This window comes from Pseudomonas atacamensis, from assembly GCF_017167965.1.
Classification (GTDB): domain Bacteria; phylum Pseudomonadota; class Gammaproteobacteria; order Pseudomonadales; family Pseudomonadaceae; genus Aquipseudomonas; species Aquipseudomonas atacamensis.
The window spans coordinates 4,533,506-4,646,331 of record NZ_CP070503.1 but is presented as its reverse complement, the minus strand read 5'-3'; the positions used below and the strand labels follow the sequence as shown (position 1 = coordinate 4,646,331).

106 protein-coding genes, 2 tRNA genes, 1 pseudogene and 1 riboswitch (2 of these 110 running past the window's edge) are annotated in these 112,826 nt (G+C 60.6%); of the genes and pseudogenes, 66 read left to right on the top strand and 43 right to left on the bottom strand.

Annotated elements, in window-relative coordinates; genetic code table 11:
• The 6 genes from pcaH to pcaC all read left to right on the top strand — a co-directional run.
• Positions 1–676 carry the 3' portion of a protocatechuate 3,4-dioxygenase subunit beta gene (gene pcaH / locus JWU58_RS21200; RefSeq protein WP_016771339.1) on the top strand. Its footprint begins 29 nt before the window's first position, so 676 of the gene's 705 nt are visible here — the last part of the coding sequence; its start codon lies beyond the left edge, outside the window; its stop codon occupies positions 674–676.
• Between the two features lies 1 nt (position 677).
• Positions 678–1,244 (top strand): protocatechuate 3,4-dioxygenase subunit alpha, encoded by a 567-nt coding sequence (gene pcaG / locus JWU58_RS21195; RefSeq protein WP_076566302.1) that lies wholly within the window; start codon positions 678–680, stop codon positions 1,242–1,244.
• 261 nt (positions 1,245–1,505) lie between these two features.
• Positions 1,506–2,801, top strand: a complete 1,296-nt coding sequence (locus tag JWU58_RS21190; RefSeq protein WP_122612593.1) for an MFS family transporter — start codon at positions 1,506–1,508, stop codon at positions 2,799–2,801.
• A gap of 45 nt (positions 2,802–2,846) precedes the next feature.
• Positions 2,847–4,211: a 3-carboxy-cis,cis-muconate cycloisomerase gene (locus tag JWU58_RS21185; RefSeq protein ID WP_206420929.1), complete on the top strand. Its 1,365-nt coding sequence runs from the start codon at positions 2,847–2,849 to the stop codon at positions 4,209–4,211.
• 11 nt (positions 4,212–4,222) lie between these two features.
• Positions 4,223–5,014 carry a 3-oxoadipate enol-lactonase gene (gene pcaD / locus JWU58_RS21180; RefSeq protein ID WP_206420928.1) on the top strand — a complete coding sequence of 264 codons (792 nt, stop codon included), beginning with the start codon at positions 4,223–4,225 and terminating at the stop codon, positions 5,012–5,014.
• Between the two features lie 10 nt (positions 5,015–5,024).
• The gene (gene pcaC, locus JWU58_RS21175) at positions 5,025–5,417 is read left to right on the top strand and encodes a 4-carboxymuconolactone decarboxylase (RefSeq protein ID WP_024011942.1); all 393 of its coding nucleotides are present in this window, start codon (positions 5,025–5,027) and stop codon (positions 5,415–5,417) included.
• A 175-nt stretch (positions 5,418–5,592) separates the two neighbouring features.
• Here the strand turns inward: pcaC and JWU58_RS21170 are convergent, their stop codons facing one another.
• The 4 genes from JWU58_RS21170 to emhA all read right to left on the bottom strand — a co-directional run bounded on the left by JWU58_RS21170 (position 5,593) and on the right by emhA (position 13,013).
• Positions 5,593–6,852 carry an OprD family porin gene (locus JWU58_RS21170; RefSeq protein WP_123442966.1) on the bottom strand — a complete coding sequence of 420 codons (1,260 nt, stop codon included), beginning with the start codon at positions 6,850–6,852 and terminating at the stop codon, positions 5,593–5,595.
• A gap of 378 nt (positions 6,853–7,230) precedes the next feature.
• Complete coding sequence (gene emhC / locus JWU58_RS21165; RefSeq protein ID WP_016771333.1) at positions 7,231–8,691, bottom strand: efflux RND transporter outer membrane subunit EmhC; 1,461 nt, start codon at positions 8,689–8,691, stop codon at positions 7,231–7,233.
• On the bottom strand, positions 8,688–11,852 hold the full coding sequence (emhB, locus tag JWU58_RS21160; RefSeq protein WP_110600001.1) for an efflux RND transporter permease subunit EmhB: 3,165 nt from the start codon (positions 11,850–11,852) through the stop codon (positions 8,688–8,690). The genes emhC and emhB overlap by 4 nt, the downstream gene beginning before the upstream one ends.
• Before the next feature lie 3 nt (positions 11,853–11,855).
• Complete coding sequence (gene emhA, locus JWU58_RS21155) at positions 11,856–13,013, bottom strand: efflux RND transporter periplasmic adaptor subunit EmhA (RefSeq protein ID WP_016771331.1); 1,158 nt, start codon at positions 13,011–13,013, stop codon at positions 11,856–11,858.
• A gap of 266 nt (positions 13,014–13,279) precedes the next feature.
• On the opposite strand from emhA, the gene emhR reads away from it, so the two are divergent.
• Complete coding sequence (gene emhR, locus JWU58_RS21150) at positions 13,280–13,912, top strand: efflux system transcriptional repressor EmhR (RefSeq protein WP_024011948.1); 633 nt, start codon at positions 13,280–13,282, stop codon at positions 13,910–13,912.
• 211 nt (positions 13,913–14,123) lie between these two features.
• Here emhR and JWU58_RS21145 read toward each other — a convergent pair whose 3' ends face one another.
• Genes JWU58_RS21145 through JWU58_RS21135 form a run of 3 tightly spaced genes read right to left on the bottom strand, consistent with a single transcriptional unit; the run spans position 14,124 to position 16,708 of the window.
• Positions 14,124–15,173, bottom strand: a complete 1,050-nt coding sequence (locus JWU58_RS21145) for an alkene reductase (protein WP_016771329.1) — start codon at positions 15,171–15,173, stop codon at positions 14,124–14,126.
• Positions 15,174–15,204: 31 nt separating this feature from the next.
• Complete coding sequence (locus JWU58_RS21140) at positions 15,205–16,371, bottom strand: MFS transporter (RefSeq protein ID WP_016771328.1); 1,167 nt, start codon at positions 16,369–16,371, stop codon at positions 15,205–15,207.
• 34 nt (positions 16,372–16,405) lie between these two features.
• The gene (locus JWU58_RS21135) at positions 16,406–16,708 is read right to left on the bottom strand and encodes an ArsR/SmtB family transcription factor (protein WP_016771327.1); all 303 of its coding nucleotides are present in this window, start codon (positions 16,706–16,708) and stop codon (positions 16,406–16,408) included.
• Positions 16,709–16,876: 168 nt separating this feature from the next.
• Here JWU58_RS21135 and JWU58_RS21130 point away from each other — a divergent pair, with 168 nt between their 5' ends.
• Entirely contained in the window at positions 16,877–17,455 is a 579-nt protein-coding gene (locus JWU58_RS21130) for an acyl carrier protein phosphodiesterase (RefSeq protein ID WP_024011949.1), read from the top strand.
• Positions 17,456–17,580: 125 nt separating this feature from the next.
• Here JWU58_RS21130 and JWU58_RS21125 read toward each other — a convergent pair whose 3' ends face one another.
• Both JWU58_RS21125 and olsB read right to left on the bottom strand, forming a co-directional pair.
• Positions 17,581–18,372, bottom strand: coding sequence for a lysophospholipid acyltransferase family protein (locus tag JWU58_RS21125; RefSeq protein WP_073475829.1), 792 nt, complete (start codon positions 18,370–18,372; stop codon positions 17,581–17,583).
• Complete coding sequence (gene olsB / locus JWU58_RS21120) at positions 18,372–19,127, bottom strand: L-ornithine N(alpha)-acyltransferase (RefSeq protein WP_016771324.1); 756 nt, start codon at positions 19,125–19,127, stop codon at positions 18,372–18,374. The genes JWU58_RS21125 and olsB overlap by 1 nt, the downstream gene beginning before the upstream one ends.
• Before the next feature lie 153 nt (positions 19,128–19,280).
• Between olsB and JWU58_RS21115 the strand changes: the two genes are divergently transcribed.
• The 5 genes from JWU58_RS21115 (at position 19,281) to JWU58_RS21095 (ending at position 23,659) form a co-directional block, all read left to right on the top strand.
• Positions 19,281–20,159 carry an acyl-CoA dehydrogenase family protein gene (locus JWU58_RS21115; protein ID WP_206420927.1) on the top strand — a complete coding sequence of 293 codons (879 nt, stop codon included), beginning with the start codon at positions 19,281–19,283 and terminating at the stop codon, positions 20,157–20,159.
• A 157-nt stretch (positions 20,160–20,316) separates the two neighbouring features.
• Positions 20,317–21,396, top strand: a complete 1,080-nt coding sequence (locus JWU58_RS21110) for a serine hydrolase domain-containing protein (RefSeq protein WP_206420926.1) — start codon at positions 20,317–20,319, stop codon at positions 21,394–21,396.
• Positions 21,393–21,689 (top strand): amidase, encoded by a 297-nt coding sequence (locus JWU58_RS21105; protein WP_123442960.1) that lies wholly within the window; start codon positions 21,393–21,395, stop codon positions 21,687–21,689. The genes JWU58_RS21110 and JWU58_RS21105 overlap by 4 nt, the downstream gene beginning before the upstream one ends.
• A 220-nt stretch (positions 21,690–21,909) precedes the next feature.
• Positions 21,910–22,500, top strand: coding sequence for a YceI family protein (locus JWU58_RS21100; RefSeq protein ID WP_039762684.1), 591 nt, complete (start codon positions 21,910–21,912; stop codon positions 22,498–22,500).
• 1 nt (position 22,501) lies between these two features.
• On the top strand, positions 22,502–23,659 hold the full coding sequence (locus JWU58_RS21095) for a phospholipase D-like domain-containing protein (RefSeq protein ID WP_056783426.1): 1,158 nt from the start codon (positions 22,502–22,504) through the stop codon (positions 23,657–23,659).
• 198 nt (positions 23,660–23,857) lie between these two features.
• Here JWU58_RS21095 and bglX read toward each other — a convergent pair whose 3' ends face one another.
• The gene (gene bglX, locus JWU58_RS21090) at positions 23,858–26,149 is read right to left on the bottom strand and encodes a beta-glucosidase BglX (RefSeq protein ID WP_206420925.1); all 2,292 of its coding nucleotides are present in this window, start codon (positions 26,147–26,149) and stop codon (positions 23,858–23,860) included.
• Between the two features lie 258 nt (positions 26,150–26,407).
• Here bglX and JWU58_RS21085 point away from each other — a divergent pair, with 258 nt between their 5' ends.
• The 6 genes from JWU58_RS21085 to JWU58_RS21060 all read left to right on the top strand — a co-directional run bounded on the left by JWU58_RS21085 (position 26,408) and on the right by JWU58_RS21060 (position 31,142).
• Positions 26,408–27,016, top strand: coding sequence for a LemA family protein (locus JWU58_RS21085; RefSeq protein WP_024011957.1), 609 nt, complete (start codon positions 26,408–26,410; stop codon positions 27,014–27,016).
• 13 nt (positions 27,017–27,029) lie between these two features.
• Positions 27,030–27,782, top strand: a complete 753-nt coding sequence (locus tag JWU58_RS21080; RefSeq protein WP_206420924.1) for a TPM domain-containing protein — start codon at positions 27,030–27,032, stop codon at positions 27,780–27,782.
• Between the two features lie 33 nt (positions 27,783–27,815).
• Complete coding sequence (locus JWU58_RS21075; protein WP_016771315.1) at positions 27,816–28,433, top strand: TPM domain-containing protein; 618 nt, start codon at positions 27,816–27,818, stop codon at positions 28,431–28,433.
• Between the two features lie 256 nt (positions 28,434–28,689).
• A complete protein-coding gene (locus JWU58_RS21070) occupies positions 28,690–29,916 on the top strand; it encodes a class I SAM-dependent methyltransferase (RefSeq protein ID WP_206420923.1) in 1,227 nt (408 codons plus the stop codon).
• Positions 29,917–30,135: 219 nt separating this feature from the next.
• The gene (locus JWU58_RS21065) at positions 30,136–30,717 is read left to right on the top strand and encodes a DJ-1/PfpI family protein (RefSeq protein WP_206420922.1); all 582 of its coding nucleotides are present in this window, start codon (positions 30,136–30,138) and stop codon (positions 30,715–30,717) included.
• Positions 30,718–30,797: 80 nt separating this feature from the next.
• A complete protein-coding gene (locus JWU58_RS21060) occupies positions 30,798–31,142 on the top strand; it encodes a YegP family protein (protein WP_206420921.1) in 345 nt (114 codons plus the stop codon).
• Positions 31,143–31,200: 58 nt separating this feature from the next.
• On the opposite strand, the gene JWU58_RS21055 is transcribed toward JWU58_RS21060, so the two are convergent.
• Positions 31,201–32,220 (bottom strand): DUF4917 family protein, encoded by a 1,020-nt coding sequence (locus tag JWU58_RS21055; protein WP_206420920.1) that lies wholly within the window; start codon positions 32,218–32,220, stop codon positions 31,201–31,203.
• 154 nt (positions 32,221–32,374) lie between these two features.
• Between JWU58_RS21055 and yiaY the strand changes: the two genes are divergently transcribed.
• The 10 genes and pseudogenes from yiaY to JWU58_RS21005 all read left to right on the top strand — a co-directional run bounded on the left by yiaY (position 32,375) and on the right by JWU58_RS21005 (position 42,212).
• The gene (gene yiaY, locus JWU58_RS21050; protein WP_041478894.1) at positions 32,375–33,523 is read left to right on the top strand and encodes an L-threonine dehydrogenase; all 1,149 of its coding nucleotides are present in this window, start codon (positions 32,375–32,377) and stop codon (positions 33,521–33,523) included.
• Positions 33,524–33,591: 68 nt separating this feature from the next.
• Positions 33,592–34,497 (top strand): LysR family transcriptional regulator, encoded by a 906-nt coding sequence (locus JWU58_RS21045; protein ID WP_206420919.1) that lies wholly within the window; start codon positions 33,592–33,594, stop codon positions 34,495–34,497.
• A 246-nt stretch (positions 34,498–34,743) separates the two neighbouring features.
• Complete coding sequence (locus tag JWU58_RS21040) at positions 34,744–35,937, top strand: CaiB/BaiF CoA transferase family protein (protein WP_123442951.1); 1,194 nt, start codon at positions 34,744–34,746, stop codon at positions 35,935–35,937.
• Positions 35,934–36,860, top strand: a complete 927-nt coding sequence (locus JWU58_RS21035; protein WP_123442950.1) for a hydroxymethylglutaryl-CoA lyase — start codon at positions 35,934–35,936, stop codon at positions 36,858–36,860. The genes JWU58_RS21040 and JWU58_RS21035 overlap by 4 nt, the downstream gene beginning before the upstream one ends.
• A gap of 179 nt (positions 36,861–37,039) precedes the next feature.
• Positions 37,040–38,371 carry an MFS transporter gene (locus tag JWU58_RS21030; RefSeq protein ID WP_016771305.1) on the top strand — a complete coding sequence of 444 codons (1,332 nt, stop codon included), beginning with the start codon at positions 37,040–37,042 and terminating at the stop codon, positions 38,369–38,371.
• A 194-nt stretch (positions 38,372–38,565) separates the two neighbouring features.
• Complete coding sequence (locus tag JWU58_RS21025) at positions 38,566–39,300, top strand: PA3715 family protein (protein WP_206420918.1); 735 nt, start codon at positions 38,566–38,568, stop codon at positions 39,298–39,300.
• A pseudogene (locus JWU58_RS21020) lies at positions 39,299–39,430 on the top strand (glutathione transferase); the annotation flags it as partial. The gene JWU58_RS21025 and the pseudogene JWU58_RS21020, both read left to right, overlap by 2 nt.
• Before the next feature lie 61 nt (positions 39,431–39,491).
• On the top strand, positions 39,492–40,130 hold the full coding sequence (locus JWU58_RS21015; RefSeq protein WP_016771303.1) for a LysE family translocator: 639 nt from the start codon (positions 39,492–39,494) through the stop codon (positions 40,128–40,130).
• A 75-nt stretch (positions 40,131–40,205) separates the two neighbouring features.
• Positions 40,206–41,555, top strand: a complete 1,350-nt coding sequence (locus JWU58_RS21010) for a sensor domain-containing protein (protein ID WP_206420917.1) — start codon at positions 40,206–40,208, stop codon at positions 41,553–41,555.
• A 153-nt stretch (positions 41,556–41,708) separates the two neighbouring features.
• Complete coding sequence (locus JWU58_RS21005) at positions 41,709–42,212, top strand: DUF4142 domain-containing protein (RefSeq protein WP_110601762.1); 504 nt, start codon at positions 41,709–41,711, stop codon at positions 42,210–42,212.
• A 161-nt stretch (positions 42,213–42,373) separates the two neighbouring features.
• On the opposite strand, the gene JWU58_RS21000 is transcribed toward JWU58_RS21005, so the two are convergent.
• A complete protein-coding gene (locus tag JWU58_RS21000; RefSeq protein WP_206420916.1) occupies positions 42,374–42,784 on the bottom strand; it encodes a low affinity iron permease family protein in 411 nt (136 codons plus the stop codon).
• Between the two features lie 159 nt (positions 42,785–42,943).
• Here JWU58_RS21000 and tam point away from each other — a divergent pair, with 159 nt between their 5' ends.
• Both tam and JWU58_RS20990 read left to right on the top strand, forming a co-directional pair.
• Complete coding sequence (gene tam / locus JWU58_RS20995; RefSeq protein ID WP_206420915.1) at positions 42,944–43,714, top strand: trans-aconitate 2-methyltransferase; 771 nt, start codon at positions 42,944–42,946, stop codon at positions 43,712–43,714.
• A gap of 586 nt (positions 43,715–44,300) precedes the next feature.
• Positions 44,301–44,660 carry a DUF6124 family protein gene (locus JWU58_RS20990; RefSeq protein ID WP_122611736.1) on the top strand — a complete coding sequence of 120 codons (360 nt, stop codon included), beginning with the start codon at positions 44,301–44,303 and terminating at the stop codon, positions 44,658–44,660.
• 66 nt (positions 44,661–44,726) lie between these two features.
• Here JWU58_RS20990 and JWU58_RS20985 read toward each other — a convergent pair whose 3' ends face one another.
• On the bottom strand, positions 44,727–45,083 hold the full coding sequence (locus JWU58_RS20985) for a helix-turn-helix domain-containing protein (RefSeq protein WP_110601773.1): 357 nt from the start codon (positions 45,081–45,083) through the stop codon (positions 44,727–44,729).
• Positions 45,083–45,385, bottom strand: coding sequence for a type II toxin-antitoxin system HigB family toxin (locus JWU58_RS20980; protein ID WP_110601775.1), 303 nt, complete (start codon positions 45,383–45,385; stop codon positions 45,083–45,085). The genes JWU58_RS20985 and JWU58_RS20980 overlap by 1 nt, the downstream gene beginning before the upstream one ends.
• Positions 45,386–45,594: 209 nt before the next feature.
• Here JWU58_RS20980 and JWU58_RS20975 point away from each other — a divergent pair, with 209 nt between their 5' ends.
• Together JWU58_RS20975 and JWU58_RS20970 are read left to right on the top strand one after the other, a co-directional pair.
• Positions 45,595–45,891 (top strand): helix-turn-helix domain-containing protein, encoded by a 297-nt coding sequence (locus tag JWU58_RS20975; protein ID WP_206422217.1) that lies wholly within the window; start codon positions 45,595–45,597, stop codon positions 45,889–45,891.
• Complete coding sequence (locus JWU58_RS20970; RefSeq protein ID WP_206420914.1) at positions 45,891–47,174, top strand: type II toxin-antitoxin system HipA family toxin; 1,284 nt, start codon at positions 45,891–45,893, stop codon at positions 47,172–47,174. Before JWU58_RS20975 ends, JWU58_RS20970 begins: the two co-directional genes overlap by 1 nt.
• Before the next feature lie 143 nt (positions 47,175–47,317).
• Here JWU58_RS20970 and JWU58_RS20965 read toward each other — a convergent pair.
• The 12 genes from JWU58_RS20965 to JWU58_RS20910 form a co-directional block, all read right to left on the bottom strand.
• Positions 47,318–47,391 (bottom strand) — tRNA-Gly (locus tag JWU58_RS20965).
• A 157-nt stretch (positions 47,392–47,548) separates the two neighbouring features.
• Positions 47,549–48,433: an alpha/beta fold hydrolase gene (locus tag JWU58_RS20960; RefSeq protein WP_016771295.1), complete on the bottom strand. Its 885-nt coding sequence runs from the start codon at positions 48,431–48,433 to the stop codon at positions 47,549–47,551.
• A 316-nt stretch (positions 48,434–48,749) separates the two neighbouring features.
• A complete protein-coding gene (locus JWU58_RS20955; protein WP_206420913.1) occupies positions 48,750–49,442 on the bottom strand; it encodes a pseudouridine synthase in 693 nt (230 codons plus the stop codon).
• A 33-nt stretch (positions 49,443–49,475) separates the two neighbouring features.
• A complete protein-coding gene (locus JWU58_RS20950) occupies positions 49,476–49,706 on the bottom strand; it encodes a cysteine-rich CWC family protein (protein WP_016771293.1) in 231 nt (76 codons plus the stop codon).
• Positions 49,699–51,186 (bottom strand): sensor domain-containing diguanylate cyclase, encoded by a 1,488-nt coding sequence (locus JWU58_RS20945; RefSeq protein WP_206420912.1) that lies wholly within the window; start codon positions 51,184–51,186, stop codon positions 49,699–49,701. Before JWU58_RS20945 ends, JWU58_RS20950 begins: the two co-directional genes overlap by 8 nt.
• A gap of 213 nt (positions 51,187–51,399) precedes the next feature.
• Entirely contained in the window at positions 51,400–53,172 is a 1,773-nt protein-coding gene (atzF, locus tag JWU58_RS20940; protein WP_206420911.1) for an allophanate hydrolase, read from the bottom strand.
• A gap of 25 nt (positions 53,173–53,197) precedes the next feature.
• On the bottom strand, positions 53,198–56,845 hold the full coding sequence (gene uca, locus JWU58_RS20935) for an urea carboxylase (protein WP_206420910.1): 3,648 nt from the start codon (positions 56,843–56,845) through the stop codon (positions 53,198–53,200).
• Between the two features lie 283 nt (positions 56,846–57,128).
• Positions 57,129–57,770 (bottom strand): urea amidolyase associated protein UAAP2, encoded by a 642-nt coding sequence (locus JWU58_RS20930; RefSeq protein WP_130903204.1) that lies wholly within the window; start codon positions 57,768–57,770, stop codon positions 57,129–57,131.
• Between the two features lie 11 nt (positions 57,771–57,781).
• The gene (locus JWU58_RS20925) at positions 57,782–58,507 is read right to left on the bottom strand and encodes an urea amidolyase associated protein UAAP1 (protein ID WP_016771290.1); all 726 of its coding nucleotides are present in this window, start codon (positions 58,505–58,507) and stop codon (positions 57,782–57,784) included.
• Positions 58,508–58,520: 13 nt separating this feature from the next.
• Complete coding sequence (locus JWU58_RS20920; RefSeq protein ID WP_206420909.1) at positions 58,521–59,309, bottom strand: ABC transporter ATP-binding protein; 789 nt, start codon at positions 59,307–59,309, stop codon at positions 58,521–58,523.
• Positions 59,306–60,121, bottom strand: coding sequence for an ABC transporter permease (locus tag JWU58_RS20915; RefSeq protein WP_024011982.1), 816 nt, complete (start codon positions 60,119–60,121; stop codon positions 59,306–59,308). Before JWU58_RS20915 ends, JWU58_RS20920 begins: the two co-directional genes overlap by 4 nt.
• Positions 60,122–60,139: 18 nt before the next feature.
• The gene (locus tag JWU58_RS20910; RefSeq protein ID WP_206420908.1) at positions 60,140–61,207 is read right to left on the bottom strand and encodes a putative urea ABC transporter substrate-binding protein; all 1,068 of its coding nucleotides are present in this window, start codon (positions 61,205–61,207) and stop codon (positions 60,140–60,142) included.
• Positions 61,208–61,270: 63 nt separating this feature from the next.
• Positions 61,271–61,371: riboswitch (guanidine-I (ykkC/yxkD leader) on the bottom strand.
• Between the two features lie 349 nt (positions 61,372–61,720).
• On the opposite strand from JWU58_RS20910, the gene JWU58_RS20905 reads away from it, so the two are divergent.
• The 4 genes from JWU58_RS20905 to JWU58_RS20890 all read left to right on the top strand — a co-directional run bounded on the left by JWU58_RS20905 (position 61,721) and on the right by JWU58_RS20890 (position 69,956).
• Positions 61,721–62,125, top strand: a complete 405-nt coding sequence (locus JWU58_RS20905; RefSeq protein WP_039760873.1) for a hypothetical protein — start codon at positions 61,721–61,723, stop codon at positions 62,123–62,125.
• A 136-nt stretch (positions 62,126–62,261) separates the two neighbouring features.
• The gene (locus JWU58_RS20900; protein WP_241196137.1) at positions 62,262–63,566 is read left to right on the top strand and encodes a glycosyltransferase family 4 protein; all 1,305 of its coding nucleotides are present in this window, start codon (positions 62,262–62,264) and stop codon (positions 63,564–63,566) included.
• Between the two features lies 1 nt (position 63,567).
• Positions 63,568–64,422 carry a hypothetical protein gene (locus tag JWU58_RS20895; protein ID WP_206420907.1) on the top strand — a complete coding sequence of 285 codons (855 nt, stop codon included), beginning with the start codon at positions 63,568–63,570 and terminating at the stop codon, positions 64,420–64,422.
• Between the two features lie 2 nt (positions 64,423–64,424).
• Entirely contained in the window at positions 64,425–69,956 is a 5,532-nt protein-coding gene (locus tag JWU58_RS20890) for a calcium-binding protein (protein WP_206420906.1), read from the top strand.
• Between the two features lie 64 nt (positions 69,957–70,020).
• On the opposite strand, the gene JWU58_RS20885 is transcribed toward JWU58_RS20890, so the two are convergent.
• A complete protein-coding gene (locus tag JWU58_RS20885) occupies positions 70,021–71,133 on the bottom strand; it encodes an enoyl-CoA hydratase/isomerase family protein (RefSeq protein WP_206420905.1) in 1,113 nt (370 codons plus the stop codon).
• Between the two features lie 132 nt (positions 71,134–71,265).
• On the opposite strand from JWU58_RS20885, the gene ung reads away from it, so the two are divergent.
• Positions 71,266–71,961, top strand: a complete 696-nt coding sequence (gene ung, locus JWU58_RS20880) for a uracil-DNA glycosylase (protein ID WP_016771280.1) — start codon at positions 71,266–71,268, stop codon at positions 71,959–71,961.
• A 112-nt stretch (positions 71,962–72,073) separates the two neighbouring features.
• On the opposite strand, the gene JWU58_RS20875 is transcribed toward ung, so the two are convergent.
• From JWU58_RS20875 to JWU58_RS20860, 4 genes are read right to left on the bottom strand one after another with little or no spacing between them, the layout of a single operon-like run.
• Positions 72,074–73,111 carry an AbrB family transcriptional regulator gene (locus JWU58_RS20875; RefSeq protein WP_123442926.1) on the bottom strand — a complete coding sequence of 346 codons (1,038 nt, stop codon included), beginning with the start codon at positions 73,109–73,111 and terminating at the stop codon, positions 72,074–72,076.
• Positions 73,104–74,618, bottom strand: coding sequence for a tripartite tricarboxylate transporter permease (locus JWU58_RS20870; RefSeq protein WP_123442925.1), 1,515 nt, complete (start codon positions 74,616–74,618; stop codon positions 73,104–73,106). The genes JWU58_RS20875 and JWU58_RS20870 overlap by 8 nt, the downstream gene beginning before the upstream one ends.
• Position 74,619: 1 nt before the next feature.
• Positions 74,620–75,078 carry a tripartite tricarboxylate transporter TctB family protein gene (locus JWU58_RS20865; protein WP_016771276.1) on the bottom strand — a complete coding sequence of 153 codons (459 nt, stop codon included), beginning with the start codon at positions 75,076–75,078 and terminating at the stop codon, positions 74,620–74,622.
• 55 nt (positions 75,079–75,133) lie between these two features.
• Positions 75,134–76,111, bottom strand: a complete 978-nt coding sequence (locus JWU58_RS20860; protein ID WP_016771275.1) for a Bug family tripartite tricarboxylate transporter substrate binding protein — start codon at positions 76,109–76,111, stop codon at positions 75,134–75,136.
• A gap of 444 nt (positions 76,112–76,555) precedes the next feature.
• On the opposite strand from JWU58_RS20860, the gene JWU58_RS20855 reads away from it, so the two are divergent.
• Positions 76,556–77,227, top strand: coding sequence for a response regulator (locus JWU58_RS20855; protein WP_024011992.1), 672 nt, complete (start codon positions 76,556–76,558; stop codon positions 77,225–77,227).
• Positions 77,220–78,605: a sensor histidine kinase gene (locus tag JWU58_RS20850; RefSeq protein WP_024011993.1), complete on the top strand. Its 1,386-nt coding sequence runs from the start codon at positions 77,220–77,222 to the stop codon at positions 78,603–78,605. The genes JWU58_RS20855 and JWU58_RS20850 overlap by 8 nt, the downstream gene beginning before the upstream one ends.
• A gap of 129 nt (positions 78,606–78,734) precedes the next feature.
• Here the strand turns inward: JWU58_RS20850 and JWU58_RS20845 are convergent, their stop codons facing one another.
• Both JWU58_RS20845 and ygfZ read right to left on the bottom strand, forming a co-directional pair.
• Positions 78,735–79,556, bottom strand: coding sequence for an HDOD domain-containing protein (locus tag JWU58_RS20845; RefSeq protein ID WP_123442923.1), 822 nt, complete (start codon positions 79,554–79,556; stop codon positions 78,735–78,737).
• Positions 79,557–79,590: 34 nt separating this feature from the next.
• Entirely contained in the window at positions 79,591–80,532 is a 942-nt protein-coding gene (ygfZ, locus tag JWU58_RS20840) for a CAF17-like 4Fe-4S cluster assembly/insertion protein YgfZ (protein WP_206420904.1), read from the bottom strand.
• Between the two features lie 150 nt (positions 80,533–80,682).
• Between ygfZ and JWU58_RS20835 the strand changes: the two genes are divergently transcribed.
• The gene (locus JWU58_RS20835) at positions 80,683–80,937 is read left to right on the top strand and encodes an FAD assembly factor SdhE (RefSeq protein WP_007911418.1); all 255 of its coding nucleotides are present in this window, start codon (positions 80,683–80,685) and stop codon (positions 80,935–80,937) included.
• Positions 80,921–81,373, top strand: a complete 453-nt coding sequence (locus tag JWU58_RS20830) for a protein YgfX (RefSeq protein ID WP_123442921.1) — start codon at positions 80,921–80,923, stop codon at positions 81,371–81,373. Before JWU58_RS20835 ends, JWU58_RS20830 begins: the two co-directional genes overlap by 17 nt.
• On the opposite strand, the gene nadB is transcribed toward JWU58_RS20830, so the two are convergent.
• The gene (gene nadB / locus JWU58_RS20825) at positions 81,342–82,958 is read right to left on the bottom strand and encodes an L-aspartate oxidase (protein WP_206420903.1); all 1,617 of its coding nucleotides are present in this window, start codon (positions 82,956–82,958) and stop codon (positions 81,342–81,344) included. The two genes, JWU58_RS20830 and nadB, sit on opposite strands and share 32 nt — an antisense overlap.
• A 557-nt stretch (positions 82,959–83,515) precedes the next feature.
• Between nadB and rpoE the strand changes: the two genes are divergently transcribed.
• The 4 genes from rpoE (at position 83,516) to JWU58_RS20805 (ending at position 87,331) form a co-directional block, all read left to right on the top strand.
• On the top strand, positions 83,516–84,097 hold the full coding sequence (gene rpoE / locus JWU58_RS20820; RefSeq protein WP_003172477.1) for an RNA polymerase sigma factor RpoE/AlgU: 582 nt from the start codon (positions 83,516–83,518) through the stop codon (positions 84,095–84,097).
• 30 nt (positions 84,098–84,127) lie between these two features.
• Positions 84,128–84,715 carry a sigma-E factor negative regulatory protein gene (locus tag JWU58_RS20815; RefSeq protein ID WP_008077804.1) on the top strand — a complete coding sequence of 196 codons (588 nt, stop codon included), beginning with the start codon at positions 84,128–84,130 and terminating at the stop codon, positions 84,713–84,715.
• 8 nt (positions 84,716–84,723) lie between these two features.
• Positions 84,724–85,689: a MucB/RseB C-terminal domain-containing protein gene (locus tag JWU58_RS20810; protein ID WP_016771272.1), complete on the top strand. Its 966-nt coding sequence runs from the start codon at positions 84,724–84,726 to the stop codon at positions 85,687–85,689.
• Between the two features lie 208 nt (positions 85,690–85,897).
• A complete protein-coding gene (locus JWU58_RS20805; RefSeq protein ID WP_016771271.1) occupies positions 85,898–87,331 on the top strand; it encodes a DegQ family serine endoprotease in 1,434 nt (477 codons plus the stop codon).
• An 81-nt stretch (positions 87,332–87,412) separates the two neighbouring features.
• Here the strand turns inward: JWU58_RS20805 and JWU58_RS20800 are convergent, their stop codons facing one another.
• A complete protein-coding gene (locus JWU58_RS20800; RefSeq protein ID WP_123442919.1) occupies positions 87,413–88,846 on the bottom strand; it encodes a M48 family metalloprotease in 1,434 nt (477 codons plus the stop codon).
• A 98-nt stretch (positions 88,847–88,944) separates the two neighbouring features.
• Between JWU58_RS20800 and JWU58_RS20795 the strand changes: the two genes are divergently transcribed.
• Positions 88,945–89,184: a sulfurtransferase TusA family protein gene (locus JWU58_RS20795; protein ID WP_206420902.1), complete on the top strand. Its 240-nt coding sequence runs from the start codon at positions 88,945–88,947 to the stop codon at positions 89,182–89,184.
• A 31-nt stretch (positions 89,185–89,215) separates the two neighbouring features.
• Positions 89,216–90,286 (top strand): AI-2E family transporter, encoded by a 1,071-nt coding sequence (locus tag JWU58_RS20790; RefSeq protein ID WP_016771268.1) that lies wholly within the window; start codon positions 89,216–89,218, stop codon positions 90,284–90,286.
• A 120-nt stretch (positions 90,287–90,406) separates the two neighbouring features.
• Here JWU58_RS20790 and JWU58_RS20785 read toward each other — a convergent pair whose 3' ends face one another.
• On the bottom strand, positions 90,407–90,880 hold the full coding sequence (locus tag JWU58_RS20785) for a peroxiredoxin (protein ID WP_041478861.1): 474 nt from the start codon (positions 90,878–90,880) through the stop codon (positions 90,407–90,409).
• A 10-nt stretch (positions 90,881–90,890) separates the two neighbouring features.
• Positions 90,891–91,451 carry a glycine cleavage system transcriptional repressor gene (locus JWU58_RS20780; RefSeq protein WP_071174673.1) on the bottom strand — a complete coding sequence of 187 codons (561 nt, stop codon included), beginning with the start codon at positions 91,449–91,451 and terminating at the stop codon, positions 90,891–90,893.
• 328 nt (positions 91,452–91,779) lie between these two features.
• Here JWU58_RS20780 and dapA point away from each other — a divergent pair, with 328 nt between their 5' ends.
• The 8 genes from dapA to JWU58_RS20740 all read left to right on the top strand — a co-directional run bounded on the left by dapA (position 91,780) and on the right by JWU58_RS20740 (position 98,661).
• Entirely contained in the window at positions 91,780–92,658 is an 879-nt protein-coding gene (dapA, locus tag JWU58_RS20775; protein ID WP_016771265.1) for a 4-hydroxy-tetrahydrodipicolinate synthase, read from the top strand.
• A gap of 17 nt (positions 92,659–92,675) precedes the next feature.
• The gene (bamC, locus tag JWU58_RS20770) at positions 92,676–93,791 is read left to right on the top strand and encodes an outer membrane protein assembly factor BamC (protein ID WP_016771264.1); all 1,116 of its coding nucleotides are present in this window, start codon (positions 92,676–92,678) and stop codon (positions 93,789–93,791) included.
• A gap of 6 nt (positions 93,792–93,797) precedes the next feature.
• Positions 93,798–94,559 (top strand): MBL fold metallo-hydrolase, encoded by a 762-nt coding sequence (locus JWU58_RS20765; RefSeq protein ID WP_024012002.1) that lies wholly within the window; start codon positions 93,798–93,800, stop codon positions 94,557–94,559.
• A gap of 28 nt (positions 94,560–94,587) precedes the next feature.
• Positions 94,588–95,301, top strand: a complete 714-nt coding sequence (gene purC, locus JWU58_RS20760) for a phosphoribosylaminoimidazolesuccinocarboxamide synthase (protein ID WP_016771262.1) — start codon at positions 94,588–94,590, stop codon at positions 95,299–95,301.
• Positions 95,302–95,385: 84 nt separating this feature from the next.
• Positions 95,386–95,475 (top strand) — tRNA-Ser (locus JWU58_RS20755).
• A 120-nt stretch (positions 95,476–95,595) separates the two neighbouring features.
• Positions 95,596–96,951 (top strand): chromate efflux transporter, encoded by a 1,356-nt coding sequence (chrA, locus tag JWU58_RS20750; RefSeq protein ID WP_110644991.1) that lies wholly within the window; start codon positions 95,596–95,598, stop codon positions 96,949–96,951.
• Positions 96,952–97,189: 238 nt separating this feature from the next.
• A complete protein-coding gene (locus tag JWU58_RS20745; RefSeq protein WP_073472943.1) occupies positions 97,190–98,074 on the top strand; it encodes a manganese catalase family protein in 885 nt (294 codons plus the stop codon).
• A gap of 77 nt (positions 98,075–98,151) precedes the next feature.
• The gene (locus JWU58_RS20740; RefSeq protein WP_024012005.1) at positions 98,152–98,661 is read left to right on the top strand and encodes a ferritin-like domain-containing protein; all 510 of its coding nucleotides are present in this window, start codon (positions 98,152–98,154) and stop codon (positions 98,659–98,661) included.
• Between the two features lie 48 nt (positions 98,662–98,709).
• Here the strand turns inward: JWU58_RS20740 and JWU58_RS20735 are convergent, their stop codons facing one another.
• Positions 98,710–99,699 carry a ribonuclease Z gene (locus tag JWU58_RS20735; RefSeq protein ID WP_206420901.1) on the bottom strand — a complete coding sequence of 330 codons (990 nt, stop codon included), beginning with the start codon at positions 99,697–99,699 and terminating at the stop codon, positions 98,710–98,712.
• Positions 99,700–99,895: 196 nt separating this feature from the next.
• Between JWU58_RS20735 and JWU58_RS20730 the strand changes: the two genes are divergently transcribed.
• The 3 genes from JWU58_RS20730 to JWU58_RS20720 all read left to right on the top strand — a co-directional run bounded on the left by JWU58_RS20730 (position 99,896) and on the right by JWU58_RS20720 (position 102,791).
• The gene (locus tag JWU58_RS20730) at positions 99,896–101,473 is read left to right on the top strand and encodes a histidine kinase famiy protein (RefSeq protein ID WP_241196136.1); all 1,578 of its coding nucleotides are present in this window, start codon (positions 99,896–99,898) and stop codon (positions 101,471–101,473) included.
• Positions 101,474–101,563: 90 nt separating this feature from the next.
• Positions 101,564–101,794 carry a hypothetical protein gene (locus JWU58_RS20725; protein WP_071174678.1) on the top strand — a complete coding sequence of 77 codons (231 nt, stop codon included), beginning with the start codon at positions 101,564–101,566 and terminating at the stop codon, positions 101,792–101,794.
• Positions 101,795–101,813: 19 nt separating this feature from the next.
• Entirely contained in the window at positions 101,814–102,791 is a 978-nt protein-coding gene (locus tag JWU58_RS20720) for an SDR family oxidoreductase (protein ID WP_206420900.1), read from the top strand.
• A 14-nt stretch (positions 102,792–102,805) separates the two neighbouring features.
• Here the strand turns inward: JWU58_RS20720 and JWU58_RS20715 are convergent, their stop codons facing one another.
• The 3 genes from JWU58_RS20715 to JWU58_RS20705 all read right to left on the bottom strand — a co-directional run bounded on the left by JWU58_RS20715 (position 102,806) and on the right by JWU58_RS20705 (position 103,926).
• Positions 102,806–103,327 (bottom strand): DUF4142 domain-containing protein, encoded by a 522-nt coding sequence (locus JWU58_RS20715; RefSeq protein WP_185015389.1) that lies wholly within the window; start codon positions 103,325–103,327, stop codon positions 102,806–102,808.
• Positions 103,328–103,376: 49 nt separating this feature from the next.
• The gene (locus JWU58_RS20710; protein WP_206420899.1) at positions 103,377–103,601 is read right to left on the bottom strand and encodes a hypothetical protein; all 225 of its coding nucleotides are present in this window, start codon (positions 103,599–103,601) and stop codon (positions 103,377–103,379) included.
• Positions 103,602–103,734: 133 nt separating this feature from the next.
• A complete protein-coding gene (locus JWU58_RS20705) occupies positions 103,735–103,926 on the bottom strand; it encodes a YegP family protein (protein ID WP_016771242.1) in 192 nt (63 codons plus the stop codon).
• Between the two features lie 275 nt (positions 103,927–104,201).
• Here JWU58_RS20705 and JWU58_RS20700 point away from each other — a divergent pair, with 275 nt between their 5' ends.
• The 6 genes from JWU58_RS20700 to JWU58_RS20675 all read left to right on the top strand — a co-directional run bounded on the left by JWU58_RS20700 (position 104,202) and on the right by JWU58_RS20675 (position 109,907).
• Positions 104,202–105,167 (top strand): glycosyltransferase family 2 protein, encoded by a 966-nt coding sequence (locus JWU58_RS20700; protein ID WP_206420898.1) that lies wholly within the window; start codon positions 104,202–104,204, stop codon positions 105,165–105,167.
• Positions 105,168–105,170: 3 nt separating this feature from the next.
• Positions 105,171–105,881 carry a class I SAM-dependent methyltransferase gene (locus JWU58_RS20695; protein WP_206420897.1) on the top strand — a complete coding sequence of 237 codons (711 nt, stop codon included), beginning with the start codon at positions 105,171–105,173 and terminating at the stop codon, positions 105,879–105,881.
• On the top strand, positions 105,878–106,264 hold the full coding sequence (locus JWU58_RS20690) for a GtrA family protein (RefSeq protein ID WP_073472933.1): 387 nt from the start codon (positions 105,878–105,880) through the stop codon (positions 106,262–106,264). Before JWU58_RS20695 ends, JWU58_RS20690 begins: the two co-directional genes overlap by 4 nt.
• Positions 106,261–108,366, top strand: a complete 2,106-nt coding sequence (locus tag JWU58_RS20685) for a DUF6311 domain-containing protein (protein WP_206420896.1) — start codon at positions 106,261–106,263, stop codon at positions 108,364–108,366. Before JWU58_RS20690 ends, JWU58_RS20685 begins: the two co-directional genes overlap by 4 nt.
• Before the next feature lie 88 nt (positions 108,367–108,454).
• Positions 108,455–109,375, top strand: coding sequence for a LysR substrate-binding domain-containing protein (locus tag JWU58_RS20680; RefSeq protein ID WP_024012013.1), 921 nt, complete (start codon positions 108,455–108,457; stop codon positions 109,373–109,375).
• Between the two features lie 166 nt (positions 109,376–109,541).
• Entirely contained in the window at positions 109,542–109,907 is a 366-nt protein-coding gene (locus JWU58_RS20675) for a 5-carboxymethyl-2-hydroxymuconate Delta-isomerase (protein ID WP_016771238.1), read from the top strand.
• A 3-nt stretch (positions 109,908–109,910) separates the two neighbouring features.
• On the opposite strand, the gene JWU58_RS20670 is transcribed toward JWU58_RS20675, so the two are convergent.
• Both JWU58_RS20670 and JWU58_RS20665 read right to left on the bottom strand, forming a co-directional pair.
• A complete protein-coding gene (locus JWU58_RS20670; protein WP_206420895.1) occupies positions 109,911–110,846 on the bottom strand; it encodes a LysR family transcriptional regulator in 936 nt (311 codons plus the stop codon).
• A gap of 177 nt (positions 110,847–111,023) precedes the next feature.
• The gene (locus JWU58_RS20665; RefSeq protein WP_206420894.1) at positions 111,024–112,196 is read right to left on the bottom strand and encodes a cyanate transporter; all 1,173 of its coding nucleotides are present in this window, start codon (positions 112,194–112,196) and stop codon (positions 111,024–111,026) included.
• A 403-nt stretch (positions 112,197–112,599) separates the two neighbouring features.
• Here JWU58_RS20665 and JWU58_RS20660 point away from each other — a divergent pair, with 403 nt between their 5' ends.
• On the top strand, positions 112,600–112,826 hold the start of the coding sequence (locus JWU58_RS20660) for a phosphoethanolamine transferase (RefSeq protein WP_206420893.1). 1,423 nt of this gene lie beyond the right edge of the window; the window shows 227 of its 1,650 coding nt (coding positions 1–227); the start codon lies at positions 112,600–112,602; its stop codon lies beyond the right edge, outside the window.

The window sequence follows — 112,826 nt, the reverse complement described above, 5'->3', positions numbered from 1 at the left end:
ACAGGCAGGCACTCAGCCTGACTACCTGCACCCGACGTATCAATCCACCAACCTGCGCTCGCCGTCCAAGCCTTTGGTGTACCTGCCCCATTCACTCTCGGAAATCACCGGGCCGACCATCGGCGCCGAACACGTTGCCGAGAAGGACAATGACCTGACCGCACAGCACGACGGCGAACCGTTGGGCGAGCGCATCATCATTCACGGCCGCGTGCTCGACGAAGATGGCCTGCCGGTACCGGGGATTCTGGTGGAGATCTGGCAGGCCAATGCCGCCGGCCGCTACAACCATGCCCGCGACCTGCACGACGCGCCGCTGGACCCGAACTTCACCGGCACCGGCCGCACCGTCACCGATGCCGATGGTTGGTACCAGTTCCAGACCATCAAGCCCGGCGCCTATCCGTGGGGCAACCACCACAACGCCTGGCGCCCGGCGCACATCCACTTTTCCCTGTTCGGGCCGAGCATCCTCACCCGACTGGTCACGCAAATGTATTTCCCCGGCGACCCGTTGCTGGCGTATGACCCGATCTACAACTGCGTGCCGGACACTTCGGCCAAGGAACGCCTGATCGCTGCTTTCGATCTGGAAAAAACCATTCCGTCCTACGCCCTCGGTTACCGCTGGGACATCGTGCTGCGCGGCCGTGAAGCCACGCCGATGGAGAAATAAGATGACGCTCTATGCGACCACGTCCCACACCGTCGGGCCGTATTACCACATCGGCCTGACCTGGCTGAACCGCGAAACCCTGGCCAACGAGCTGACCCTCGGCGAGCGCGTGGCGATCACCGGCCAGGTGGTCGACGGCAACGGCGATGTCGTCAACGATGCCATGCTCGAAGTCTGGCAGGCCAACGCCGCTGGCAAGTACGACCACCCGGAAGATCAGCAGGACAAACCGCTCGACCCGAACTTTGAAGGCTTCGGCCGGGTGCCGGTGGACGCCGAAGGGCGCTTCCGTTTCACCACGATCAAACCGGGCACCGTGCCGGGGTTGAAAGGCTCGACCCAGGCGCCGCATCTGGTGGTGCTGGTGTTTGCCCGTGGTCTGGTCAAGCATTTGCTGACGCGGATTTATTTCGAGGGCGAACCGGCAAACGTTGCTGACCCGTTGCTCGAGTGCGTGCCGGCGGAGCGTCGCCAGACGTTGCTGGCCAAGGCGGATGCGTCGGGTGTTTACCAGTGGAATGTAGTTCTGCAGGGCACCGATGCCGAGACGGTGTTCTTCGATTATTGAGAGAACACCCCAAATCCCCTGCAGGACAGAGTCCCTGTGGTGAGGGGATTTATCCCCGCTGGGCTGCGAAGCAGCCCCAAAAACCAGTCGGCGCGGTATTCAGATGAACCGCGTGTATCTGATTTGCGAGTGCTTCGCACTCGAGCGGGGATAAATCCCCTCGCCACAAAGGCTGATCCAGACGTGGGTAACGATCCGATGTGGAACGGGACTGTTGCAAAGTATGTCTAGACTGTGACTGTCCCTATCGAGTGAAAAACAATGACAACCACCACCTCCCACTACACTGGCGAAGAGCGCAGCAAGCGCATCTTTGCCATCGTCGGCGCTTCGTCCGGCAACCTCGTCGAGTGGTTCGACTTCTACGTCTACGCCTTCTGCGCGATCTATTTCGCCCCGGCGTTTTTCCCCTCCGATAACCCGACTGTGCAACTGGTCAACACCGCTGGCGTGTTCGCTGCCGGGTTCCTGATGCGGCCGATTGGTGGCTGGATTTTCGGCCGGGTCGCTGACAAGCACGGGCGCAAGAACTCGATGCTCATCTCGATTCTGATGATGTGCTTCGGCTCGCTGCTGATTGCCTGCCTGCCGACCTACAAGGACATCGGCGTCTGGGCGCCGGTGCTGTTGCTGTTCGCGCGTTTGCTGCAAGGTCTGTCGGTGGGCGGCGAATACGGCACCACCGCGACCTATATGAGCGAAGTTGCCCTCAAGGGCCAGCGTGGATTTTTCGCCTCGTTCCAGTACGTGACCCTGATCGGCGGACAACTGCTGGCGGTGTCGCTGGTGGTGGTGCTGCAACAGTTCCTCACTGAAGAAGACCTGCGTGCCTACGGCTGGCGGATTCCGTTCGTGGTCGGTGCGGTGGCGGCGCTGATTTCGCTGTTCCTGCGTCGTTCGCTGAAGGAAACCACCAACGAGGAAACTCGCGCACACAAAGACGCCGGCAGCATCACTGCACTGTTTCGCGATCACAAAGCGGCGTTCATCACCGTGCTCGGCTACACCGCTGGCGGCTCGCTGATTTTCTACACCTTCACCACCTACATGCAGAAATACCTGGTGAACACCGCCGGGATGCACGCCAAGACCGCCAGCTACATCATGACCGGCGCGCTGTTCCTGTATATGTGCATGCAGCCGTTGTTCGGCATGCTCGCCGACAAGATCGGCCGGCGTAATTCGATGCTCTGGTTCGGCGCCCTCGGCACGCTGTTCACCGTGCCGATTCTGCTCAGCCTGAAAAGCATCAGCAGCCCGTTCCTCGCCTTCGTACTGATCACCCTGGCGCTGGCGATTGTCAGTTTCTACACCTCGATCAGCGGTCTGGTAAAAGCCGAGATGTTCCCGCCGGAAGTGCGCGCCCTCGGTGTCGGCCTGGCTTACGCGGTGGCCAATGCAATCTTCGGCGGCTCGGCAGAGTTTGTGGCCCTGAGCCTCAAGGCCGGCGGCATGGAAAACGCCTTCTACTGGTACGTCACGGCGATGATGGCGGTGGCTTTCCTGTTCAGCCTGCGTTTGCCCAAGCAGGCGAAGTATCTGCACCACGATCTGTAAACCCATGTGCGCGGGCTGCGAGGCCCGCGCCGGCAAGGACTGTTTATGACTCAGCGACCGGGCAATCAATTGTTCGATGCCTACTTCACCGCCCGCGATATGCGCGAAGTGTTCTGCGATCAGGGCCGGGTGCAGGCGATGCTCGATTTCGAAGCGGCGCTGGCCCGGGCCGAGGCGCGGGTCGGGCTGATTCCTTCATCGGCCGTGGCACCGATTGCCGCAGCGTGCGACGCCAGTCTGTATGACTTCGCAGCGCTGGGCGAGGCGATTGCCACAGCCGGCAATTCGGCGATTCCACTGGTCAAGGCTTTGGGCAAGCAGATCGCTTCGAGCGATGCCGAAGCCGAGCGCTATGTGCATCTGGGCGCGACCAGTCAGGACGTGATGGATTCCGGGCTGGTCCTGCAATTGCGCCAGGCGCTGGTGCTGATCGAAAACCAACTGGCGCAACTGGCCGACTCGCTGGCCGCTCAGGCACAACGCTTCGCCATCACGCCACTGGCCGGGCGCACCTGGCTGCAACATGCCACGCCGGTGACCCTCGGTATGAAAATCGCTGGATGGCTCGGCGCCGTCACGCGCAGCCGTCAGCGTCTACAGGAGCTGAAACCGCGTCTGCTGGTCCTGCAATTCGGTGGCGCCTCCGGCACCCTCGCGGCGCTGGGTGAACAGGCGTTGCCGATCGCCAAAGCATTGGCCGAAGAGCTGCAACTGACCCTGCCCGAGCAACCGTGGCACACCCAGCGTGACCGCATCGTTGAATACGGCGCCGTGCTTGGCCTGATCGCCGGGAGCCTCGGCAAATTCGGCCGCGACATCAGCCTGTTGATGCAGACCGAAGCAGCGGAAGTATTCGAGCCTGCGGCACCGGGCAAAGGCGGGTCGTCGACCATGCCGCACAAGCGCAACCCGGTTGGCGCGGCGGTGCTGATCGGCGCGGCCACGCGGGTGCCGGGGCTGGTGTCGACGCTGTTCAGCGCGATGCCGCAGGAACATGAACGCAGCCTTGGTTTGTGGCATGCCGAATGGGAAACCCTGCCGGAAATCTGCTGCCTGGTGTCCGGTTCGCTGCAACAGGCGCGCTTGCTGGCCGACGGTCTGGAGGTCGACGCGGCGCGCTTGGCCCGCAACCTCGAACTGACCCAAGGCCTGGTGCTGGCCGAAGCGGTGAGCATCGTGCTTGCCCAACGCGTCGGCCGCGACACCGCACATCATCTGCTCGAACAATGCTGCAAACGTGCAGTGGCCGAGCAACGCCATTTGCGTGCGGTGCTCGCTGACGAGCCGCAAGTCACCGCCGAACTCAGTGGCGCTGAACTCGATGATCTTCTGAACCCCGCGCATTACCTTGGCCAGGCGCAAGTCTGGGTCGAGCGTGCGGTGGCTGAACACAACGCTTTGACTGTCTGAAGGAGAGGGCTGTGGCTTTCGTTCAACTCGCCGATGGCGAACTGCACTATGAAATTGAGGGCCCGGCGGAGGCGCCGGTGCTGGTGCTGTCCAACTCGCTGGGCACCGACCTGCACATGTGGGACGCGCAAATGCCGGCGTTCACCGAGCATTTCCGCGTGCTGCGTTTCGACACGCGCGGCCATGGGCAATCGCTGGTCACCGAGGGGCCGTACAGCATCGAACAACTCGGTCGCGACGTGCTCGGTCTGCTCGATGCGCTGCATATCGAGCGCGCGCATTTCTGCGGGCTGTCGATGGGCGGGCTGATCGGTCAGTGGCTGGGGATCAACGCAGGCCATCGTCTGCACAAACTGATCGTCTGCAACACGGCGGCGAAAATCGGCGATCCGTCGGTATGGAATCCGCGCATCGAAACCGTACTGCGCGACGGCCCGGCGGCGATGGTCGCGCTGCGTGATGCCTCGATTGCGCGCTGGTTTACCCCGGACTTTTCCGCAGCGCATCCCGAGGCGGCAAAGAAGATTACCGACATGCTTGCCGCAACCAATCCACAAGGTTATGCGGCCAACTGCGCGGCCGTGCGCGATGCCGATTTCCGTGAACAACTGGCTTCGATCAACGTGCCGTTGCTGGTGATTGCCGGCAGCGAAGATGCGGTGACGCCGCCGTCCGGCGGGCACTTCATTCGCGACCACGTGCGCGGTGCCGAGTACGCCGAGTTCCGTGCGGCGCATTTGTCCAACGTGCAGGCCGGTGCCGCTTTCAGCGACCGTGTGCTGGCGTTTTTGCAGGCTCAGTGAGGAAGAATTTGTGGACGAGAAACAACGTTACGACGAAGGCATGCAAGTCCGCCGCGCGGTGCTGGGCGATGCCCACGTCGATCGCAGCCTGACCACGCTGACCGAGTTCAACTCGGAATTCCAGGAGATGATCACCCGCCACGCCTGGGGCGACATCTGGACCCGCCCGGGCCTGCCCCGCCATACCCGCAGCCTGATCACCATCGCCATGCTGATCGGCATGAACCGCGAGGGCGAACTGAAACTGCACTTGCGCGCGGCAGCCAACAACGGCGTCAGCCGTGGCGAGATCAAGGAAGTGATCATGCAGAGCGCGATCTACTGCGGAATTCCGGCGGCGAATGCGACGTTTCATCTGGCTGAATCGGTGTGGGATGAGCTAGGAGTCGAATCCCGGGATTGATGGCGCCCGAAATTACGCCTTCGCGAGCAAGCTCGCTCCCACATTGGAGTTGTGTCGATCACAAAACAAATGTGGGAGCGAGCTTGCTCGCGAAGACCATTTCATATTCGACAGAGATGTCGACTGAAGCTGCGCTTTCGCGAGCAGGCTCGCTCCCACAGTGGGGCATGTGTGGTTAGAGAAGGCTGATCGGGTAGCTGACGATCAGGCGATTTTCATCGAACTCGTTGTTGCTGAAGTCGCGGCGCATGGTCGAGTTGCGCCATCTGACGTTCAAATCCTTCAAAGTGCCGCTCTGCACCGTGTAACCGAGTTCCGATTCGCGACCCCATTCCTTGCCGTCGGTGATTGTCCCGGTGTGCACGTTGTCGCCGCTGATGTAGCGGTTCATCAGGGTCAGGCCGGGGATGCCCATGGCGGCGAAGTTGTAGTCGTGGCGCAGCTGCCAGGAGCGTTCCTGAGCGTTGTCATAACTGGCGTTGTAGCTGTCGTTGGCCAAGGTGCCGCCGCTGGTGCCGTTGACGCGCATCCACGCGCTGTCGCCGGTGAGTTTCTGCAGGCCGAGGTAGAACGTGTTGCCGCCGTACTTGGCCGAAAACATCCCGTACCAGGTCTTGTTGTCCAGATCGCCGGCACGCGCGCTGCCATCTTCCTTGCCGTAGAAAAAGCCGAGGTTGGCGCCCAGCGTCCAGTCGCCGAGCGGCTGACTGTGCAGCACATTGAGGTACTGCTGGCTGTAGATGTCCTTGAGTTGCGCGTTCCACAGGCCGATCTGTGTGCGCTTGTCGTTGAACAGAAATTCGCCGCCCTGGAAGTTGAAACGATCAGAGGTGAACGCGGCTTTGCCGGTCATCGACATGTCGCTCATGCTGCTGTCGTCGCGCGGGCTGTTGGCGCGGAACTGGCCGCCATAGAGTGTCAGGCCGGCGATTTCCTTCGAGGTGATCTGGCCGCCACGGAAGGTCTGCGGCAGCGAACGACCGTCGTCCGAACGCAGGATCGGAAGCACCGGCATCCACTCACCGACCTTGACTTCGGTCTGCGAAAGCTTGGCCTTGAATGCGACGTTGGTGCGGCCGAAGTTGTCCGCCGGGCGCCCGTCATGGTCCAGCGGCAACAACTGCGTGCCGCCCGTGCCTTTACCGCCATCGAGCTTGATCGAATACAGCCCGAGTACGTCCATCCCGAAACCGACCGTGCCTTGGGTGAAGCCGGATTTGGCGTCGAGGATGAAACTCTGCGTCCACTCTTCAGCCTTGCCCTGAGTCTTGGTCGGGTTGGTGAAGTTGCGGTTGATGTAGAAGTTGCGCAGGTTGAGGTTGACCTTGGCGCCTTCAACGAAGCCGCTTTCTTCAGCGCTGGCTGGCAGGGCCAGACCGGCGATGGCCAGGGCGATCACAGCGGGCAATGCGTAGGGCACAGGGAAAACTGTCATGGACTTGGGTCTCTCTTGTTTTTTTAGGGCGAACGGCTGCGCTGCGGCCGGTTTTCGGGGTGCAGACTTGGAAAGTATTCAAGGGTGAAACGATGGCAATCAGCCGGACGGGGCAGGGCGCGGGAGCATGGTGTCGAACCTGTTGTTATTGGTTTTGTGGAGCGAATGGTGCGGGGGGCGGATGTTGGGATTCAATTGGGAAAAGCGGGTTTTGGGCGATTATCGAACAGCATTGAAGATCAAAAGATCGCAGCCTTCGGCAGCTCCTACAGGGCAACGCATTTCAAATGTAGGAGCTGCCGAAGGCTGCGATCTTTTGATTCTCAGGCAACAAAAAGCCCACCAATCGGTGGGCTCCTTGTATTCAGCCGATGATGATCAGAACAGCTTCATCTTCGGCGCTTCTTCTTTCAGCGCTTCGTTCTGCGCGGTCTGCGCATTCCAGCCACCGCCCAGGGCCTTGTACAGGTTGACCGCACTGGTCAACTGCGCGAGGCGGTCGGTGATCAGCGCTTGTTGCGCGCTGAACAACTGACGCTGGGCATCGAGGAAGGTCAGGTTGCTGTCGACGCCGATGCGGTAGCGACGTTCGGCCAGGCGGTAGTAATCCTGGTTGGCCTGCACGAAGTCACGCTGCGCTTGCAGCTGCTCGGTGTAAGTCTGGCGGGCGGCGAGGCCGTCGGCGACTTCCTGGAAGGCCGTTTGAATCGACTTTTCGTAGTTCGCCACGCCAATGTCCTTCTGGATCTTGGCGTAGTCGAGGCTGGCGCGCAGGCTGCCGGCGTTGAAGATCGGCAGGTTGATCTGCGGCTGGAACAGCCACGTCCCAGAGCCACCCTTGAACAGACCGGACAGATCCGGGCTCAGGCTGCCCGCGTTGGCGGTCAGGCTGATGCTCGGGAAGAACGCTGCACGCGCCGCGCCGATGTTGGCGTTGGCCGCCTTCAGGTTGTACTCGGCCTGCAGAATGTCCGGACGACGTTGCAGCAGGTCCGAAGGCAGACCGGCCGGCACATCGCTGAGCAGGTCATCAGACAGCGGTTTGGCCGTTTGCAGGTTGGCCGGAATACCGGTGCCGAGCAGCAGGGTCAGGCTGTTTTCGTCCTGTGCGACCTGGCGGGTATAACGCGCCAGTTGCGCCCGGGCGTTTTCCACGGAAGTGCGCGACTGCGCCAGATCCAGCGCCGAAGCCACACCGACTTCGTTGCTGCGGCTGGTCAATTTGTAGCTTTCTTCGAAGGCACCGAGTGTGTCCTGCGTCAGCTTGAGCAGTTCTTTGTCCGCCTGCCAGGTCAGGTAGGCATTGGCGACGTTGGCGACCAGACTGATCTGCGTACTGCGGCGTGCTTCTTCAGTAGCGAAGTACTGTTGCAGCGCTTGCTCGCTCAGGCTGCGCACCCGACCGAACAGGTCGAGTTCGTAGGCGCTGACGCCGACGGTCGCGGAATACGAACTGCTGATCATCGACTCGCCGGTCTGCGAGGCACGGGCCGGCAGACGCTGGCGGCTGCCGGCGGCATTGGCCGACACTGCCGGGAACAGGTCGGCGCGCTGGATGCGGTACTGCGCCGCGTAAGCGTCGATGTTCAGCGCCGCGACACGCAGGTCGCGGTTGTTTTCTAGGGCGACCTGGATCAGCTGTTGCAGGGCCGGGTCATGGAAAAACTGCTTCCAGCCCTGTTCGGCAGCGGCTTGCGCCGGAGCCTGGGCCGGCGAGTACGCCGGCCCCTGCGGGTACTGGCCTGCGACCGGAGCCTCAGGCTGCTGATAGTCAGGTATCAGCGAGCAACCGCTCAGCACGAAGGCGGCGACTGCGATGGAGAGTAGCGACTTGCTCATTGGCCAGCCTCTTTAGGAGTTTCAGTAGTGTCATCCGCGTCGGTCTTTTTGCGCTGACCGATGGACGACACAGTAACGAAGAACAGTGGGACCCAGAAGATCGCCAGGATCGTGGCCGTGAGCATACCGCCAATCACGCCGGTACCGATCGCGTGCTGACTGCCTGAACCGGCGCCGGTGGAAATCGCCAGCGGCACAACACCGAGAACGAAGGCCAGCGAGGTCATGATGATCGGGCGCAGACGCATGCGGCAGGCTTCAATCGCCGCTTCACGCAGGCTGCGTCCCTGTTCATGCAGTTCCTTGGCGAATTCGACGATCAGAATGGCGTTTTTAGCCGCCAGACCGATGGTCGTCAACAAGCCCACCTGGAAGTACACGTCGTTGGACAGACCGCGCAGGCTGGTGGCCATCAGTGCACCGATGATCCCCAGCGGTACCACGAGCATGACCGCGATCGGAATCGACCAGCTTTCATACAGCGCCGCCAGACACAGGAACACCATCAGCAGCGACAGGGCGTACAGCGCTGGCGCTTGCGAGCCGGACAGACGTTCCTCGTAGGACAGACCGGTCCAGGAGATACCGACACCGGACGGCAGCTTCTTGGCAATCGCTTCGACTTCAGCCATCGCTTCACCGGTGGAGTAGCCCGGCGCCGGAGCCCCGAGGACCTCGACCGCTTCCACACCGTTGTAGCGCGCCAGCTTCGGCGAACCGTAGACCCACTCGCCCTTGGCGAACGCCGAGAACGGAACCATGGTGCCTTCGGCGTTGCGCACGTACCACTTCTTCAGGTCTTCGGGGCTCATGCGCGAGTCCGGTTGGCCCTGCACGTAGACTTTCTTCACCCGACCACGGTCGATGAAGTCGTTGACGTAGCTACTGCCCAGCGCGATCGACAGGGTGTTGTTGATGTCGCTGATGGTGATGCCGAGGGCACTGGCCTTCTCGTCGTCGATTTCCAGCTGGAACTGCGGCTCGTCGTTCAGGCCGTTCGGACGCACCTGGGTCAGCACCTTGCTTTGCGCCGCCATGCCGAGGAACTGGTTGCGCGCTTCCATCAGTTTTTCGTGACCGATACCGGCGCGGTCCTGCAGGAACACGTCGAAACCGGTGGCGTTACCCAATTCCAGAACCGCTGGCGGGGCGAAGGCAAACACCATCGCGTCGCGGAAACTGAAGAAGTGTTGCTGGGCACGCGCAGCGAGGTTGAACACGCTGTTGTCGGCGTTACGTTCGCCCCACGGCTTGAGCATGATGAACGCCATACCCGAGCTCTGGCCACGGCCGGCGAAGTTGAAGCCGGTCACGGTAAACACCGAAGCCACCGCGTCCGCCTCACCGCCGTCCTTGTTCGGACGCAGCAGGTACTCACGCATTTCATCCACCACCACCTGCGTGCGCTGGGCACTGGAACCGGCCGGGGTCTGCACCTGAGCGAACAGAACGCCCTGGTCTTCTTCCGGGAGGAACGCGGTCGGAATGCGGGTGAACAGCCAGATCATGCCCACGACGATCAACAGGTACGCCAGCAGATACGGCGCCTTGCGGGTCAGCATATTGCCGACGCCACGCTCGTAGCTGCGTACGCCACGGTCGAAGTTGCGGTTGAACCAGCCGAAGAAACCTTTCTTCGGAGTACCGTGCTCGCCTTTCGGAATCGGCTTGAGCATGGTTGCGCACAGCGCCGGGGTGAAGATCAGGGCAACCAGTACCGACAGGGCCATGGCCGACACGATGGTGATCGAGAACTGCTTGTAGATCACACCCGTGGAGCCGCTGAAGAACGCCATCGGCAGCAGTACCGCCGAGAGCACAAGGGCGATACCGACCAGTGCACCCTGGATCTGGCCCATGGATTTCTTTGTCGCTTCCTTCGGTGACAAGCCTTCTTCGCTCATCACCCGCTCGACGTTTTCCACCACGACGATGGCATCGTCCACCAGCAGACCGATGGCCAGCACCATGCCGAACATGGTCAGGGTGTTGATGCTGAAACCGGCGGCGGCGAGGATGCCGAATGTACCGAGCAGTACCACCGGCACAGTCATCGTGGTGATGACGGTGGCGCGGAAGTTCTGCAGGAACAGGAACATCACCAGGAACACCAGCGCGATCGCTTCGACCAGGGTGTGCACCACGCCTTTGATCGACTCGGTCACCACCGGGGTGGTGTCATACGGGAACACCACTTCCATGCCTTGCGGGAAGAACGGCTTGAGGCTGTCGATGGTGTTGCGCAGCGCTTTGGCGGTATCGAGGGCGTTGGCGCCGTTGGCCAGTTTCACCGCCAGACCGGAAGCCGGGCTGCCGTTGAACTGGGCACTGATCGCGTAGTTCTCACCGCCGAGGCCGACTTCAGCCACGTCTTTGAGGCGAACCTGCGAACCGTCCTTGTTGACCTTGAGCAGGATTTCCTTGAACTGCTCGGCGGTCTGCAGACGGGTCTTGCCGATGATCGTCGCGTTCAGTTGCTGGCCCTGCACGGCAGGCAAGCCACCGAGCTGACCGGACGACACCTGGACGTTCTGCGCAGCAATGGCGTTCTTCACGTCGACCGGGGTCAGGTTGAAGTTGTTCAACTTGGCCGGGTCGAGCCAGATACGCATCGCGTACTGCGCACCGAAGACCTGGAAGTCACCGACACCGGCGGTCCGCGAGATCGGGTCCTGCATGTTCGACACGATGTAGTTGGACAGGTCGTCCTTGGTCATGCTGCCGTCACGCGACACCACGCCGATCACCAGCAGGAAGTTCTTCACTGCCTTGGTCACGCGGATACCCTGTTGCTGCACTTCCTGCGGCAGCAGCGGGGTAGCCAGGTTCAGCTTGTTCTGGACCTGGACCTGCGCGGTGTCGGAGTTGGTGCCTTGCTCGAAGGTCGCGGTGATGGTCATGCTGCCGTCGGAGTTACTTTCCGAAGACACATAACGCAGGTTGTCGATACCGTTGAGCTGTTGCTCGATGACCTGCACCACGGTGTCCTGCACGGTTTGTGCGGACGCGCCTGGGTAGGTCACCTGGATCGCAATGGCCGGTGGCGCAATGCTCGGGTATTGGTTGATCGGCAATTTCAGGATCGAAAGTGCCCCGACCAGCATGATCACCAGGGCGATTACCCAGGCGAAAATCGGACGGTCGATGAAGAATTTTGACATGGGTTACTCCCCTTTGCCGCCGGCGGCTTTGTCAGCTGCCTGTGCGGGGGCCGGGTTCTTGGTGCCGACGTTAGTCGCTTCGGTCGCTTTGACCTCGACGCCCGGTTTGACGTACTGCAGTCCTTCGGTGATCAGACGATCGCCGGCTTTCAGGCCGTCTTCGATCAGCCACTGGCTGCCGACGGTGCGGCTGGCCTTGAGCTGACGCAGCTCGACCTTGTTGTCGGCGCCGACGACCAGTGCGGTCGGGGTGCCTTTGAGGTCGCGGGTCACGCCTTGTTGCGGCGCGAGGATCGCTGCGCTGTTGACGCCGGCTTGCAGCTGGGCGTGAACGAACATGCCTGGCAGCAGGGTGTGATCCGGGTTCGGGAACACCGCGCGCAGGGTCACCGAGCCGGTGGTCTGGTCAACCGAAACTTCGGAGAATTCCAGCTTGCCGTCGAGCTTGTACTGGCTGCCGTCTTCCAGGGTCAGCTTGACCGCAGCGGCGTTGTCGCCGGCCTTCTGCAGACGGCCGCTTTCCAGTTCGCGGCGCAGTTCCAGCAGTTCCACCGACGACTGGGTCACGTCGACGTAGATCGGGTCGAGCTGCTGAATCACTGCCATTGCATCGGCCTGACCATTGCTGACCAGTGCGCCTTCGGTGACCGAAGAACGGCCGATGCGGCCGGAAATCGGCGCGTAGACTTTGGTGTAGCGCACGTTGATCTGCGCGCTCTGCAACGATGCTTCCGATTGCAGGCGGTTGGCCAGTGCGGTGTCGTATTCCTGACGGCTCACGGCTTGTTCGTCGACCAGTTGCTTGTAGCGGTCGGAAATCGACTTGGTCGAACGCAGCTCGGCTTCGGCGCTTTTCAGCGTAGCTTCATAGACCGACGGATCGATCTGATACAGCTGCTGGCCGGCTTTGACGTCGGCGCCTTCCTTGAACAGACGCTTGAGGATAATGCCGTTGACCTGCGGGCGAACTTCCGCGATGCGGAACGCACTGGTGCGGCCCGGAAGTTCCGAGGTCAGGGTAAAGGCTTGTGGTTGCAGGGTGACGACGCCGACCTGAGGAGGCGGAGCGGCTGGGGCCGCTTCTTCCTTTTTACATCCGCTGAGCAGCGATGCCAGGGCGACGGCAGTGACCAGAGCGGTAACAGCTGGCTTGAATTGCATGAAGATCCTCGGGTCAGGCGCGCAAGAAGCGCACAAGAAGTGTGAAAGAGTAAAAATCGGGCACCGGGTGGATAAGTAGCTTGCTAAGTAATATACTTACGTTCATGGTTGTTTGTAAACACCTGCGCCGCGTACCCACCCTGATACAAAAGTCGTCGCAAGGTTTGAAATTGTAGGCCGGGGAGCCGATTCACGAGAGATCGCCCCCTCTTTATTCAGCGGATATTCAGCCATCCCTGAAACATCCTGTTTGAGGTTTTACTGCCATGGTCCGTCGTACCAAAGAGGAAGCTCAGGAAACCCGCAGCCAGATCCTGGAAGCGGCCGAGAAAGCCTTCTATGAAAGGGGGGTTGCCCGCACCACCCTGGCGGACATCGCGACCCTCGCCGGCGTGACGCGTGGCGCCATCTACTGGCATTTCAGCAATAAGGCCGACCTGGTCCAGGCCATGCTCGACAGCCTGCACGAACCGCTGGATGAACTGGCCAAGGCCAGCGAAAGCGAGGACGAACCGGACCCGCTGGGCTGCATGCGGCAGTTGCTGATTCATTTGTTTCATCAAGTTGCACTGGACCCGAAAACCCGGCGCATCAACGAAATTCTGTTTCATAAGTGCGAATTCACCGATGAAATGTGCGATCTGCGCCAGCAGCGCCGGACGGCCAGTCTCGATTGCAACGTGCGCATCGGCCTGACCCTGCGTAATGCGGTGAATCGCGGCCAGTTGCCGGAAGATCTCGACACTGCCCGCGCGGCCATCAGCATTCATGCCTACATCGACGGCCTGCTGTACGGCTGGCTGCTGGCCCCGGACAGCTTCGAACTGCACGCCGAGGCTGAACGCTGGGTCGACACCGGGCTGGACATGCTGCGCCTGAGCCCAAGCCTGCGCAAATGAAACAAAATGCGCAATTGCCCGGCAGGATGTCAATCAGCCGCCATGGCTGATGATCGCGGCGGGGAGTTTAAACGTAGCGAGTCGTGGATTTTGTAGGGAAATTGTGTCGCTGTTGTGAAACGGTGTTCGCTGGCTCTTACCCTGCGCCAACAGCAAAAAGCCCCAGACTCTCACAAGTCCGGGGCTTTTTCATTTCTGCGCTACAGCCTGATTACAAGGTCGGATAGTCGATATAACCGACCGGACCCTTGCCGTAGAAAGTCTCCGGATGCGGCTCGTTCAACGGCGCATCGGCCTGCAAACGGGCCGGCAGATCCGGGTTGGCAATGAACGGCACGCCGAACGCGACCGCGTCTGCCTTACCGCTGGCCAGCCACTCATTGGCGCTTTCCTTGGTGAACTTCTCGTTGGCAATGTACGGGCCACCGAACGCTTCTTTCAATTGCGGGCCGAGGCTGTCCGCGCCTTCTTTTTCGCGCGAGCAGATGAACGCGATGCCACGCTTGCCCAGTTCACGGGCGACGTAGGTGAAGGTCTCGGCAAGGTTGTCATCGCCCATGTCGTGGGAGTCGGCACGCGGTGCCAGGTGCACACCAACGCGGCCAGCGCCCCAGACTTCGATCGCGGCGTCGGTCACTTCCAGCAGCAGGCGCGCACGGTTTTCCAGCGAGCCGCCGTACTGGTCGGTACGCTGGTTGGTGCTGCTTTGCAGGAACTGGTCGAGCAGGTAGCCGTTGGCGCCGTGGATTTCCACGCCGTCGAAACCGGCGGCCTTGGCGTTCTCGGCACCGGTGCGGTAGGCGTCGACGATGTCGGCGATTTCAGCAGTTTCCAGAGCGCGCGGCGTTGGGTAGTCGGCCAGTGGGCGCACCAGGCTGACGTGGCCCTTTGGCTGGATGGCGCTTGGCGCAACCGGTGCTTCACCGTTCAGGTACGAAGGGTGAGAAATGCGGCCAACGTGCCACAGTTGCAGGAAGATCTTGCCGCCGGCGCCGTGAATCGCCTTGGTCACGTTGGCCCAGCCACGCACTTGATCGTTGGACCAGATGCCCGGGGTGTCCGGGTAGCCGACGCCCATCGGCGTTACCGAAGTGGCTTCGCTGAGGATCAGGCCGGCCGAGGCGCGTTGTACGTAGTATTCGGCCATCAGCGCGTTCGGCACACGGCCTTCGTCGGCGCGGCAGCGGGTCAGCGGGGCCATGATGATGCGGTTGTTCAGCTCGATATCGCCGAGTTTGATCGGGTCGAAAATAGTCGCCATGTCTAAAAGCCTCTCTTGATAAGGAAGTTGATCAGTTGGAAGCAGGCGCCAGCTCGGCATTGCCGTTCTGGCGGAAAGTAATCAGGGTCACCAGCAGGGCAAGCACGGCCAGCGCGGCGGCGGCCAGTGGCACGCTGGTCAGGCCGTAGCCGTGGGCGATGACGCTGCCGCCGACCCAGGCGCCGAGGGCGTTGCCAACGTTGAAGGCGCCGATGTTCAGGGTCGAAACCAGGTTCGGTGCAGCCTTGCCGAAGGTCACCACGTTGACTTGCAGCGCCGGCACAGCGGCGAAACAGGCGGTGGCCCAGAGGAACAGGGTGATTTCAGTCGGGATCAGCGCAACGCTGGTCCAGCTCAGCACCGTGGATACCACGGCCATGGCGATGAACACGCCGATCAGCGTGGCGGCCATGCCTTTGTCGGCGAGTTTGCCGCCGATGATGTTGCCGACCGTCAGACCGAGGCCGATGAGCATCAGCGTCCAGGTCACGCCACGCGGCGACACACCGGTGACTTCACCGAGCAGTGGGGCGACGTAGGTGAACAGGGTGAACACCGAAGCGGCGAACAGCGCGGTCATGCTCAGCGACAGCCAGATGCCGGCGCCTTTGAGGGCGGCCAGTTCGGCGCGCATGTCGAGTTTCTCTTCGTCACGCTTGGCCGGCAGAAAGCGGATCAGGCCGATCAGCGCGATCACACCGATGACTGTTACCGCCCAGAAGGTCGAACGCCAGCCGGCTTCCTGACCCAATGCGGTGCCCAGCGGTACGCCGAGCACGTTGGCCAGGGTCAGACCGGTGAACATCAACGCGACCGCCGAGGCACGTTTGTTTGGCGCGACCAGATTGGCCGCTACTACCGAGCCGATGCCGAAGAATGCACCGTGGCACAAAGCGGTGACTACCCGGGCAAACATCAGCACGTTGTAGTCGCTGGCGATGGCGCAGAGCAGGTTGCCGACAATGAAGATGCCCATCAACGCCACCAGCGCGGCCTTGCGCGGCAGCTTCGCGGTGGCCAGCGCCATGAACGGAGCACCGATTGCCACGCCCAGGGCGTAACCGGTGACCAGCCAGCCGGCGCCTGGAATCGACACACCGAGGTCCGCCGCCACGTCGGGCAGCAGGCCCATGATGACGAACTCGGTGGTGCCGATGGCGAAGGCGCTCAGGGCGAGGATGAGAAGCGAAAGGGGCATGCAGGTTTCCTTGTCGGCTGGCTGACGTTAAGGGTCAGAGCTCTTTACTGAGGGTGCTGAGAAACGCCTGGATGACGTCCTCGTTACGTTTGAAAAAATGCCACTGCCCGGCCTTCTGGCTGCTGATCAGCCCGGCCCGTTGCAACGTCGCCAGATGCGCGGAAACGGTCGATTGCGACAGGCCGCAACGCTGATCGATCTGCCCGGCACAGATGCCGTACTCGTGGTTGTGCAACTGCTCGGGGAATTCGCCTTTCGGGTCTTTCAGCCAGTTGAGGATGTCTCGCCGTACTGGGTGCGCCAGGGCTTTTATTATTTCGTCGAGGTCGAGGTTCATGGCTTGGGCTCGTGGTGGCAGTAGCGATATATCGCGATGGAGCGAACTTTAAATCGTTGGATCGCGATATACCAATATGAATTCGGTCTGACGACCGCATAAATCGCTATATCGGGTTATAACGATACGAGGATGCTGGAGGAGCGAGCGCAGTGCTAAGCTGCGCCCATGAACTATCTCGCGCATTTGCATCTCGGCGGCCAGCGCCCCGGTCAGTTACTCGGCAGCCTGTATGGCGACTTCGTAAAAGGTCGGCTGCAAGGCCAGTTCGACCCGGAAGTGGAGGCGGCGATTGCGCTGCATCGGCGCATCGACGTCTTCACCGATCGCCATCCACTGGTCGACATTGCTTTGGGGCGCTTCAGCGAAACGCGGCGGCGCTATGCCGGAATCGTCCTCGATGTGTTTTTCGATCATTGCCTGGCGCGGGACTGGACGCTGTATGCCGACCGGCCGCTGGAGCAGTTCACCGCAGACGTCTATCACGTGCTGTCCCGCGAACGACAGTTGCCGGAACGGCTGGCAAAGATCGCCCCGCACATGGTCGCCAACGACTGGCTGGGCTCGTATCGCGAATTCGAGGTGCTGGAGCAGGTGCTGCGCGGGATCTCGCGGCGCCTGACCAGGCCGGAGGAATTGGCCGGGGCCATGGCGGAGTTGCGGCGGTTGTATGAGCCGCTGAGTGAAGATTTCAGCCTGTTTTATCCGCAACTGCAGGATTTTGCAGTGCAATCACATACAACCTGAATCCCTGTGGGAGCTGGCTTGCCAGCGATAGCGTCGGCACATTCAACTTTGATGTTGATTGATCGACCGCTTTCGCGGGCAAGCCCGCTCCCACAGGGGACCAAGGTGATTTGGGGATTTGTGTTTCAGGCAGCGATTGCCGGGCGCATTGGCGATTGTCGGGTTTCCGGAATCGATCCAAACAACACCTTTTGCACCGCCTGCTGCGCTTCGAACGCCAGCGCCGCGCGCTCGCGGCCCTGACAGGCAATCGGCTTGAGCAGATGCACCTCGACATCGCCGCAGTCATGGCTGAACAGGCGCATCAGGTGCGAGAGCAGGTCATCGTCACCAATGAACGGCGCCAGCGTATCGATTTCGCCGTCACGCAGATAACGAATCGCCACCGGTTGCAGCATCACTTCGGAATCGATCGCCGCCGACAGCAGGCGACCATGAAAAGTGCGCAGCGAACGGCCATCGGTGGTGGTGCCTTCAGGGAACATCAGCAGCGCATGTTCGGTTTGCAGATGGCGGGTCATCTGCTTGCGGATCAACTGGCTGTCGCCCGATCCACGGCGGATGAACAGGCTGCCGGCCTTGGCTGCGAGCCAGCCGGCCACCGGCCAGGTGCGCACTTCGGCCTTGGACAGAAACGACAGCGGCGTGAGCATGCCCAACAGCGGAATGTCGGTCCACGACACGTGATTGCTGACCCACAGCATCGGCTGTTTCGGCAGCTCGCCATGCACGCTCACGCGAAACGGCAGGGCATTGCTCAGCCGCGCCATGAAGAAGCGCGACCAGCGCTGGCGCCGCTCCATCGAGTGGGCCAGACCGATGCGTTCGAACACGCCGAAGACGCTGGCCATGGTCAGGCCCAGCGTCACCACCAGCAGCACTCGCGCGATTCGCGCGTACACCCGCAACCGGCTCATCACACCGCCGCCTTGAAGTGCTTGGCGTAGCGCGGGCAGAGTTCGTCGCGCTTGAGCAGGATGAACACGTCGGCGACCTGGAAGTCTTCGTCCCAGCACGGCTCGCCGCAGATCTTCGCCCCGAGGCGCATGTAGGCCTTGAGCAGCGGTGGCATTTCGGCGATGACGTTGGACGGGATATCCAGCGTCGGCAGCGGGTTTTTCGGCTCGGCGCGCAGGTGTTCGGTGCACAGATAACGTTCGCGCAGACGCTGCATGATCGCGTGGGCCTGAATGCCGCCGTCCTGCATCGGAATGCTCGCGCAACCCATCAGATAGCTGTAGCCGCCCTGATTGAGCACTTCGGCCAATTCGCCCCAGAGCACGGCGATGGTGCCGCCGTTGCGGTACGCCGGATCGACGCAGGTGCGGCCGATTTCCAGGATCGGGCCTTGCAGATGCGCCAGGCCATGCAGGCTGAATTCTTCTTCGCTGTAGAACTTGCCGAGGCTGCTGGCAGCGGTGTGATCGAGCAGACGCGTGGTCGCCACCAGGCGCCCGGTGTTCAGATCACGCACGCCGATGTGGCTGCAGTGAACATCATAATCATCCATGTCCAGGCCCAGTTCGGCGCCTTTGAGTTTGGCGTTGAACTCGCCGCTGAAGACGGCGAAGCGCAGGGCCTGGGCTTGCTGCAAGGCTTCGGCGCCGATCAGGCGTTCGGCTTGCAGGCGGCGTTCATTGCCGGTGTCGCTGATGCGGGCGATTTGCGTCATGTGAATCTCCGTACGGGCCTTTAACCCGTCGTGGGTTGCAGCCGATCGACTTTCTTTATGCAGCCGTGTTGTGCAAAGTCAGGCTATGTAGCCCCGGTGTCATCGCCATGAACGTTCGGTGATGCTTATATGACAGCCCACGAGGAGGCGCCCATGCCCTGGACAGATCTGCTCCACCGCCGTGAACGCTTGCCCGCCGCTGCTGATCTGGCCGAGGGTTTTGCAACGTTGTTGCAGGCGCTGGGCAACGTCACGCCGTTCGAATTGGCGGTGGCCGGCGGGCGGCGAATGGCCACGCCGGGGCTGGCGTTTCTGGTCGGTTATCAGGCGGCGCTGCGCATGTTGTGGCCGAGCGCGCCACTGAGCCTCGGCGCCTTGTGCGCGACCGAACAACGCAGCCTGCGCCCGGCCGATATGCAAACGCGGCTGCGCGATTTGCGCTTGAGTGGGCGCAAGGATTTCGTCACCGCAGGCGATGCTGCCGATTGGTTACTGGTGGCTGCGCGCAGTGAGGAGCTTGGCGAAGCACCGCGCCTGAGTCTGGCGGTGGTTTATCCCGGCGAGCCCGGCGTGAAGGTGGAAAAACTGCCGGCGTTGCCGTTGATGCCGGACATCAGCCACGGCCGCCTGCACCTCGACGGCGCCCTGTGCGAATTGCTCGCTGGCGATGGCTGGGACGCCTACGTCAAACCGTTTCGCAGCCTTGAAGATGTCTACGTGCTCAGCGCCATGACCGCGTGGTTGTACGGCGTCGGCCAGGACAGCGACTGGCCGCAGGCCCTGCAATTGCGTTTGCTGGCGCTGCTGGCCGGGTGCGCCGAGGCCAGCCGGCAAGCGCCGAACAATCCGGCCGGACATGTAGTGCTGGGCGGATTGTTTGCGCAGTTTGAAGCGCTGGCGGGGGAGGTAGATGAGGCGCTGGGCAATGGCCCGGCGGAGTGGGCGCAGATGTGGCAGCGGGACAAGGGCGTGATGCAGTTGGCGGCGGGCGCGAGGGCCAAGCGGTTGGCCAAGGCTTTGGCGGTGACCTGAGCGGCCCCTTCGCGAGCAGGCTCGCTCCCACAGAAAGATCGTGTTTCGTCAGTCGAAACGTGGGAGCGAGCCTGCTCGCGAAAGCGGCCTCAAGAACACCACACATCTGTCATAAACCCCGACTAGTCTCGACAGGTTCATCCCCAGAGCGCCCACCATGTTCAAAGGCCTGTCCCTGTTCCTGCTGCTGATCAGCCTCACCGTCCGCGCCGAACAATGGCCCGGCGAGCAATGGCCCATCGCCCCGCAGATCACCGGCCCGGCCGTCGAGGCGCTGGAAAACTACGCCTTCGCGCCCCGCAACGACGCCACCCGCGACGGCATCCGCACCGACGCCTTGCTGATCATCCGCGACGGCCAGATCATTTACGAACGCTACGCCGCTCCGACCACCGAACAGACCCCACATCTGACCTGGTCGATCAGCAAAAGCCTGCTGGCCGCCGTCCTCGGCGTGGCCTATGGCGAAGGCCGGTTCAAGCTCGACGATCCAGCGCTGAAGTTCTACCCAGCGCTGGAAAAACACCCGGCGATCACCCTCGGCCATCTGCTCAACTGGGCCTCCGGTCTGGATTGGCAGGAAGACTACGAATACGCGCCGCTGAAATCTTCGGTGGTGGCGATGCTCTACACCCGCGGCCATCGCGACATGGCCGCGTTCACGGCGGGCCACGACGCCTACGCCGCACCGGGTCAGGCTTTTCGTTATTCCAGCGGTGACAGCAATCTACTCGCCGCTGCCCTGAAAACCATGGTCGGCCCAGCACGTTATGCCGTCTATCCGTGGACAGCACTGTTCGAGCCGTTGGGCATTCGCCACGCCGTGTGGGAAAGCGATGCCAGCGGCACCTTTGTCGCCTCGTCCTATGCCTATCTCACCGCGCGGGATCTGGCGCGGGTTGGTCTGCTGATGGCGCGCGGCGGGCGCTGGAACGATCGGCAGTTGCTGCCCGAGGATTGGGTGGCATTCAATCTCAAGCCCTTTGCCGGCTACAAGGCGCAGCAGGACGAAGCCGTGCCCGGCGGCCATTGGTGGCTCAATCGCCCTGTCGATGGCGCACCATCACCATGGCCCGACGCGCCACCCGACACCTTCGCCGCCCTCGGCCACTGGGGCCAGGCGCTGTACGTGATGCCCAGCGAGAAACTGGTGATCGTGCGTTACGGCGATGATCGCGATGGCAGCTACCAGCACAACGAATTGCTCAAACGCGTGTTGCAGGCGGTGCGGCGATGAAGCGCTTTCTATTGTTGCTGCTGATCGTGCTGCTCGGCTGGGGTTGGTTTGAACGGGAAAACCTCTGGGCTTTCCCGGACATCATCAGCGCCTACACCGCCAAGGAATATTGCTCGTGTCGTTATGTGATGAACAACGATGCCGGGTATTGCCGTGGCTATGTGAAGCAATGGCTGCCAACCAGCGGTTTTACCGATGATGCTTCGAGCAAAACCATCACCGTCAGCGGCATGGGCCGCAGCCACAGCGCGCAGTGGCTGAGCGAACGTCAGGGCTGTCGCCTGAATCCCTGACTACACTCGATTCCGTTGTGAATGGAGATCATGTGGGAGCTGGCTTGCCAGCGATTGCAGTGGGTCAGCCAGCGAAAATCTTGCCTGTGACGACGCTATCGCTGGCAAGCCAGCTCCCACATGGTTCTCATCAGTGCATGCATCTGTGGTGATCTTCAGTTTGCAATAACTTGGCGGGCGGTTAAGGTTCGTGCAGGTTTATCGCCCCCACGAGTGTTCAATGTTCAACCGCTCCCTCTATACAACCTTCGCCAGTCTGCTGTTGACCGCCGCTGCACTGCCGGCCCAGGCCAATTGGTACCTGGACGGCGAGTCGTCGCGGCTGTCGTTCGTCAGCACCAAAAATGCCAGCGTGTCGGAAGTGCAGCGTTTTCTGGTGCTGCACGGCAAGGTCGACCCCAACGGTCGCGCCGAGGTCGAAGTCGAGCTCGAATCGATCAACAGCGGCATTCCCCTGCGCGATGAGCGCATGCGCAAGGAGCTGTTCCAGATCGAGCAATTTCCGGCAGCGACCATCACCACCCAGATCGACCTGCGCCCGATCAACGATCTGGCCCCCGGCGCGCAGCTGGAGTTGCGCCTGCCGCTGACCGTCAGCCTGCACGGCAAGCAGCACGAATACCCGGCCGAGTTGCTCGCCACGCGTCTGGATGATCGGCGCTTTCAGGTGGTGACCCTGGAGCCGCTGGTGATCAACGCCGAGGATTTCGATCTGGCGCCGGGCCTGGAAAACCTGCGCAAACTCGCCGATCTGTCGGCGATCAGTCTGTCGGTGCCGGTGGGTGCGGTGCTGATTTTCACGGCGCGCTGACATGCGCGGTGCGGTGTTTCCCTGGCGTGACGGCAACCGTTTCGAACTGTTGATCGACGGCCCGCAGTTCTTTCCGCGCATGCTCGAGCACATCGCTGGAGCTACAGAGCAGATCGAACTGGAGCTGTACCTGGTCGAGGCCGGCGCCTGCGCCGAAGCCATCGTCCAGGCACTGGTCGCGGCGGCCGAACGCGGCGTGCGCGTGCGTTGCCTGTTCGATGATTACGGCAGCCTCGCGTTTACGCTGCATCTGCGCCAGCGCCTGACTCAGGCCGGGGTCGAGCTGCGTTTCTACAATCGCCTGAGCTGGCGGCGCTGGGTCGGCAATTTCTATCGTGACCACCGCAAATTGCTGCTGGTCGACCAATGCCTGGCCGTGGTCGGCGGCACCGGCGTGACCGATGAATTCTGGACGCCGGGCCATGATGTCAGCGAGTGGCACGAAGTGATGGTCGAGATCAGCGGCCCATTGGTGATCGACTGGCAATTGCTGTTTGATCGCCAGTGGATCGCCAACCGTTACCGCCGCGCCTGGCGCCCGGCCGCGCATTTTGGTCTGCCACGTTTGCCGCGCGTGCCGGACAAGGGCGAGGGCATGGGCCGCGTAGCCTACGCCGACGCCCGTCAGCACCGCGACATTCTGCAATCGCTGTTTCGCGCGCTGAACAGCGGGCAAAAACGCATCTGGATGGCCACGCCGTACTTTCTGCCGACCTGGAAAATCCGCCGCTCGCTGCGCAAGGCTGCCGCGCGCGGCGTCGATGTGCGCTTGCTGCTGACCGGGCCGCGCACCGATCACCCGTCAGTGCGCTACGCCGGGCACCGCTATTACCCGCGCCTGCTCAAGGCCGGGGTGCAGATCTTCGAATACCAGCCGTGCTTCCTGCACCTGAAAATGGTTCTGGTCGACGAATGGGTAAGCATCGGTTCGTGCAACTTCGACCACTGGAATCTGCGTTTCAATCTGGAGGCGAATCTGGAAGCCCTGGACCCGGCGTTGACGGCAGCGGTGGAGGCGAGTTTTGTGAAGGACTTTGGCTTGAGTCAGCTGGTGAGTCTGGAGGAGTGGCAGCGCCGGCCTCTGTGGCGGCGGGTCAAGCAGCGGGTGTGGGGCTGGGTGGATCGGTTGGTGGTAAATATTCTCGACCGTCGCGGATAACCACGATTTTGAATACACCCTGAATCCAATGTGGGAGCGAGCCTGCTCGCGAAAGCGGCGTGTCATTTGATCGTTCCCACGCTCTGCGTGGGAATGCCTCCAGGGACGCTCCGCGTCCAGTGACGCGGAGCGTCACGGGCTGCATTCCCACGCAGAGCGTGGGAACGATCAGTGCAGGGGGGGGCGGTGTGCTTGCTGTTACAGCAATTCAAAGCTCTGCTGCGTCACCGCCTGCGAATCCAGGCCGATCTGCACGTTGAACTTGCCAGGCTCGGCCGCGTATTTGAGCTGGGCGTTGTAGAACTTCAGGTCTTCCTCGGTGATGGTGAAGTGCACGACTTTCTGTTCGCCGGCCTTGAGCATGATCTTCTGGAAGTTCTTCAGTTCTTTCACCGGGCGGATCATCGAACCGGTGACGTCCTGGATGTACAACTGCACCACGGTTTCGCCGTCACGCTTGCCGGTGTTCTTGACCATGACGCTGGCGTCGAGCTTGCCGCTGGCGTTCAGGGTGGTCGATGACAGCGCCATATCGCTCAGGGCGAAGGTGGTGTAGCTCAGGCCGTAACCGAACGGAAACAGCGGGCCGGTGGTGTCATCGAAATACTGCGAGGTGTAGTTGCCCGGTTTGCCCGGCGTGAATGGCCGGCCGATGCTCAGGTGGTTGTAGTAGGTCGGGATCTGGCCCACGGAACGCGGGAAGGTCACCGGCAGTTTGCCCGACGGGTTGTAGTCGCCGAACAGCACGTCGGCGATGGCGTTGCCGCCCTCGGTGCCGCTGAACCAGGTTTCCAGGATCGCATCGGCCGACTGGTTCTCTTCGAGAATCGTCAGCGGGCGGCCGTTCATCAACACCAGCACCAGCGGTTTGCCAGTGGCTTTCAGCGCGCGGATCAATTCGCGCTGGGTTTGCGGGATGTTCAGGTCAGTGCGACTCGAGGATTCGTGGGACATGCCACGGGACTCGCCGACAGCGGCGACGATCACGTCAGCATCCTTCGCCGCTTTCACCGCTTCGTCGATCAGCACGCTGGCCGGGCGCGGGTCATCGACCACTTCCGGGGCATCGAAGTTGAGGAAGTTCAGGTAGTCGAGGACCTTCTTGTCGCCCGTGATGTTGGCGCCACGGGCGTAGATCAGGTTGGCCTTGTCGCCGATCACCGCACTCATGCCGTCGAACAAAGTGACCGATTGCGCCGGGCGCCCGGCGGCGGCCCAACTACCCATCATGTCGATCGGCGCTTTCGCCAATGGACCGACCAGCGCGATTTTCGCGTCTTTCTTCAGCGGCAGGGTTTCGTTGTGGTTCTTCAGCAGCACCAGACTGCGCCGCGCCACTTCGCGGGCCTCGGCGCGGTGCAGGCGGCTCTCGGCGTAGGTGTCGGCCGGATCATCCTCGGCCTTGCCGATGCGCAGGTAAGGGTCCTTGAACAGGCCCATGTCGTACTTGGCCGCGAGCACTTCGCGCACGGCGTTATCGATGTCTTTCTGTTCGATCTCACCAGACTTGAGCAACCCCGGCAGTTCTTTGCCGTAGAGGGTGTCGTTCATGCTCATGTCGATGCCGGCCTTGATCGCCAGCTTCGCCGCTTCGCGACCGTCGCGCGCGACACCGTGCTTGATCAGTTCGAAAATCGCGCCGTGATCGCTGACTGCCAGGCCTTTGAAGCCCCAGTCCTTGCGCAGCAGGTCGTTCATCAGCCAGGTGTTGGCCGTGGCCGGAATGCCGTTGATCGAGTTCAACGCCACCATCACACCGCCAGCGCCGGCATCGATCGCGGCGCGGTACGGCGGCAGGTAATCCTGGTACATCTTCACCGGGCTCATGTCGACGGTGTTGTAGTCGCGACCGCCCTCGACCGCGCCGTACAGGGCGAAGTGCTTGACGCTGGCCATGATGCTGTCGGCGGCGCTCGGGGTCTCGCCCTGATAGGCCTTGACCATGACTTTGGCGATGCGCGAGGTCAGGTAGGTGTCTTCGCCGAAACCTTCGGAACTGCGGCCCCAGCGCGGATCGCGGGAGATATCCACCATCGGCGCGAAGGTGATGTCGAGGCTGTCGGCGGCGGCTTCTTTAGCCGCAACGCGACCGGACTGGCCGATGGCGTCCATGTCCCAGCTCGACGCAAGGGCCAGCGGAATCGGGAAAATCGTACGGTGACCGTGGATCACGTCGTACGCGAAAAACATCGGAATCTTCAGGCGACTGCGCATGGCCGCGTCCTGCATCGGACGGTTTTCCGCGCGGGTGATCGAGTTGAACGTGCCACCGATGTTGCCGCCGGCGATTTCCTTGCGGATCAGCTCGCGGGGCATTTCCGGGCCGATGCTGATCAGGCGCAACTGGCCGATCTTCTCGTCGAGGGTCATTTGTTTCATCAGGTTGCTGATGAAAGCGTCCTTGTTCTCCAAAGGTACCGGGGTCGTGGCGGCCAGTACCTGATGACTGGCCAGGCTGACGAACAGACCCAGCAAACACAGCTTCTTCATGAATTTTTTCTCTAGAGCCCAAACGGTGATGCAACACCGGCCAGCCAAAATGTAGGGAGCGACTATTGTTGTTCGGATACCAGCGCAAAATCCTGAGCCGGAAAACCGCAGCCGACAGCGGCAACGTGAACGCGAAGGGCACTTTTTAGCCGATTAGCCCGTCGCATGCCAGTGGCGGCGCCGATTATGCCCCAACCGCTGGCCGGGAATGCCCAGCGCTCGGTTTTTAAATCAAATGTGTCATGGAGCATCATTGCAATGAATATCAGCTCAACCTCCCGTTCACGGTTACAGATCGCCACGTTGCTGGTGTTCGCCACGCTGTTGACCGCGTGCGGCATCAACAATATCCCGACCCTCGACGAACAGGCCAAAGCCGCCTGGGGCCAGGTGCAGAACCAGTACCAGCGCCGTGCCGACCTGATCCCCAATCTGGTGGAAACCGTGAAGGGCTACGCGGCCCACGAACAGGAAACCCTGACCGCAGTGATTGAAGCGCGAGCCAAGGCCACCTCGATTCAGGTCGATGCCAGCACCCTCGACAATCCCGAGAAGCTCAAGCAGTTCCAGCAGGCGCAAGATCAACTGACCGGCGCATTGAGCCGCTTGATGGTGGTCTCCGAGCGCTACCCGGATCTGAAGGCCAACCAGAACTTCCTCGCTCTGCAATCGCAACTCGAAGGCACGGAAAACCGCATTGCCGTGGCGCGTCGCGATTTCATTCTGGCGGTGCAGAAGTACAACACCGAGATCCGCACTTTCCCCGGTCGCCTGTGGCACAGCGTGATGTACAGCGATCTGCCGATGCGCGAAACCTTCGAAGCCACCACGCCCGGCGCGGAGAAGGCCCCGGAAGTGAAATTCTGATTCGAGGTTGCCCATGCGTGTGTTGAAACTGGGCCTGGTGCTGATGCTCTGGCTGTTCGCCGTCAGCGCCCGGGCCGAATTGACGTTTCCGCCGCTGAGCGGGCGCGTGGTCGATCAGGCGCAAATGCTCGAGCCATCGATTCGCGCGCAACTGAGCCAGCAATTGCAGGCGCACGAGCAGGCCACCGGCGAGCAATTGGTGGTGGTCACGCTGCCGGATCTGCAGGGCACCACCATCGAGGATTTCGGCGTCCAACTGGGTCGGCACTGGGGCATCGGCCAGAAGGACAAGAACAACGGCGCCTTGCTGATCGTCGCCCGTGACGAGCGCAAACTGCGCATCGAAGTCGGCTATGGCCTGGAGGATCGCCTGACCGATGCGCAGTCGTCGGTGATCATTCATCAGGTCATCACGCCGGCGTTCAAGGCCGGCAACTTCAGCAAAGGCATCAGCGATGGCGTTGCGGCGATGCTGGTGGTGCTCGGTGGCAATCCGCTGGACGAACCGTCGACCGTGTACGAATCCAGCGGCGACCCGGCGGATGATTTCATCTCGCGGCACCCGACGCTGTTCATGTTTCTGGTGATGCTGTTCATTCTGACGGTGTTTGTCTGCCAGATGCTCGGTATCCTGCCTGCCGGCCGGGGCGGCTCCGGAGGAGGGGGCGGCTTCGGCGGTGGCGGCGGATTCGGCGGCGGTGGCGGTGGCGGCTTCAGCGGTGGCGGGGGCAGTTTCGGCGGCGGCGGTTCGTCCGGCGGCTGGTGAGATCAAAAGAATAATGAGCAGGCACTTTTCGACATGGCATTACTGACTGAACACGAACAACGCAAAGTCGCCGAGGCCATCGCCCGGGTCGAACGCGACACCGACGCCGAACTGGTCACGGTGCTCGCTGCCCGTGCCGACGATTACGCGTACATCCCGCTGCTCTGGGCCAGCCTGCTGGCGCTGGTGTTGCCGGGCATCGTCCACTACCTCACGGGCTGGCTGACCCTGCGCAGCCTGCTGTTGGTGCAATGGGGCATGTTCATCGTCCTGTGCCTGTTGTTCCGTCTGCCGAAAATCACCACGCATCTGGTCCCGCGCCGCGTGCGCCACTGGCGCGCCTCCAACCTGGCGCGGCGGCAGTTTCTCGAACAGAACCTGCACCACACCGTGGGCAGCACCGGCATGCTGATTTTTGTCTGCGAGGCTGAGCGCTATGTGGAAATTCTGGTGGACGAGGGGATTTCCAAACGGCTGGATAACAGCAACTGGGACGCGATTGTCGCAGCGTTTACCGAACAGGTCAGGCAGGGGCGCACGCTGGAAGGGTTTGTCACGTGCGTGGAGGCGTGTGGCGAGTTGTTGAAGGTGCATGTGCCGGTGACGCAGGTGAGGAATGAATTGCCGAATCGGTTGGTGGTGTTGGGCTGAAGCAGTCGCGCATATTTGGCCTGTGTGGCGAGGGGAATTATCCCCGATCGGCTGCGTAGCAGTCGCAACACCTGCGCGCGTGGTTTGACGGGCCGAACACAGAGGGCCGCTTCGCGCCCCATCGGGGATAAATCCCCTCGCCACAAAGGTCGGTGTCATGGATTTTGCCGTTGGGTAAATAAGAGGGTGTCCCCAACCCCCATCCCCCCTAAAATACCCGCCATTCCCGATTCCGCCCGTCCGAGGCCGCTTGTCCATGTCCGTTTCCGCTTCTTCCGCGCCGTCCGCCAAACCGGCCGCCGATCACCACGCCCAGTTCATCGAGCTGCTGCAAACCAGCCTCGACGACAGCGGTTTTATCAAGCTGGTGCTGGCCAAGTACGTCGGTGAAGAGGCGGATCTGCAGCGGGTCATCATCAAACCGGTGACGGTCAAGGCGCAGGCGTGTCTTTCCTTCGTTTATCGCTACAAGACCCGCGACATTACCAAGAATCTGCCGCTGAGCGAAGGCATGGCGCTGATTGCGGGTCTGCTGCCGACCTCGTTCAAAAATGCGCATTTACTGGCGCTGACCGACGAAGCGCAGCTGGAATACAGCAAAAAGGGCAAGAGTTCGCTGTTCAAGAGCAAACCTCAGCAATTGCGTGAAGCGCCTTCGGCCGAGCACAACCGCGAGAAAAATCGTTTCCTTGAACTGAGCCGCCCCTTCCTCAAGGACCTCGGCGTGACCAATGCGCAACACGAGCTGATCCCGGCGATGTCGCGCAAGTGGAAGCAGATCAACAAGTTCATCGAAGTGTTCAGCCATGCCCTGACCTCGTCGCCGCTGGCGCTGGACAAACCGGTGCGGGTCGCCGATTTCGGTTCGGGCAAGGGCTACCTGACGTTCGCCATTCACGACTACCTGCGCAATACGCTCAAGGCCGAGGGCGAAGTCACCGGCGTCGAGCTGCGCGAAGAAATGGTCAACCTGTGCAACGCCGCTGCGGCCAAGCTTGAACATCCGGGGCTGGTGTTCAAGTGCGGTGACGTGCGCACGGTGGCGCCGAGCGAGCTGGACGTGATGATCGCCCTGCATGCCTGCGACATCGCCACCGATTACGCGATCCACACCGGCATCCGCTCGGGTGCGTCGATCATCATGTGCTCGCCGTGCTGCCACAAACAGATCCGCCTGCAGATCCAGAGCCCGGCGCTGCTCAAGCCGATGCTGCAATACGGCTTGCACCTCGGCCAACAGGCGGAAATGGTCACCGACAGCTTGCGCGCGTTGTTCCTCGAAGCCTGTGGTTACGAGACCAAGGTGTTCGAGTTCATCTCGCTGGAACACACCAACAAGAACAAGATGATTCTCGCGGTGAAACGCGCCGAACCGGTCGATCCGACCCAGTTGTTGGCGAAGATTGCGGAGCTCAAGGCGTTCTACCACATCAGCGAACACTGCCTGGAAACCCTGCTGCGCGCTGACGGCTATATGCCTTAACAGGCAGCTGCAAGCTTCAAGCGGCAAGCTGCAAGTTGAAGCATGACGCTGGTGTGCCTGATATGGGTGATCCTGTTTTTTCTTGAAGCTTGAAGCTTGAAGCTTGAAGCTTGCAGCTTGCAGCTTGCAGCTTGCAGCTTGCAGCTTGCAGCTTGCAGCTTGCAGCTCAATTTGGGTCTACCTTGAATACTCCCAGACCTTTCCCCGAGGAGTATTCCCATGGCCGCGAAAAAGATCCTGATGCTGGTCGGCGATTACGTCGAAGACTACGAAGTGATGGTGCCGTTCCAGGCCTTGCAGATGGTCGGCCACACGGTCCACGCCGTGTGCCCGGACAAGTCCGCCGGCAGCACCGTGCGCACGGCGATTCATGATTTTGAAGGTGATCAGACCTACAGCGAAAAACCCGGTCATCTGTTCGCCCTCAATTTCGATTTCGCCAAGGCCAGCGAAGCCGATTACGACGCGCTGCTGATTCCCGGCGGTCGTGCGCCGGAATACCTGCGGCTGAACGACAAAGTCCTCGAACTGGTGCGCGCGTTCGACAACGCCGGCAAGCCCATCGCAGCGGTCTGCCATGGTGCGCAACTGCTCGCGGCGGCGGGTGTGCTCGAGGGGCGTGAGTGCAGCGCGTATCCGGCCTGCGCCCCGGAAGTACGTCTGGCGGGCGGCACCTACATCGACATTCCGGTGACCGACGGCCATGTTCAGGGCAATCTGGCCAGCGCTCCGGCGTGGCCGGCGCATCCTAAATGGCTGGCCGGTTTCCTCGGTCTGCTCGGTACGAAAATCACCTTGTAGTCGAGGCAGGCGACAGACCGCGGCTGCTGGTCTTTACTCTGAAGCGCGAAATCTCTCAATCGCCCCCAGGAGAAACAGACATGTCCGGATGGTACGAAGTGAGCAAAAGCAGCAACGGCCAATTCAGGTTCGTGTTGAAAGCATCGAACGCCGAAACGATTCTGACCAGCGAGCTCTACAGCACCCGCGCCGGTGCCGACGGCGGCATCGCCTCGGTGCAGGCCAACAGCCCGCTGGACGAGCGTTACGAGAAAAAATCGACCAAGGACGGCCACCCGTACTTCAATCTCAAGGCGGCCAATCACCAAGTCATCGGCAGCAGCGAGTCGTATTCATCGGATGGCGCGTGCGACAAGGGCATCGCCAGCGTGAAGGCCAACGGCCCGACGAAAACCATCAAGGACAAGACCCTGCCTGTCCTCTGAAACCCGACATCAACCTGTGGGAGCGAGCCTGCTCGCGAAGGCGTCAGCCCGACCAATATCAAACCTCAACCGGTACCGACAATTTCGGATCACCCAACGCATGACTCTTGGCATCAAAGAACCGCAACTCAACCCCGGTACCTTCAAACACCTTGGCGTAGTGACGCTTCTGATGCTGGATGAACGCGGCACTGCGCGGATAAATCGAGACCGCCACGCACTTCGGTCTGGCCAGGCGCAGCGCCCGCACCAGATGCGCATCCTGCTCGCCCAGCGCGTGGCCGAAGATGCACAGGCTGTCGCCATGGGCCAGTAACTGCTCGTAGCAGAACGACAGATAATCCGAGCTGCGAATGGTCTTGAGCTTGTCGGCGCTCGGCCCTTCGGTGACGAACAGGGGCACGTCGTCCAGGGTCTTGATCGTATTGTTGATGGCGAAACTGCCGAGCAGGGTGCCTTCGGTCGAGGTCAGTTTGCGTGCGGTGCCGTCCTGATTGCGCACCAGATGCAGACCACCGTGCAGGTAGAGCAGACGCGGTTTGTCGGTGGCGCTCTGGCTCAGATCGAAACTCGCGTCCGCGCCGTTGAACAGGTCGTCGATGGCCTCGCCCGGGTGTTGCAGTGCCCAGTAATTGAGCAGGTCGTAGTTGGTGGTGAACACCGTGCGATAGCGCGCCAGTTCAGCATTGAGCACTGTCAGTGTCGAAGGCTGCACCAGCCGCCACGGGATGTGCACCGCGTGCACGGTGTTGATCAGCGCTTCCTTGATTGCGTAATAGCGATTGCGCGGCGCCGCCGAGCTGACCGCCAGGGCCTTGTTGACCCGGCTGGTGGTTTTCAGGGCGCCCAGCACTTGCTCGAAGCTGCGGGTTTGCAGCGCATCGAACACCGCCAGTTCCGATGGGCTCAGCGGTTTCTCTTCGACCGTACGGGCGTTCTCGAACAGCGAGTCATAGCCGAAGTCATCCCACACCGCGCGGCTGGCGCCATTGCCCACCAGCAAACCCTGAAAATCGTTCGCGGCGCGCAAGGCATTCCAGTTTTCGAGGGTGGCGTCGACATCGAGAAAATCGGTCATTGCGTGGGCGGTCTCAAAACAAAGGGCAGATGGACGGCGACTTTATCACGAGCGGACATTGAGCCAGATCAACATCGCTCGTGACCGATCGGTCGATTCTGTGCGCACCCGCCGAATCGAGGCAGTCGATCCGGCTTCAGTCAGGAGACACACGATGAGCAGCACCTTCTTCATTCCGGCGGTCAACATCATGGGCAGCGGCTGCCTCGACGAAGCCATGGTCGCGATTCGCAATTATGGTTTTCGCAAGGCGCTGATTGTCACCGACACCGGGCTGGCCAAGGCTGGCGTGGCCGCAATGATTGCCGAGAAACTGGCGATGCAGGACATCGATTCGGTGATCTTCGATGGCGCCAGACCGAACCCGACCACGGCCAATGTCGAATCGGGTCTGGGGCTGTTGAAGGAAAGCCGTTGCGATTTCGTCGTGTCGCTGGGTGGCGGCTCGCCGCACGATTGCGCCAAGGGCATCGCGCTGTGCGCAACCAATGGCGGGCAGATTGGCGATTACGAAGGCGTCGACCGCTCGAGCAAGCCGCAATTGCCGCTGATCGCCATCAACACCACCGCCGGCACTGCCAGCGAAATGACCCGCTTCTGCATCATCACCGACGAATCGCGCCACGTGAAAATGGCCATCGTCGACCGCAACGTCACGCCACTGCTGTCGGTCAACGACCCGGAACTGATGGTCGCGATGCCCAAAGGCCTCACCGCCGCCACCGGCATGGACGCGCTGACCCACGCCATCGAAGCCTACGTCTCTACTGCCGCCAACCCGATCACCGATGCTTGCGCGCTTAAAGCGATGAGCCTGATCAGCAGCAACCTGCGTCTGGCGGTGCGCGACGGCAGCGACCTGGCGGCGCGGGAGAACATGGCTTACGCGCAGTTCCTCGCCGGCATGGCGTTCAACAACGCCTCGCTCGGATTTGTCCACGCAATGGCGCATCAGCTGGGCGGCTACTACGACTTGCCCCACGGCGTCTGTAACGCCGTGCTGTTGCCGCATGTGCAGAGCTTCAATGCGCTGGTCTGCGCTGACCGACTCAGGGACGTCGCCCACGCCATGGGCGCGGATATTCGTGGTTTCAGCGCAGAGGAGGGCGCGCAGGCGGCGATCAATGCCATTCGCAACCTTGCCAAAGACGTCGAGATTCCCGGAGGACTGCGTGAGCTGGGCGCGAAACTCAGCGATATCCCGGTGCTCGCCACCAATGCTTTGAAGGATGCGTGCGGACTGACCAATCCACGGGCGGCAGATCAGCGCCAGATCGAGGAAATTTTCCGCAACGCGTTTTGAGACCGGCACAGCGTTTACGAACGGCGTTATCCTCGCCGTTCGTTCGCGCCACCATCGCCGAGTATCCCATGCTGCAAAAAAGCCTGATCCGCCGTCTCGACCTGATCACTCTGCAACTGTTCGTCGCCGTCCACGAGGAAGGCACGTTGACCCGTGCGGCTGCGCGCGAGGCCATCGCGGTGTCGGCGGCGAGCAAGCGCCTGATGGAGTTGGAGGAGGCGCTGGGCATCGCTTTGTTCGTGCGTCAGGCCAAAGGCATGATCCTCACGCCGGCCGGTGAAACCCTGCTGCACCACGCCCGGCAGATGCTCTTCAACGTGGAGAAGATGGGCCTGGAACTGGGCGAGCACAGCCACGGTGTGCGTGGTTACGTGCGCATGCTGGCCAATCTTTCGGCGATCATTCAGTTTCTGCCTGAAGACTTGCGCGACTTCTCCGCGCGGCATCCGCAGGTCAAGACCGACCTTGAAGAACGCCCCAGCGCGGGGGTGATTCAGGGCGTGCTCGATGGCGTCGCCGACCTCGGCATCTGCTCTGAGGACAGCGACACCAAAGGCCTGCACAGCGTGTTGTACCGCCCGGACAAACTGGTGGTGGTGATGCTGCCGGAGCATCCGTTGGCTACGCACGAATCGGTGGCCTTCGGCGAAACCCTCGACAGCGATTACGTCGGCTTGCACGCAGCCAGTTCGATCAACATGCGTACCCATGCGGCGGCGCGGCAGGCTGGCAAAGTCCTGCGCATCCGCATTCATGTGCCGGGGTTCGATGCGGTGTGCCGGATGGTCCAGGCGAACATGGGCATCGGCATTCTGCCGCAGCGAGCCTATGAGTTGTTTGGTCAGGCACTGGGCTTGCGTGCGGTGCCGCTGACCGACGACTGGTCCGATCGCGCGCTGATTGTGGTGGTGCGCGATGAGGCGGGATTGTCGCCGGTGAGCCGGATGTTGTTTGAGCATTTGCGCGGGCGGTAGATCTTCATTGCAGCTGATGGCCTCTTCGCGAGCAGGCTCGCTCCCACATTGAACTTGTGAACACAGAATCTGAAACCACTACAGAACCTTGTGGGAGCGGGCTTGCCCGCGAAAGCGGCTTCGAATTCACCACATCGCTGAAGCATTCGCATTTCGCGAACGCCCTTTGCCGAGAGACGGCTGGATTCTCCGATCATCGTTCCTCTAGCCTTGGCGACATATTCCAAGAACAAGAGGTACCCCGCGATGACTGCCCCTTTGAGTGCAATCAAAGTGATCGAGATCGGCACCCTGATCGCCGCGCCGTTTGCCGCGCGCATGCTTGCCGAGTTCGGCGCCGAGGTGATCAAGATCGAAGCCATGGGTCAGGGCGACCCGCTGCGCAAATGGCGCAAGCTGCACGAAGGCACATCGCTGTGGTGGTACCTGCAATCGCGCAACAAGAAATCCCTGGCGCTCAATCTGAAATCCGCTGAAGGCATCGAGCTGGTCAAGCAACTGGCCGGTGATGCAGACGTAATCATCGAAAACCTGCGTCCCGGTGCGCTGGAAAAACTCGGTCTGGGTTGGGACGTGCTGCATGCCTTGAATCCGAACCTGACTCTGGTGCGTATCTCCGGCTACGGCCAGACCGGGCCTTACCGTGACCGACCCGGTTTCGGTGCGATTGGCGAGGCCATGGGCGGCATACGCTACACCACCGGCAATCCCGATTCGCCACCGGCGCGAGTCGGTGTCAGCCTCGGCGATTCGCTGGCCTCGCTGCACGCGGTGATTGGCGCGCTGATGTCGCTGTTGCGGGTCAAGACCGGGCAGGGCGGTGGGCAGATCGTCGATGTGTCGCTGGCCGAAAGCGTGTTCAACGTCATGGAAAGTCTGGTGCCGGAATACGACATGCTTGGCCATGTCCGCGAACGCAGCGGCGGTGCCCTGCCGGGTATCGCGCCTTCCAATACGTATCTCACGGCGGACGGCGCCTACGTGGTGATTGCCGGCAACAGCGACCCGATCTACAAGCGTCTGATGCACACCATCGGCCGCGCTGATCTGGCCGAGGCAGAAGAGTTCGCCCACAACGACGGCCGCGCGGCGCAGAGCGGTTTGCTCGATGCGGCCATCACACACTGGACCAGCAGCCTGCCGATCGACGAGGTACTGGCCGCCCTCGAAGCCGCTGAAGTGCCGGCCGGGCGCATCTACTCGGTGGCTGACATCGTCGCCGATCCGCACTATCAGGCGCGGGACATGCTGCTCGATGCCGAGTTGCCCGGTGGCGCAACGGTGAAGATGCCCGGCATTGTCCCCAAACTCTCGGAGACGCCCGGCGGGGTGAACTGGTCCGGGCCGAAACTGGGCCAGCACACCGACGCTATTCTCGCCAATCTTGGCCTGACTGAACTCGACATCGAACGTCTGAAAGGCCAGGGGGTGGTGCAATGATCACTGACTATTCGCAAACCCTGATCGTCCAGGAAGTCTCGCCCCGCGACGGTTTGCAGATCGAGCCGACGTGGGTGGAAACCGCTGACAAGATCGCCCTGATCAATCAATTGTCACAGGTCGGATTCAGCCGCATCGAGGCCGGCTCGTTCGTCTCGCCCAAAGCCATTCCGGGCCTGCGTGACGGCGAGCAAGTGTTCAACGGCATTCAGCGTCAGCCGGGTGTTATTTACGTGGCGTTGATCCCCAACCTCAAAGGCGCGCAACGCGCATTGGCGGCGAATGCCGATGAGTTGAATCTGGTGATGTCTGCCAGCCAGACCCACAACCTTGCCAACATGCGCATGCGTTGCGAAGAGTCGCTGGCGGCGTTCGCTGACATTATTGCGTTTGTCAGCGGCTCAGGTGTGCGCCTCAACGGCAGCATCGCCACCACCTTCGGTTGTCCGTTCGAAGGACGGATCGATGAGGATCGCGTGCTGCAAATTGTCGACGCTTATCAAGAGCTCGGCATTCAGGGCATCAGCCTCGCCGACACCACCGGCATGGCCAATCCGCGTCAGGTCGATCGCTTGGTGCGGCGCGTTTTGCAGCGGGTTTCGCCGGCCGATCTGACCCTGCATTTCCACAACACCCGCGGCCTTGGGCTGTGCAATGTACTGGCCGCTTACGAGGCCGGCGCGCGGCGCTTCGATGCGGCGCTCGGGGGCCTCGGTGGCTGTCCGTTTGCGCCGGGGGCGTCGGGCAACATCTGCACCGAAGACCTGGTGAACCTGTGCGCTGAAGTCGGCATTCCCACCGGGATCGATTTGCCGCTGCTGCTGAAGCTTTCGCGCGGCTTGCCGGCGCTGTTGGGCCACGATGTTCCCGGCCAACTGGCCAAGGCCGGGCGCAATTGCGATCTGCATCCGATGCCGACCTGAAGATACAAAACCCTTGTGGGAGCGAGCCTGCTCGCGAACGCGGTGTGTCATTCAACATCGGTATCGACTGATCTGGCGCATTCGCGAGCAGGCTCGCTCCCACAGTTCAAAAGCATTCAGCAGTAACCAGACAACAAAAACAATCGGACGCCCATCGGTAGTCCGCCTGGAGAAAATCTATGAGCCTCAACGTAATGGAGGCGGGCGTGAATCCGTCCGTCGATCACGACGCCGAAAAAGCCCTGGTCAGCAAAGTCGCCTGGCGCCTGATGCCGCTGATCATGGTCTGCTACCTGTTCGCCTTTTTCGATCGCATCAACATCAGCTTCGCCAAATTCCAGTTGCAGACCGACCTGAGCCTGAGCGATACCGCGTATGGCTTGGGCGCCGGGCTGTTCGTAGTCGGTTACGTGCTGTTCGAAGTGCCGAGCAACATGATGCTGTACAAGGTCGGCGCACGGCGCTGGATTGCGCGGATCATGATGTCCTGGGGCGTGGCGACGGCGGCGATGGTCTTCGTCAACAGCGAATGGCAGTTCTATGCGCTGCGCTTCGTTATCGGCGCGATGGAAGCCGGGTTTGCTCCGGGCGTGCTGTATTACCTGACCCTGTGGTTTCCGCAGCACTTCCGTGGCCGCATCACCTCGATGCTGTTTCTCGCCTCGGCATTCGCCGGGCTGGTCGGCGCGCCGTTCTCCGGGCTGGTGCTGCAACACCTCGACGGCGTGTTGCAGATGCGCGGCTGGCACTGGTTGTTCCTGCTCGGAGGCGTGCCGTGCATCGCGCTGGGTTTCTTGGTGCTGACGCAGCTCAAGGACCGCATCGAGGATGCGCACTGGCTGACAGCTGACGAGAAGAAATTGCTCTCCAGTCGCATCGCTCATCACGAACCACACAAGAGCGGCGGCTCATTGCTCGCGGCGCTGAAAATTCCCGGGTTCCTGACGTTGGGTTTGATCTACTTCCTGATTCAGGTCGCGTCCTACGGTTTGAATTTCTGGGCACCGCAATTGATCCGCAGCGCGGGCACCGAAAGCCCGGTGATGATCGGCCTGCTGACCGCCATTCCGTACATCTGCGGGGCGATCAGCATGGTGGTGATCGGGCGCTTGTCAGACGCCACCGGTGAACGGCGCAAGTTTGTCGCCGGGCTGGTGATCGTCGGCGCGATCGGCTTTTTCAGCGCAGGAATCTTCGCCAGCCACACGACCTTCCTGATCGTCGCGCTCGGCCTGCTCGGCGCCGGTATCATCGCTTCGATTCCGAGCTTCTGGACCCTGCCACCGAAGCTACTGGCGGGCGCCGGTGCCGGCGCAGCGGGCGGGATCGCGGTGATCAATACCCTGGGGCAGTTCGGTGGGATTGTCAGCCCGGTCATGGTCGGACGCATCAAGGACCTCACCGGCAGCACCACCCCGGCGCTGTACGTCATCGGCGTCGCCGCGCTGATCGCCGCAGCGTTGCTGCTGTGGGGCTTGCCGCAGAAGTTGCGTACGCTCGACAAGTATTGAGATTGGCTGCGTCGGCGATGACGCCTTCGCGAGCAGGCTCGCTCCCACATTTGCAATGCGGATTTCCTGTGGGAGCGAGCCTGCTCGCGAATTCCGACTTCAGACACATGAGAGGATTCGCTGGCCAGATCTGTTGAATCCTCCGATGCAGAAAGGGATAGTGCGCGCCTGGAAATATCTTCAAGGAGCAGGAAGTGACAATGAAGTCCATATGGATCAGCGCTGCCGCGCTCTGCGGGTGGTTGATGGCTGGGCAGGCGTGGGCAGATTGCACGCCGCCTGCGGTCAGTGGCGAAGCGGACTTTTCTTTGTGCAAGGACTGGCCGGCTTATCCGTCGCTGACGATTACCGCGCTATCGACGTTCGTGCCCGATCCCGTCTATGGCCAGGACGGCAGGGTGGGTTCATACGATCTGGCTCTGGCCGTCACTACCGCTGGCAGCCCCAAGCCGCTGGCGACCTATCATCAGCGGTCGGCGTTTCTCTCCGATGCCATCGCGCTGGAGAGTCTGGAGCTGGATACGGCGCGTTATAAACTCACGTCCGACCTCCGTGCCTTCGGCGTACGCGCCCATTTCAAAGGCTCGTCGCGCGTCAATCCGCTGGATGAAACCCTGCTGTCGCTCTACGTGAAAGAGGGCGACAAACTGCGCCCGGTGCTGGATCGTTTGGTCGTCTACAGCTTCAGTGGCGAATGGGATGGCAATTGTGCCGGAGAGCGCTCGGAGACGGTGCGTACGCTTGAGATGGGCAAAACCAGTTCCCATGGTTACGCCGATATCATTGTCCGCTCGGTCACTACGGGCCTGGTCGGTGAGGGGCCACCCGACACCTGCGAGTCGAAAACTACCCACGAAAAGCCGGTGCTGACCACGTTGCGCTATGACGGACAGCAATATTTCGTTCCCGAAAATCTGAGAGGCTATTGAAGGCGCGTCGTTCTACTTTCTCGACCCCGACGGCCACAAGCTGGAAGCCCATGTCGGCGATTTGCAGTCGCGGCTGGCTGCGTGTCGGCAGAAACCGTACTCCGGCATGCGTTTCTGCGACGAACCCTGATCCGCTTCAATCTCGGTGATATAGACTCTGCGCCACGTGTTCTGGCGCTTGCAGGTTTCTCATGACTCCATCATTGCTGTTGGCCGTTCTGGCTTCGGGTTTCATCTACGGGATCACCCCCGGGCCGGGCGTGCTGGCGGTGTTCGGGATTGGCGCGGCCCATGGCCGGCGGGCCGGGGCGGGGTTTCTGTGTGGGCATCTGCTCGGCGACGTGATCTGGTGCAGCACCGCGCTAGTGGCGATTGTCGGTGCGCGGGAAATCGGCAGCACCGCGTTCGATGTACTCGGCGTGCTCAGCGCGGTGTACCTGTTCTGGCTCGGCTGGCGTGCGGTGCGTGCCCAACGCCGCAGCGGCGACGAGGCGCAAGGCGCGGCGCGGCAGCCGTTCTGGCACGGCATCGTCTTCGGCCTGACCAATCCCAAGGCCTACCCGGTGGCGGTGGCGACCTTCACGGCGCTGCTGTCGAGCCGCGCCGAACTGCTCAATTGGTCGATGCTGCCGGCGCTGATCGCCCTGAGCTTTATCGGCGGTGCGCTGGCTTACGCTATCCTCATCGGCGTGGTCGGCGCGCAGCGGGTGCGCACGGTGTATCAGCGTCATGAGCTGCTCATCACCCGTTTATGCGGCGTGATGTTTATCGGCTTCGCCATCAATGCGTTGATGCACGCGCTGCCGGGGCTGCTGCCGAACAAGACTTGATGAAATGGGCAGGGACGCGCAATCACGATCATGGACGATTGAAATCGCTGCACTGTGCGGACATCCCGTAGAACCATGGAAAGCCCTAACCCTGCGCCGCTGGCGAGCTACATGGACCTGTTGCTGGACGCCGTTTGCGCGGTCGACAAACAGGGCCGTTTCGTTTTTGTCAGCGCTGCCTGCGAGCGGATTTTCGGCTACACGCCTGACGAGCTGATCGGCCGCTCGATGATCGAGCTGGTGCACCCGGCCGATCGCCAGCGCACCCTCGCGGCCGCAGGCGAAATCATGGGCGGCGACCCGAAGCACAATTTCGAGAACCGCTACCTGCGCAAGGACGGCAGCGTCGCGCATATTTCCTGGTCGGCGCGCTGGTCGGAGGTCGACCAACTGCGCATCGCCGTCGCCCGCGATATCACCGAGCGCAAGCAGGCCGAGTCGCGGCAAGCGGCGTTGTACGCAATTTCCGAGGCGGCGCATGCGGCGGAAGATTTGCTGGCGCTGTTCAAAAGGGTTCATTTGCTCATTGGCGAATGGCTGCCGGCGCTGAATTTTTCTGTGGCGCTTTACGACGAACACTGCGCGCAGCTGAGTTTTCCCTATCACGTCGACGATCACGAATTGCAGCCCGAGCAGCCCGGCACCGTTATCGGACGGCTTTGCGCGCAAGTGATCCGCAGCGGCCAGCCAATGTTGCTGACCCCGGACAGCGCCGATGCCACGCCCGACTTCGCTGCGCTGGTGGCGGAGCAGAACGCGCCTTGCTGGCTCGGCGTACCGCTGAGCTCAAAAAACGGCACCATCGGTGCCCTGATCGTCAAAAGCCTCGCGGGCGGCGAACGCTACACCGAGCAGGACAAGGAACTGCTGCAATACGTCTGCGCACAAGTCGCCACGGCCATCGAACGCCAGCAACTGCATGCGCGGCTCAAGCGCATGGCGCAATACGATCAACTGACGCAACTGCCCAACCGCGAACTGCTGCGTGATCGGCTCAGGGCTGCGCTGGCCCATGCGCGAACCGTGCACGGACACATGGCGCTGCTGTATGTCGATCTGGATCGCTTCAAACAGGTCAACGACACCCATGGCCATGCTGTCGGTGACATGCTCCTGCAAACCGTGGCCAATCGGCTGAAAGGCTGCGTGCGTGAAACCGACACCGTGGCGCGTATCGGTGGCGATGAATTTGTCGTGCTGTTGCATAGCGTGCATGCCGCTGAAGATGCCAACAGCGTCGCCGGGAAAATCCGCTTGGTACTGGCGCAGCCCATGCGCCTCGACGGCCATGACCTGCGTATCGAACCGAGCATCGGCGTGGCGCGTTTCCCTGAACACGGTGAAGAAGAACAGCAACTGTTCCGGCATGCCGATCAAGCCATGTATGCGGCCAAGCGCCTGAATCATCGGGCCTTGGGCATCTGAAGCGAGCGCACCGTTCGTCGCGGTCCCGGCAGATTTTCTAAACCTTTGAACGCCAAAGCCTTCTTAACTGAGGCGGACAATTGTCCGCCGCGACTATTTGAGCAGCGGGCGAATCACGGCCCGCTTGAATTTTCCACGAAGGAGGGCGCGACCATGAGCCGGATGGCCACCCGTTTACGTAATGCCAGTTTTGCGACTTTGCTGGGCCTGTGCGCCAGCACTGCGTTCGCCCAGTCGCCTGCCGAATTCATCAACGATGCCTCCGCCAAAGGCATGGCTGACATCGAAGCCAGCCGTCAGGCCCACGGCAAAACCGAATCCAAAGAGGTCAAGGATTACACCATTGTTGTCATCAACGACCGCACCACGGCCAACCAGCATTTGGCGAAAATCGCCAAGAAGCTCGACCTGCCGGTTGCCCCCCGCGAAGAACTCGCCGACAAGGCCAAAGAGTTGATGCCGGAAGTGAAGGACGGCGCGACTTTTGATCAGGCCTATGCCGCCAGTCAGGTCAAGGCGACCGAAGAGGCCATCACCCAGATCGAGCAACAGGCACAGACCACCGACGTGCCGGAAATCAAAGCGTTTGCGGATGAGACCTTGCCGAAGCTGCAAAACCATCTGGAGAAAGCCCGAGCGTTGCAGGCCAGTCGCTAACTTCGCCGTATTGTTGCAGCGCGAACGAAGCCTTCAGTTGAAATGCATGTGTCCTTTGTGGGAGCGAGCCTACTCGCGAAAGCGGTGTGTCAGTCAATGATGTTTTGACTGACCCTCCGTCTTCGCGAGCAGGCTCGCTTCCACTGGGTGTGTTTACTTGCTCAGCACTTATTCAAATCCTGCTTTGGCTTGCTCTTGTCGCCAAGCCCCTCAAGATCAAACACCTGATTCTCACCCAGCGCGCGGTAATGCCGGCGCAGCGCTTCAAGCTGTTTCAGATCCAGCGCCTCCAGCCCGAGCATCGCGTTCTGCGCTTCCTTGTTCACCCGCAGCAGCTCATCGAGTTTCAAGTGCAGAATGTCGGTATCGCGGTTCTGCGTGTTCTGAATCAGGAACACCATCAGGAACGTGATGATCGTCGTCGATGTATTGATGATCAGTTGCCAAGTGTCGTTGTAACCAAAAATCGGCCCGCTCAACCCCCACAACCCGATCAGGATCAACGCCCCCATGAACGTCTTCGGGCTACCGGCCCACAGGGCAAGTTTTTGGGCAATTTTTGCGAATTTCATGATGGGAGTCCTTGTTTTGGGAGCTTGAAATTCAGACATCGGCGTTGCGCTGAAAATTCTGTTTACAAGTTTCGGTGCAGGACTTTGGTAGGGAAGGCGTACGGCGCAGATCGCGGTATCGTGTCGACAGTCGACAGAAAACCCCAACAGGAGAACGCAATGAGTTGGTCTGCCAAGCAGTACGTCGCTTTCGAAGATGAACGCACCCGTCCGGCCCGTGATCTGTTGGCGGCGATACCCACGGCGCACGCCCGGGCGGTGGTGGATATCGGTTGCGGGCCGGGCAATTCCTCCGAGTTGCTGGTGCAGCGTTTTCCCGAGGCCAGGGTCAGTGGCCTGGACAGTTCGGCGGACATGATCGCCGCCGCGCGCAAGCGCTTGCCCGATGTGCAGTTCGAGGTGGCCGAGATCGACAAGTGGGCCGATGAAGGCCCGTTCGATGTGATCTTCGCCAATGCAGTGTTGCAATGGGTGCCTGATCACGCTTCGTTGCTGCCAGCCTTGGCGAGCAAGCTTTCAGATGGTGGCAGCCTGGCGATCCAGATGCCGGACAACCTCAACGAACCGTCCCACCGCTTGATGCGTGAAGTCGCCGCCAACGGGCCGTGGGCGAGCAGGCTCGCAGACGCTGCCGGGCAGCGTACCGACATGGCCAGTGCCAGTGAGTATTTTTCGATGCTGCGCCCGCATTGCGCGCGGGTCGATGTGTGGCGCACCACCTATCACCACCAACTTCGGGACGGGGCGGCGGGGGTGGTGGAGTGGTTCAAGGGTAGCGGGTTGATTCCATTCCTGAGCCCATTGACCGAGGAGGAGCGGGCGCAGTATCTGCAGCGGTATCTGGCGGAGGTTGCCAAGGCTTATCCGGCCTTGGCTGACGGCTCGGTGCTGTTGCCGTTTCCACGTTTGTTTATTGTTGCGACTCGCTGAATCACGCCTCTAACTTTCTGGAGTTCGCCACGTTATCTCAGGTCGGCGCATCCCTTGAAAGCAATCCGGTCGGTTCCCTCTCCCTCGGGAGAGGGCTAGGGTGAGGGGCCTCTTGATGCATGCAAAACCGATCACCGCTGCACCGCCACCATCATCGTCCTCTGGCATCCTTTCAACTCGTTCACCCTGAACTCGTCGGAAATTTCCCTCTGTTTTCCAGGCTTTTACACGTGGTGCGCCATGGCTGTTTAAAGTCGAATCGCGTTACGTCCCGATGCCTACAAATCCTTGCGCCGCTGCCTACCGGTACGCCAGAATCCGCCTGCTTGTGCGGCTGGCGGGCGGTCGGTAACTTGGTTCGCGTCACTGATTTCCAGTGATCGGGTTTAGCAGCCCGGCCAGGATTGACCAACGGTTGCACATGTACCTTCCAGTCAGGCTTCGCCTGCACTTGATGGTGGCTGTGCGCATGGCACCCTCGGGTGCGCCGGGTTTTGGACTTCCTACCGGTCTGCTAACTTGCGTACAGCTGCCACCCTTTCGTATAGCAGCGGGACGGTTGCAGTTACCACTACAGGAAGATTCCATGTTCAAGGTAACGCCAAATCCACCGGAAACCGATCCGGTCTCTCCGTACGAGTCCCTCGATTCGAAAAAACTCCACGAAGCCGCCGAACGCGCCCTCGACCACTATCTCATCCCGCCGCAAACCAGCTCACCGCCGTACCAGACCAGCAGCATGTTCCAGGTCAACCCGAGCACCGACACCGAGTCGCTATTGGTCAACGCCAGCGAATCCCTCGGCTCGGCCAGCGTCATGCTCGGCGACTTTGCCGCCTTGCTCGACGGCAGCCAGCGCAAAACCCTGCTCGGCATCGCCCAGGTCGTCATGCTGGGCGAGCTGGCGGTGAATCAGGTGCTGGATAATGTGGTACCGGTGGGTTAGCCAGCGCTGATTTCCGGGCCAAAAAAACCGGTCGTTGCGACCGGTTTTTCGTGCGATATATTTTCTTCAGACACTGGCAAGCAGGCATTCATAAGGAATACGCAAGCCATCGTGCAGACGTTTGATCATCGCCAGACTCAGCTTGCGTTTGCGGTTCAGCACCTCCGAAACGCGGCCACTTGTGCCAATAAAGGGCTCAAGATCCCGCGGTGTCAAACCTTGCTGATCCATGCGAAATTTGATTGCTTCAATGGGATCAGAAGGCGGCATCGGAAAATGCTGCTCCTCATACTTTTCGATCAACAGAGCGAGAATTTCCAACTCATCGCCCTCCGGCGAGTCGATTTCTGCACCCCACAGCTGTTCCATGCGCAGCAATGCTGCGGTCAGGTCTTCCGGGCTACGAATGGGTTTGATGTTCATTAAACGGTCTCCGCGTTGATCTGGTCGTATTGAGCGTGGGTCCCAACGAAGCGGATAAAACCAAGTTGCCGTTGGTAGTCGATCGCCAGAATCACTCGATATTTATTCCCGCCGATATTGAATACCACCCTGGCTCCCTTGAGCACACTAGCCGTTCGCAGCTCAGCTTTAACCTCTTGCGGAGTTCGATAAATCGCCTTATCCATATGGCGGTACCATTCAACGAGAGGTGTCTGAGCATCAGCATAAGCTGGTGTGCTTTCCCAAAATTGTCTTAGCGTCGCTCTTGCAATTATCCGCATCCATGCCTCCTCCCGATATGGGAGATACTAGTCGTTACTGAGTGGAGGGGCAATCTTGAATGTGCTTTGTGAACGGGCGTTCAACATTGAATTGCAAAGCATGTATGGGTCATATGAATTTTCTTGCAATGGTTCATAAACGATCCGTAATCCAGCATAACGATCTACAATGGCTCCATAAAGACCAATTAAGCCTTGAAGGGTTTGCCATGTCATTCATGCATTTGCTTCACTCGCCGGCTGAGATCGCTAGAAATGTCGGAGAAAACGCCAAAATCCTGCGGCTCTCCAAAAACCTTTCCCGCAAGACGCTCGCAGAAAAGGCGGGGGTTTCCGAATCCACCATCAAGCGATTCGAAGCGACCGGGCTCGTGACGTTGGAGGCTTTGATCCTGATAGCCACTGCGCTTGATGAACTCAAAGCTGTGACCAAGCTGTTCAAACCAGAGCAACCGAGCTCGCTGGATGAGCTGAAGAATGCCAGGCGCAAGAGAGGGATGCGCTGATGATCAAGCCTTTCAAACACACAGAAGCGCTGAATGTTTTGAAAGAGGGCGCCAAGGTTGGTGAGCTGGTCAGAGTCGCGGGCCGGGGGATTTACTTCGCTTACGATCCGGGTTGGCTTGCCACTGGCTACAATCTTTCGCCGCTGACAATGGCTTGGGACGAAAAGCCCCAGTTGGCCAGGAACACCAGCCTCTTCGAAGGGCTACACGGACCGTTCGCCGATTCACTGCCTGACGGCTGGGGCCTGCTGCTGATGGATCGATATTTCGACAGCACCTTCGGTGACGGCACCCACCTTACCCTCACAGCGCTTGATCGCCTTGCTTATATGGGCGAGCGCAGTATGGGTGCGTTTGAATATCAGCCGAAGGCGGAAAAAACAGAGCTCACAGGCCCTTTGGATATTTGCCAACTCTACGAAGCTTCAATCGAAGTTCAAGAGGGTGAGACCCCTGCGGTGCTTACCAAATTGCGACTGGCCGGTGGCTCACCGGGGGGCGCACGACCGAAGGCAATCGTGGCGCTGTCTGCCGACAAAAAACACGCAATTTCGGCCTTTGATGCCCTGCCCGAGGGCTATGCACATTGGATCGTGAAGTTCAGGGCATTGTACGAACCGATTGAAACCGGCGGCATTGAACTCGCCTATGCCGAGATGGCTCGTGCCGCCGGAGTGACCATGGCTGAATCGGATCTTCTGAATGTGCAGATGCCTGGCGGCGAGGTTGAGCGTTTCTTCGCAACCAAGCGCTTCGACCGCGACGGCGAGCGCAAGATTCACATGATGACCGTCTCGGCGCTCATGTACGCGGACTACCGCGCATTGTCATCCATCGACTACCCGAACCTGCTCAAGCTCACTCAGGTGTTGACCAGAAGCTCCGTCGAAGTGGAAAAGATGGCCAGGTTGATGATCTTCAATGCGCTGTCTCACAACCATGACGACCATGCGAAGAACTTTGCCTTTCTCTGCCACAATCCTGAAAAAAAAGGCGAGAAAGAAACCTGGACGCTGTCCCCGGCATACGACCTGACCTTCGCAAACGCCATGGGCGAGCACACCACTGACTTCGGTGGCCGCACTCCCGGCACGCCTACGCGCAAGCGAATCATGGAGATCTGCAAGGATTACAAATACCTCAAGGCCGAGGAATATATCGAGCAGACTCTCGCTGCGCTCGCCAACTGGAAGAAAGTATTCACTCGATTGAACGTCCCGCACAAAGCCGGGGAGCCGATCTTCAATGTACTGGCGAGGCTGCATCTGGATTTCGAGAAGTAAGCTGCAGACGGGGAGCAGCATTGCTCCGGTAGGTTGTTGACGCTGAGATTGAAACCCCACCCACAAAAAAACCGGCCATCAAGGCCGGCTTTTTCTATTCCTGCATCCCTCGTCGGACAACACAACGCGAGATCAATATTCGGTGGAGCGGGTAGAGGGAATCGAACCCTCATCTAAAGCTTGGGAAGCTTTCGTTCTACCACTAAACTATACCCGCTCAGAGCGGCTGACTTTGTACCAGACTCGGCCACGGATTTGAAGTTTTCTTTTCTCTGCGAGGGCTTTGCCGCGCAGAAATCGGTCGATCGCGAACAAGGACTGCGCCGGTGCAACAGGCACTTGCAGCTTGCAGCCTTGCCCGCGATGACGCTGTTTCAAATGGCCAGGGCATGGTGATCCTGCACAAACGAGTAGCGCGTTCGGCTGGCTTGCGGCGCAGGTTTCAGAAAGCCGAGCAGGGCGTTCTGGCTGTCGCGGCAGGCGGCTTTGTGCTCCATGTCGAGGAAGTGCCCGGTGGCTTGCAGGGTGGTAAAGCTGCTGTGGGCGACGTGATTGCCAAACAGGCGTGCGTCTTCAGCGGCGGTGTATTCGTCCCATTCGCCATTCAGGAACAGCACCGGCACGCTGATCTTTTTCGCCGCATTCAGATAGCACTGGCGATCGCTGTGCAGTACGTCGTTGATGTGAAAGTGCATCTGCCCGTACTCATGCTCGGCGAGGCTGCTGACATGGCGATAGTTGAAGCGCTTGAACAGCGACGGCAGGTGTTTGCCGATGGTGTTGTTGACCAGATGACCGACCCGGTCGCCGTCACGGCTGCCGAGGTAATCGACGCCGCGCTCAAGGTAATCGAGCATGTGCGCATTGATTACCGGGGAGAACGAGCTGATCACGGCTTTTTCAATGCGCCGCGGTTGCTGGGCGAGGGCGACCAGAGTGGCGGCGCCGCCCCAGGAGAAGGACAGCACGTGTTCGGCGGCGAAGTGATCGATCAGCTCCAGCAGAATCTGCCCTTCGACTTCCTTCGTCAGATGTTTCTCATGCCGGTTGTGGGCTTTTGACCGACCCGCGTAGGGCTGGTCATAGCAGACCACGTTGAATTGCGGGTGCAGGTTTTTCACGGTCTGTGCAAACGACGCAGTCGTGGCCATCGAGCCGTTGACCAGAATGATGGTCTTTTCTGCGGCGTCTGCGCGATAGAACTCCGTGTAAACCCGATACTGACCCTGTATATCCAGCACAGCGATTTCTGGCCTCATGTCATAAGACTCCTGGCAAGCAAGCGGGTATGCGCGCAATCGAGATTGCACGAGCTTTGTGACAGGTAGGCATACGCCTGAAATTTGCTGGCCCATGTCGATCCGGTACGGCAGGTCGACGGGTGTTGTTATTGGCGGGCAGATTGCCGGCTGAGGCGCAGCCCTTGAGGGCAGACGACCGACAAAAAGTTTCTTGGAAGTATGTGGTGACTCATCGGTCACATTTCGGCCGACGTCCTGATTCAAGCAGGGGACTCAGGATCACGCAAGTGCCGTCGGCGAATTGTTCGACAACTTCGGCTGAGCGGTCGCCGGCTTAGAACAAATGAATCTCTTCGGTGCGCAAAGCGCGGTATTCGCCCGGTTTTAGCGCGTGTTCGAGGGTCAGTTCGCCGATGGATTCGCGGTGCAGGCGCAGGACTTTGTTGTTGAAGAAACCAAACATGCGCTTGACCTGATGGTAGCGGCCTTCAACGATGCTCAGTCGCGCCGAGCGTGGGCCGAGCAGCTCAAGCTGCGCCGGTTGCGTGGTCAGATCTTCGAAAGCGAAGTAGATGCCCTCGGCAAATTTCAGCGCGTAGCTCGGGTCGATGTGCTGTTCGGTTTCGACGTAATAAACCTTCGCCAGTTTGGTTTGCGGCTGCGTCAGGCGCCGCGACCAGGCGCCGTCATTGGTGATCAGCATCAGCCCGGTGGTATTGAAATCCAGACGTCCGGCGATGTGCAGATCGTCCTTGTGCGGTTCATCGAGCAGGTCGAGCACGGTCGCATGCTGCGGATCGCGGGTGGCACTGACGCAGCCCGGGGGTTTGTGCAGCATGAAATAGCGCGCCGGTTTGCCGCTCTGCAGCACCTCATCGTCGACTTCGACCCGACTGAATTCCAGCACCTCACTGTGCGGGTCGCTGACGACTTTTCCGTCAATCCGCACGCGCTTTTCCACCAGCAACAGGCGAACCTGCTGACGGTTGTAGCGGGGCAGATTGCTGAGGAAGCGGTCGACGCGCATGGTCAGGATTCAACGGACGAAGGGCCGCGCATCTTACGGGATCGGCCGCCGGCCTGCTTGCAGTTGCGCTTCGACCTGTGCGCAGCGCGGGCACAGGCAGGCTTGATTGCGCAGTTCGGCCGGCAGCGCTTCGAGCACCGCCGGGTCGATGGTCACGCCATAGCACCAGCATTCGCGGTCGGCGGTGCGCGGGTCGGCGAGGCTGCAATCGTTGCGCGCACCGCAGGCCGGGCAGTGATCGGGTTTGACGTCGTTATCAGGCATAGGTCGAGTGCGGCATTTCCATGCAGGTGCGGTTGCGCCCGGTTTGCTTGGCGCGGTACATCGCATGATCGGCCCGGGACAGCAGAGTGTGCAAGGTGTCATCGCGTTGCACGGTGGTGGCGCCGATGCTCACGGTCAGATGCAGGCTGTGGCCATCGTAGGCATATTCGTGTTGTTCGACGTGCTGGCGGATCTTCTCGGCAATTTTCTGCCCGGTCTCGCCGTCGGTGTCTTTCAACAGAACGATGAACTCTTCACCGCCCCAGCGGCAGACGATATCGGCGTGACGCAGGCAACTTTGCAGGTCGCGGGCGAAACCGATCAACACCTGATCGCCAGCCATGTGGCCGTAGGTGTCGTTCAAGGCTTTGAAGTGGTCGAGGTCGAGCAACAACGCGGTCAGCGGCTTGGTTTCCCGTTGGGCCTCGTGCAGCGCTTGCGCGGCGAGGATGTCGAAGCCGCGTCGGTTCGGCAGTTCGGTGAGACTGTCGAGGGTGGCGTGCGCCTGAATCTTCGCCTGGAAGCGCTTGATCACTCGATTGAGCAAGGCCAGCACGATCAACGTCACCAGCAGGCAGATCAGCAGATTGAGATACAGCGACTGGCGGATCTCGCTCAGCGCGCCGTCCTCGCGTTTATCGACGAACAGGTACCAGTTCAACTCGGGGATAAACCGCACGTTGAGAAAATGCCCCTGGCCCTGAGTGGAATATTCGTAGCTGCCGCTGTGTGGCTTGGGCAATTGGCTGACCAGACTTTTCATGCTCTCCAGTTCGCCAAGACTCTGGCCGATGTGCGCGCCTTCCGGGCCACCCTCGGCACCGGTCAATACGAGGCGGCCGAAGGTATCGACGAAGTACACGCTGCGTTGATAGCGCTGTTGATACTTGTCGATCAGCTTGATCACCGCGTCCACGGTCAGGCCCACGCCCGCGGCGCCGATGAAGCGGTTGTGGTAGTCGTAGACCTTGTAGTTGATGAAGAACGTCAGGTTGTCCTTGTTGGCCAGATCCGGGTCGACGTTGATCTCGTACGGGTCCTGCATGTCGCGCACGCGGAAGTACCAGGTGTCGCGCGGCTCGTCGACTTTGACCTGCTTGAGCACACCTTTGGCGTGGTAGTAGGTGAGCGTGGCATTGGAAACGAAGAACGCCGTGTAGGCGCCGTAATGGGTCATGACCTCGTCGAGATAGCGGGTCATCTGCTCGGGATTCTGCTCGCCGTTGACCACCCAGTCGCGCATGAATGTATCGCGGGACATCATCGAGGAAATCAGGATCGGCCGGACCAGATCTTTCTGGATTTCCGAATAGACCGTGTCGGAGGTCAGTGGCAGTTCAGTGTTGACGATGTTGTCGCGGATCGACTCGCGGGACGCGAAATAGCTCAACAGCGAGGTGGCGAGAAAGCCGGCGCCGAGCAGGGCGACGAGGGTGGGCACCAGTGAGCGTTGCGAGTACAAGGGAGAACGAAGCGGCATGGCAGATCCGTTGGCAGTGGCCCGATGGGATGCATTCTAGTGGCACTGCGCGCAAATAACTGCTGCCTGTGCGGCGTGAATGGTCGTTCCTTTATTCGGGGGGGGCCAGAACCTGTGGGAGCGAGCCTGCTCGCGAAGGCGGTGGGTCAGCCACATCCATGTTGAATGACATACCGCATTCGCGAGCAGGCTCGCTCCCACAGGGCGACAGATTCAGGCCAGGGTTTTGAGGTATGCCCGCCATCCCCCCAAATGACTGATATCCACCGCACCCTCCAACCCATACGGCTCACAGATAAACCCGCTCTCCCAGCGCCCATCCGCCAGTTGCACCTTGCCCAGTCCCAGCGGCGCCGGAATCCCGGTGAGAAACGAGCCCAATTCGCTGCTCGGCAATTCCCACACTTCCACGGCAATCGCCACGCCGGCGTCCTTGACCCGCACCATCCCCGGCCGCAATGGCGGGCCGCCGGCGAGGGCGTGCAATCGATAGTCCGGCGAACTGAACGTGGTTTCCAGCAAGCGCCCGCCGCGCTGGGTCAGTTGCCAGTTCAACGCCAGCCCTTGCAGATGCGCGCCACACACCACCAATCGAGCGCGGTCATTGCGCGCAGGGTTTGCCGGAACTGGCAGGGCACTGTCCTGCTGGCGCTGCAAGGCATCGGCCACGCTCAACAGATACTGATCGGTAAATACCCGCCCGAACAACGTCACGCCCCACGGCAGACCATTGCTCATGAATGCGGTCGGCACGGCGACGGCGGCGTAGTCGAGCAGGTTCATGAAGTTGGTGTAATAGCCGAGTTCGGAATTGCGCAGCACCGGCTCGGCCTCAAGCTCGGCCAACGTCACTGGACGGCCGATGGTCGGCGTCAGTACGCAGTCGAGATTTTCCAGGGCCTCGTCGCAGAGGGCCTTCAGCGCCTGCAATCGATATTGCGCGCGAAAGGTCTGCACGCCAGTCACTGCCGGAGCCTTGGCCAGCACCGCACGGATCACTGGCAGCACCGCTTCGGGATTCTGCTCCATCAGCTCACCGGCGACGCTGTAACGCTCGGCGACCCACGGTCCGTCGTAGAGCAGACGCGCTGCTTCGAGAAATGGCGACAGGTCCAGTTCGACCGCTTCGCCACCCAGAGCCTTGAGCCGTTCGATGGCCGCTGCGAACAACTGTGGCCCCTCGCTGCAACCGAAAAATTCAAGGTCCTGCTCCCGTGGCACGCCGAAGCGAAACGGCCGTGGCGCGCCAAATGCCGAGCCGTCGTTCCATGCCGGATTGCCTCGGCTGTATTCATCGCGAGGGTCGTGTCTGGCCGTCAACGCCAGCAACTGACTGGCCTCACGAGCAGTGGCAGTGAAGGTGGTTACGCAGTCCAGCGTGCGGCACGCCGGCAGCACGCCAGCGGTGGAAATCAGGCCCTTGCTCGCCTTCAATCCCACCAGATTATTCAGCGCCGCCGGCACTCGCCCGGAACCGGCGGTGTCAGTGCCCAAGGCGAAACTCGCCACACCCAGCGCTACCGCCAGGGATGAACCCGCGCTGGAGCCGCCAGACGGATATTCGGGCAAAACGCTGTTCGGGCACGCACCATAAGGCGAGCGGCTGCCATTGAGGCCGGTGGCAAACTGGTCAAGATTGGTCTTGCCCAGCGGTATCGCGCCCAGCGCCATCAGTTGCTCGACGATTGTTGCCGACCGCTGCGGCACATAGACGAACGCCGGGCACGCGGCGGTGGTGGGAATGCCGGCCAGATCGATGTTGTCCTTGATCGCAAACGGCACGCCATACAGCGGCAGACTGTCGAGGTCACAACCGTCGAGGGCGGCCAGATACGGCTCCAGTTCATCGACGCTGAGCAGGTGGATGAACAGGTGATAGTCGGGATTCAGCGCAGCGGCTTTTTCGCGCAATTGCAGCAGCAGTTGGCGCGGTGTGGTGTCGCCATTGCGGTAGGCCTGGCGCAGTGCATCGAGTTGCAGATTCATCGGTTGATCCTTTTCAGAAATGGCTTCAGTCGAGTTCCAGCACTGCGACCCGTTGTCCGGCACGCACCGCTGAGCCGGGTTGCACACGGATCTCTCGCACCACGCCCGCCAGGGGCGCGAGCACAGGGATTTCCATCTTCATCGACTCGAGAATCACCAGCACGTCGCCCGCCGCGACACGCTGGCCGGCCTCGACCTGCACCTGCCAGAGATTGCCGGCAATGTGGCTGTCGACGCTGTGTTCACCGCTTTCCAGCGGTGCTTCTTCGCTGGCGTCAGGCACGGCTTCTTCGCTGTCGAAATGCGCCTGGCCGCTGGCGATCCAGCGCTCGCGTTCAGCCTTGAACGCGCCCTGTTGCTGCGCACGGAAAGCGCTGATGCCCTCGGCTTCCTGACTGAGAAATGCCTGATAGTCGGCGAGGTTGAGCTGGCTGTGTTCGATGTTCAGATCGAAGCGCCCAAGGGGGAAATCGCGGCGGATGCGCAGCAGTTCTTCGGCGCTGACCGGGTAGAAACGGATCTGATCGAAGAAGCGCAGCAGCCACGGTTTGCCATCGAACGCGGCGACTTCGCGATAGCGATTCCACATCTGCAGAGTGCGCCCGACAAACTGATAACCGCCCGGGCCTTCCATGCCGTACACGCACATGTAGGCCCCGCCGATGCCCACCGAATTCTCGGCGGTCCAGGTACGTGCCGGGTTGTACTTGGTGGTCACCAGACGATGACGCGGGTCGAGCGGCGTGGCCACCGGCGCGCCGAGGTAAACGTCGCCAAGGCCCATCACCAGATAACTCGCATCGAACACCGTGCTCTGCACTTCGTCGAGATTCGGCAGGTCGTTGATGCGCCGGATGAACTCCAGATTGCTCGGGCACCACGGCGCGTCCTTGCGCACGGTGGTCATGTATTTGTCGATCGCCAACTGACAGGCCGGGTCGTCCCACGACAGCGGCAAGTGCACGATGCGCGACGGCACTTGCAAGTCCTTGGCGGCGCACACCGCGTCCCATTCGCCGGCGATGATGCCGAGCAGATCGGCCAGCGGCAGTTGCTCCGGCTGGTAGTGCACTTGCAGCGAGCGAATGCCCGGGGTGAGGTCGATCACGCCATGCAGGGCTTGGCTTTCCAGCGCCTGCATCAGCGCGTGGGCGCGGAAGCGCAGGACCAGATCGAGCTCCGGCGCGCCGATTTCCAGCAGTAAATGAGTGTCGCCAGAAACCCGCCCGACAAGCCGCCGATCCCCCTGACCCAACTCAAGAACCACAGGCGACACAATCCCTTGTGGGAGCGAGCCTGCTCGCGAAGAGGCCGTGTCAGTCAATGTCGATTTGTCTGGGCCGACGCTTTCGCGAGCAGGCTCGCTCCCACAGGGTGCATCCCATTTCAGAGCAAGATCGCGGGCATCAGCCAGAGAGACGGGAATGAACTGAATTTTATCGCCCGCCTTGAGCTGCCCCAGCTGCCACAGATCGGCCTCGATCACCGTCACTGGGCAGACAAAACCGCCCAGACTCGGGCCATCCGGGCCGAGGATCACCGGCATGTCGCCGGTGAAATCCACCGCACCAATCGCATACGGATTGTCATGGATGTTCGACGGGTGCAGACCCGCTTCACCGCCATCCTCACGCACCCACTCAGGCTTCGGTCCGATCAGGCGCACGCCGGTGCGGCTGGAGTTGAAATGCACTTCCCACTGGGTCGCGAAGAATGTGGCGATGTAGTTTTCGCTGAAGTATTCCGGTGCGCCGTGCGGGCCGTAGATCACCCGTATCTGGCGCACGCTCGGCAGCGCCGTGATGTGCTGTTCGGCCAGTTGCTGGCCGACGCTGCGCTCGGTCAATGCCGGCACATGCAACACGTCACCGGCCCTCAACGCGCGACCGCCATGCCCGCCGAACTGGCCGAGAGTGAAGGTACTTTTGCTGCCCAGATAATCCGGCACCTGCACGCCGCCGCGCAGGCACAGATAACTGCGCGCGCCGGCGCCGCTGATGCTGCCCAGCTGCAACGTCGCGCCGGCCGGGATCAACAGCGCGGTGTTCATCGGCACCGGTTCAGCGTCAAGGGTCAAGGCAATCGGCGCGCCGGTCACCGCGACCACCGCGTCACAATTGAAGCGCAGGATCGGCCCGCTCATGGTGATTTCCAGTGCGGCGGCGCCTTGTTCATTGCCGAGCAGACGATTGCCCAGGCGCAGCGCTCGGCTGTCCATCGGCCCCGAGGGTGGCACGCCGACGGCCCAATAGCCGAGGCGTCCGGGATAGTCCTGCACGCTGGTCTGCGTGCCGGCGCTGAGCACTTCGAAGGTGTTGGCGTGATGCAGCAGATTTTCCAGACAACGGGTCCACGGCTGGCCGCTGGCGAATGGAGCATCGAGCAGAATCTGCCGCAGATAGTCGCGGTTGGTTTCCACGCCGTACAACAGGCTATCGCCCAATGCCTGATGGAGTTCGGCGCGAGCCTGTTCGCGGCTGGGCGCCCACGCGATGAGCTTGGCAATCATCGGATCGAAATACGGCGGAATTTCCACGCCGGCCTCGACCCAGGTGTCGATACGCAACTCAACGCCGTTGGCGGGCGGAAATTGCACAGCGGTCAGCAGGCCCGGGCTCGGCTGGAAATCACGCCCCGGATCTTCCGCGTACAGACGTGCCTGAATCGCATGGCCCTGCGGTTCCAGGCCTTGATACAACTCGTTCAGCGGCGGCAGATCACCAGCGGCCAGCTCGATCATCCAGCGCACCAGGTCCACGTTCCACACCTGTTCGGTGACGCCGTGCTCGACCTGCAACCGCGTGTTCACTTCGAGAAAATAGAAGCGCTGGGCCGCGCTGTCGAAGACGAATTCGACGGTGCCGGCGCTGCGGTAATTCACCGCTTGCGCCAGTTTGATCGCCGCTGCGCACAGCTCATCGGCCATGCCTTCTGGCAGGTTCGGCGCCGGGGTTTCTTCGAGGACTTTCTGGTTGCGCCGCTGCACCGAACAGTCGCGCACGCCGAGAGCGATGACTTCACCGCAGCCGTCGCCGAACACCTGCACTTCCAGATGCCGCGCGCGTTCGATGTACTTCTCGATGAACACCCCGGCGTCGCTGAAGTTGTTCTGACCGAGGCGTTTCACCGCTTCGAATGATTCGCTCAATTCGCTCGCGCTGCGGCACACGCGCATGCCGATGCCACCGCCGCCAGCGGTGCTTTTCAGCATCACCGGGTAGCCGACCTGTTCGGCGGCACTCAGCGCGCAATCGAGGCTGTCGAGCAGGTCGGTGCCTTCGAGCATCGGTACGCCGTGCTGTCTGGCCAATGCGCGAGCAGTGTGCTTGAGGCCGAAAACCCGCAATTGCTCCGACGTCGGCCCGATGAAGGCGATGCCCTGCGCTTCGCAGGCTTCGGCGAACGCTGCGTTCTCCGAGAGAAATCCGTAGCCGGGATGAATCGCCGTGGCGCCGCTTTGTTTGGCGATCGTGAGGATTTTGTCGACCGCCAGATAGGTCGCGGACGCCGCGCCTTCGCCGAGGCTGTGCGCTTCAGCGGCCTGGGAGATGTGCAGGCTGGCAGCATCGGCTTCTGAATACACGGCGACGCCTTGGGCCTTCAGCACGTTGATCGTGCGCAGGATGCGACAGGCAATCGCGCCACGGTTGGCGATCAGGATTTTTTCGAACATGGCATAACCCCTGAAGGGGGAGCGGGCCGTCCCGCTGTTTTTCGACAGACATCCGGGCCGTCCCGGATGGAAAAAACACACTTCACTCCAACCCACCACAAACCTCCTGTGGGAGCGAGCCTGCTCGCGAAGGCGGTGGATCAGCCACATCAATGCTGAATGACACGGCGCATTCGCGAGCAGGCTCGCTCCCACAGGGTTCAGGGTTGTCTGGTGGATTTAAGGCACTGCCCGGAACGCGCCTGGCACAGTGCAAAAAGCCAACGGCGTAAACGGCTGATGGTCAGTTCCATATCAGCAACTCCGCCGGGGTCGGGTTGTAGGCATTGCACGGGTTGTTCAACTGCGGGCAGTTGGAAATCAGCACGATGACGTCCATCTCCGCGCGCAAATCAACGTACTTGCCCGGCGCGGAAATACCGTCCTCGAAAGTCAGCCCGCCATCCGCCGTTACCGGCACGTTCATGAAGAAATTGATGTTCGGCCCGATGTCGCTCTTGCTCAATCGGCCGTCGTGGGCGCAGGCGCGCAGGTAGTTGTCGCGGCAGCTGTGCATGTAGCGTTTTTCCAGGGCGTAGCGCACGGTGTTGCTCTCTTGCGCGCAGGCGCCGCCGAGGGTGTCGTGGCGCCCGCAGGTGTCGGCAACGATGGTCAGCATCGGCTGGCCGAGGTTGGAATACAGCACGCTGCCGGTGCTCAGGTAGACGCTGTTCTGCCGGCGCAAGGTGCGTTGCACGTCGTAGCGTTCCTTGGGGTTGGCGAGGCTGTAGAACAAAGTGTCGACGGCCTGATTGCCTTCCAGATCGAGGATGCGCAGGGTCTGCCCGGCCTTGACTTCCATCAGCCAGGGCTCGCCGGCGGGAATGGTCGCGCGGTAGATCGCGCTGTCGGCTTGCTTGTGCGAAGTGGCGATTGCGAGTGACATGGCAGCGATCCTCAGGCGAACAAACGGTCGGTGTTGATAAAGCCGCGCTCGTTTTCCGGGCGCGAAGTGCGGCAGTGTTCGGCGACGCTGGCGTCGGCGTTCATCCAGCTCAGCTTCAAGGGTTTCGGGGCGTATTCGGGGGACGGGTCCATCGGATGTTGCAGGGCGGTGAGCACCACCAGGGTGTCCATCGGCGCGTATAGCTCGATGTAGTCGCCGGCCTTCGAATTGCCCTCGACGAAGTGGAAGCGCCCGGCCTCATCGACGTTCACGCGGCTGAACAGATTCAGGGTCATCAGCAGGTCGGACAGGCCCAGGCCCCACTTGCCGAGCTCCACCAGCAGGTTGTCGGTGCCATTGCGAAAGAAGCCGTTGCGCAGTTCCTGGTAGCGGCCCTGACCGTACTTTTCGGCGACTTCCTGTGCGCAAAGCACACCGCCGAGGCTGTCGCTCCAACCGCAGGTGTCGGCGGTGATCGCGGCGAGCACGCGGCCCATGTCCGAGTACAGGCAGTGGCCGGCAGTGAGCTTGGCGGTGTGTTGGCATTTGAGGCTGTCGGGCAGGTTCAGCCGCTCGGTTTTTTCATTGGCATTGAGCAAGGTCAGGCTGACGTTAGCGCCACCGCGCAGGTCGGTCAGGCGCAGCAATTGGCCGCGCTTGAGCACGAAGGAACGGTGGCCGCCGCCCGGCAGCATTTCTTCAGCGAAGGGTGGGAATAGTTGGATTGAATCAGTCATTGCAGCAGTCCTCTCAAGCAGTGCGAAGGGTGCCCGCCAGCGGCAGCGGCAGGGCCTCGACGGCGGCGCGCTGGGCGCGGCGGTCGCTGTTCAACGGGATGTCGTAGGTGATGCGGGCGCCATAGGCGCCGGGGGCGTGCGGGTCGAGGCGCACCTTGTCGAACACCAGCAGGCGCGTGCCGAGGCTGAAGCCCTCGGACAGGTCGTGGGTGACCATGAACACCGTCAGTTGCGTCTCGCGCCACAGCTCCAGCAGCAGCACGTGCATGTCCTTGCGGATGCCCGGATCAAGCGCGCCGAAGGGCTCATCGAGCAACAACACGCGCGGCTTCATGATCAGCGCCTGAGCGATGGCCAAGCGTTGCTGCATGCCGCCGGACAGCTGTGCCGGGTACTTGTCCAGCGCATGGCCGAGGCCGACTTTTGTCAGTAGGGCTGCAGCCTGCTCGCGCGCCTCGCGTTTGGCGTTGCCGAACAGCCGGCCAAGCAAGGGCGCGCGCGGCAATTCGAGACCGAGGGCGACGTTGTCGAGCACGCTCAGATGCGGGAACACCGAGTAGCGCTGAAAGACCACGCCACGGCTGGCATCCGGCTCGCTGGCCAAGGGCTGGCCGTCGAGCAGAATCTCCCCGCGACTGGCGGTTTCCTGGCCGAGCAGCAGACGCAGGAAGGTCGATTTGCCGCAACCGGAGGCGCCGACCAAGGTGCAGAACTCGCCTTCGTTGACGTTCAGGTTCAAGCCTTCCAGAACCACTTGATCGGCGTACTGCTGCCAGACGTTTTTTACTGTGATGAAGCTCATTTCGCCGCACCCTCGTACCAAGGGAAAGCGCGCTGGGTCAGCTGTTTCAAGCCCCAGTCCATCAGCCAGGCGAGCAGGGTGATCCACACCACGTAGGGCAGGATCACATCCATCGCCAGGTAGCGCCGCACCAGAAAGATCCGATAGCCGAGGCCATCGGTGGAGGCGATCGCTTCGGCGGCAATCAGGAACAGCCACGCTGAACCGAGCATCAAGCGCAGCGAGATCAGCAAGCGCGGCAACAACTGCGGCAAGACCACGCGCAGCATCAGCGTCCAGGTCGAGGCGCCGAGGGTCTGCGCCTTGATCAGCAGTTCGACCGGAATGTCACGGGCACGCTGTTCCAGATCCCGGGCCAGCGCCGGGGTGATGCCAATCACGATCAGCATGACTTTCGATAACTCGCCCAGGCCGAAGACGATGAATAGAATCGGCAGGATCGCCAGCGGTGGCACCATCGACAGCACCGTCAGCAACGGCGACAACGGCGCGCCGAACAGCGGCAGGGTGCCCGCCGCTATACCGAGGCAAAGACCCGCCAGCGCCGCGATGCCGAGGCCGATGGCCAAACGGCGCAGACTGGACGCAGTGTCTTGCCACAACAGATATTCACCGGTGCGGCTGTCGGCGTTGAAGGCCAGGCGTTTTACCGCGTCGCTCATCTGCACGGCGCTGGGCAGCAGTTTGTCGTTGGGGTTGTCCGCCAGGCGCTCGGCCGAGCCTGTGAAGTAGGCGAACAGCACCAGCGCGAACGGCAGGATCACCAGCAACAGGCGGCTCGGGCGATCAGGGTGGCGATTGATCAGGCGCATGGCCAAATCCTCCGTGGCTTACAGCTTGGCGTCGGCGGCCATCTGCACGTAGGTCGGATCGAAACGCAGCTTCAGGTTGGCGGTGTCGCCGCTGGTCACGCCGTTGGCGAAGGACATGCCCACCGCGCTCGGGTCTTTCGCGCCTTCGCCGAGCAGGCCGTGCTCGAAGGAGAACTCGGCGACCTTGCGCATGGTGTCCGGCAGTTGTTTGCTGGTGGCGAAATTCAGCGCTTCGCTCGGCGTGGCGAACAGTTTTGTGGTGTCCAGTTGCGCCTGGAAGCCTGCCAGATCGGTGCCAGAGGCCTTGGCCATGTGTTCCAGCGCAGCTTTGCTCGCGGCGGTTTTCGCGTTCATCAAAGCGACCACTTCGAACCACGCGCCGGTCAGCGCTTTGCCCAGCGCCGGGTTGTCTTTGAGGGTGGCGCTGTTGACCACCATCATGTCCATGATCTCGCCGGGAATCTGGCTGGAATTGAACACTTCGGTGACGCCGGGTTTGGCCTTGATATCCGAGAGCATCGGGTTCCAGGTGGTCACGGCGTTGACGTCGTCGGTGTTGAACGCGGCGGCAATGTCGGCGTCGGAGGTGTTGACCACCTTCAGGTCTTTCTCGGTCAGGTCCACCGAGTCCAGCGCGCGGGCCAGCAGGTAATGCGAGACCGACAGCTCGACCAGATTGACGTCCATGCCTTTCAGATCGACGACTTTTTTACCTTCGCCTTTGAGCACGATGCCGTCGTTGCCATTGGAGAAATCGCTGACGATCAGCGCGGTGCTGTCAACGCCGCCGGCAGCGGGAATGGTCAGCGCATCCATGTTGGTCATGGTGCAGCCGTCGAACTGGCCGGCGGTGTACTGGTTGATCGATTCGACGTAGTCGTTGAGTTGCACGACGTCGATCTTGATCCCGTATTTCTTCGCCCATTTGTCGACGATGCCCTGGCTGCCGGCGTATTCCCATGGCATCCAGCCGGCGTATATCGTCCAGCATACGCTGAAGTGGTCTTTCTGGGCGGCGGAAGATTGCGTGCTGATGAGCGCGGCGAAAGCGGCGGCGAGCAGGGCGGGGAAACGTAGTCGGATCATTGCGGATTCTCCAGTTGATCGAGGGCGGACAGGAAGGCAACGCGGCACCGCGAACGGTGGCTTGTCTCCCGGGCTTTTGTCCCGCCGTGTAACCTCAACTGGAGGTCGCCAACTCTCGGACCAGCCACTCGCGCTTGCGAGCCGGAACCCTAGTCAGCCATTGCAAATTGTGGTGCCGCGAACCTGTGATGACTCCTGCACAGGTTTGCTAAAGCGAGAGACGTGCCAAGTCGGGGCGAGGCCTCTGCGGCGGGGATCTGCTGGATTGTCGAAGTGAGCGGGGCTAGCGACAGCGCATCGTGGTGGTGCGCGGTTGCACCGTCATGCAGCGTGTTCAGGGTTCACGGGGCATTGATTTGCGGATTAACAAGATTTCATGACCACTTGTTTCAACTTGTTGCAGGAACGCACCAGATTCCGAAACCGCTGTCTGATTCTTCGACAGTCACGCAATTGCTGACGGTCGCCTGCCAGCGTCGCTGGTGTGGCCAACCCGCGGTCCAGGAGGCCGCCATGTATCGCCGAATCGTACTGCTTGCCGTGATGCTTTTTTCCCTTGGCGGATGCGTTCCTTATTCCTATGGAGACAGCTACTACAGGTCAGAGGTCTACACATCACCCGCACCGGCCTATTACAGCGGTGGCGGCTCCTATTACCGCAGCGGCGGCACCTATTACACCCAGCCGCGCTACTACCAGCCAGCGCCGCGTTACTACCAGCAACCGCGTTATTACCAGGCGCCACGGCACTACCAACCGGCCCCGCGTTACTACGAAAGCCGGCGCTGGCACGGCAATGATCGCGGACGCTGGGACGGCCACCGTCGCGGCGGTTGGGATAATGACCACCGCGGTCGCGGCAACTATGATCGTCACAGCGGTCGCCGTGACTACAATGGCCGTGGCAACCGCTGGTAAATCTCTGCAATGAACAAGCGGCGCATCAAGCGCCGCTTTTTTTTGCCCGGCGAAAAGTTGTTCCGTTGGCCATCTCCTAGGAGATTCCCGGAAGCGTCCTACAGTTTCATTTCGTGGCGTTTGTTAGCGTTCGTGGATGCCGAACGAGGCGAGCAATCCTCAGCTCGATAGCGGCGAAAAATGGACGTTCAGCGCTATGAAGCTACTGGTTATTCATCAAAATTTTCCCGGTCAGTTCCGTCATGTGGTGCTGGCAGCGCTGGAGCGCGGAGATGAGGTTGTGGCGATCGGCCGGGACACGGCACCGGGCGTCGCCGGTGTGCAAATCCATCGATATCGAGCGACCAGCCGAGCGCCCGGCAATATTCACCCCTATCTGATCCGCTATGAACAAGCGGTGATCGACGGTCAGAAGGTTTTTGAAATCCTGGGCAGGCTGAAGCGTTCGGGTTATCAGCCAGATGTCATTCTTGCTCATCCCGGATGGGGGGAGACGCTGTTTGCCAAGGATGTCTATGCCGATACGCCGCTGATTCACTATTGCGAGTATTACTATCGAGCGCAGGGCGCCGATTGCGGGTTCGACCCTGAATTCCGGCGAGCCGCGAGGGAGTCGTCACGGCTGCGCGTGCTCAACTCGCTGCATCTGTTGAATCTTCAACAATGTGATATCGCAATCGCGCCTACGCAGTGGCAGCGCAGCCTGTTTCCGGCCGCTTACCGGTCGGCGATTCGGGTCATTCACGAAGGTGTGATTCAAAGTACTGACGTGGCGAAAGTCGGGGCAGTCAGATTGTCCAATGGAATCGAGCTCAAAGCCGGACAGCCGATCGTTACCTATGTCGCCAGAAACCTTGAGCCTTATCGCGGCTTTCACAGTTTCATGCGAGCGATCCCGCTTATTCAGGCCGAGTGCCCAGATGCGCAGATCATCGTGGTTGGCGGTGACGGTGTCAGTTATGGGAGTAAGCCGGTCGGGTACCCGGATTGGCGCAGCAGGATGGAGGCAGAAGTCAGTTTCGATCACTCCAGAGTGCATTTCACAGGGAAACTTCCTTACCAGACTTTCCGCGCGGTTCTGACATGTTCCAAAGTCCATGTTTATTTGACGTATCCGTTTGTCTTGTCGTGGTCGTTACTGGAGGCGATGGCGTCTGGTTGTGTGGTTGTTGCGTCGGATACGGCTCCGGTAAGGGAAGTCATTGTCGATGGGGCTAATGGCGTGTTGGTGGATTTCTTCGACCATCAAGGAATTGCCAGCAGTGTAAGCAAGATTTTGAAGTCGGCAGGTGAGTACGATGGACTTGCCAGCGCCGCGAAGTTGACGGCAGGTCGGTTCAGTGTGGAATCGGGCGTGAACCAATATTTTGAGGTTTTTGCAAGCGCGATATCCGGGCATAACGATATACCAACCGTTCCGCAGTATGAGCGGGAGGTTTGAAATGTCCAGGAAGTCGCGTAAGCAGGCGATCAAGTGGTTTAAAAGGTTATCGAAGTATGGATTGTTCTTTTATGTCTGTTATTGCGTAGCGGAATTTTATATTCGCAAAGAACAATCTGCCGAGTCGGCGGCTATTCACCAGGCAAACGAGAAAGCTTGCCAGAGCAAGCTGGCGAGCATGAAGCAAGTGCCGATATTAGGCGGCGCCTATATAGATAAGACGCTAGTCCCGGAGTTTTACGTTGGCATGCCTGAGATGGTGAACAAGAAAGCGTGTCTGGCGATTGCTCTGAAGGGCCTTTTCTGGTGGACCGGGACGGGGCTGCATCGGCACCAGAATCAGCGCGTGGAACCGATCCCCGAAAGCTGGCGGCTCTATAAATTGAATGCCGGGCTTTTTACCAGAAAGGAAACTACCGAGCCCCATGAGCGGGGTTATCGACACGTCAACTGGCCGGATGAGTTGATTGTGAAACTAAAGAATTATCCGGGGCTGGAGATTTGGCTCGATGCACCTCCGCCGCATTTCAAGAATGAAGATTCGGTTAGAACGTTTGTCATTACTGGCTGGCCGCGGCGAGATGGAACCCCTCGGTTGATCAACTGTGACGGCTTGATTCGCCCGGCTTCGGAGGAAAGGCTGACTGACGAGAAACTGGCAAGGTTCAGCAGAACTGAATTGGAAAATCTTGATTTCGGCAAACTGAATTTCTTCTGCAATATCAATCTGGATAACTTCGACTTTGCCGGGGGGCACGGTAGCGTAGGTCTCGGATTAGCGTCATTACGCGAAGCACCTGAGATGCTCAGATATCTCAGTGACTATCTTTCACGCTCTGTTATTACAAGGAAGTAACAATGAGTTATGTATTCAGCGATATGGAAAAATCAGAGATTTTCAACGCAGCAAATATTTGCAAAGGAATGAGGCTGCGCTCAAAACAACTTCAGTACGATGCACTGAAATTAGCAGGGGCAAGCTGCGCACCCCTGTACCAGAAGCTATTCGACATTATTGGTGAAAAAGTTTCTGACGTTGCAGCTGCCGATAAAGAGGCTGGAGAGGTGCTGAAAAGCGCCAGACTCTGGCTTGCCGTGGCCATTGATGCCAACGGTGGAAACGGTGCCTACTCTGCCCTGATTCGTGGTTACACCTCACGCCAGGGTGAACTCAGACTGAATACAATTTTCAGTGAAGACCTGATGCAGCTTTCATCCAACCAGGTTGCCGTCAACTTCATCAATACCCTGATCAACGGATCCCTTGCCGGTCAACTGGCACCCTGGACCGTGCCGTCAATCAGCCAGATCGCAGAAATCGACGCCAGCGCGATTGGCGAGGCGCTGTTCAAGGAGGTTTGCGGGGAGGACGATACCGCCGTGAAACGCAATGCCGGCTGGTCTGGAACAGTCGGATTCAGCCTGCTGGGCGGTAAACCTCCCTATGAAACCTGGAGACTGATTTCTGCTGGCGACCCGAATACGGAAGATGACGGCCCACCCACTCAGGCAAAACCCAACCGGCTCGACGACTATAAAAACATTCTCTTCGCCATCGACGCCTACAGCGTCGGCCTGCGAGCGGCGATCAGCAATTTCGGCATCAATCCACTGCAAAGTCTGCTCTCGGTCGTACCCGAGCAAATCAACATCGCGCTGGCCAGTGGCAGTGTGAATCCGCTGATTCGGCATGTAGTCAAAGGCACGCCTGTTGCCGCCGTGGTCGAGCTGATGTTGCGCTACGGCCAGAACGAATTTCTCGACATGTGCAAGCGCACTTACGACGGCGATTCTGCTGCCATACCCACCACCAACGACACCTTCGCCAGCAACGCTTACGCCTTCTTCTCGGCATTCTCCCCAGAGCAGTCGCAAAGCATCGTCACCCGGACAATAAGCGAGTTCGGCAATGCCGATGCATGGGCAAAACTGGCAGGCGAGGCGACGCCGCTCGGTGTGGCGTTGCGCAACTCTTTGCAGCAACTCAGTGAAGTCGTCATAGAACGAGCCGACGGTTATCCCGATCGCAACCTCGAGCTTTACGATCCGCACACTGGCGAAGGTTTTATCACCGCGCAGTGGCTGGCGGATCGAGCGCAAATGCTGGCGCGGTTGATTGCCCGAACCCAGGGCTCGTTTGGCGAACACTCGCTGCAGAAGTTTTCCTACTCCGATCTCGCCTCAGGCAAACAGGCGCCGATGACCACCGGAGTGCTGAACCCGCTGGCCATGTTCGGTGATGACGGTGGACGATCTTTCGCCGGCGGCGCAAATGCCGATCATCTGTATGGCGGCGTGGGCAATGACTCGATCCATGGGATGGCCGGTCACGATGTCATTGAAGGTGGTCGCGGTAACGACTCGCTAACCGGAGGTGACGGCAATGATGAGTTGTACGGAATGGCCGGTGACGATGTTCTGATCGGAGAAAAGGGTAACGACTCCTTGATCGGGGGCGAAGGCAACGACCGTTATGAATTCGCTAGCGGCGATGGCATCGACGAGATTCTTGATGCCAACGCCGATGGGCAACTGTGGATCAACGGCGCGCCGATTCCCCAACTCAAACGCCGCGCGCCTCTGAGCAATATCTGGTCTACCGAGGATCGGTCCATCACCCTGACGCTTGTTGAACACACCCTCAACATCAAATATGGCCAGAGCGATCTGGTGGTCATCAAGAACTTTCAGCCCGGGATGCTTGGCATCCGCCTCCCTGAATACGAGGGGCAGCCGCTCACTGCTGCGGATTTGACGCTTCAGGGCGACTGGAAAGCCAAAGACACAGATCCGAGTGTCCCCGGCGATCAGCCATCCTTTGATGAACTGGGCAACGTGGTGCTGCTGCCCCAGGTAAAACAGCGCAACAAGGCCGACGTACTTTACGGTTCCGCCGCAGACGACGTCATTCTCGGCTTGGGTGGTTCTGATCGATTGTTCGGCAAGGCTGGAGACGATCGGTTATTCGGCGACAAGCAGACGACGCTCGAAAAAGCTATGGCCGACGGTGACGCCAAGGGCAAGGCAAGTCGCGGAGACTGGCTCGACGGCGGGCAAGGTGACGATTTGCTTATCGGTACGGCATCCCGAGATGTTCTGCTCGGTGGTAATGACCGGGATACCTTGATCGGCGGTGCTGGCGACGATGTGTTATCCGGAGACGAAACCACCGGTGCACTGGAACAAGGTTGGGCGGTCAAACGCGCTGACGTCCCCATAGCTCGCGGTGTAACCAGTCACCGAGCGGTCTATTCAAAGGCCTCGATAAACAGTGCGCCCGAGGGCGGTGACGACGTGCTGTACGGGCAGGGCGGCAAGGACATTATCAACGGCGGCTGGGGTGAGGACCTGCTTGACGGCGGAGCTGACGACGATTTTCTCAAAGGCGATCAAGGTGACGACACCCTGACCGGTGGCAGCGGCAACGACGTAATGCTCGGCGACAACCTCGATTGGGGCGGTGGGCTACCCAGCAGACACCATGGCAACGATGTGCTGGACGGCGGCAGTGGTGATGATTCACTCGGCGGTAACGGTGGCAGCGACGCTTTGTATGGCGGCCCTGGCAACGACATTTTGCAGGGTGATGACGGCGTACTGGACGGCGTCGAAGGCGATGCCGCGCATTTTTTTGGCGATGATCTGCTGGACGGTGGCTCCGGCGATGACACGCTCTGGGGCGGCGCTGGCGATGATCTGCTCTTCGGCGGCGAAGGTAATGACGATCTGATCGGCGATAGCCCTGAGCATCCGGTTCGCTATCACGGCAACGACTTTCTCGATGGCGGCGCGGGGGATGACACCCTGCGCGGCATGGGCGGCGCGGATACGCTGGCGGGTGGCGCAGGGGCGGATTTTCTCGATGGCGATGTGTCTGACCTGCAGCCGGGCGGAAGCAACAATGACGTGCTTCAGGGCGGCGAAGGAAACGATACGTTACAGGGTGGTTTCGGTGCCGACACGCTGGACGGCGGTGCGGGTGACGACATTCTTGCCGGCGATTACGAAAACAGCGCTGAGGCCGAGCACAATGCCGATTATCTGCTCGGTGGCTCAGGTAACGACACGCTGCTCGGAGGTGGTGGCAACGACACCCTGCTGGGCGGGGAAGGCACGGACTACCTTCGCGGCGATTCTGGCGACAACGTGTTTGATGGCGGTCCCGGTGCTGACGTGCTGGATGGCATGGATGGCGCTGACATCTACTATTTCGGCGCTGGCGACGGCCTGGATATCGTCACCGATGCCGGCGGCCGCAACATCATCAGGTTCGGTTCAGGGTTTTGCGCGCAAAGCCTGAAGGCCGACGTTATTGACGCTACCGTCGGCACGGTGTTGCGACTGGCCAATGGCACGGGCGACGCGATACTCATCAAGAATCACGAGAAGTGGAAGGATTCCACATTCAGTTTCAGCGACGGCGGGGTACTGGATTACGCAGATATCCTGCGCAAAACATTGCCACCGATAGAGATGTCCGAGCCACCCGTACCGGAACCTGTCACCGCCTCGGCAGCCCCTGAAAGCAAAGTTGAGGATCCGGTTCAGCCAGACGATGTCACCGCTGCGGCGCAAGGCCCGGTGGCGTCTGTTCAAACGCTCAACTGGACCGATGAGTTCCTCGCGCAAACCAAGTCAAAACGCTCCGCCCGCAAACACGCCACAGGTTTTACCTTGAATGAGCAAGGCGTTTGGGTGCGCAGTCATGTCACCACCAGCGACACCGGTTACACCACTCACACCGAGCTGAGCGAGGACAGCGTCGAAGCGGGGACACTGTCTGAAACGCCGCCATGGATGAAGGCGGATGCAGGGCAAGCCGTAGTCAGTGAAAGGCAGTCGACAACCACAACCCGTGTCGAACATAAACCGGTGAAAGCCGAGGGAGCAGTCGCCTCCTCAAGTCAGGCGCCTCGCTATTATCGATCCGGCTCGGCCAACGGGTTTTCCTTCAATACGGGCGACGTATTGGTTGAGGACCGAAAGCAATCCGGCGCGCTTGAAGGCTGGTACGTCTATCCGGCGGCGAGCTTCAGTTCGGGCGCTACAGTGCCCAAGGCGTTTCGCTGGGATGTCACAACTGAAACGATCAAACGCAAAATCGTCCATGGCGACGATGCCGGCGGGCGAGTCAACGTTGAAGTGGAAAACGTTTTCCACGGCGGCGCGGGAGACGATCTGATCGTCGCTTATGCAGGCTCCCCACTTGACTACGGCACTGTCGGCGACAGAACACCGGGCGCGTTTTTATCCGCAGGTGCAGGTGACGATACCTTGCTCGGCTCCGAGGGCGCCGACTATCTGCTCAGCGGATCGGGTGATGACTGGCTCTACGGCGAAGACGGCGCCGACACCTACGTCGTGCAAGCGCATGCCGGGGCGACAACCACGATTGCGGACGTGCTCAACCCTGTTTTCCACCGAGCAGAAGTTGGCGTAGCGGGGTGGAAAGACGAGTACGGATTGATCGATCAGGACACGGTCGTTCTTCCAGCAGGTGCGCAGCGCGATGCACTGCAATTGAGCTGGGGTGCTGCGCTGATAGAGACCACCCATGTCGAGCTCGAGCCCAACCCGGCTCGCGCGGCTTACCGCAACCCGCCGCGAGCAAAAATGCTCCATCCGACGCTCGATATCCAATGGGGCGGGACGCAAAAAGTCCGCATCGTCTTGCCCCACAACGGTGAACTTGAGGGGGCCGGTATTGAGCTCGTCAAGTTCGCCGATGGGTCGGTCGCAAGTTTGAAGCAGCTCCTGGAATCAAGTCAGCTCGGCCCTGCGCCCGAGACTTTTCGTACGGGTGTCATCGTCAACCATCCCACCCGTTCAACTTCCTTGCGAGACGGACGAGCGCTGCCACTCGTGGGCGGTCGCGGCAACGACACGATAAGCGGCGCGGGGGAGATCCGAGGCATGCACGGGGATGACGTGCTCACGGGCAGCCTCGGTGAGGATCTGCTGCTGGGTGGGCCGGGCAATGACACGCTAACCGGCGGCGCGGGAAATGATCTCTACCGATACGATGGCCTCGGCAGAGACGTGATCATCAACAACGGAGGCGGCCGGGACGGGATCGATTTTTCCGAACGCAGGCTGACGATCGACAACCTGAAATTTCACCGTGAGCGCGATGATCTGGTGATCGTGGTCGATTACGGCATGGCGCCGAAAATCCGGGTTTCCAGTCATTTTGCCGCTGGTGAAAGCGCTATTGGCTTCATAAGAGTCAGCGAAGGAACAGCGATTCAAGACTACAGCGCGACGCAGATTGCCGAGCGTCTGCACCCGCTTCCGCCACTGAGGGATGTCGAGGATATTTTGATAAAGGGCGACGATGCAGCGCAGCGGGCAATCAAGGAAATCATTGAGTTCTACGAACTGAATGTCTGACAAGATGACCGATTGAGCCGGCCCGCGATGGCAATCCAGTCGCCAGCGCGGGCCTCGCGTCACCTCAATACTGGGTCAGATCCGCCAACGGATGCCGCCCCTCCCAGACTTTATGAAAGTGCGCCTCGACCACTGCATCCGGCACGTTATTGATATCCGGCCAGTGCCAGTGCGGCTTCTGATCCTTGTCGATCAAACGCGCGCGCACGCCTTCGCTGAATTCCGGATGACGGCAGCAATTGAGGCTCAGGGTGTATTCCATCTGGAATACTTCGGCCAGCGACATGTGCCGCGCGCGGCTGATCTGTTCCCAGACCAGATGCGCGGTCAGCGGCGAGCCCTCGGCCATGGTTTTCGCCGCGCGGGCAATCAACGGATCGCTGCTGTCGCGGTGCAGGCTGATGGCTTTCCACGCACAGGCAACGTCGCTGACATCAAGCAGTTCGTCGATCTGCTGACGACGCGGCAGCCACTGCGCTTCGGGCATTTGTTCGAGTGCTTCCTGCTGCAAAGCCTTGAGCAGGCTGTTGAGCTGCATGGCGGTCTGTTCCTGCCAGTTCAATTGCAGCAAGCCTTCGATCAATTGCGGTTGCTGTTCGTCGAGCAGGAAGCGGTCGGCCAGATCCAGATCCAGCGCATCACGGCCGTTGATGTGCGCGCCGGTCAGACCGAGAAACAAGCCGAGCTTGCCCGGTAACCGCGCAAGAAACCAGCTGGCGCCAACGTCCGGATACAGTCCAATGGTGATTTCCGGCATCGCCAGACGGCTGCTCGGCGTGACGATCCGCGTGCTCGCGCCCTGCAACAGGCCCATGCCGCCACCGAGCACATAACCGTGACCCCAGCAGATCAGCGGCTTCGGATAGGTATGCAGGCTGTAATCAAGGCGATATTCCGCGCTGAAAAATTGCGCGGCCAGCGGCGGCACTTCGCCGGGGTGAGCGCGGCAGGCTTCGACCAGGCTGCGCACTTCGCCACCGGCGCAGAAGGCTTTGCTGCCGTTGCCGCGCAGCAGCACGCAGACGATTTGCGGGTCAGTGGCCCAGGCGTTCAATTTGTCGCTGAGCGCATTGATCATCGGCAGGGACAGTGCGTTCAGCGATTTTTCGGCATCCAGGCTGGCGATGCCGATGCGGGCGCCGTCGGTACCGGTTAGTTCTTCGAAGTGCAGATTCATCGTGACCTCGATCGGGAATTTGAGCGAACAGTATGATCGCTATGGGGGAAAGTGCCGGATCTGCGTCAGATCAATTGACAAGCGTGGTCGGCTTTCCTAGGGTTCGCCCCATTGTTTTTGCCGGAAATGACCATGACTGCTGACGACCGTATCAAACTCGAACCGAGCTGGAAGGAGGCACTGCGTGCTGAGTTCGACCAGCCTTACATGGCAGAGTTGCGCAGCTTTCTGCAGCAGGAGCGGGCATCCGGCAAGGAGATCTATCCGCCGGGACCGATGATTTTCAATGCCCTGAACTCAACGCCGCTGGACAAGGTGAAAGTGGTGATTCTCGGCCAGGACCCTTACCACGGCCCGGGCCAGGCCCACGGTCTGTGCTTCTCGGTGCAACCGGGCGTGCCGGCACCGCCGTCGCTGGTCAACATCTATAAAGAGTTGAAACGCGACCTCAATATCGACATTCCCAACCACGGCTACCTGCAGAGCTGGGCCGAACAGGGCGTGCTGCTGCTCAACACCACCATGACGGTTGAGCGCGCCAACGCCAACGCGCACAAGGACAAGGGCTGGCAACACTTCACCGACCGCATCATTGAGGTGGTCAGCGAGCGGCAGCCGCATCTGGTGTTCATGCTCTGGGGCGCCCATGCGCAGAGCAAGCAGAAGCTGATCGACGCGACCAAACACCTGGTGCTGACCTCGGTGCATCCGTCGCCGTTGTCGGCCTATCGGGGTTTTTTGGGCTGTGGGCATTTCAGCCGGACCAACAAGTTTCTCGAACAGAATGGCGAAACGCCGATCGACTGGCGCTTGCCACCTCTCGCCTGAGATCGTTCCCACGCTCCTCGTGGGAATGCAGCCCGGGACGCTCTGCGTCCCAAAGCGGACGCGGAGCGTCCATTGAGGCATTCCCACGCAGAGCGTGGGAACGATCAGTCAGTCAGGACTCTGGAATACGATTCCAATACCTGAACAACGGCTCCGCCAGAAACAGCACAAACAACAGCCGCATCACCTGCATCGCCGTCACCAGCGGCACCGACAGTTGCAGGGTCTCCGCAGTCAGGCTCATCTCGGCGATCCCCCCAGGCATCATGCCCAGGGTCAGTGAACGCAGATCCAGATGGGTCAACGCACTCAAGCCCAGCGCCGCCAGCGACGCGATCAACATGGTCAGCGCTGTGCCGATCAACGTCCGGCCCATGAACGACGGCGCGCGGCGGAAGAACTGCCGATTGAAGTGACAGCCCAGACCGCTGCCGATCAGCCATTGACCGATCTGACTGCCGCCATTGGGCAAACCGATGTGCAGATCCCACGTAATGCTCACCGCCGCACTGACCAGCAACGGCCCGAACAGCCATGGATTGGGTTGGCGCAGACGCTGCCAGAGCCAGGCGAGCAGGGCGCCCGCCGGAAACAGAATCGCCAGCCAGCGCCAATCGACACTGCCGGCGTGAGAAATCGGCGTGCCGTCACCGAGCAGATACTTGAACGCCGCCGGCACGCACAACACCACCACCAATACCCGCAGACTCTGCCCGGCCGCCACATGGCTGAGCAGAGCACCGTTGCGCGCGCCGAGGTTGACCATCTCCCCGGAACCACCTGGCATGCTTGAGAAAAAAGCCGTGGCGCGGTCCTCGCCGGTGCGGCGCATCAGCCACACGCCGACCACCGCCGAAAGGCTGGTGACCAATGCACCGAAGAAGATCAAACCGAAATGACTGAGCACCTGTTCCATCACCAGCGGGGTGAAGTGCAGGCCGATACCGATGCCGACGATCCACTGGCCGCACTTGCGCCCGCCGGGGATTTCCGCCAGTTGCCACGGCGTCAGGCAGCGCACCAGGATGATCGCCAGCAACGAGCCGACCATCCACGGTAGCGGCCAGCCGATCTGGCTGGCGATGAAACCGCCAAGCAGACCGACCAGCGGGGTGCCCCACCAGGCTTTCAGGGACAAGCGATCAAACATCGGCAATGACGCGCCGTGCCGCCGAACGCTTGCGCCAGATGCGGATCAGCGGCATCAGCAGCATGATCGCGGTGAGGACCCAGCAACCGAAGGTGATCGGACTCGACCAGAGAATCTCCAGCGCGCCATTGGAGATCGACAGGGCGCGACGCAGGTTCTGCTCCATCAGGCCACCGAGGATGAAGCCCAGCAGCAGCGGCGACAGCGGGAAATCCAGCTTGCGCAGGATGTAACCGAAGATGCCGATACCGATCATCAGGAACAGATCGAAGGTGGTCGCGTGCACAGCGTAAACGCCGATCCCGGTGATGATCGCGATGATCGGCACCAGCGCCCAGTTCGGCACGGCGAGGATGCGGGTGAATACGCGGATCATCGGGATGTTGAGGATCACCAGCATCACGTTGGCGATGAACAACGACGCGATCAGGCCCCAGACGATGTCCGGTTGCTGTTGAAACAGCAGTGGACCCGGGGTGATGTTGTACAGCGACAGCGCGCCGATCATCACCGCCGTGGTGCCCGAACCCGGAACGCCGAGGGTCAGCATCGGAACGAGAGCGCCGCACGCCGCGCCGCCGATCGCGGTTTCCGGCGCGGCCAGACCACGGGGATCGCCTTCACCGAATTTGCCGCTAGTGCCGGCGATGCGCTTCTCGGTCATGTAGGCCACGGCACTGGCGAGCGTTGCGCCGGCACCGGGCAGCACGCCCATGATGAAACCGAGCACGCCGCAGCGCACGTTGACGACGAAAACCGACGCCGCTTCCTTGAAGTTGAACATCATCCGGCCGGTGGCTTTCACCGCTTCCTGGCCGTGGTGGGTTTTTTCCAGCAGCAGAAGGATTTCGCTGATCGAGAACAGACCCAGCACCAACACCACGAACTGGATGCCGTCGGTCAGGTGAATGTTGTCGCCGGTGAAACGGTACACACCACTGTTGGCGTCGATGCCGACGGTGGAAAGGAACAGACCGATCAGCGCCGCAATAAATGTCTTCAGCGGTCGATCACCGGCCATGCCGCCGAGACAGACAATCGCGAACACCATCAGCACGAAGTATTCCGCCGGTCCGAAGGCAATCGCCCATTTCGCCAGCAGCGGCGCAAACAGGACCATGCCGCAGGTGGCGATGAACGCGCCGATGAACGAACTCCACGCCGACAGTGACAGCGCGACACCGGCCATACCTTTGCGCGCCATCGGGTAGCCGTCGAGAGTGGTCATGACGGTCGAAGCTTCACCCGGAATGTTCAGCAGGATCGAGCTGATCCGGCCGCCGTATTCGCAGCCCAGATAAACCGCCGCGAGCAGGATCAGCGCCGACTCCGGCGGCAGGCCGAGTGCGAACGCGATCGGGATCAGCAACGCCACGCCGTTGATCGGACCAAGGCCCGGCAGCAGACCGACGACGGTGCCGATCAGGGTGCCGCACAGTGCGGTCACCAGGTTGTACGGGCTCAGCGCGACGCCGAAGCCCTGACCCAAATAGCCAAGGGTATCCATATCAGTTCTCCAGGACGCTGAGCAGGCCGAGTGGCAGCGGAACATCCATCAAGCGATCGAACAGCAGATAGAGACCAACCGCCATCAGGCTGATGATCACCACGCTCGGCAGCCAGCGGCCGCCATAGAGACGAGCCATCGGTACGCCGGTAATGATGCTGGCCACGATGAAGCCAAGGGGTTCGAAGGTGCCGGCGAACACCAGCAACAACACCACGCACAGACCGATCTTGGTCAGGGTTTCGCGATCCAGCGGCGGCTCATCCGGGTTGTGTTTGATCGGCGCCGGGCGAAACACCATGTACAGCAGCGCCAGGCCCATCAGGCCGAGCATCAGCAGCGGAAAGGCGCGCGGGCCGACCGGTTCATAGGAAAAAGCCGCTTGGTACGGCCACGCCATCAGTGCCAGGCCGGCACACACCAGCAGCAACACCGAGGCGAAAATGCGTTGAATAAGCATGGGAGCTCCTGTGCTGCGTCCCCGCGTAGGAGACGCAGCCACTAGACAGAGACGATCACTGGATCAGGCCGAACTCTTTGGCCAGCACTTTGTAGTCGGCGACCTGCTTCTTCACGTAGGTGTCCAGTTCCGGGCCGGTCATGGCGAACGGGAACAGCTCACGCTGATCGCGCAGCTTGGCGAACTCGTCGGAAGCCAGCAGTTTGTCGAACGCGTCTTTCCACCAGGCGTAGTCTTCATCGCTGACTTTTGGCCCGAGGTAGAAGCCACGCACGACCGGCCAGACGATGTCATAGCCTTGCTCGCGAGCGGTCGGGATGTCTTTCATTTCCGGTTCGTCGAGCCGCTTGTCCGAGAACACCGCAAGCAGGCGCATGTCGCCGCTCTGGATGTGCGGCATGGAGTCGGAGATGTCGGTACTGCCGACCTGGATGTGGCCGCCGAGCAGGGCCGTGGCGATCTCACCACCGCCTTCGAGTGCCACGTAACGCAGTTCGCGCGGGTTGATCCCGGCAGCCTTGGCGATCAGTGCGGTCTGCATCCAGTCCTGGCTGCCGACGGTGCCGCCGGAGCCGATAACCACCGAGCCTGGATCTTTCTTCAACGCCTGAACGAGATCGTCGAGGGTCTTGTAGGGCGAATCGCTTTTCACTGCGATGGCGCCGTAGCTGGTGCCGACGGCCGCGAGCCAGCGCACGTTGGTTTCATCGAAGCGGCCGAACTTGCCCTGGGCCAGGTTCAACAGCGAACCGCTCGACCACGCCACCAGCGTGCCGGCATCCGCCGGACGTTGCGCCACTACTGCGTTGTATGCCACCGCGCCGACACCGCCGGGCATGTAGGTCACGCGCATCGGTTTGCTCAACAGCTTCTGGTTGACCAGTGCGCTCTGCACCAGTTTGCAGGTCAGGTCGAAACCACCGCCGGGGGAGGCGGGGGCGATGCATTCCGGACGTTTCGGCTCGGCCATGAGTTGGCCGGCAAACAGCATCGCGCCAGCGGCGAGAGCAACTTTACGCAGTGATACGTTCATTTGAGTCTCCAGAGGAGTTGTTGTTATGGATGGACCGAATGACCAAAGGGCAACGCGAAAACCTAGCGGCAGGCGCAGTTCTCTCGCGGCGCGAGCGCAACGACTGAAACAACGGAGGGGAAACAGGACTGCGGCGAAAAACCGACAGTGCAACGGTGGAATCGAGCAAGGCGAGCAGGCATTACAGCCTTGGTGCGCATGGAGGGCATGCTGGGGTACTCCGTTATTGTTCTTATGAGTCGAAAACGCTTCATGGCGTTTTTCGTTGCGCTGTGTGGCGGCAGCGGCGACAGTCGAAACTGTCCGTGGGCCGACTCTAACCGGCTAACCTTTCAACAACCTTTCAGTTGTCTTTCACGGTTTTCGGGCTTCACAGCGGCGGTTGCGGCTGTAAACTCCGCGGCAAAGCGTGGCGTCGGCCAACCCTGAACGAGGTAAAAATCCATGCGTGTCCTGCTCGTCGAAGACCATCTGCAACTGGCCGAAAGCGTGGCTCAGGCGCTCAAGAGCACCGGTCTGACGGTGGATGTGTTGCACGATGGCGTAGCTGCCGACCTGGCGCTGGGCAGTGAGGAATATGCCGTGGCGATCCTCGATGTCGGCCTGCCGCGCATGGACGGTTTCGAGGTGCTGGCGCGGCTGCGTGCGCGGGGCAAGAACCTGCCGGTGTTGATGTTGACTGCGCGCAGTGACGTCAAGGATCGCGTGCATGGCCTCAATCTCGGTGCTGACGACTACCTGGCCAAGCCGTTCGAACTGACGGAACTGGAAGCGCGGGTCAAAGCCTTGCTGCGCCGCAGTGTCCTGGGCGGCGAGCGTCAGCAGCGCTGTGGCGTGCTGGCTTACGACCTCGATACGCGGCGCTTCACCCTCGGCGACGAACTGCTGACCCTCACCTCCCGCGAGCAGGCCGTCCTCGAAGCGTTGATCGCGCGGCCGGGGCGAGTGATGAGCAAGGAACAACTGGCCGCGCAGGTGTTCGGCCTCGACGAAGAAGCCAGCCCCGACGCCATCGAAATCTACGTGCACCGCTTGCGCAAGAAGCTCGATGGCCAGCCCGTGGCCATTGTCACCTTCCGTGGCCTCGGCTATCTGCTGGAAAGCCGCGATGCATAAGCCCAGCAGCCTGCGCTGGCGGTTGCTGTGGAACCTTGGATGGTTGCTGGTGGTGCTGATGCTCGCCAGCGGCTTGAGCGCTTACTGGAACGGTCGCGAGGCCGCCGACACCGCGTATGACCGCACGCTGCTGGCCTCGGCACGCACCATCGCTGCCGGGTTGTCGCAGCGCGATGGCAGCCTCAGCGCCGACGTGCCTTACGTGGCGCTGGATACCTTCGCCTACGACAGCGCCGGGCGCATTTACTACCAGGTCAACGACATTCACCAGAAGCTGATTTCCGGCTACGAAAATCTTCCCGGGCCACCGCCCGGCACGCCGCGTACCGACAGCTATCCGGCGCTCGCGCGCTTTTACAACGCGAAGTACAACGGCCAGAACGTGCGTGTAGTCAGCCTGCTCAAAGCGGTAAGCGAGCCGAACATGAACGGCATGGCGGAAATCCGCGTGGCTGAAACCGACGAAGCGCGGGTCAGCATGGCGCGCAGTCTGGCGGCTGACACCTTGTTGCGCTTGGGCATGCTGGCCGTCGGTGCATTGCTGCTGGTGTGGTTCGCGGTGAGTGCGGCGCTGCGCCCGCTGGAGCGGTTAAGAACCGCTGTTGAGGAACGCCAGCCCGACGATTTGCGGCCGCTGCCGCTGGTGGAAGTGCAGCATGAATTGGGACCCTTGGTCCGCGCGCTCAATCATTTCACCGAGCGTCTGCGCGGCCAGTTCGAGCGGCAGGCGCAGTTCATCGCCGATGCCGCTCACGAGTTGCGTACGCCGCTGGCCGCACTCAAGGCACGCCTGGAACTGGGCCTGCGCTCGAACGAGCCGGAGACCTGGCGCACCACCCTTGAATCGTCCGCGCAAAGCACCGATCGCCTGACCCATCTGGCCAATCAGCTGCTATCGCTGGCCCGGGTCGAAAACGGCGCGCGGGCGATTGCCGAGGGCGGCGCGCAGTTGCTCGATCTGAGTCAATTGGCCCGAGAGCTGGGCATGGCCATGGCGCCTTTGGCGCACAAGCGCGGCGTGGCGCTGGCGCTTGAAGCGGATGAACCGGTGTGGCTGCGCGGTGAGCCGACGCTGCTCAATGAGCTGCTGAGCAATCTCGTCGACAACGCGCTGGCGCATACGCCATCGGGCGGCAATGTGATTCTGCGGGTCACGGCCCCGGCGGTGCTTGAGGTCGAGGACGACGGGCCGGGCATCCCGCTGCACGAGCGTGATCGAGTGTTCGAACGGTTTTATCGGCGCAATCAGCAGGTTGCCGGTTCAGGTCTGGGCTTGGCGATTGTCGGCGAGATCTGTCGCGCGCATCTGGCGCAGATCACCTTGCATGATGGCGAGCAGGCAGGGTTGAAGGTGCGGGTCAGTTTTATTGCCGGGTAATACTTTTGTGGCAAGGGTTTTTTGTGGCGAGGGGATTTATCCCCGCTCGGCTGCGCAGCAGTCGCGGTTCGGATCGCAGAGTCTAGGGTCGCTTCGCAACCCAACGGGGATAAATCCCCTCACCACAGGTCAGTAGAACATCGACCGCGATTCTTCCAGATCCGCGCAGAACTGCTTGTTCTCCGGGTCAATCCCGAGCTTTCTGAACGCCGGCACGCTAAACGGGTCAATCCGCGCAAACGGATGATCGGTGTCCTTGCGGCAATACAGATTGGCTACCTGCACGACATCGACGTAATCGATGCGCGTCGAGTCGCGGCTGAAGTCTTGATACAGCAACGGCAAATGCACCAGGCGCTCGGGAAACTCCCACACCCGCAGCAATTTCTCGCCGAGCAATGGGTGAATCTGCTCGATCACATGGGTCAGGCTGACCGCATCTGAGAGCAGTTCATTGTGGTCTTCGGCGTAAGTCAGGATCGGCAACACACCAATCTGATGCACCAGCCCGCCGAGTGCCGCCTGATCGGGTTTGAGCTGAGTGTGACGACGACACAGCGCATAGCTGACGCCAGCGATTTCCAGACTGCTGCGCCAGACTTCGCGCATTTTCTGTTCGACCACTTCGGAGCGGGCGTTGAAGATCTGCTCCATCACCAGACCGATCGCCAGGTTGCTGCTGTAGTTGATGCCCAAACGGGTGATGGCGGTGTGCAGGTCGGTGACTTCCTGCGCGGCGCGCAGCAGCGGACTGTTGACCACTTTGATCAGGCGCGCCGACAGCGCGGTGTCGCGGCCGATGACTTTGCTCAGGTCGCCGACGCTGATTTCCGGATCCTCGGCGGCCTTGCGAATCTGCAGGGCCACTTCCGGCAACGTTGGCAGAACCAGGTCATCGTTATCGATGGCCGCAACCAAATCCTGTTGGACCTTTTCCGCCAGTTCGCTCATTTGGACTCTCTAGGGTGTTGCAACAATGCTGCGATCAACGCTGGATTTCGCGGTCGCGATCCAGTTCGTAAGGCAGGTCGAGCACGTGCAACGCGGGGCCTTCGAGGGCGCCCAGACGCAAATCACCGGCTTCGGCAGCTTCGGCCTGCAACACGGCCAGGAGTTCAATGTTTCCCTCGGCATTGGCCGCCAGCACCACTTCGCCGATCGAGCTGTTGTGGCTGGGGGCGAACAGTTGAGTGCCGGGCTCCGGCAACTCGGCTGCGTCGAGGCGCAGGCGGTACAGGCGCCGCTTGAGCTTGCCCAGGTACTGCATGCGCGCAACGATTTCCTGGCCGGTGTAGCAACCTTTCTTGAAGCTCACCCCGCCGACCGCCTGCAGATTGAGCATCTGCGGGATGAACAGTTCGCGAGTGGAAGGCATGACCTGGCCGATACCGGCGCGGATCTGGCCCAGCAGCCATTGATTCAGTTCGCCCTCAGCCAGCGTGGCGGACAGTTGGCTTTGAATGTCTGGCGCCTGAGCGGCAGGCACCCAGAGTTCGGCGCGCTCGGGCGAGACGCGAATTGCGATCAGGCCTTCATGGCGCACAACGCTGTCGGTTTCGGCGGGCAGTGCCAGACCGAGGCTGGTCAGGGCTGCATCGCCATGTGCCAGACCGAAGCGCACCCAGGCGGCGCTTTCATCGGTCAGTTTCGATTTGGAGAACACTGCGTACTTTTTCAGGTCGGCCAGTTGCGGCTCGAGCAGCTCGCTGGCCATCGCCATCACCACGCCGTCGCCCTCAAGCAGGATGCGGAAGCTCGACTGCATCCGGCCTTTCTGCGTGCAGCGGGCGCCGAGGCTGGCGCGGGTGTCGCTCAGGTAATTGATATTGCAGGTCAACTGGCCTTGCAGGAATTTTCCGGCGTCCGCACCGCGAACCGCGAGTACGCCTTCATGAGACAGGGTGCAGAAAAAAGCAGAATCGGCCATGGGTCATCGCAGGGTAAATAGACTGGGGCACATCATAAGGGGGCAGGGTTGAAATGGGTAGTTGATAAAGGATCAAGGGTCCCCGACCAAAGCCGACTGTGCGGCCCGCGCCGGGGCTGTATACTGCCCGGCAAATTCGAGGAGGGCTCCATGGTCGAACAAGTTGAACTGAATCGCCTCTTTTGGCACAGCCGTCGCGGCATGCTTGAGCTTGACGTGCTGCTGGTGCCGTTCGTGCAGGAGGTTTACGCGACGTTGAATCAAGTGGATCGCGATCTGTACGTGCGTTTGCTGACCTGTGAGGATCAGGACATGTTCGGCTGGTTCATGGAGCGCAGCGAGTCGGAAGATCCCGAGCTGCAACGCATGGTCCGGATGATTCTGGATCGTGTCCAGCCCAAGTAATACGTTCGAATGCCGCTGGCATGCCTCACGGCAGTTGCTGGCGGCGTATCTGTTGGCCCAGGCGTTCGCCATGGGTTCGCTGTGTCTGCTGTCGATTCCGCTCTGGGCCAGTCTGCTCGGCGCTTGCGCCTGTGCGCTGCACGGTTTTTGGATGCTGCCACGGCAGATTCTGCTGAGTCATCCGAAAGCATTTTGCGGGTTGCGGCGCGACGGCGATGGCTGGCAGGTGTGGAATCAGGCTGATGGCTGGCAAGCAGTGCAATTGCGCCCGGACAGTCTGGCGCTGCCATTGATCGTGGTGCTGCGCTTTCGTTTGCGCGGAGAGTGGCGGGTCAGGTCGATCTGCGTGCCACGTGACTCGCAAGCGGCAGATCTGCACCGACGCCTGCGAGTGCGGCTCAAGTTCAGCCGGCGTAGGTGGGTGGCACCAGAATAGTGTCGAGCGCTTCGGGCAGCATATCCGGATAGTCGAGGGTGTAATGCAGGCCGCGACTTTCCTTGCGTTCCATGGCTGAGCTGATCATCAATTCGGCAACCTGTGCCAGGTTGCGCAACTCGATCAGGTCACGGCTGACTTTATAGTTGCTGTAAAACTCATCGATCTCATCCAGCAGCAGACGCACCCGGTGCTGCGCCCGTTGCAGACGCTTGTTGGTGCGCACGATGCCGACGTAGTCCCACATGAATCGGCGCAATTCGTCCCAGTTGTGCGCGATGATCACGTCTTCATCCGAGTCGGTCACCTGACTGGCATCCCAGACGGGCAGGGCACTTGGTGCCGCGACGTCATCGAGTTGCGCGAGCATGTCCGCTGCTGCCGAACGGGCATAAACGAAGCATTCCAGAAGCGAGTTGCTGGCCATGCGGTTGGCACCGTGCAAGCCGGTGAAGCTGGTTTCGCCGATCGCATAGAGGCCGGGCACGTCGGTGCGACCGTGCTGATCGACCATCACCCCGCCACAGGTGTAGTGCGCGGCGGGAACCACGGGGATCGGTTGTTTGGTGATGTCGATGCCGAAGCCCAGGCAGCGCTCATAAACAGTCGGGAAGTGGCTTTTGACGAACGATTCAGGCTTGTGGCTGATGTCGAGATAAACGCAGTCGACACCCAGGCGCTTCATTTCATGGTCGATGGCCCGCGCGACAATGTCACGAGGCGCCAGCTCGGCGCGTTTGTCGAAGCGATACATGAAGCGCTCGCCGTTGGGCAGCTTCAAATGCGCGCCTTCGCCACGCAACGCTTCAGTGATCAGGAAACTCTTGGCTTGCGGGTGATACAGACAGGTCGGATGGAACTGGTTGAATTCCAGGTTCGCCACCCGGCAACCGGAACGCCAGGCCATGGCGATGCCGTCACCGCAGGCGCCGTCGGGGTTGCTGGTATAAAGGTAGACCTTGGCCGCGCCGCCCGAGGCCAGAATCACGAAACGTGCGCCGTAGGTGTCGACTTCGCCGGTGGCGCGGTTCAGTACGTAGGAGCCGAGGCAGCGATCGCCTTCCATGCCCAAGCGGCGCTCGGTGATCAGATCAACGGCCACCCGCTGTTCCAGCAGTTCGATGTTCTCGCGCTCTTTGGCCTGGGCCAGCAAGGTCTTGAAGATCGCAGCGCCGGTGGCGTCGGCAGCATGGATGATCCGTCGATGGCTGTGGCCACCTTCGCGGGTCAGGTGAAATTCGAAACCACCGTCTTCAGTGCCGGACTGTTCGTCGCGGGTGAAGGGCACGCCCTGGTCAATCAGCCATTGGATGGCTTCGCGGCTGTGCTCGACGGTGAAGCGTACGGCGTCTTCATGGCACAAGCCGCCGCCCGCATTGAGGGTGTCGTCGACATGGGATTCGACAGTGTCGGTATCGTCGAGCACGGCGGCAACGCCGCCCTGGGCCCAGAATGTCGAACCGTTGGCGAGATCGCCTTTGCTCAATACGGCAATGCGCAGATGACCGGGCAAGGTCAAAGCGAGAGTCAAACCGGCAGCACCGCTGCCAATCACCAGAACATCGTGTTGGAACTGTTGGCTCATTTCAGGATTCCGCTCAAAGCGACCCGGGTCGGGGTTGGCGCAAGACAGCTGGATCGGCGAGTCAAGACAGCCACACAGCCCACTAGTATATAGAGGGGTTGGGCGGCACAATAGCCGGGCCCAGATGGCATTGTGAGACTACTGCGCAGTAAAAAGCGCTGTGCTTCGTCGGAAGTTTTTTTCATCGGTTTTGAAAAATGACACCTGTATCGGCGCTGAAACAGTCTTTTCCGAGCAGGGTTGCGCAATGTCAGGTGGGTACGGCTATAAATAATTGGAACTTTTGCCAAAGGCCCAAGATCAATAGACGGTGCCAGAAACCAGGGACAGTGTCGGCTTCAGTGCGGAATCTGCGTTTGGATTCCTGCCGGCGAAACCGATAACAAGATTATTCGCGCAGCCGGTTTATCCCGCGCTGCGTTTTTCGTGCGTGCCAAATCAGAGCTCGCAGGAAACTTGCTTGGAGGGGGAGAACTTTTGCGAAAAGCCCGAGTCTATGTTTGCAAGTCTGGTCGTTTAGTAATGCAAGTCTCCTCCGGGCTTATCGAGGAGTGTTCATGCTAACCCAGGAAGAGGATCAGCAGCTGGTCGAACGCGTTCAGCGTGGCGACAAGCGAGCTTTCGATCTGCTGGTGCTGAAATATCAGCACAAAATTCTCGGGTTGATCGTGCGTTTTGTGCACGACACCCATGAAGCCCAGGACGTTGCTCAGGAAGCCTTTATCAAGGCGTATCGGGCACTTGGAAATTTCCGCGGTGACAGTGCGTTTTATACGTGGCTGTACCGTATTGCCATTAACACGGCAAAGAACTACCTGGTTTCCCGCGGCCGTCGGCCGCCGGATAGCGATGTAAGTTCGGAGGATGCAGAGTTCTACGATGGCGATCACGGCCTCAAGGATCTGGAATCACCAGAACGTGCATTGCTGCGGGATGAGATCGAAGGCACTGTCCATCGGACCATCCAGCAACTGCCAGAGGATTTGCGTACGGCTTTAACTTTACGTGAATTCGATGGTCTGAGTTACGAGGACATTGCGAGCGTCATGCAGTGTCCGGTGGGTACCGTGCGCTCCCGGATTTTCCGCGCTCGGGAGGCCATCGACAAAGCCCTGCAACCGTTGTTGCAGGAAAACTGAGACAGCGGCGACAGCCAAGAGAGGAACGCCATGAGTCGTGAAGCCCTGCAGGAATCGCTGTCCGCAGTGATGGATAACGAAGCGGACGAACTGGAATTGCGTCGAGTGCTCAGCGCACTGGATGATGTTGATACCCGTGAGACCTGGGCTCGTTACCAGATCGCTCGGGCAGCCATGCACAAGGATCTGCTGCTTCCGCGTCTGGATATCGCTGCGGCAGTGTCCGCTGCGCTGGAAGACGAAACGGCTCCGGCCAAAGTATCCCGCAGCCCATGGCGTAACCTGGGTCGCCTCGCTGTTGCCGCTTCGGTAACCGTGGCCGTTCTGGCCGGTGTTCGCCTGTACAACCAGGACGAAATCGCCGGTGTTGAACTGGCCCAGCAGTCGAACCAGCCTACTCTGGCCACTCCACAGGTCAAAGGTCCGGCAGTTCTGGCTGGTTACAGCGAAAGCTCGGAAGCGACTGGTCCGATGGCCAACGGCGTTCTGCAAGGTCAGCCAGGCTGGCATGATCAGCGTCTGCCAGGCTATCTGCGTCAGCACGCTCAGCAGGCTGCACTCAAAGGAACTGAAAGCGCGCTGCCATACGCACGTGCCGCAAGCCTGGAAAACCGTTAAGGAGGATCATGCGCGCCATCCCCCTACTTTCGCTTCTGCTCAGTGGCTGGTTCATCGTTCCAGCCCACGCTGACGAGGCCCAGGACTGGTTGACCCGTCTGGGCCAGGCCGAGCAGCAGCAGAGCTTCCACGGTACTTTCGTTTACGAGCGCAACGGCAGTTTTTCCACGCACAACATCTGGCATCGCGTCCAGAATGGCCAGGTCCGCGAGCGGTTATTGCAGCTCGACGGTTCGGCTCAGGAAGTCGTGCGCATTGATGGACGTACTCAATGCGTCAGCGGCACCCTGATTGCGGGATTGGGTGATTCACCCAATGCTGCCGCCCGTGCGCTGGATCCCAAAAAACTGAAGAATTGGTATGACCTTGCCGTCATTGGCAAGTCGCGCGTGGCCGGTCGTGATGCAGTGATCGTGTCGCTGACCCCTCGTGATCAGCACCGTTACGGTTTCGAGCTGCATCTGGACAAGAAAACCGGGCTGCCGCTCAAGTCGTTACTGTTGAACGACAAAGGGCAGTTGCTCGAGCGTTTCCAGTTCACCAGCCTCGACACGGATGAAATCCCGTCGGACAAGGACTTGTTGGCGGACCCGGATTGCAAGCCGATCAATATCGCAAGCGACAAGGCTTCTGCAGCTAAAACCGTGCAAAACTGGCGTTCGGACTGGCTCCCGCCAGGCTTTGAGCTGACCAGCAGCAGTTCGCACAAGGATGCGCAGACCAAGACCCAGGTCAGCAGCTTGATGTATGACGATGGTCTGGCGCGTTTCTCGGTGTTCCTTGAGCCATTGAACGGTGCAACCGTCACCGATACCCGTACCCAGTTGGGCCCTACCGTCGCGGTATCCCGTCGTTTGACTACACCGCAAGGTGAAATGATGGTCACGGTGGTTGGCGAAATCCCGATTGGCACCGCCGAACGAATTGCTCTATCGATGCGCAACAACGATGGCGCTGCGACCAGCAAGCAGTGAGCTGATTTCAGTCATTTCCACTTCGTCGTCGAGACGTCGAAATGTTTGCTGAGCATTTTCATTTGCAAAACCCCTGAAAATTTTTTATAGGTCAGAGCCTCACGGCTCTGGCCTTGTTTGTTGTTCCCGGAACAAAAATGCCGGTCTGTGGTTTCCGGTGTTCCTTTGCTCCATATCGCTTAACCCTGCTCGTCGTAACGGGAGCTGTATGTCGATACCAAGTTTGAAGTCTTACCTTTCCATCTTCGCCACCGTGCTGTTGCTCGGTCAGGCGGTCCCTGCTGCGCAAGCGGCCGATCTGCCTGATTTCACCCAATTGGTCGAACAAGCGTCGCCAGCGGTGGTGAACATCAGTACCACGCAGAAACTGCCGGACCGTCGGGTCAACCAGCAGATGCCGGATCTGGAAGGCCTGCCACCGATGCTGCGCGAATTCTTCGAGCGCGGCATGCCGCCCCAGCAGCGCTCGCCACGTGGCGATGGACGCCAGCGTGAAGCGCAATCGCTGGGTTCGGGGTTCATCATTTCGCCGGATGGCTACATCCTCACCAACAACCACGTTATCGCCGATGCTGACGAAATCCTCGTCCGTCTGGCTGACCGCAGTGAGATGAAAGCCAAGCTGGTCGGCACCGACCCCCGCTCTGACGTGGCGTTGCTGAAAATCGAAGGCAAGGATCTGCCGGTGCTCAAGCTCGGCAAGTCCCAGGACCTGAAGGCCGGCCAGTGGGTCGTCGCGATCGGTTCGCCATTTGGCTTTGACCACACCGTGACCCAAGGCATCGTCAGCGCCGTCGGTCGTAGCCTGCCAAACGAAAACTATGTGCCGTTCATTCAGACCGACGTGCCGATCAACCCGGGCAACTCCGGTGGCCCGCTGTTCAACCTGAACGGTGAAGTGGTCGGCATCAACTCGCAGATCTACACCCGCTCCGGTGGCTTCATGGGCGTGTCTTTCGCCATTCCGATCGACGTGGCGATGGATGTTTCCAATCAGCTCAAAAGCGGTGGCAAAGTCAGCCGCGGCTGGCTGGGCGTGGTCATTCAGGAAGTGAACAAGGATCTGGCCGAGTCGTTCGGTCTGGACAAGCCAGCTGGCGCGCTGGTAGCGCAGATCCAGGATGACGGCCCTGCGGCCAAGGGCGGCCTGCAGGTTGGCGACGTGATCCTGAGCATGAACGGTCAGCCGATCGTCATGTCCGCCGATCTGCCGCATCTGGTCGGCGCGCTGAAGGCTGGCGCCAAAGCCAATCTGGAAGTGATTCGTGAAGGCAAGCGCAAGAACGTCGAGCTGACCGTCGGCGCAATCCCGGACGAGGACAAAGAGCTGGCAGGTCTGCCGAAATCCGGCGCTGAAAGCAGCAGCAACCGCCTCGGTGTTGCGGTCGGTGAATTGACCGCCGAGCAGAAGAAAACCTACGACCTCAAAGGTGGTGTGGTGATCAAGGAAGTGCAGGACGGTCCTGCGGCCCTGATCGGTCTGCAACCGGGTGACGTGATCACCCACCTGAACAATCAAGCCATCGGCTCGGCCAAGGAGTTCACCGACATCGCCAAGGCGTTGCCGAAGAACCGTTCGGTGTCGATGCGCGTGCTGCGTCAGGGCCGTGCCAGCTTCATCACCTTCAAACTGGCTGAATAAGCCAGCAGGCAGGTAAAAAGAAACCGCCTCGAAAGAGGCGGTTTTTTTGTGTCAGCAGCTTTTGTCTTTGTCGGGAAAGACTCAGCCCATCATGTCCTTGACCATGCGCTCCTGCTCCATCAGCTCGCGCTGGCGGGCATCGATGCGCGAGGACAGCGGGAAGTTGTTGCCGGCCTTGCGCTTGGCGAAGTCCAGCTGCTGAATGGCCTGGCGGTAATCGCCGACCAGTGCAAAATACTCGGCGCGCGCCTGATGCAGGCCGATGATGTTGCCCGACAAGCCGCGGGTTTCAGCAACCTGATACCAAACGTCCGGATCATCCGGGCGTGACTTGAGCAGGCTGTCGAGTGCCTTCTCGGCATCGGCAGCGCGATTCTGTTTCAACAGCAGATCGACGCGCACCTGATTCAGCGGGTAGTTGCCCGGGAACTGCGTAAGCATGCGGTCGACCCGTGACTGCGCATCGGGCAGGCGATTGTTGGTGATGTCCAGATCGACCTGCGCGAGGTTGTAGATGATCTCGTTCGGCGACTTGGCCAACAATTGCTTGAGATTTTCGCGGGCTTCGTTCAACTGGCCACCCTTGATTTGCGCGATGGCGAGGCCGTATCGCGCGACATCATTTTTCGGGTTCTCATCGAGCAGGGCGCGGAAACGCTTGGCGCCCAGCCCCGGGGTTTCCTCGTAGATCAACTGCACCCGCGCGCGGATCAACTGGTAGCGCATGCTGTCTTCGATGCCGCCCGGTTTCGCCTGCTCGGCGCGGTTGCGGGTGTCGGCGATACGCGATTCGGTAACCGGGTGAGTCAGGAGGAATTCCGGCGGCTTGGCGTCAAAACGGTACTGGCGCATCAGGCGCTCGAACATGGTCGGCATCGAGCGCGGGTCGTAACCGGCCTTTTCCAGGTTGAGGATGCCGATGCGGTCCGCTTCCTGTTCGTTCTGCCGCGAGAAGCGCCGTTGTTCCTGCAACGCCGCAGCCTGGCTGCCGGCGATGGTGGCGATGCCGGCATCACCGCCGCCTGCCGCCGCGATGACGATACCCGCCAGCAACGCGGCCATCATTGGCACCTGCATTCTCTGTGAGGCTTCGACGCCGCGAGCGAAGTGGCGTTGCGACAAGTGCGCCAGTTCGTGAGCGAGCACCGAGGCGTATTCACCTTCGGTCTGGGCGTTGAGGAACAGGCCGCCGTTGACCCCGACCACGCCGCCCGGCGCTGCGAAGGCGTTGAGTTGCGGGCTGTTGATCAGGATGAATTCCAGGCGTCGGTCGGAGACCTGGCTGGTCTCCACCAGCTTGTACACGCTGGATTCGACGTAATCCTTGAGCTGCGGATCGTTGAGCTGGGAAACCTGACTGCGCAGCATGGCCAGCCAGGCGCGGCCGAGCTGGTATTCCTGTTGCGGCGAGACAATGGCAGAGCTGGCGTCGCCGAGTGACGGCAGATCGTCGGCAAAGCCCGGTGAGGCGAGCAGGCAAGCGAGCGTCAGCAGGGTAGGGCGCAGAAAAGTCATGCACAAAGCCTTGGAGGACAAAGACCTTACTGTAGCCGGACACCGAAGCCGCGACCAGATATTCTAGGCAGCTCGACAACCCGAACCGGAGTGACGCAATGACTGACGCTGTAGCCCATGACGTGGAACTGGACGCCAGTGGCCTGAACTGTCCGTTGCCGTTGCTCAAGGCAAAAATGGAACTCAACAAACTGCAAAGTGGCGCTGTGCTCAAGGTGATCGCTACCGATGCCGGCTCGCAACGCGACTTCCGTACCTTTGCCAAACTCGCCGGTCATGCGCTGTTGCGCGAAGAAGACGAGGCTGGCGTCTACCGTTACTGGTTGAAAAAAACCTGAAGCGCTGCGCCTAAAATCGAAGGGATTATTGATGTTCAAAGTGTTACGCGACTGGATTCAGCGCTACTTCTCCGATGAAGAAGCCGTGGTGCTGGCAGTGCTGCTGTTTCTCGCCTTCACCGCCGTGCTCACCCTCGGCGGCATGCTTGCGCCGGTTTTGGCCGGGATGGTGCTGGCGTATCTGATGCAGGGCCTGGTGGTGACGCTCGAGCGGCTGCGTGTGCCCGGCGGGGTGGCGGTGGGGCTGGTGTTTGCGCTGTTCATGGGCGCGCTGATGCTGTTTATTGTCGTGGTGCTGCCGCTGCTTTGGCATCAGTTGATCACGCTGTTCAACGAGTTGCCGGGCATGCTCGCCAAGTGGCAATCGCTGCTGCTTCTATTGCCCGAGCGCTATCCGCATCTGGTGTCTGACGAGCAAGTCCTGCAAGCGATCGAAGCGGCGCGGGGCGAGATTGGCAAGTTCGGTCAGTGGGCACTGACTTTCTCGTTGTCGAGTTTGCCGCTGCTGGTGAACATCATGATCTACCTGGTTCTGGTGCCGATTCTGGTGTTCTTCTTCCTCAAGGATCGGGCGATGATCGGCGAGTGGGTGCGTGGCTATCTGCCTCGCGAACGCGCGCTGATCACCCGCGTCGCCCAGGAAATGAACCGGCAGATCGCCAATTACATACGTGGCAAAGGCATCGAGATCGTGATTTGCGGCGGCGTGACCTACATCGCCTTCATCGCGCTGGGCCTCAACTACGCGGCGCTGCTGGCGTTGCTGGTCGGCTTGTCGGTGGTGGTGCCGTATGTCGGTGCGGTGGTGGTGACCGTACCGGTGCTGCTGATTGCGCTGTTCCAGTGGGGCTGGAGCGACCAGTTCATCTACCTGATGGCGGTCTACGGGATCATTCAGACGCTGGACGGCAACGTGCTGGTGCCGTTGCTGTTTTCGGAAGCAGTGAATCTGCATCCGGTGGCAATCATCTGCGCGGTGCTGTTGTTTGGCGGGTTGTGGGGATTCTGGGGGGTGTTCTTTGCGATCCCGCTGGCGACGCTGTTCAAGGCTGTGCTGGATGCGTGGCCGCGCAAGGAGCCGGTGGTGGCGCCGTTGCTTTAGCGGTTGATCCGGATTTTACAGAGAGGCTATTCGCAAGCAGGCTCGCTCCCACGGTGATTAGATTTCAATTGTGGGAGCGAGCCTGCTCGCGAAGGCGTCTTTACAGACGCAGCAAAAACATCAGGCTTTATTCAGAGCCTCAGCCGCCGCCAGCACGGCATCAACATGCCCCGGCACTTTCACGCCACGCCATTCCTGACGCAGCACACCGTCCTTATCAATCAGGAAAGTACTGCGATCAACGCCCAGGTATTCCTTGCCATACAGTTTTTTCAGCTTGATCACGTCGAACAACTGGCAAACCGCTTCGTCCTTGTCACTGATCAGTTCGAAGGGGAATTCCTGTTTGCCTTTGAAGTTTTCGTGCGACTTCAAACTGTCGCGGGAAATGCCGAAGACTTCGGTGTTGGCAGCCTTGAATGCCGCATATTGATCGCGAAAGCCCTGGCCTTGAGTGGTGCAGCCCGGGGTGCTGTCCTTCGGGTAGAAGTAGATCACCACTTGCTTGCCCTTGAGTTCCGACAGGCTGACGGTCTGCCCACTGGTCGCAGGCGCGGTGAAATCCGCAACCGGTTGGTCGATGACAACGGCCATGAAAGCTTCCTTACATTGGGTTTTGTGGGCGCCAAGGCTCGATCAGGGCATCCAGGTTCATCGCATCGGCGAAATCGAGGAACTGATCGCGCAGCCAGCTGATCTGCGTGTTGGCCGGCAGGGTCACGGTGAACGTGGCGTTGAGCATGGTGCCGCCGGTCTGTGGCGCCTGATAGGTGTCGCAGGTGAGGTTTTCCAGCTCGACGTTGTGGTCCATGAAGAACTGGCACAGCTCATTGATGATGTCCGGGCGATACGCCGAGCTGACGTAAGCCACGTAAGGCAGCGCCTGTGGGCGATTTTCCAGAGCGGCGCTGCGCACCACGTTGACGGTGAAAGCGTGACGCTTGGCCAGCAATGGCAGGCTGCCTTCGAGGCGCGCGAGGGCGTCCCAGCTGCCGGAAATTTCCAGCACCAGGGCGCTGCACTCGCCGTGGCGGGTCAGGCGAGAGGTGACGACGGCGCAGCGGTTTTCATGGCTGGCGCGGCACAGGACGTTGGTCAGCTCCATGGGGTTGGCGCCGAGGGCACTGATGACAAGGAATTGTTCGCGAACTGTGGGGGTGGACATGCAGCATTCCTAAAGCGATGAGCGGTCGGTAGGTTGACGGGCGTTGATAGCCGGGTGTGCCTGTTCTGGCGGTCCGTATAAAGAGCTCCGGCCAGCGTTCGCGGCTCGCTCCACTGTGCAGGAGCGCGTCGATGCGACGCAGGAACGGGGCCTGGGAGGCCGAAAGGGGAGGCTGAAACCCGGCGTACAAGCTGATCTGTACCGATCAAAGTCTGAAGGGTAGCGAAAAGCGGCGCCAAGGGGAATGGCGGCGGCGCAGTACTTCGCTTGTGCAAGCATCTTGGCGCCAGTACCATTACCGCTCTCTTTTTCCGGCAGGAGCGGTTTCATGATTGCGGGCAGTATGGTGGCACTGGTCACTCCCATGGATGCACAAGGGCGTCTTGACTGGGACAGCCTCAGCAAACTCGTGGACTTCCACCTCAAGAACGGCACCCATGCCATCGTCGCCGTCGGTACTACCGGCGAGTCGGCCACCCTTGATGTAGAAGAGCACATCGCCGTCATCAAAGCCGTGGTCAAACAGGTTGCCGGGCGCATTCCGGTCATCGCCGGCACCGGCGCCAATTCGACCCGCGAAGCCGTCGAGCTGACCCGCAACGCCAAGGCCGCCGGCGCCGATGCCTGCCTGCTGGTGGTTCCTTATTACAACAAGCCGACCCAGGAAGGCCTGTACCAGCACTTCAAGCACATCGCTGAAGCGGTCGACATTCCGCAGATTCTCTACAACGTTCCCGGCCGCACCTCCTGCGACATGCAGGCCGAGACCGTGATTCGCCTGTCCACCGTGCCGAACATCATCGGCATCAAGGAAGCTACCGGCGACCTCAAGCGCGCCAAAGCGATCATCGATGGCGTGAGCAAGGATTTCATCGTGCTGTCCGGCGATGATCCGACCGCTGTCGAGCTGATCCTGCTGGGCGGCAAAGGCAATATCTCGGTCACCGCCAACGTCGCCCCGCGCGAAATGGCTGACCTGTGCGAGGCCGCGCTCAAGGGCGACGCCGATACCGCACGCGCGATCAACGAAAAACTGATGCCGCTGCACAAGGACCTGTTCATCGAAGCCAACCCGATTCCGGTGAAGTGGGCTTTGGTCGAAATGGGCCTGATGCACGAAGGCATCCGCCTGCCACTGACCTGGCTGAGCACCCCTTGTCATGAAACGCTGCGCTCGGCCCTGCGCCAGTGCAACGTCCTGGTTTAATTGAGGAAGTACAACGCATGAAGCGAATGGCCGGACTTTCCGCACTTGCCTTGATTATCTCCAGCACCAGTGGCTGCGGATGGGTCTGGGGGCCGGAAGGTTATTTCCGCGACCGTGGAAGCGATTACCTGCAAGCGCAACAGACTGCACCGATGCAATTGCCACCGGATGTGAGCACTGCCAAACGTCTCGATCCGCTGTTGCCGATCCCGCGCAACGTGGCCGATGACACCGCGACGGGCGAGTACGTTGTGCCGCGTCCTCAGCCGCTTTCGGCGGTTGCCGACGCAACTGATTACTCGCTGCAGAAGAGCGGTGATTCGCGTTGGGTCGTGGCTCAGCACCCGCCGGCCGAAGTCTGGCCAGTGGCGCTGCAGTTCTTCCAGGACAACGGTTTCCGTCTGGATGAACAGCGTCCGCAGACCGGTGAGTTCACCACCACCTGGCAGCACTCCGACGAGTTGTCCGCGTCGATGGCCAAGCGCCTGAGTGCGGCCGGTATCGCCAGCGACAGCGAAACCCGCGTGCGTGTGCGCATCGAGCCGGGTGTGCAGCGCAACACCAGTGAGATCTACGTGGTCAGCGCCGAGCGTCCTGCCGGCAGCACTGCCGACGTGGCTTTCACCAACCGTTCGGTCAACACTGGCCTGGACGCTGCGCTGGTCGACGACATGCTCGCGAGCATGAGCCGCACCTCCGAGAAGGGCGGTTCGGTGTCGATGCTGGCCTCGCGTGATTTCGATGCGCCGAGCCGTGTCAGCCTGAACGAAGACGGCAGCGGCAACCCGGTGTTGAACGTCGGTACCGATCTGGACCGCGCCTGGTCGAGCGTCGGCCGTGCGCTGGAACAGGGCGAATGGCGCGTTGAAGACATCAACCGCAGCCTGGGCCTGTACTACATCAACCTGGCCGAAAAAGCCGAGAAGAAAGACGACAAGCCTGGCTTCTTCAGCAGCCTGTTCGGCAGTGCGCCGAGCAAGGAAGAAGTCGAAGCCCGTGCCGAGCGCTATCAGGTTCGCCTGAGCAAGGTGGGCGAGAACATCCAGGTCACCGTCGAAAAGAACATCAACACCGTCGCGCCGGCCGATGTCGCGCGTAAAGTGTTGAGCGTGATTCAGGACAACCTGGGCTGATCCGATATGCGTTTTGCCGTTCTCGGCAGCGGTAGCCAAGGGAACGGCACGCTGATCGCCAGTGCTGATACGTACGTGCTGGTGGATTGTGGTTTTTCCCTGCGGGAAACCGAAAGACGTCTGTTGCGCCTGGGTGTGCACCCGGCGCAACTGAGCGCGATACTTGTGACCCACGAACATGCCGACCACGTGCATGGCGTGGGTTTGCTGTCTCGGCGCTACAATCTGCCGGTCTACCTCAGTCGCGGCACGTTGCGCGGGATGCGCAAACCGCTTGAACCGGCAGGCTTTCTGGCCGGCGGCGAGCAACTGCAGATCGGCGCACTGAACGTTGGGGTCATTGCCGTGGCCCATGACGCGCAGGAGCCGACCCAGTACGTTTTCAGCGATCAGGAACAGCGGCGCTTCGGCCTGTTGACCGACCTGGGATCGTTCTGCGAGCGGGTGCTGGATGGCTATCGGGACCTCGATGCATTGATGATCGAGTCGAACCATTGCCGCGACATGCTGGCCCGTGGTCACTACCCGTACTTTCTCAAGCAACGGGTGGGCGGCGAACGCGGACATCTGAACAACCATCAGGCGGCATTCCTGGTGGCCGAGTTGGGCTGGCAGGGTTTGCAACACCTGGTGCTGGCCCATCTGAGCAGCAAGAACAACCTGCCGCAGCTGGCCCGGCAATGTTTTGTCGACACCCTCGGGTGCGACCCGGACTGGCTGCAACTGGCCGATCAAGATTCAGGGCTCGACTGGCGCCACATCGCCTAGCCCACCTACTTAGCAAGCGGAGCCCATCATGGAAAAACGTGAAGAACTCTACCGCGGCAAAGCCAAATCGGTTTACAAGACCGACGACGCTGACCGCTTGATCCTGCTGTTTCGCAACGACACTTCGGCGTTCGACGGCAAGCGCATCGAACAGCTTGATCGCAAGGGTATGGTGAACAACAAGTTCAACGCCTTCATCATGCAGAAACTCGAAGCGGCCGGCGTGCCTACCCAGTTCGACAAACTGCTGGGCGACAATGAATGCCTGGTGAAGAAGCTCGACATGATCCCGGTGGAATGCGTCGTGCGTAACTATGCCGCCGGCAGCCTGGTCAAGCGTCTGGGCGTCGAGGAGGGCATGAAGCTCAACCCGTACACCTTCGAACTGTTCTTGAAGGACGACGCCAAGGGCGACCCGTTCATCAACGAATCCCACGTCGTGGCGTTCGGCTGGGGCACCGCCGAGCAACTGGCGCGCATGAAGGAACTGTCGCTCAAGGTCAACGAAGTCCTGAGCAAACTGTTCGACGACGCCGGCCTGCTGCTGGTCGATTTCAAGCTTGAATTCGGCGTGTTCAGCGACGGCTCCATCGTCCTCGGCGACGAGTTCAGCCCAGACGGCTGCCGTCTGTGGGACAAGGACACCAAGAAGAAGATGGACAAGGACCGCTTCCGCCAGGGCCTCGGTGACGTCATCGAAGCCTACGAAGAAGTCGCCGCTCGTCTGGGCGTACCGCTTTAATCGACGCAAGCATCTGATAGCACGGAAAAAATTTCGTTTGGGGGGTTCGCAACCAACGAAAGTGTTGTTATGATGCGCGCCGTTGGAGAGATGCCAGAGTGGCCGAATGGGACGGATTCGAAATCCGTTGTACCTTCACCGGTACCTAGGGTTCGAATCCCTATCTCTCCGCCATTATTGAACAAGACGAAGCCCCCGTAATCATTGCTGATTACGGGGGCTTTTTCGTTTCTGGCGTTTCGTTCGTTGCGCTTTTCGGGTACAACCTGCCGACTGCATAAAAGGAACAGCTCGATGAGTGAAGTTCAGCCGTTGGTGGGTGATGACGACGTTAGGCCGCAGGCCGTGAGTCTGCGCGAGGCGTTCTGGTTCTGGTTGAAGCTGGGCTTTATCAGTTTCGGCGGGCCGGCCGGGCAGATTTCGATCATGCACCAGGAGTTGGTCGAGCGGCGGCGCTGGATTTCCGAGCGGCGTTTTCTGCATGCCTTGAACTATTGCATGTTGCTGCCCGGGCCTGAGGCGCAGCAGTTGGCGACTTATATTGGCTGGCTGATGCATCGGAGCTGGGGCGGGATTGTGGCCGGGGCGTTGTTCGTGTTGCCGTCGCTGTTCATCCTGATTTTCCTGTCGTGGCTCTATATCGCCTTCGGTGAAGTGCCGGTGGTGGCGGGGCTGTTTTACGGGATCAAGCCTGCGGTGACGGCCATTGTCGTGCAAGCGGCGCATCGCATCGGTTCGCGGGCGCTGAAGAACAATTGGCTGTGGGCGATTGCGGCGGCGTCGTTTACCGCAATCTTTGCGTTCAATGTGCCGTTCCCGTTGATCGTGCTGGGTGCGGCGGTGATTGGCTATTTCGGCGGTCGACTGGCACCGGAGAAATTCAGGGCCGGCGGGCATAGCGCAGCGAAGAAGTCTTTCGGCGCGGCGTTGATCGACGACGACACGCCAACCCCGGCCCATGCCCGTTTCAGCTGGACGAAACTGGCCACGCTCGCCGTGATTGGCGCCGCGCTTTGGGCGTTGCCGATGGGGGTGTTGACCGCGCTATTCGGCTGGCAGGGCACACTGACGCAGATGAGCTGGTTCTTCACCAAGGCAGCGCTGCTCACCTTCGGTGGAGCTTACGCAGTGTTGCCCTACGTCTATCAAGGTGCGGTCGGTCACTACGGCTGGCTGACCCCGACGCAGATGATCGATGGCCTGGCGCTGGGCGAAACCACACCGGGGCCGCTGATCATGGTGGTGGCGTTTGTCGGTTTTGTCGGCGCTTATGTGACGCAGGTGTTCGGCGCCGATCAGGTGTTTCTCGCCGGAGCGGTCGCCGCCGCGCTGGTGACGTGGTTCACCTTTCTGCCTTCCTTCCTGTTCATCCTCGCCGGCGGCCCGCTGGTGGAGTCGACGCACGACGAACTCAAATTCACCGCCCCACTGACCGCGATCACCGCTGCGGTGGTTGGGGTGATTCTCAATCTGGCGTGTTTCTTCGGCTACCACGTGCTCTGGCCGCAAGGCTTCAGCGGCAGCCTGGATTGGCCATCGGCGTTGATTGCGCTTGCGGCGGCCATTGCCCTGTTTCGCTTCAAGCGCGGAGTGATTCAGGTGTTGCTGGGCTGTGCGTTGGTTGGGTTGGTGGTGCATTTGCTGCGTTAGTGATCGCGGCGCCGGAAATCGAATCGCGCGCTGGAGACTCGATTCCGGCAATAAGTTCCGGTCATTCCAGTGCGAATATCCTCAGCGGTACAGCCCCGTTTCGCTTGTTAGCGCGGTTCAAACCATTTGTCCTGTCGCCGCAAATTTTTTGAAATTTCCGCAACGACAATGCTTCACAAAAGGGTAGGCAAACTTTTACCCAGAACTTGCCACGCTTACCCGACTGAGGAGATTTGTCATGTTTCTACATAACAAGCGACTTCAATACACCGTTCGTGTCGCCGAGCCCAATCCGGGGCTGGCCAATCTGTTGCTCGAGCAGTTTGGCGGCGCACAAGGTGAACTGGCGGCGGCTTCGCGCTATTTCACTCAAGCCCTGGCCGAGGACGATCCGGGACGCAAAGACCTGCTGATGGATATCGCCACTGAAGAACTCAGCCACCTCGAAATCATTGGCTCGATCATCGTCATGCTCAACAAGGGCGCGAAAGGCCGGATGGCGGAAGGTGTCGAGCAGGAGGGCGAGCTGTATCGCTCGCTCAATGGCAACGGCAATGACTCGCACATCACCAGCCTGCTCTACGGTGCCGGTTCGCCCCTGACCAACTCTGCCGGTGTGCCCTGGACGGCGGCGTACGTCGATACCATCGGTGAGCCGACCGCCGACATGCGCTCCAATATTGCTGCTGAAGCACGGGCGAAGATTGTTTATGAGCGCTTGATGAACGTGACCGATGACCCCGGCGTGAAAGAGGCGCTGGGCTTTCTGATGACCCGTGAGATCGCCCACCAGTTGTCATTCGAAAAAGCCCTGCATTCGATTCAGCCAAACTTCCCGCAAGGCAAGCTGCCCGGCATGCCTGAGTTCACCAACGTCTACTTCAACATGTCGCAAGGCACCGAAAGCATGCGCGGCCCGTGGAATCAGGGCGACGATTGGGAGTTTGTCGAAAGCCCGACGCCGGCAGTCGACGGCGGCGATGGCCTGGCCACCGTGCAACTGGACAGCGCCGACGAAGCGCTGCTGGAAAACATGAAAATGCGCACCATGTCCGACCCCAACAGCGAGCCGGTCACCGGTGCGGATCTGGGCTCCGGCGCGCAGGCCAAGCCTGGTTTGTAAGGCACGTGGGGCGCGCCGGACATCAGCCGGCGCGCCCCGGTTGATCACTGTGAAATCATCCAGAAGAGGACTCGACAATGGCTACTCCACAGGAAAACCTGCTCGACTGGCTGCGTGATGCCCATGCCATGGAGCAACAGGCCGAGCAAATGCTCAAGGCACAATCCAAGCGTCTGGAACATTACCCGCAGCTCAAGGCGCGCATCGATCAGCACATCGAAGAAACCCTCGGCCAGCAGAAGCTCATCGACGAATGCCTGCAACGTCTGGGCGGTGAATCCTCGACGATGAAAGACCTGGGCGGCAAATTGATGGCGTTCGGTCAGGCTGTTGGCGGCTCCTTGATGAGCGATGAAGTGATCAAGGGCGCCATGGCCGGCTACGTTTTCGAAAACATGGAGGTCGCCAGCTATACCGTGCTGATCGCAGCGGCGAAAGCGGCGGGGGATACGCAGACGCAGAAGGCTTGCGAACAGATTCTGCCGCAGGAAGTGGCCATGGCTGAATGGCTGCTCAAGCATTTGCCGCAACTGACCGACGCGTTTCTGGAACGCTCGGCGGATCCGGACAAAGAAGCCAAGAAGTAACCCTTGCCACCGGCGTCCGCCTGCCAGACGGGCGGACGCGCTATCAAATTACGGTGCGACCTGCAGCGGCTTGCGCTCAATCTCCACCGGTTGCAAATGACCCAGCCGATCCAAGTGATAGCGTTGCAGATCCCGCGCCAGAATCAGGTGGCCGTCATACAGCGCCGCCGCTTCACTGCGCACATCTTCGATGGATGGACTCAGCGCCGGGTTGGCCTGATAGCGCGCGCTAAAGTGCGTCAGCACCAGATTGCGCACCCCGGCGGATTCGGCGAAACCGGCGACAGCGGCGGCACTACTGTGGCCGTAACTGGCACGAGCGCGGTCGATTGCTGCCTGCACGAATGTCGCTTCATGCACCAGCACATCCGCCGATTGCGCCACTTCTGCCAGCAGTGCCGGCCGGTCGTTGTCGCCGCAGACAATGATGCGCCGATCAGGTCGCGCGCTCAGCAGATAGTCGCGAGCGTGCAGCATCCGCCCGTCAACCTCCACGTCCTGACCATGGGCCAACTGACCCCAGAGCGGGCCGCGTTCGATGCCCTCGGCATCCAGGCGCCCCACGTCCAGACGCGGTTCCGGATCGGACTCGGTAAATACATAACCGTGACACGGCACGCGGTGGGAAAGCTCGACGGTCTGCACCTGAACGTTGAGGTTGCGCCATTCGGTAAGCGTTTCCACAGCGTGCAGGTTGATCTCGAAGGGCAGATGCGATTGCGTCACCTCAAGGCTCATTCTCAGCCACGGCTGCAGCGCCGCCGGCAGAATAATGTCCAGCGGCCGCGTGCGTCCGGACATGCCGGTGCTCGCCAGCAGACCCGGCAAGCCCAGGCAGTGATCGGCGTGCACATGAGTGATGAAAATCGCCCGCAATTCACTCAGTGACAGCGGCGTGCGCAGCACCTGATGCTGGGTGCCTTCACCGCAATCGATCAGGTACCAGCCCTTGCCGGCAGAGGCGATCAATGCTGTTGCGCTGACGTTGCGCTGGCGGGTCGGCACGCCGGCAGACGTGCCCAGAAACAACAAATCCACGGTGGTTCTCCCTGGCGGATCGGATTTCAGATATTGCGTGCAGTTCTCGGTGAGCTTTCGACAATCAGCGAGGCGATTCGGATCCATCGAAGTACCGGGACAATTCATCGGACACCCGCCGTTGCGGTGTCCGGCCTTGGCACTTCGCTCGCTGATGATGGTCACAGCGAAACGGAGTCACTTAGCGGAGGTCAACTTGCCCAGAAAATCCAGGCCGATCGTCGACCGCGCCGATGCGGCGACCCTTTCGCAAGAACGCAAAGATGTGTTTTTCGCGGCGGTGCAGGTCAGCCGCATGGCCATGATTGTCACCGATCCAGCGCAGCCCGACGATCCCATCATTTTTGCCAACAATGCGTTTCTTGAACTCAGCGGCTACGAGCTGGAAGAGGTGCTCGGGCGCAACTGCAGGTTTCTGCAAGGCGAGCAGACTGATCGTTCCGTCTTGCAACAGGTCAAGCAAGCGCTCAAACATCAACACGAAACCTGCGTGGAGGTACTCAACTATCGCAAGGATGGCTCGTCGTTCTGGAACGAGCTGTTTATCGCGCCACTATTCAACGAGCGCGGGCAACTGGTGTATTTCTTCGCCTCGCAAATGGACGTCAGCCGCCGCCGTGACGCCGAGGATGGTTTGCGTTACAGCGAGAACATGGAAGCGCTAGGCCAGTTGACCGGTGGCATCGCCCACGATTTCAACAATCTGTTGCAAGTGATGATTGGCTACATCGAGCTGATCCAGCACACCGCCAAGCGGCCGAGCATTGATCCGCAACGCATCGTGGTCGGCGCCGGTCACGCTCGCGCGGCGGCGGAAAAAGCACGTTTGCTGACTCAGCATCTGCTGGCGTTCTCGCGCCGGCAACGGCTTGAGGGGCGGGTGATCAATCTCAATGCCTTGCTTGAGCGCTCTGCGCTGCCGACGCATGAATCCGCCGACCTGGAACCGCGATTCGAACTGGCCGAGGACTTGTGGAACTGCCGGCTCGACCCGGCGCAGGCCGAGATGGCACTGAATCATCTGCTGTCCAATGCCCGTGATGCGCTGCAAGGGCAACCGCAGCCAGGGATTACCGTGCAGACGCGCAACGTCGTTGTCCCGGACGCGACCGATCCGCACCAGGGCGGACTGGCGACGGGGCGTTACGTCTGCATCGCGATCGCCGATAACGGCGTGGGCATTGCCGCCGATGATCTCGACAAGGTCATGGAACCGTTTTTCACCACCAAGGAGGAGGGCAACGGTGCCGGACTCGGTTTGTCGATGGTCTATGGCTTCGTCAAGCAATCCGGCGGTGTGGTCAAATTCGAATCGACGCCGGGGCTCGGCACCACGGTGCGCTTGTTCTTCCCGGCGGATGACAGTCAGCTATCGGCACCTGGCTCCGCTGAAACCGCAGAAAATCTCAAGGGCACGGAGCGCATCCTGATCGTCGAGGATCGCGCCGAAGTTGCTGAACTGGCGCGCTTCGTACTGTCCGAACAGGGTTACCGCACCACCATCGCTGCAGACGCGAGCGAGGCACTGGCGATGTTGCAGAGTAGCGACTTTGAGCTGGTCTTCACCGATCTGGTCATGCCCGGTGAGATGAACGGGCTGGCACTGGCGCGGGAAATCAGCCAGCGCTATCCGGCCATGCAGATCCTGCTGACGACCGGCTACTGCGCGGACGAGTCGACGCCCAATGAGCTGGCTGACAATGAGTTCGAATTGATCGCCAAGCCCTACGCGCCGGTGGATCTGCTGCGCAAGCTGCGCTCGATGCTCGGCTGAAAAAACGAACTGTCAGTGAACGTTCGGCGTCCATCCTTAAGACCACATTGAGCAACCAGTGAGGGGACGATCCCCGAGGAGATGTTTGCTATGAGTGATTATCCGATGGACGAAACCGATTCCGATCACCGCAACCGCCAGTTCGGTCAGGCTTTGGGGCTGGATGCTGACGAGGTGGAGTCGTGGGTCAGTGCAATCGAAGAGGACGGCAGCGGCATGGGCTACGTCGTGCATTTTTCCAGCGAAACGCCGGTGGACGTACTGGCCAAGGTGCAAGGACTGGGCGATGACCTGATGATCAATATCGGGCCGATCGACTGAGCATCAGGGAGAACGGTTCATGCAGGAGCAACCTTTGGTGGTGATAAGCGGCGCCAGTGCTGGCGTGGGTCGCGCGGTGGCCCACCGGTTTGCCGCTGGCGGCTACCGTATCGGCCTGTTGGCGCGTGATCCGGCGGGACTGGCCGCCACGCAAGAAGAGCTGCAAGCGTATGGCGTTCAGGTCGAAGCGGTTAGCGTCGATGTCGCCGATGCGCTCGCCATGCAGCAGGCCGCGCAGCAACTGGAAGCCACGCTTGGGCCGCTGGCGGTGTGGGTCAACGCGGCGATGGTCACGGTGCTCTCGCCGATAGAACAATTGTCCGCCGCCGAGATCGAGCGCGTCACTCAGGTGACCTATCTCGGTACGGTTCATGGCACCTTGGCGGCGCTGTCGTTGATGCGTCCGCGCAACCAAGGGGTGATCATCCAGGTCGGCTCGGCACTGGCCTATCGCGCCATTCCGTTGCAGGCCGCCTATTGCGGGGCGAAGTTCGCTGTGCGCGGTTTTACTGATTCATTGCGCTGTGAGTTGCTGCATGAACGCAGCCATATTCGCGTGTGCATGGTGCAATTGCCGGCGATCAATACCCCGCAGTTCGATTGGGCACGCAACAAATTGCCCAAGCGTCCCCAACCGGTGCCACCGATTCACGACCCCGATGTGGCAGCACGGGCAATTTTCAGTGTGGTAAAGCGTCCGCCGCGAGAGTTGTGGCTGGGGTGTTCGACGATCAAAGCGATTGTCGGCCAGTCGGTCATGCCCGGCCTGCTCGACCGTTTGATGGCGCGAGGTGCATGGTCCGGTCAGCAGACCAATGAGCCTGAAGACAACGAGCACCCGGACAACCTGTTCGAAGCGCAGCCGGATCGGCATCAGATTCGCGGCCGCTTTATCGGCCGCTCAAAGGACGCGGCGCTGGCCTTGACTTCGACTCAAGTGCTGGCGGTATCGGCAGTGATTGCCGTACTGGTGGCCGTGGTTCTATTACAGCTTTGATTGTTCCCCGTTAGTCAGGGGTTGACGGATTTCAGTGCGCCAGCGGAGGGCTTGAGTTTTTCCTGCAGGTCGCGGGCAGTTTTTGCCTGTTTCTCGATGTCCGGCAACGCGGATTGGGCGAAAGCCTTGAGCTGCGGATTTTGTGATGACATCGCTTCTTTCTTGAACAGCATCAGCTTTTGCTCAAGGGTTTCGGCCTGGCTGTCGATGTAAATGCGGTCGAAGGCGTCATCCCTTGATTCAAGGCGTAGCTGCTTGGCTTTGGATGCCACCGAGGGTTCGGTAGGAACCGCCATATGCTGGCTTTGCCCCAGCTGCCTGATTTGTTTATCGAAGCGCTCATGGTCGGCGATCATTTGTCTGGCGAACGCTTTGACTTCGGGCAAGGTTGCTTTTTCCAAAGCGATGCGCGAACTGTTGTGCTGGAACAGGCTTTGCTGTGCCGCCTCTTCGATGAAGGCGTCGATGGTGTCGGCACGGCTTGGCTGGACGCTCATAGCCAAGACCGCAAGGCAGATTGCGGCGAGTGATTTCATGGCGCGTAACCTCCGCAGCATCGATGGATGGTGGCGGCCCGGGATCAGCTCATGGCTGCTGATAGTGGCCGGGGACGTTGTCGCCTTCGTCGGGACTGGTGCGTTTCTGCATCTGGACGTCGCTCAGTGAAGCGGTCTTCAATTCGGGGAAAGCGGTTTTGACCAGGGTTTCAGCGAGACCCGGATCAAGGGTGTCGCCATCGTGGATCAGCGTGCGGCTTTGCGGCTGGTTGTCGACGATGAAACTGACGAGGTAGCGGTGCTCATGGGACATGGCTGAAATCCTTGTGTGCATGGCAGCAAAAATTGCAGTACATGCACCTTTGATGAACACCGCTGACAAGCATTCAAATAAACCCTCTGAAGGGCGACAGACGGTGCCGCTTTGCAGATGAACAGGACGTCGCTCAAATTTCCTTGATCGGCGTCTCGCCCTGTACGGCTTTGATCAGATTGATCACATGCAAGCAATCAGCCTTGTTCACATACGATTCGCCACTGGCCACGGTCTCGTGGTTGCGCGCGCGCAGACGCCAGCGCCATTGGCCTTTGCCAGTGCTCGGGGTGCCTCGGGTTTGTCGGTAGATTTCGAAATACATGGGGTTCGCTCCCTGCGATGGATGTGCGCGCCAACCTGTGTGGCGCATCGACGCAAGCCTAGCGCAGCGGGTTTTTTTGGCTATCGCGGATTTGTTTCCAATCGTTCGCGGATGTTTCTGAAAGACCCTGCCCAGAGCGCCGCGACTGCCCGGCGAATTGGCCGATATGACGCCGTGTCATGCTTGCACGTGCGTGACTGCTACTGCTTAATACGGGACGGCTCATGGCCTCGAAAAACTTTCGATGACCGACAAACTATAAAAAGAGCACTCCTTTGACTGAGCACGGAACGCAACAGGCCGGGCAGGTGACGTTGTCGCTGGTGATCCCCGTTTTCAACGAGGCCGATAGCCTCGACAGCTTTCTTTCGCGCATCGACGAGGTCTTTCAGGCGCAGGCGCTGATCGATCTTGAACTGGTCTTCATCAACGATGGCAGCACCGACACGACCCTTGAGCGCTTGCTTGAACGGCAGCGGCAAGACTCGCGTCTGCGCATCGTCGACCTGAGTCGCAACTTCGGTAAGGAAGCGGCATTGTCGGCCGGTCTGCAAATGGCGACCGGGCATATCGTGGTGCCGATCGACGCCGATCTGCAGGACCCGCCGGAAGTCATCTTGCAAATGATCGAGCGCTGGCGCGAAGGTTACGAAGTGGTGCTCGGCCATCGCGTCAGCCGCCGCAGCGACACGTGGGCCAAATCGACCTCGGCCCACTGGTTCTATCGCCTGCACAACCGCATCGCCGAACAGCCGTTGCCGGAGAACGTTGGCGACTTCCGCCTGATGGACCGCTGCGTGGTCGATGCGTTGCTGACTCTGCCTGAGTCGCGGCGCTTCATGAAAGGTCTGTTCGCCTGGGTCGGTTTCCGCACCACTCATGTCGACTACGAGCGCCCCGAGCGTGTGGCCGGGCAAAGCAAGTTCAATGGCTGGCGGCTGTGGAACTTCGCGCTCGAAGGCATCACCAGTTTCAGTACCGAGCCGCTGCGGGTCTGGACTTACCTGGGGGCGACGGTTTCGCTGGTGTCGTTTGCGTTCGCCATGTTCATTGTCCTGCGCACACTGATCCACGGCGTCGACTTGCCAGGTTATGCCTCGCTGATGGTCGCGGTCACGTTCCTTGGCGGTCTGCAATTGATCGGTATTGGCGTACTCGGCGAATACCTCGGCCGCACCTATATCGAATCCAAACGCCGGCCGGTTTTTCTGGTGCGTCGCGTCTACGACCCCAAGGACTGACAGATGGATCTCAAGGAAACCGACATCCTCGGCGACAGTATCGATGAGCATTGGTATTACTGCTGCAAAGCGGCGGCGACCCGGCGATTGCTGGGTGACATGCCGATTCGGCGAATACTCGATGTCGGTGCCGGCTCGGGGTTTTTCTCGCACCATCTGCTGACTCACACCGACGCGCATGAAGCGTGGTGCGTCGACATCAGTTACCCCGCCGATTCAAGCGCCACCAGCGCGGGCAAACCGGTGCATTACCGACGCGGCATCGACAGCATCGATGCCGATCTGGTGTTACTGATGGATGTGCTCGAGCATGTCGACGACGACCTCGGCCTGCTCAAAAGCTATGTCGATAAAGTGCCTTCGGGCAGTCGTTTTCTGATGACGGTGCCAGCGTTCCAGTTTCTCTGGAGCGGTCATGATGATTTTCTCGAGCACAAGCGCCGCTACACCCTCGCGCAATTCGAAACCCTGGCGGGCGATGCCGGTTTGACCGTGCAGCGCGGCGCCTATTATTTCGGTGCGGTGTTTCCTATCGCCGCTGCGTTGCGCCTGATGCCCCAAGGTTCGCCGACCGCACAGCCACAGTCGCAACTCAAGCTTCATCACCCGTGGGTCAACAGCGTGCTCAAGACGCTGTGCCGACTGGAATTGCCGTTGATGGGCAGAAACCGGCTGGCCGGTTTGAGCGTCTTCGTGCTGGCGCAGAAACCGTGATCGGCAGTGATCGTTCAGCGTTGGTCCGCCGTGGTCTGCGCTTTGCCCTGACCGGGCTGTTCGTCACTGCGCTGCATGCGCTGGTGGCTGTGCTGTTCATCCGCTTCATCGCGCCCGAACCGCCGCTGGCCAATGGTTTCGCCTTTGCCGTGGCGACTGTTGTGTCTTATGTGATCAATACCACCTGGAGCTTTTCCGCTCGCCTGCACGGGCGCACGTTGCTGCGTTTTATGTCGGTCTCGGCGGGCGGTTTTCTATTGGCGATGCTGGTTGCCTGGGCGGCGCAAATGGCTGGGTTGCATTATTTGCTCGGAATCGGCGCCGTGGCCCTGACGGTGCCGGCATTTACTTTCGTTTTGCATAATTTCTGGACGTATCGATGAAGCTTTGCTCAACCTCTCGGGCCGCTGCGCTGTTGCCTGTGCTGCTAGGCATTCTGGCGTTTTTTATCGTGGTCGGCCCTCGGGCGTTGAACCCGATGAACATTGCCTGGCTGGGCGACGGCGACCCGGCCACCCACTACCAGGGTTGGGTATTTTTCCGGCACTCGCCATGGAGCTTTCCGCTGGGGCTCAATCCGTCTTACGGACTGGAGTTGTCCAACGGCTTGATCTTTTCCGATTCCAATCCTCTGTTCGCCTTTTTGTTCAAGCCGTTCTCGGCGCTGTTGCCGGAGCCGTTTCAGTATTTCGGACTGTGGTTACTGACCTGCTTCATTCTGCAGAGCTGGTTTGCCTGGAAACTGCTCGGCCTGGTGACCCGCGACGCGGTTGTGCGATTGCTCGGCACCGGGCTGTTTTTATTCGTTCCGGCCATGCTGATCCGCATGAGCGTGCACCTGTCCCTGGGCGGGCATTTCATGTTGCTGGCTGCGCTTTATCTTGCGCTGCGGCCCTTCACGCCCAAGCGCTCTCTGGCCTGGGGAACGTTGCTGGCGGCGGCCGCGCTGATCCACGCCTATTTGCTGGCGATGATTGCGCTGATCTGGCTCGCCGATCTCGCAGCGCACACCCTGCGGCGACATTTGGCGCCGCGCAAAGCTGGGGCCGAACTGATCGGACTGTTTTTGCTGGTGAGTCTGTGCTGCTGGCAGGCGGGCTACTTCAGCGTCGGCGACGACGGCCTGGCACTGATGGGATACGGTCTGTTCCGCGCCAATGTGCTGAGCTTTTTCGACCCGGGAACCTGGTCGTTTGCCCTGCGCGACATGCCCGGTGTGTTGGGCGACGGTGACGGTTTTGCTTTCCTTGGTTTGGGTGTGGTGTTCCTGTTCATCTGCGCCTTCGCGGCATGGCTGCAACGCGGCACGGATGTTCACCTCAAGCCACGTCGCTACCCTCTGCTGTTGCTCGCGCTGGCAGGCCTGGCGCTGTTTGCGTTTTCCAACAACATCGGTGTCGGCCCATTCGAATTGCATATTCCGCTGCCGGATGCGGTGGTGGCAGTGGCGACAATTTTTCGCGGGTCGGGGCGGATGATCTGGCCGGTCATGTACATGGCGATTTTCGCCATCCTGTACGTGGTGATTCGCGGCCATACTTCGCGCACGGCGCGGGTTCTGCTGAGCATTGCCCTGTTGCTGCAAGTGGCGGATACGCGTTCCGGCTGGGGAGAGTCGCGCAACCTGTTCATGACCACGCCGGCGCCACAATGGCCGACGCCGCTGGTTGATCCGTTCTGGGATCAGGCAGCCCGCCATTATCAGGCGGTGCGCTGGCTGCGCCCGGAGAATTATCCGGAGCAGTGGCGAACGCTGGCCGAGTATGCGGGACGCCATCATCTGCCGACCAATGCGGTTTACCTTGGACGCGTCAGTACCAAGGCCACCGAAGCGGCGCAGGCTGTGGCCGACCAAGTGGTCAGCTCTGGTCAATACGCCGCCGATACGTTGTATGTACTCGATAGCCGTACTGTGCTGCCGGCCGCGCTGACCCTCAATCGCGACACTGACGTACTCGCCAGAATCGACGGTTTGAACGTGCTGGCACCCGGCTGGAAGCGTTGCGCCGATTGCCCGCCCATCGTGGCCGCTGATCCCCTCACGCTGATCTCGCCACTCAAGACGAACGAGCGCGTGACCTTCGACGTTACCAGCCTGGCGACGTTCTTCCTCGGCAGCGGATGGTCGAAAAGCGAACCGTGGGGCACATGGTCCGAGGGCAGTGAGTCGCAAATCATTCTGCGGCCCGAGGCCCCGGTGAAGTCATTTGTGCTGGAAGCCAACGCGTTGATTGCGCCATCGCATACCGAACAGGGGCTGGTGGTCATCGTCAACGATGTGGCGGTGCTCTCCACCCGTTTGCGCAAGCCCGAAGCGAACGTTGTCAGTGTTGATCTGCCAGCCGAAGTGCAGCAGCGCATCGAACGTGAAGGCGTGCTGGTGATTCGTTTCCAGCACGCCGATGCCGTCAGCCCGAGAGCGCTGGGCATGGGACTCGATCCGCGCAAACTGGCCATTGGCATTCGAGCGTTGACGCTGCATTGACCCGGCAGTGGCAGTTTGGCGCAGCAGCCCATAGACGCGGTTCATGGGCCTTTCTACACTGCCGCTATTCCGGGAGCAGGGGCAATGGATGAACCGCAATGAACTACGCAAGGCCGACATCAACCTGATGGTGGTGTTCGAGACCCTGATGCTGGAACGCAATGTGACCCGCGCGGCGGAGAAGCTGTTTCTTGGCCAGCCGACCATCAGTTCGGCACTTAACCGTTTGCGCACGATGCTCAATGATCCGCTTTTCATCCGCGTCGGCCATCGCATGGAACCGACGGCCCGCGCCGAAGACATTTACCGCCATCTCAAACCGGCACTGGATTCACTGTCGGCGGCGCTGAGCCTGACCCGCGATTTCGATCCCGCCACCAGCACCATGACCTTTCGCATCGGCCTGTCCGACGACGTCGAATTCGGCCTGCTGCCGCCGCTGTTGCGCGCGCTGCGCCAGGAAGCGCCGAGCGTGGTGTTCGTGGTGCAGCATGTCGATTACTGGCGCATTCCCGACCTGTTGGCCGCCGGCGATATCACCGTCGGCATCAGCCAGACCCGCGGCCTGCCGGCCAACGCCAAACGCAAACTGCTGCGGCACATCCAGCCGAGCATCCTGCGTGCCGATGCCTCTGATACGCCGCTGACCCTCGACGAATATTGCGCTCGCCCGCATGTGCTGGTGTCGCACACGGCCAATGTCAGTGGCTACGCCGATGAGTGGCTGGCGGAACTGGGCCGCACGCGGCAGGTGGTGTTGTCGGTGCCGCAATACAGCGCATTGCCGGCGTTGCTGGCCGGCACCGACCTGATCGCCAGCCTGCCGGATTACACCGCAGCGGCCATGGCGGCGTCCGGGGCGCTGTTCCAGGAACCGTTTCCGTTCAAGACGCCGACATTGGACCTGTCGATGGTCTGGCTCAGCCACGTCGACAGCGACCCGGCCGAACGCTGGCTGCGCTCGCGGCTCGAAGCGTTCATGAGTGAACGGCCGCTGATTCCGTCCTGACAAGCACCACACCACCCTGTGGGAGCGAGCTTGCTCGCGAAGCGGTTCGGGAGGCGCGGGTGTGTAAACTTAAAGGACGCTTTCGCGAGCTGGCTCGCTCCCACAAATGACGCTGTGTGATTGTGGTATATGTACGCCCCCCGCATCCGCCGACTGGAGATCCGCAATGCCACACCTGCACATGGAATACACCGCAAACCTGACGCAGTTGAACGCTGACATCGCCCTGATTCGGCTCAACAACACGCTGGTCGGTTCCGGTCAGTTCGGCGCGGAGTTCGATATCAAGAGCCGCGCGATCAAGATCGACAACTTCAAGGTCGGCACGGCGCAGGGCGAGCGCGCCTTCGTCCATGTGAAACTGGCCTTGCTCAGCGGGCGCTCGGCGGAGATCAAGAAGCAGCTCTCGCAAAGCCTGCTGGCGGTGTTGCAGGAACTCTGCGAATGGCCGGCCGGGCTCGAAGTGCAACTGTGTGTCGAACTGCTCGACATCGATCGCGAGTCCTACAGCAAAGCCGCGATCGGCGTCTGACGCTCAGGCGTTTTCCAGCTCGCTGCACACCTGAATCACCTGCTCGCGCAGCCAGACGTTGGCGCTGTCCTGATCGGCGTTCTGGCTCCACTGCATGTCGAGGGTGAAACCCGGCAAGCCATTGGGCGCCTCGCAGTGGTTGAACACCGCGTCGTTGGTCAGCAAACGCTGGATACGCCGGGGCAGGGTGAGGATGAAATCGGTACCGGTGATCATCTTCAACGCGGCGCTGTAACTGTTCGAGCGCGCCACTATCTGGCGCGTTTGCGCTTGCCGCGCCAGCCAGCCGTCGACCATGTTGGTGCTTGATGTCCACGGCGTCGGGAACACATGCCGACGTTCGGTGAATGCTTGCAGGCTCAGGCGCGGCTCCAGTGGCGTGGCGCGTTTGTCGAAGACGCAGACCAGATCATCTTCCAGCAGCATCCGTGATTTCAGATCTGCATGCTGGCGGTGAAAGTGCGGGCCGAAACTGATCACCAGGTCGAGGCTGCCGTCGCGCAACTCTTCGGCCGGAACGTCGGTTTCAAACTTGTGCATGTTGACCATCACCGGCAAGTCATCGAAGTCGAAGCGCTTCAACAGTCGCGGCAGAATCAGTTGTTCGAAGTATTCCGGTGCGCAAATGTTGAAAGTCACCGCCTGCCGACTCGGGTCGAAGGCCGGGGCACCGGCGTGGCAGAGGTTGATGCTTTCGAGGATTTTCTGCACATGGCCGTACATGCTGCAGGCTTTGTAGGTCGGGCGCATGCCGGTGCGGGTGTTGATGAACAGTTCGTCTTCGAAACTGGTGCGCAGTTTCTTCAGGCAATAACTGACGGTGGACTGGCTGACGAACAGGGTTTCCGAGACATCGGTGACACTGCTCTGCTCGTACACGGCGACGAATACCATCAAGTCCTGCATGTCGAGCTTGCGAAGCAAATTACTGTTCAGCATGAGTTCCGTCTCGCTGTGCCCCCTTGCGCAGAATTCGCGCAAACGTGTGCGTACGATCCTAACGGAACGATGGTGCCAGGAGAAACCCTTGTAGGACATTTCACGGACACATGTGGGACAGAAACTTTTAGCAACACGACGTTGCCAATCTCGTGCGCAAAAGATGGCCAGAGGCCTCTAGCCCGGGCGAGGCAAGTGGCGCGCGTAGTGGCGAGGGTCGAAGCGCATCACCATCAGCAGCATGATCACCATCACCGCCGTCAACGCCCACCACGCGCCTTCGAAATTGCCCAGCCGATCGCGAATCATCCCTGCCAACAGCGGCGAGAGGCTGGCGATCAGATAACCGATCCCCTGTACAAACGCGGTCAGGCCACCGGCACGCTGCGGCTCGTCGCAATGATCCAGCGCGACGATCAGGCTCATCGGAAACAGACCGCCAATCCCCAGCCCCAACAGACACGGCCATAACAAGGCCAGAGTTATCGGAGCGAGAATCAGCCCGCAGAAACCGCCGATGATCAGCAACAGCAGAACCGCCAATATCCCACGCCGGTCACGGCTGCGATTGGCGATCGCCGGCACTGCCAGGCCGGAAATGACCTCCATCGCTGTAAGAAAACCCAACAGCAGCCCAGCGTGTTGTTCACTCCAGCCTTTTTCCACGTAATACGGGGCGAGCCAGGCGAGGACACAGGTGTAGGACGCCGTACCGAGGCCAAAGAAAATCGCCAGCAGCCAGGCGCGAGGGCGGCTGATGAAAGACTCCCGCCGGGTCACCCTTGATATGGCTTGCGCGGGCTGCAAGCACCAGACCAGCAATGCGACCAATGCCAACGCGGCCCAGATGGCCAGCCCCACGCGCCAGTTGCCGGCCTGCACCATCACCAGCGGCGCGAACGATGCGGCAATCGCCGCGCCGCCCATGATTGACGTGACGTAGACGCCCATGCATAACGCCACGTTGTCAGCAAAGCGCGATTTGATCAGCGCCGGCATCAATGCCTGAATCAGGGCTATGCCAATGCCGGCCAGCATCGCGCTGACGATCAGCTCGATCGCCGAATCGATAAACAGCCGTAACACGCTCGCCAGCCCGATGATCAACAGCGACAGCAGCACCGTGCGTCGGTCGCCCAGGCGCTGGCTGATGCTCAGGCCGAAGAACATCGCCAGTCCCATGGCCATCACCGGCAGCATCGTCAGCAGAGAGGCAAGCGTGAAGCTCAACGGTATATCGCCACGGATCGCCGACAGCAGCGGCCCGATGGCTGCCATTGAGGGGCGCAGATTAAGTGCGACAAGGATGATCGCGAGCATCAGCCAAGCGGCGGGGCGGGTGTGATTCATCGGCGGGCCTTCGAGTCCAGGGGCTGATGATTAGGCGTGGCGTCGCCGCCGTCGGCAAATCAGAAAATGCCGGGGCAGACCTAAAAACTCGATAACACCCCTGTCCCGATGTGGGAGCGAGCCTGCTCGCGAATGCGTTCCTCCAGACAAACATTCATTTGCTGACACTGCGCTTTCGCAAGCAGGCTCGCTCCCACAGAGGACATTGCGAAGTGCCTGAAACTGAATAAAACCTGAACCATTCTCAAATACTCGCAAACTTTCACGTTCGTACTCCGAGGCAACTAATCATTAGCATCTTTTTCACGAAAAATTGATCCATGGCTGCCTAAAGTTTGGCATGCCTCGGTGAATGAAATTTTCACAATCGACGAGGCTCTTCTTTCAGGAACAGTCACTCATCATGTTGAAGTTAAAAGCCGTGCGCCCGGAATGGGTGACGTTGTTTGCCAGCGCCTTTTTGTTGCTCGGTTTCAATCTGGTGCTTTGGCAACATTTGTTCGAGATCACCGCCGCCGATGGCAAGGGCATCGCCATGCGCGTGGCGTTTAGCCTGATGATCTTTGCCGCGTTCAACATAGTCCTGACGTTATTCGCTTTCCGGCCACTGCTTAAACCACTATTGACCCT

What these genes read in the sequence shown, in the direction of transcription:
- pcaG (WP_076566302.1), top strand. Translation starts at nt 678, where the DNA reads ATGACGCTCTATGCGACCACGTCCCACACCGTCGGGCCGTATTACCAC.
- JWU58_RS21190 (WP_122612593.1), top strand. Translation starts at nt 1,506, where the DNA reads ATGACAACCACCACCTCCCACTACACTGGCGAAGAGCGCAGCAAGCGC.
- JWU58_RS21185 (WP_206420929.1), top strand. Translation starts at nt 2,847, where the DNA reads ATGACTCAGCGACCGGGCAATCAATTGTTCGATGCCTACTTCACCGCC.
- JWU58_RS21170 (WP_123442966.1), bottom strand. Translation starts at nt 6,852, where the DNA reads ATGACAGTTTTCCCTGTGCCCTACGCATTGCCCGCTGTGATCGCCCTG.
- emhC (WP_016771333.1), bottom strand. Translation starts at nt 8,691, where the DNA reads ATGAGCAAGTCGCTACTCTCCATCGCAGTCGCCGCCTTCGTGCTGAGC.
- emhB (WP_110600001.1), bottom strand. Translation starts at nt 11,852, where the DNA reads ATGTCAAAATTCTTCATCGACCGTCCGATTTTCGCCTGGGTAATCGCC.
- emhA (WP_016771331.1), bottom strand. Translation starts at nt 13,013, where the DNA reads ATGCAATTCAAGCCAGCTGTTACCGCTCTGGTCACTGCCGTCGCCCTG.
- emhR (WP_024011948.1), top strand. Translation starts at nt 13,280, where the DNA reads ATGGTCCGTCGTACCAAAGAGGAAGCTCAGGAAACCCGCAGCCAGATC.
- JWU58_RS21145 (WP_016771329.1), bottom strand. Translation starts at nt 15,173, where the DNA reads ATGGCGACTATTTTCGACCCGATCAAACTCGGCGATATCGAGCTGAAC.
- JWU58_RS21140 (WP_016771328.1), bottom strand. Translation starts at nt 16,371, where the DNA reads ATGCCCCTTTCGCTTCTCATCCTCGCCCTGAGCGCCTTCGCCATCGGC.
- JWU58_RS21135 (WP_016771327.1), bottom strand. Translation starts at nt 16,708, where the DNA reads ATGAACCTCGACCTCGACGAAATAATAAAAGCCCTGGCGCACCCAGTA.
- JWU58_RS21130 (WP_024011949.1), top strand. Translation starts at nt 16,877, where the DNA reads ATGAACTATCTCGCGCATTTGCATCTCGGCGGCCAGCGCCCCGGTCAG.
- JWU58_RS21125 (WP_073475829.1), bottom strand. Translation starts at nt 18,372, where the DNA reads ATGAGCCGGTTGCGGGTGTACGCGCGAATCGCGCGAGTGCTGCTGGTG.
- olsB (WP_016771324.1), bottom strand. Translation starts at nt 19,127, where the DNA reads ATGACGCAAATCGCCCGCATCAGCGACACCGGCAATGAACGCCGCCTG.
- JWU58_RS21115 (WP_206420927.1), top strand. Translation starts at nt 19,281, where the DNA reads ATGCCCTGGACAGATCTGCTCCACCGCCGTGAACGCTTGCCCGCCGCT.
- JWU58_RS21110 (WP_206420926.1), top strand. Translation starts at nt 20,317, where the DNA reads ATGTTCAAAGGCCTGTCCCTGTTCCTGCTGCTGATCAGCCTCACCGTC.
- JWU58_RS21105 (WP_123442960.1), top strand. Translation starts at nt 21,393, where the DNA reads ATGAAGCGCTTTCTATTGTTGCTGCTGATCGTGCTGCTCGGCTGGGGT.
- JWU58_RS21100 (WP_039762684.1), top strand. Translation starts at nt 21,910, where the DNA reads ATGTTCAACCGCTCCCTCTATACAACCTTCGCCAGTCTGCTGTTGACC.
- JWU58_RS21095 (WP_056783426.1), top strand. Translation starts at nt 22,502, where the DNA reads ATGCGCGGTGCGGTGTTTCCCTGGCGTGACGGCAACCGTTTCGAACTG.
- bglX (WP_206420925.1), bottom strand. Translation starts at nt 26,149, where the DNA reads ATGAAGAAGCTGTGTTTGCTGGGTCTGTTCGTCAGCCTGGCCAGTCAT.
- JWU58_RS21085 (WP_024011957.1), top strand. Translation starts at nt 26,408, where the DNA reads ATGAATATCAGCTCAACCTCCCGTTCACGGTTACAGATCGCCACGTTG.
- JWU58_RS21080 (WP_206420924.1), top strand. Translation starts at nt 27,030, where the DNA reads ATGCGTGTGTTGAAACTGGGCCTGGTGCTGATGCTCTGGCTGTTCGCC.
- JWU58_RS21075 (WP_016771315.1), top strand. Translation starts at nt 27,816, where the DNA reads ATGGCATTACTGACTGAACACGAACAACGCAAAGTCGCCGAGGCCATC.
- JWU58_RS21070 (WP_206420923.1), top strand. Translation starts at nt 28,690, where the DNA reads ATGTCCGTTTCCGCTTCTTCCGCGCCGTCCGCCAAACCGGCCGCCGAT.
- JWU58_RS21065 (WP_206420922.1), top strand. Translation starts at nt 30,136, where the DNA reads ATGGCCGCGAAAAAGATCCTGATGCTGGTCGGCGATTACGTCGAAGAC.
- JWU58_RS21060 (WP_206420921.1), top strand. Translation starts at nt 30,798, where the DNA reads ATGTCCGGATGGTACGAAGTGAGCAAAAGCAGCAACGGCCAATTCAGG.
- JWU58_RS21055 (WP_206420920.1), bottom strand. Translation starts at nt 32,220, where the DNA reads ATGACCGATTTTCTCGATGTCGACGCCACCCTCGAAAACTGGAATGCC.
- yiaY (WP_041478894.1), top strand. Translation starts at nt 32,375, where the DNA reads ATGAGCAGCACCTTCTTCATTCCGGCGGTCAACATCATGGGCAGCGGC.
- JWU58_RS21045 (WP_206420919.1), top strand. Translation starts at nt 33,592, where the DNA reads ATGCTGCAAAAAAGCCTGATCCGCCGTCTCGACCTGATCACTCTGCAA.
- JWU58_RS21040 (WP_123442951.1), top strand. Translation starts at nt 34,744, where the DNA reads ATGACTGCCCCTTTGAGTGCAATCAAAGTGATCGAGATCGGCACCCTG.
- JWU58_RS21035 (WP_123442950.1), top strand. Translation starts at nt 35,934, where the DNA reads ATGATCACTGACTATTCGCAAACCCTGATCGTCCAGGAAGTCTCGCCC.
- JWU58_RS21030 (WP_016771305.1), top strand. Translation starts at nt 37,040, where the DNA reads ATGAGCCTCAACGTAATGGAGGCGGGCGTGAATCCGTCCGTCGATCAC.
- JWU58_RS21015 (WP_016771303.1), top strand. Translation starts at nt 39,492, where the DNA reads ATGACTCCATCATTGCTGTTGGCCGTTCTGGCTTCGGGTTTCATCTAC.
- JWU58_RS21010 (WP_206420917.1), top strand. Translation starts at nt 40,206, where the DNA reads ATGGAAAGCCCTAACCCTGCGCCGCTGGCGAGCTACATGGACCTGTTG.
- JWU58_RS21005 (WP_110601762.1), top strand. Translation starts at nt 41,709, where the DNA reads ATGAGCCGGATGGCCACCCGTTTACGTAATGCCAGTTTTGCGACTTTG.
- JWU58_RS21000 (WP_206420916.1), bottom strand. Translation starts at nt 42,784, where the DNA reads ATGAAATTCGCAAAAATTGCCCAAAAACTTGCCCTGTGGGCCGGTAGC.
- tam (WP_206420915.1), top strand. Translation starts at nt 42,944, where the DNA reads ATGAGTTGGTCTGCCAAGCAGTACGTCGCTTTCGAAGATGAACGCACC.
- JWU58_RS20990 (WP_122611736.1), top strand. Translation starts at nt 44,301, where the DNA reads ATGTTCAAGGTAACGCCAAATCCACCGGAAACCGATCCGGTCTCTCCG.
- JWU58_RS20985 (WP_110601773.1), bottom strand. Translation starts at nt 45,083, where the DNA reads ATGAACATCAAACCCATTCGTAGCCCGGAAGACCTGACCGCAGCATTG.
- JWU58_RS20980 (WP_110601775.1), bottom strand. Translation starts at nt 45,385, where the DNA reads ATGCGGATAATTGCAAGAGCGACGCTAAGACAATTTTGGGAAAGCACA.
- JWU58_RS20975 (WP_206422217.1), top strand. Translation starts at nt 45,595, where the DNA reads ATGTCATTCATGCATTTGCTTCACTCGCCGGCTGAGATCGCTAGAAAT.
- JWU58_RS20970 (WP_206420914.1), top strand. Translation starts at nt 45,891, where the DNA reads ATGATCAAGCCTTTCAAACACACAGAAGCGCTGAATGTTTTGAAAGAG.
- JWU58_RS20960 (WP_016771295.1), bottom strand. Translation starts at nt 48,433, where the DNA reads ATGAGGCCAGAAATCGCTGTGCTGGATATACAGGGTCAGTATCGGGTT.
- JWU58_RS20955 (WP_206420913.1), bottom strand. Translation starts at nt 49,442, where the DNA reads ATGCGCGTCGACCGCTTCCTCAGCAATCTGCCCCGCTACAACCGTCAG.
- JWU58_RS20950 (WP_016771293.1), bottom strand. Translation starts at nt 49,706, where the DNA reads ATGCCTGATAACGACGTCAAACCCGATCACTGCCCGGCCTGCGGTGCG.
- JWU58_RS20945 (WP_206420912.1), bottom strand. Translation starts at nt 51,186, where the DNA reads ATGCCGCTTCGTTCTCCCTTGTACTCGCAACGCTCACTGGTGCCCACC.
- atzF (WP_206420911.1), bottom strand. Translation starts at nt 53,172, where the DNA reads ATGAATCTGCAACTCGATGCACTGCGCCAGGCCTACCGCAATGGCGAC.
- uca (WP_206420910.1), bottom strand. Translation starts at nt 56,845, where the DNA reads ATGTTCGAAAAAATCCTGATCGCCAACCGTGGCGCGATTGCCTGTCGC.
- JWU58_RS20930 (WP_130903204.1), bottom strand. Translation starts at nt 57,770, where the DNA reads ATGTCACTCGCAATCGCCACTTCGCACAAGCAAGCCGACAGCGCGATC.
- JWU58_RS20925 (WP_016771290.1), bottom strand. Translation starts at nt 58,507, where the DNA reads ATGACTGATTCAATCCAACTATTCCCACCCTTCGCTGAAGAAATGCTG.
- JWU58_RS20920 (WP_206420909.1), bottom strand. Translation starts at nt 59,309, where the DNA reads ATGAGCTTCATCACAGTAAAAAACGTCTGGCAGCAGTACGCCGATCAA.
- JWU58_RS20915 (WP_024011982.1), bottom strand. Translation starts at nt 60,121, where the DNA reads ATGCGCCTGATCAATCGCCACCCTGATCGCCCGAGCCGCCTGTTGCTG.
- JWU58_RS20910 (WP_206420908.1), bottom strand. Translation starts at nt 61,207, where the DNA reads ATGATCCGACTACGTTTCCCCGCCCTGCTCGCCGCCGCTTTCGCCGCG.
- JWU58_RS20905 (WP_039760873.1), top strand. Translation starts at nt 61,721, where the DNA reads ATGTATCGCCGAATCGTACTGCTTGCCGTGATGCTTTTTTCCCTTGGC.
- JWU58_RS20900 (WP_241196137.1), top strand. Translation starts at nt 62,262, where the DNA reads ATGCCGAACGAGGCGAGCAATCCTCAGCTCGATAGCGGCGAAAAATGG.
- JWU58_RS20895 (WP_206420907.1), top strand. Translation starts at nt 63,568, where the DNA reads ATGTCCAGGAAGTCGCGTAAGCAGGCGATCAAGTGGTTTAAAAGGTTA.
- JWU58_RS20890 (WP_206420906.1), top strand. Translation starts at nt 64,425, where the DNA reads ATGAGTTATGTATTCAGCGATATGGAAAAATCAGAGATTTTCAACGCA.
- JWU58_RS20885 (WP_206420905.1), bottom strand. Translation starts at nt 71,133, where the DNA reads ATGAATCTGCACTTCGAAGAACTAACCGGTACCGACGGCGCCCGCATC.
- ung (WP_016771280.1), top strand. Translation starts at nt 71,266, where the DNA reads ATGACTGCTGACGACCGTATCAAACTCGAACCGAGCTGGAAGGAGGCA.
- JWU58_RS20875 (WP_123442926.1), bottom strand. Translation starts at nt 73,111, where the DNA reads ATGTTTGATCGCTTGTCCCTGAAAGCCTGGTGGGGCACCCCGCTGGTC.
- JWU58_RS20870 (WP_123442925.1), bottom strand. Translation starts at nt 74,618, where the DNA reads ATGGATACCCTTGGCTATTTGGGTCAGGGCTTCGGCGTCGCGCTGAGC.
- JWU58_RS20865 (WP_016771276.1), bottom strand. Translation starts at nt 75,078, where the DNA reads ATGCTTATTCAACGCATTTTCGCCTCGGTGTTGCTGCTGGTGTGTGCC.
- JWU58_RS20860 (WP_016771275.1), bottom strand. Translation starts at nt 76,111, where the DNA reads ATGAACGTATCACTGCGTAAAGTTGCTCTCGCCGCTGGCGCGATGCTG.
- JWU58_RS20855 (WP_024011992.1), top strand. Translation starts at nt 76,556, where the DNA reads ATGCGTGTCCTGCTCGTCGAAGACCATCTGCAACTGGCCGAAAGCGTG.
- JWU58_RS20850 (WP_024011993.1), top strand. Translation starts at nt 77,220, where the DNA reads ATGCATAAGCCCAGCAGCCTGCGCTGGCGGTTGCTGTGGAACCTTGGA.
- JWU58_RS20845 (WP_123442923.1), bottom strand. Translation starts at nt 79,556, where the DNA reads ATGAGCGAACTGGCGGAAAAGGTCCAACAGGATTTGGTTGCGGCCATC.
- ygfZ (WP_206420904.1), bottom strand. Translation starts at nt 80,532, where the DNA reads ATGGCCGATTCTGCTTTTTTCTGCACCCTGTCTCATGAAGGCGTACTC.
- JWU58_RS20835 (WP_007911418.1), top strand. Translation starts at nt 80,683, where the DNA reads ATGGTCGAACAAGTTGAACTGAATCGCCTCTTTTGGCACAGCCGTCGC.
- nadB (WP_206420903.1), bottom strand. Translation starts at nt 82,958, where the DNA reads ATGAGCCAACAGTTCCAACACGATGTTCTGGTGATTGGCAGCGGTGCT.
- rpoE (WP_003172477.1), top strand. Translation starts at nt 83,516, where the DNA reads ATGCTAACCCAGGAAGAGGATCAGCAGCTGGTCGAACGCGTTCAGCGT.
- JWU58_RS20815 (WP_008077804.1), top strand. Translation starts at nt 84,128, where the DNA reads ATGAGTCGTGAAGCCCTGCAGGAATCGCTGTCCGCAGTGATGGATAAC.
- JWU58_RS20810 (WP_016771272.1), top strand. Translation starts at nt 84,724, where the DNA reads ATGCGCGCCATCCCCCTACTTTCGCTTCTGCTCAGTGGCTGGTTCATC.
- JWU58_RS20805 (WP_016771271.1), top strand. Translation starts at nt 85,898, where the DNA reads ATGTCGATACCAAGTTTGAAGTCTTACCTTTCCATCTTCGCCACCGTG.
- JWU58_RS20800 (WP_123442919.1), bottom strand. Translation starts at nt 88,846, where the DNA reads ATGACTTTTCTGCGCCCTACCCTGCTGACGCTCGCTTGCCTGCTCGCC.
- JWU58_RS20795 (WP_206420902.1), top strand. Translation starts at nt 88,945, where the DNA reads ATGACTGACGCTGTAGCCCATGACGTGGAACTGGACGCCAGTGGCCTG.
- JWU58_RS20790 (WP_016771268.1), top strand. Translation starts at nt 89,216, where the DNA reads ATGTTCAAAGTGTTACGCGACTGGATTCAGCGCTACTTCTCCGATGAA.
- JWU58_RS20785 (WP_041478861.1), bottom strand. Translation starts at nt 90,880, where the DNA reads ATGGCCGTTGTCATCGACCAACCGGTTGCGGATTTCACCGCGCCTGCG.
- JWU58_RS20780 (WP_071174673.1), bottom strand. Translation starts at nt 91,451, where the DNA reads ATGTCCACCCCCACAGTTCGCGAACAATTCCTTGTCATCAGTGCCCTC.
- dapA (WP_016771265.1), top strand. Translation starts at nt 91,780, where the DNA reads ATGATTGCGGGCAGTATGGTGGCACTGGTCACTCCCATGGATGCACAA.
- bamC (WP_016771264.1), top strand. Translation starts at nt 92,676, where the DNA reads ATGAAGCGAATGGCCGGACTTTCCGCACTTGCCTTGATTATCTCCAGC.
- JWU58_RS20765 (WP_024012002.1), top strand. Translation starts at nt 93,798, where the DNA reads ATGCGTTTTGCCGTTCTCGGCAGCGGTAGCCAAGGGAACGGCACGCTG.
- purC (WP_016771262.1), top strand. Translation starts at nt 94,588, where the DNA reads ATGGAAAAACGTGAAGAACTCTACCGCGGCAAAGCCAAATCGGTTTAC.
- chrA (WP_110644991.1), top strand. Translation starts at nt 95,596, where the DNA reads ATGAGTGAAGTTCAGCCGTTGGTGGGTGATGACGACGTTAGGCCGCAG.
- JWU58_RS20745 (WP_073472943.1), top strand. Translation starts at nt 97,190, where the DNA reads ATGTTTCTACATAACAAGCGACTTCAATACACCGTTCGTGTCGCCGAG.
- JWU58_RS20740 (WP_024012005.1), top strand. Translation starts at nt 98,152, where the DNA reads ATGGCTACTCCACAGGAAAACCTGCTCGACTGGCTGCGTGATGCCCAT.
- JWU58_RS20725 (WP_071174678.1), top strand. Translation starts at nt 101,564, where the DNA reads ATGAGTGATTATCCGATGGACGAAACCGATTCCGATCACCGCAACCGC.
- JWU58_RS20720 (WP_206420900.1), top strand. Translation starts at nt 101,814, where the DNA reads ATGCAGGAGCAACCTTTGGTGGTGATAAGCGGCGCCAGTGCTGGCGTG.
- JWU58_RS20715 (WP_185015389.1), bottom strand. Translation starts at nt 103,327, where the DNA reads ATGAAATCACTCGCCGCAATCTGCCTTGCGGTCTTGGCTATGAGCGTC.
- JWU58_RS20710 (WP_206420899.1), bottom strand. Translation starts at nt 103,601, where the DNA reads ATGTCCCATGAGCACCGCTACCTCGTCAGTTTCATCGTCGACAACCAG.
- JWU58_RS20705 (WP_016771242.1), bottom strand. Translation starts at nt 103,926, where the DNA reads ATGTATTTCGAAATCTACCGACAAACCCGAGGCACCCCGAGCACTGGC.
- JWU58_RS20695 (WP_206420897.1), top strand. Translation starts at nt 105,171, where the DNA reads ATGGATCTCAAGGAAACCGACATCCTCGGCGACAGTATCGATGAGCAT.
- JWU58_RS20685 (WP_206420896.1), top strand. Translation starts at nt 106,261, where the DNA reads ATGAAGCTTTGCTCAACCTCTCGGGCCGCTGCGCTGTTGCCTGTGCTG.
- JWU58_RS20680 (WP_024012013.1), top strand. Translation starts at nt 108,455, where the DNA reads ATGAACCGCAATGAACTACGCAAGGCCGACATCAACCTGATGGTGGTG.
- JWU58_RS20675 (WP_016771238.1), top strand. Translation starts at nt 109,542, where the DNA reads ATGCCACACCTGCACATGGAATACACCGCAAACCTGACGCAGTTGAAC.
- JWU58_RS20670 (WP_206420895.1), bottom strand. Translation starts at nt 110,846, where the DNA reads ATGCTGAACAGTAATTTGCTTCGCAAGCTCGACATGCAGGACTTGATG.
- JWU58_RS20665 (WP_206420894.1), bottom strand. Translation starts at nt 112,196, where the DNA reads ATGAATCACACCCGCCCCGCCGCTTGGCTGATGCTCGCGATCATCCTT.